This is a genomic window from Corynebacterium sp. MSK047 (genome assembly GCF_030232285.1).
Classification (GTDB): Bacteria; Actinomycetota; Actinomycetes; order Mycobacteriales; family Mycobacteriaceae; genus Corynebacterium; species Corynebacterium jeikeium_D.
Map to the genome: position 1 here is coordinate 1 of NZ_JASPJI010000001.1, position 115,343 is coordinate 115,343.

88 protein-coding genes and 1 tRNA gene (1 of these 89 running past the window's edge) are annotated in these 115,343 nt (G+C 58.8%); 52 read left to right on the forward strand and 37 right to left on the reverse strand.

Going from position 1 to position 115,343, the window contains the following annotated elements; all coding sequences use genetic code 11:
- Nucleotides 1–320: 320 nt before the first annotated feature.
- Both QP981_RS00005 and betA read right to left on the reverse strand, forming a co-directional pair.
- Nucleotides 321–1,424: an NAD(P)H-dependent flavin oxidoreductase gene (locus tag QP981_RS00005; protein ID WP_284857258.1), complete on the reverse strand. Its 1,104-nt coding sequence runs from the start codon at nt 1,422–1,424 to the stop codon at nt 321–323.
- Nucleotides 1,425–1,534: 110 nt separating this feature from the next.
- On the reverse strand, nt 1,535–3,274 hold the full coding sequence (gene betA / locus QP981_RS00010) for a choline dehydrogenase (protein ID WP_284857257.1): 1,740 nt from the start codon (nt 3,272–3,274) through the stop codon (nt 1,535–1,537).
- A gap of 347 nt (nt 3,275–3,621) precedes the next feature.
- On the opposite strand from betA, the gene betT reads away from it, so the two are divergent.
- From betT to QP981_RS00025, 3 genes are all read left to right on the forward strand, one after another.
- Entirely contained in the window at nt 3,622–5,802 is a 2,181-nt protein-coding gene (betT, locus tag QP981_RS00015; protein WP_284857256.1) for a choline BCCT transporter BetT, read from the forward strand.
- A complete protein-coding gene (locus QP981_RS00020; protein WP_284857254.1) occupies nt 5,803–7,371 on the forward strand; it encodes an aldehyde dehydrogenase family protein in 1,569 nt (522 codons plus the stop codon).
- A gap of 141 nt (nt 7,372–7,512) precedes the next feature.
- Entirely contained in the window at nt 7,513–8,331 is an 819-nt protein-coding gene (locus tag QP981_RS00025) for a CDP-alcohol phosphatidyltransferase family protein (protein WP_284857253.1), read from the forward strand.
- On the opposite strand, the gene QP981_RS00030 is transcribed toward QP981_RS00025, so the two are convergent.
- A complete protein-coding gene (locus QP981_RS00030; RefSeq protein WP_284857252.1) occupies nt 8,328–9,347 on the reverse strand; it encodes a hypothetical protein in 1,020 nt (339 codons plus the stop codon). The two genes, QP981_RS00025 and QP981_RS00030, sit on opposite strands and share 4 nt — an antisense overlap.
- 204 nt (nt 9,348–9,551) lie before the next feature.
- Here QP981_RS00030 and QP981_RS00035 point away from each other — a divergent pair, with 204 nt between their 5' ends.
- From QP981_RS00035 to QP981_RS00070, 8 genes are all read left to right on the forward strand, one after another.
- Nucleotides 9,552–11,036, forward strand: coding sequence for a YeeE/YedE thiosulfate transporter family protein (locus QP981_RS00035; protein WP_284857251.1), 1,485 nt, complete (start codon nt 9,552–9,554; stop codon nt 11,034–11,036).
- Nucleotides 11,037–11,114: 78 nt separating this feature from the next.
- Nucleotides 11,115–11,786, forward strand: coding sequence for a YdhK family protein (locus QP981_RS00040; RefSeq protein WP_187404924.1), 672 nt, complete (start codon nt 11,115–11,117; stop codon nt 11,784–11,786).
- Nucleotides 11,787–12,482: 696 nt separating this feature from the next.
- The gene (locus QP981_RS00045) at nt 12,483–12,575 is read left to right on the forward strand and encodes a potassium-transporting ATPase subunit F (RefSeq protein WP_016421618.1); all 93 of its coding nucleotides are present in this window, start codon (nt 12,483–12,485) and stop codon (nt 12,573–12,575) included.
- On the forward strand, nt 12,572–14,224 hold the full coding sequence (gene kdpA / locus QP981_RS00050; RefSeq protein WP_049181802.1) for a potassium-transporting ATPase subunit KdpA: 1,653 nt from the start codon (nt 12,572–12,574) through the stop codon (nt 14,222–14,224). Before QP981_RS00045 ends, kdpA begins: the two co-directional genes overlap by 4 nt.
- Nucleotides 14,221–16,329 (forward strand): potassium-transporting ATPase subunit KdpB, encoded by a 2,109-nt coding sequence (kdpB, locus tag QP981_RS00055; RefSeq protein WP_284857250.1) that lies wholly within the window; start codon nt 14,221–14,223, stop codon nt 16,327–16,329. Before kdpA ends, kdpB begins: the two co-directional genes overlap by 4 nt.
- A gap of 81 nt (nt 16,330–16,410) precedes the next feature.
- On the forward strand, nt 16,411–17,001 hold the full coding sequence (gene kdpC, locus QP981_RS00060) for a K(+)-transporting ATPase subunit C (RefSeq protein ID WP_048734312.1): 591 nt from the start codon (nt 16,411–16,413) through the stop codon (nt 16,999–17,001).
- Between the two features lie 46 nt (nt 17,002–17,047).
- Nucleotides 17,048–19,651: a sensor histidine kinase gene (locus QP981_RS00065; RefSeq protein ID WP_284857249.1), complete on the forward strand. Its 2,604-nt coding sequence runs from the start codon at nt 17,048–17,050 to the stop codon at nt 19,649–19,651.
- A gap of 6 nt (nt 19,652–19,657) precedes the next feature.
- Nucleotides 19,658–20,401, forward strand: coding sequence for a response regulator transcription factor (locus QP981_RS00070; RefSeq protein ID WP_049181799.1), 744 nt, complete (start codon nt 19,658–19,660; stop codon nt 20,399–20,401).
- A 211-nt stretch (nt 20,402–20,612) separates the two neighbouring features.
- Here QP981_RS00070 and QP981_RS00075 read toward each other — a convergent pair whose 3' ends face one another.
- The 8 genes from QP981_RS00075 to QP981_RS00110 all read right to left on the reverse strand — a co-directional run bounded on the left by QP981_RS00075 (nt 20,613) and on the right by QP981_RS00110 (nt 35,218).
- Entirely contained in the window at nt 20,613–22,295 is a 1,683-nt protein-coding gene (locus tag QP981_RS00075) for a dipeptide ABC transporter ATP-binding protein (protein ID WP_284857248.1), read from the reverse strand.
- Nucleotides 22,292–23,302 (reverse strand): ABC transporter permease, encoded by a 1,011-nt coding sequence (locus QP981_RS00080; RefSeq protein WP_284857247.1) that lies wholly within the window; start codon nt 23,300–23,302, stop codon nt 22,292–22,294. The genes QP981_RS00075 and QP981_RS00080 overlap by 4 nt, the downstream gene beginning before the upstream one ends.
- A complete protein-coding gene (locus QP981_RS00085; protein ID WP_284857245.1) occupies nt 23,295–24,221 on the reverse strand; it encodes an ABC transporter permease in 927 nt (308 codons plus the stop codon). The genes QP981_RS00080 and QP981_RS00085 overlap by 8 nt, the downstream gene beginning before the upstream one ends.
- 4 nt (nt 24,222–24,225) lie before the next feature.
- Complete coding sequence (locus tag QP981_RS00090) at nt 24,226–25,971, reverse strand: peptide ABC transporter substrate-binding protein (protein WP_284857244.1); 1,746 nt, start codon at nt 25,969–25,971, stop codon at nt 24,226–24,228.
- Nucleotides 25,972–26,469: 498 nt separating this feature from the next.
- Nucleotides 26,470–28,098 (reverse strand): protein adenylyltransferase SelO family protein, encoded by a 1,629-nt coding sequence (locus tag QP981_RS00095; protein ID WP_284857243.1) that lies wholly within the window; start codon nt 28,096–28,098, stop codon nt 26,470–26,472.
- Between the two features lie 141 nt (nt 28,099–28,239).
- Nucleotides 28,240–30,471, reverse strand: coding sequence for a 3-hydroxyacyl-CoA dehydrogenase NAD-binding domain-containing protein (locus QP981_RS00100; RefSeq protein WP_284857241.1), 2,232 nt, complete (start codon nt 30,469–30,471; stop codon nt 28,240–28,242).
- Between the two features lie 74 nt (nt 30,472–30,545).
- Nucleotides 30,546–31,781 carry an acetyl-CoA C-acetyltransferase gene (locus QP981_RS00105; protein WP_284857240.1) on the reverse strand — a complete coding sequence of 412 codons (1,236 nt, stop codon included), beginning with the start codon at nt 31,779–31,781 and terminating at the stop codon, nt 30,546–30,548.
- Nucleotides 31,782–32,005: 224 nt separating this feature from the next.
- On the reverse strand, nt 32,006–35,218 hold the full coding sequence (locus QP981_RS00110; protein ID WP_284857238.1) for a type I restriction endonuclease subunit R: 3,213 nt from the start codon (nt 35,216–35,218) through the stop codon (nt 32,006–32,008).
- A gap of 198 nt (nt 35,219–35,416) precedes the next feature.
- Between QP981_RS00110 and QP981_RS00115 the strand changes: the two genes are divergently transcribed.
- A complete protein-coding gene (locus QP981_RS00115) occupies nt 35,417–37,138 on the forward strand; it encodes a DUF5635 domain-containing protein (protein WP_042388976.1) in 1,722 nt (573 codons plus the stop codon).
- Nucleotides 37,139–37,274: 136 nt separating this feature from the next.
- Here the strand turns inward: QP981_RS00115 and QP981_RS00120 are convergent, their stop codons facing one another.
- From QP981_RS00120 to QP981_RS00135, 4 genes are all read right to left on the reverse strand, one after another.
- Complete coding sequence (locus tag QP981_RS00120; protein WP_284857237.1) at nt 37,275–38,507, reverse strand: restriction endonuclease subunit S; 1,233 nt, start codon at nt 38,505–38,507, stop codon at nt 37,275–37,277.
- Nucleotides 38,504–39,553 carry a virulence RhuM family protein gene (locus tag QP981_RS00125; RefSeq protein WP_284857236.1) on the reverse strand — a complete coding sequence of 350 codons (1,050 nt, stop codon included), beginning with the start codon at nt 39,551–39,553 and terminating at the stop codon, nt 38,504–38,506. Before QP981_RS00125 ends, QP981_RS00120 begins: the two co-directional genes overlap by 4 nt.
- Entirely contained in the window at nt 39,546–41,123 is a 1,578-nt protein-coding gene (locus tag QP981_RS00130; RefSeq protein WP_284857235.1) for a type I restriction-modification system subunit M, read from the reverse strand. The genes QP981_RS00125 and QP981_RS00130 overlap by 8 nt, the downstream gene beginning before the upstream one ends.
- 99 nt (nt 41,124–41,222) lie before the next feature.
- Nucleotides 41,223–42,077, reverse strand: a complete 855-nt coding sequence (locus QP981_RS00135) for a class I SAM-dependent methyltransferase (protein ID WP_284857233.1) — start codon at nt 42,075–42,077, stop codon at nt 41,223–41,225.
- Between the two features lie 93 nt (nt 42,078–42,170).
- On the opposite strand from QP981_RS00135, the gene QP981_RS00140 reads away from it, so the two are divergent.
- Nucleotides 42,171–43,349: a glycosyltransferase family 4 protein gene (locus QP981_RS00140; RefSeq protein WP_284857232.1), complete on the forward strand. Its 1,179-nt coding sequence runs from the start codon at nt 42,171–42,173 to the stop codon at nt 43,347–43,349.
- On the opposite strand, the gene QP981_RS00145 is transcribed toward QP981_RS00140, so the two are convergent.
- Both QP981_RS00145 and pgfA read right to left on the reverse strand, forming a co-directional pair.
- Complete coding sequence (locus tag QP981_RS00145) at nt 43,329–45,161, reverse strand: MmpA family trehalose lipid delivery protein (RefSeq protein ID WP_284857231.1); 1,833 nt, start codon at nt 45,159–45,161, stop codon at nt 43,329–43,331. The genes QP981_RS00140 and QP981_RS00145 overlap by 21 nt on opposite strands.
- 81 nt (nt 45,162–45,242) lie before the next feature.
- Nucleotides 45,243–46,403: a cell envelope lipid trafficking protein PgfA gene (gene pgfA, locus QP981_RS00150; protein ID WP_048734381.1), complete on the reverse strand. Its 1,161-nt coding sequence runs from the start codon at nt 46,401–46,403 to the stop codon at nt 45,243–45,245.
- Nucleotides 46,404–46,599: 196 nt separating this feature from the next.
- Between pgfA and QP981_RS00155 the strand changes: the two genes are divergently transcribed.
- A complete protein-coding gene (locus tag QP981_RS00155) occupies nt 46,600–47,880 on the forward strand; it encodes an acyltransferase family protein (protein WP_049171762.1) in 1,281 nt (426 codons plus the stop codon).
- A 6-nt stretch (nt 47,881–47,886) separates the two neighbouring features.
- Here QP981_RS00155 and QP981_RS00160 read toward each other — a convergent pair whose 3' ends face one another.
- From QP981_RS00160 to QP981_RS00170, 3 genes are all read right to left on the reverse strand, one after another.
- A complete protein-coding gene (locus QP981_RS00160; protein ID WP_284857230.1) occupies nt 47,887–51,498 on the reverse strand; it encodes an alpha-(1->3)-arabinofuranosyltransferase domain-containing protein in 3,612 nt (1,203 codons plus the stop codon).
- 29 nt (nt 51,499–51,527) lie between these two features.
- Entirely contained in the window at nt 51,528–51,722 is a 195-nt protein-coding gene (locus QP981_RS00165) for a DUF2613 domain-containing protein (protein ID WP_005510537.1), read from the reverse strand.
- A gap of 196 nt (nt 51,723–51,918) precedes the next feature.
- Entirely contained in the window at nt 51,919–52,398 is a 480-nt protein-coding gene (locus QP981_RS00170; protein ID WP_005510532.1) for a universal stress protein, read from the reverse strand.
- Between the two features lie 184 nt (nt 52,399–52,582).
- Between QP981_RS00170 and QP981_RS00175 the strand changes: the two genes are divergently transcribed.
- From QP981_RS00175 to QP981_RS00185, 3 genes are read left to right on the forward strand one after another with little or no spacing between them, the layout of a single operon-like run.
- Nucleotides 52,583–53,914 (forward strand): MFS transporter, encoded by a 1,332-nt coding sequence (locus tag QP981_RS00175; RefSeq protein ID WP_284857229.1) that lies wholly within the window; start codon nt 52,583–52,585, stop codon nt 53,912–53,914.
- A 56-nt stretch (nt 53,915–53,970) separates the two neighbouring features.
- A complete protein-coding gene (locus QP981_RS00180) occupies nt 53,971–55,140 on the forward strand; it encodes a sensor histidine kinase (protein ID WP_284857228.1) in 1,170 nt (389 codons plus the stop codon).
- The gene (locus QP981_RS00185; protein ID WP_284857227.1) at nt 55,137–55,778 is read left to right on the forward strand and encodes a response regulator transcription factor; all 642 of its coding nucleotides are present in this window, start codon (nt 55,137–55,139) and stop codon (nt 55,776–55,778) included. Before QP981_RS00180 ends, QP981_RS00185 begins: the two co-directional genes overlap by 4 nt.
- Before the next feature lie 138 nt (nt 55,779–55,916).
- Here the strand turns inward: QP981_RS00185 and QP981_RS00190 are convergent.
- A tRNA-Gly gene (locus QP981_RS00190) sits at nt 55,917–55,987 on the reverse strand.
- A gap of 265 nt (nt 55,988–56,252) precedes the next feature.
- Between QP981_RS00190 and dcd the strand changes: the two genes are divergently transcribed.
- Entirely contained in the window at nt 56,253–56,834 is a 582-nt protein-coding gene (gene dcd / locus QP981_RS00195) for a dCTP deaminase (protein WP_005511764.1), read from the forward strand.
- Between the two features lie 201 nt (nt 56,835–57,035).
- On the forward strand, nt 57,036–58,418 hold the full coding sequence (locus QP981_RS00200; RefSeq protein WP_187404904.1) for a UDP-glucose dehydrogenase family protein: 1,383 nt from the start codon (nt 57,036–57,038) through the stop codon (nt 58,416–58,418).
- On the opposite strand, the gene QP981_RS00205 is transcribed toward QP981_RS00200, so the two are convergent.
- From QP981_RS00205 to QP981_RS00215, 3 genes are all read right to left on the reverse strand, one after another.
- A complete protein-coding gene (locus QP981_RS00205; RefSeq protein WP_284857225.1) occupies nt 58,415–59,842 on the reverse strand; it encodes a YibE/F family protein in 1,428 nt (475 codons plus the stop codon). The genes QP981_RS00200 and QP981_RS00205 overlap by 4 nt on opposite strands.
- A gap of 544 nt (nt 59,843–60,386) precedes the next feature.
- The gene (locus tag QP981_RS00210) at nt 60,387–61,757 is read right to left on the reverse strand and encodes a pyridoxal phosphate-dependent aminotransferase (protein WP_502869775.1); all 1,371 of its coding nucleotides are present in this window, start codon (nt 61,755–61,757) and stop codon (nt 60,387–60,389) included.
- Nucleotides 61,758–61,904: 147 nt separating this feature from the next.
- The gene (locus QP981_RS00215) at nt 61,905–62,441 is read right to left on the reverse strand and encodes a YceI family protein (protein WP_187404902.1); all 537 of its coding nucleotides are present in this window, start codon (nt 62,439–62,441) and stop codon (nt 61,905–61,907) included.
- Between the two features lie 304 nt (nt 62,442–62,745).
- Here QP981_RS00215 and QP981_RS00220 point away from each other — a divergent pair, with 304 nt between their 5' ends.
- Nucleotides 62,746–63,870 (forward strand): CE1758 family FMN-dependent luciferase-like monooxygenase, encoded by a 1,125-nt coding sequence (locus tag QP981_RS00220; RefSeq protein WP_187404901.1) that lies wholly within the window; start codon nt 62,746–62,748, stop codon nt 63,868–63,870.
- Nucleotides 63,867–64,634, forward strand: a complete 768-nt coding sequence (locus QP981_RS00225; RefSeq protein ID WP_187404900.1) for an FMN reductase — start codon at nt 63,867–63,869, stop codon at nt 64,632–64,634. The genes QP981_RS00220 and QP981_RS00225 overlap by 4 nt, the downstream gene beginning before the upstream one ends.
- 50 nt (nt 64,635–64,684) lie before the next feature.
- Here QP981_RS00225 and QP981_RS00230 read toward each other — a convergent pair whose 3' ends face one another.
- Entirely contained in the window at nt 64,685–64,876 is a 192-nt protein-coding gene (locus QP981_RS00230) for a hypothetical protein (protein ID WP_005511778.1), read from the reverse strand.
- Between the two features lie 518 nt (nt 64,877–65,394).
- Between QP981_RS00230 and QP981_RS00235 the strand changes: the two genes are divergently transcribed.
- The 3 genes from QP981_RS00235 to QP981_RS00245 are packed head-to-tail and all read left to right on the forward strand — an operon-like array spanning nt 65,395 to nt 67,318.
- Nucleotides 65,395–65,988 carry a hypothetical protein gene (locus tag QP981_RS00235; RefSeq protein WP_187404899.1) on the forward strand — a complete coding sequence of 198 codons (594 nt, stop codon included), beginning with the start codon at nt 65,395–65,397 and terminating at the stop codon, nt 65,986–65,988.
- 47 nt (nt 65,989–66,035) lie between these two features.
- A complete protein-coding gene (locus QP981_RS00240) occupies nt 66,036–66,710 on the forward strand; it encodes a hypothetical protein (RefSeq protein ID WP_005511744.1) in 675 nt (224 codons plus the stop codon).
- An 8-nt stretch (nt 66,711–66,718) separates the two neighbouring features.
- Nucleotides 66,719–67,318: a hypothetical protein gene (locus QP981_RS00245; RefSeq protein ID WP_005511781.1), complete on the forward strand. Its 600-nt coding sequence runs from the start codon at nt 66,719–66,721 to the stop codon at nt 67,316–67,318.
- A gap of 140 nt (nt 67,319–67,458) precedes the next feature.
- On the opposite strand, the gene QP981_RS00250 is transcribed toward QP981_RS00245, so the two are convergent.
- The 3 genes from QP981_RS00250 to QP981_RS00260 all read right to left on the reverse strand — a co-directional run bounded on the left by QP981_RS00250 (nt 67,459) and on the right by QP981_RS00260 (nt 72,988).
- A complete protein-coding gene (locus QP981_RS00250; RefSeq protein ID WP_016421571.1) occupies nt 67,459–68,112 on the reverse strand; it encodes a response regulator transcription factor in 654 nt (217 codons plus the stop codon).
- Between the two features lie 133 nt (nt 68,113–68,245).
- Nucleotides 68,246–69,352 carry a histidine kinase gene (locus QP981_RS00255; RefSeq protein WP_284857260.1) on the reverse strand — a complete coding sequence of 369 codons (1,107 nt, stop codon included), beginning with the start codon at nt 69,350–69,352 and terminating at the stop codon, nt 68,246–68,248.
- Between the two features lie 249 nt (nt 69,353–69,601).
- Nucleotides 69,602–72,988 (reverse strand): (Fe-S)-binding protein, encoded by a 3,387-nt coding sequence (locus tag QP981_RS00260; protein WP_284857223.1) that lies wholly within the window; start codon nt 72,986–72,988, stop codon nt 69,602–69,604.
- Nucleotides 72,989–73,778: 790 nt separating this feature from the next.
- Between QP981_RS00260 and QP981_RS00265 the strand changes: the two genes are divergently transcribed.
- Nucleotides 73,779–74,387 carry a YdcF family protein gene (locus QP981_RS00265; RefSeq protein ID WP_016421568.1) on the forward strand — a complete coding sequence of 203 codons (609 nt, stop codon included), beginning with the start codon at nt 73,779–73,781 and terminating at the stop codon, nt 74,385–74,387.
- A gap of 6 nt (nt 74,388–74,393) precedes the next feature.
- Here the strand turns inward: QP981_RS00265 and QP981_RS00270 are convergent, their stop codons facing one another.
- Nucleotides 74,394–75,170 carry an enoyl-CoA hydratase gene (locus QP981_RS00270; RefSeq protein WP_049193758.1) on the reverse strand — a complete coding sequence of 259 codons (777 nt, stop codon included), beginning with the start codon at nt 75,168–75,170 and terminating at the stop codon, nt 74,394–74,396.
- A 246-nt stretch (nt 75,171–75,416) separates the two neighbouring features.
- On the opposite strand from QP981_RS00270, the gene QP981_RS00275 reads away from it, so the two are divergent.
- Nucleotides 75,417–76,181 (forward strand): cyclase family protein, encoded by a 765-nt coding sequence (locus QP981_RS00275; protein ID WP_049171735.1) that lies wholly within the window; start codon nt 75,417–75,419, stop codon nt 76,179–76,181.
- Nucleotides 76,182–76,458: 277 nt separating this feature from the next.
- Here the strand turns inward: QP981_RS00275 and QP981_RS00280 are convergent, their stop codons facing one another.
- Nucleotides 76,459–77,190, reverse strand: coding sequence for a YcnI family protein (locus QP981_RS00280; RefSeq protein ID WP_284857222.1), 732 nt, complete (start codon nt 77,188–77,190; stop codon nt 76,459–76,461).
- Nucleotides 77,191–77,705: 515 nt separating this feature from the next.
- Between QP981_RS00280 and dnaK the strand changes: the two genes are divergently transcribed.
- Genes dnaK through QP981_RS00300 form a run of 4 tightly spaced genes read left to right on the forward strand, consistent with a single transcriptional unit; the run spans nt 77,706 to nt 81,804 of the window.
- A complete protein-coding gene (dnaK, locus tag QP981_RS00285) occupies nt 77,706–79,547 on the forward strand; it encodes a molecular chaperone DnaK (protein ID WP_048734453.1) in 1,842 nt (613 codons plus the stop codon).
- A 2-nt stretch (nt 79,548–79,549) separates the two neighbouring features.
- Nucleotides 79,550–80,137 carry a nucleotide exchange factor GrpE gene (gene grpE / locus QP981_RS00290; RefSeq protein ID WP_126108218.1) on the forward strand — a complete coding sequence of 196 codons (588 nt, stop codon included), beginning with the start codon at nt 79,550–79,552 and terminating at the stop codon, nt 80,135–80,137.
- 60 nt (nt 80,138–80,197) lie between these two features.
- A complete protein-coding gene (gene dnaJ / locus QP981_RS00295; RefSeq protein WP_005511752.1) occupies nt 80,198–81,394 on the forward strand; it encodes a molecular chaperone DnaJ in 1,197 nt (398 codons plus the stop codon).
- A complete protein-coding gene (locus QP981_RS00300; protein ID WP_070601024.1) occupies nt 81,394–81,804 on the forward strand; it encodes a heat shock protein transcriptional repressor HspR in 411 nt (136 codons plus the stop codon). Before dnaJ ends, QP981_RS00300 begins: the two co-directional genes overlap by 1 nt.
- 108 nt (nt 81,805–81,912) lie before the next feature.
- Here QP981_RS00300 and QP981_RS00305 read toward each other — a convergent pair whose 3' ends face one another.
- Together QP981_RS00305 and QP981_RS00310 are read right to left on the reverse strand one after the other, a co-directional pair.
- Nucleotides 81,913–83,475, reverse strand: coding sequence for an alpha/beta hydrolase (locus tag QP981_RS00305; protein ID WP_187404895.1), 1,563 nt, complete (start codon nt 83,473–83,475; stop codon nt 81,913–81,915).
- Nucleotides 83,463–83,780 carry a hypothetical protein gene (locus QP981_RS00310; protein WP_150963407.1) on the reverse strand — a complete coding sequence of 106 codons (318 nt, stop codon included), beginning with the start codon at nt 83,778–83,780 and terminating at the stop codon, nt 83,463–83,465. Before QP981_RS00310 ends, QP981_RS00305 begins: the two co-directional genes overlap by 13 nt.
- 143 nt (nt 83,781–83,923) lie before the next feature.
- On the opposite strand from QP981_RS00310, the gene QP981_RS00315 reads away from it, so the two are divergent.
- The 3 genes from QP981_RS00315 (at nt 83,924) to QP981_RS00325 (ending at nt 86,211) form a co-directional block, all read left to right on the forward strand.
- Entirely contained in the window at nt 83,924–84,772 is an 849-nt protein-coding gene (locus QP981_RS00315; RefSeq protein ID WP_049193760.1) for a carbon-nitrogen hydrolase family protein, read from the forward strand.
- Nucleotides 84,773–84,871: 99 nt separating this feature from the next.
- Nucleotides 84,872–85,489, forward strand: coding sequence for a trimeric intracellular cation channel family protein (locus tag QP981_RS00320; RefSeq protein WP_016421558.1), 618 nt, complete (start codon nt 84,872–84,874; stop codon nt 85,487–85,489).
- An 83-nt stretch (nt 85,490–85,572) separates the two neighbouring features.
- Nucleotides 85,573–86,211 (forward strand): DedA family protein, encoded by a 639-nt coding sequence (locus tag QP981_RS00325; RefSeq protein WP_187404894.1) that lies wholly within the window; start codon nt 85,573–85,575, stop codon nt 86,209–86,211.
- A gap of 131 nt (nt 86,212–86,342) precedes the next feature.
- On the opposite strand, the gene QP981_RS00330 is transcribed toward QP981_RS00325, so the two are convergent.
- Nucleotides 86,343–87,230 (reverse strand): fructose bisphosphate aldolase, encoded by an 888-nt coding sequence (locus tag QP981_RS00330; RefSeq protein WP_224433385.1) that lies wholly within the window; start codon nt 87,228–87,230, stop codon nt 86,343–86,345.
- A gap of 360 nt (nt 87,231–87,590) precedes the next feature.
- On the opposite strand from QP981_RS00330, the gene clpB reads away from it, so the two are divergent.
- The 11 genes from clpB to QP981_RS00385 all read left to right on the forward strand — a co-directional run bounded on the left by clpB (nt 87,591) and on the right by QP981_RS00385 (nt 101,610).
- Nucleotides 87,591–90,170, forward strand: a complete 2,580-nt coding sequence (gene clpB, locus QP981_RS00335) for an ATP-dependent chaperone ClpB (protein WP_187400713.1) — start codon at nt 87,591–87,593, stop codon at nt 90,168–90,170.
- A gap of 186 nt (nt 90,171–90,356) precedes the next feature.
- Nucleotides 90,357–91,004, forward strand: a complete 648-nt coding sequence (locus tag QP981_RS00340) for a GNAT family N-acetyltransferase (protein ID WP_048734476.1) — start codon at nt 90,357–90,359, stop codon at nt 91,002–91,004.
- Between the two features lie 244 nt (nt 91,005–91,248).
- Nucleotides 91,249–92,787, forward strand: a complete 1,539-nt coding sequence (locus QP981_RS00345; protein WP_284857220.1) for an HNH endonuclease signature motif containing protein — start codon at nt 91,249–91,251, stop codon at nt 92,785–92,787.
- A 266-nt stretch (nt 92,788–93,053) separates the two neighbouring features.
- Complete coding sequence (locus tag QP981_RS00350; protein WP_016421551.1) at nt 93,054–93,884, forward strand: sulfurtransferase; 831 nt, start codon at nt 93,054–93,056, stop codon at nt 93,882–93,884.
- Nucleotides 93,885–94,072: 188 nt separating this feature from the next.
- A complete protein-coding gene (locus QP981_RS00355; RefSeq protein ID WP_284857219.1) occupies nt 94,073–96,082 on the forward strand; it encodes a TtfA family protein in 2,010 nt (669 codons plus the stop codon).
- Between the two features lie 51 nt (nt 96,083–96,133).
- Nucleotides 96,134–96,694 carry an orotate phosphoribosyltransferase gene (gene pyrE / locus QP981_RS00360; protein WP_284857218.1) on the forward strand — a complete coding sequence of 187 codons (561 nt, stop codon included), beginning with the start codon at nt 96,134–96,136 and terminating at the stop codon, nt 96,692–96,694.
- An 81-nt stretch (nt 96,695–96,775) separates the two neighbouring features.
- Nucleotides 96,776–97,621 carry a lysoplasmalogenase family protein gene (locus tag QP981_RS00365; RefSeq protein ID WP_048734494.1) on the forward strand — a complete coding sequence of 282 codons (846 nt, stop codon included), beginning with the start codon at nt 96,776–96,778 and terminating at the stop codon, nt 97,619–97,621.
- The gene (locus QP981_RS00370) at nt 97,608–98,279 is read left to right on the forward strand and encodes a TrmH family RNA methyltransferase (RefSeq protein ID WP_038626765.1); all 672 of its coding nucleotides are present in this window, start codon (nt 97,608–97,610) and stop codon (nt 98,277–98,279) included. The genes QP981_RS00365 and QP981_RS00370 overlap by 14 nt, the downstream gene beginning before the upstream one ends.
- A gap of 69 nt (nt 98,280–98,348) precedes the next feature.
- Nucleotides 98,349–99,566, forward strand: coding sequence for a glycoside hydrolase family 76 protein (locus QP981_RS00375; protein ID WP_049169856.1), 1,218 nt, complete (start codon nt 98,349–98,351; stop codon nt 99,564–99,566).
- Between the two features lie 132 nt (nt 99,567–99,698).
- On the forward strand, nt 99,699–100,109 hold the full coding sequence (locus QP981_RS00380; RefSeq protein WP_016421545.1) for a DUF3151 domain-containing protein: 411 nt from the start codon (nt 99,699–99,701) through the stop codon (nt 100,107–100,109).
- Between the two features lie 97 nt (nt 100,110–100,206).
- Nucleotides 100,207–101,610, forward strand: a complete 1,404-nt coding sequence (locus QP981_RS00385) for an FUSC family protein (protein WP_005510217.1) — start codon at nt 100,207–100,209, stop codon at nt 101,608–101,610.
- A 57-nt stretch (nt 101,611–101,667) separates the two neighbouring features.
- Here the strand turns inward: QP981_RS00385 and QP981_RS00390 are convergent, their stop codons facing one another.
- Nucleotides 101,668–102,360, reverse strand: a complete 693-nt coding sequence (locus tag QP981_RS00390; RefSeq protein WP_016421544.1) for a DUF1707 SHOCT-like domain-containing protein — start codon at nt 102,358–102,360, stop codon at nt 101,668–101,670.
- Nucleotides 102,361–102,494: 134 nt separating this feature from the next.
- Nucleotides 102,495–103,439 (reverse strand): hypothetical protein, encoded by a 945-nt coding sequence (locus QP981_RS00395; RefSeq protein WP_224784293.1) that lies wholly within the window; start codon nt 103,437–103,439, stop codon nt 102,495–102,497.
- Between the two features lie 51 nt (nt 103,440–103,490).
- On the opposite strand from QP981_RS00395, the gene QP981_RS00400 reads away from it, so the two are divergent.
- The 6 genes from QP981_RS00400 to purT all read left to right on the forward strand — a co-directional run bounded on the left by QP981_RS00400 (nt 103,491) and on the right by purT (nt 110,356).
- Complete coding sequence (locus QP981_RS00400) at nt 103,491–104,780, forward strand: adenylosuccinate synthase (RefSeq protein ID WP_070439010.1); 1,290 nt, start codon at nt 103,491–103,493, stop codon at nt 104,778–104,780.
- 275 nt (nt 104,781–105,055) lie between these two features.
- A complete protein-coding gene (locus tag QP981_RS00405) occupies nt 105,056–105,640 on the forward strand; it encodes an LppP/LprE family lipoprotein (RefSeq protein ID WP_069358963.1) in 585 nt (194 codons plus the stop codon).
- Nucleotides 105,641–105,802: 162 nt separating this feature from the next.
- Nucleotides 105,803–106,441 (forward strand): LppP/LprE family lipoprotein, encoded by a 639-nt coding sequence (locus QP981_RS00410; RefSeq protein ID WP_048734507.1) that lies wholly within the window; start codon nt 105,803–105,805, stop codon nt 106,439–106,441.
- Between the two features lie 193 nt (nt 106,442–106,634).
- Nucleotides 106,635–107,891, forward strand: a complete 1,257-nt coding sequence (locus QP981_RS00415; RefSeq protein WP_049169869.1) for a glycerophosphodiester phosphodiesterase family protein — start codon at nt 106,635–106,637, stop codon at nt 107,889–107,891.
- Between the two features lie 96 nt (nt 107,892–107,987).
- Nucleotides 107,988–109,019 carry a nucleoside hydrolase gene (locus tag QP981_RS00420; protein WP_049189472.1) on the forward strand — a complete coding sequence of 344 codons (1,032 nt, stop codon included), beginning with the start codon at nt 107,988–107,990 and terminating at the stop codon, nt 109,017–109,019.
- Between the two features lie 116 nt (nt 109,020–109,135).
- Nucleotides 109,136–110,356 carry a formate-dependent phosphoribosylglycinamide formyltransferase gene (purT, locus tag QP981_RS00425; protein ID WP_048734516.1) on the forward strand — a complete coding sequence of 407 codons (1,221 nt, stop codon included), beginning with the start codon at nt 109,136–109,138 and terminating at the stop codon, nt 110,354–110,356.
- Between the two features lie 93 nt (nt 110,357–110,449).
- On the opposite strand, the gene QP981_RS00430 is transcribed toward purT, so the two are convergent.
- Together QP981_RS00430 and QP981_RS00435 are read right to left on the reverse strand one after the other, a co-directional pair.
- The gene (locus QP981_RS00430; protein WP_048734520.1) at nt 110,450–110,953 is read right to left on the reverse strand and encodes a phosphoribosyltransferase; all 504 of its coding nucleotides are present in this window, start codon (nt 110,951–110,953) and stop codon (nt 110,450–110,452) included.
- A 64-nt stretch (nt 110,954–111,017) separates the two neighbouring features.
- Nucleotides 111,018–112,523, reverse strand: coding sequence for an FAD-dependent oxidoreductase (locus QP981_RS00435; protein WP_284857215.1), 1,506 nt, complete (start codon nt 112,521–112,523; stop codon nt 111,018–111,020).
- Between the two features lie 253 nt (nt 112,524–112,776).
- Here QP981_RS00435 and QP981_RS00440 point away from each other — a divergent pair, with 253 nt between their 5' ends.
- Complete coding sequence (locus tag QP981_RS00440; RefSeq protein ID WP_284857213.1) at nt 112,777–113,802, forward strand: sulfite exporter TauE/SafE family protein; 1,026 nt, start codon at nt 112,777–112,779, stop codon at nt 113,800–113,802.
- Nucleotides 113,803–113,945: 143 nt separating this feature from the next.
- Nucleotides 113,946–115,343: the 5' portion of a nitrite/sulfite reductase gene (locus QP981_RS00445; RefSeq protein ID WP_070603872.1), read on the forward strand. It continues 309 nt past the right edge of the window; only the first 1,398 of its 1,707 coding nucleotides appear in the window; its start codon is at nt 113,946–113,948; the stop codon falls past the right edge of the window.

The window sequence follows — 115,343 nt, forward strand, 5'->3', positions numbered from 1 at the left end:
CCACTACATCTTGCGGTGCTTGATCCACTCCGGACAGCTGCAGGGGAAGATCAACGCACTCTAAAAACGGAAGAGCCAGTTTGCCTTTCGGAATCGTATTGGTGTGGTTCATAAATCACTAATAATACGAATAAGTCCTATTAGTGATATTAATTTTTTGAATTTCCACTGTCGCGAACGATAGTTGATATAGCTGGAAATTCAATAGTTTTGCTGGAAGGTAGCTAAATGGCTACCTAAATATTCGGGTAAGTGCGTGGATGGGCTACCTGTTGATATGGAACATTTCGACATTTGTGGATAGGGGAGTCTGATAGCGGTTACATTGACACTGACAACTCCGCAACAACATCGCCCGCAGTTTGGTTCTCGCACTGAGAAAAAGCAATACCTGCCCATAAGTTGAGATACTCGGGATCGCCGGCCTTATTCGCCGCGCCTCGAATCGGTGTGGTCAAGTAGTGCAGTTGCGGGTAAAGTTCCGGCGCGACCCTAGAAAACTCTTGGGTAAACGTGTTCTCGATGGCACGTGCAGGTTTACCGGAAAAGGCGTGAGTCAAAACGGTGTCACGCTCCACCAAATCATGCAGTGCCCGTCGGTGCGTCTCCTTCGTACCCGCCTCCGCGGTGGTGAGGAACCGCGTGCCAACTTGCACAGCCATCGCGCCGGCTTCCACAAGCTTGACGACGTCCTCTCGGTTACCCACCCCACCAGCGGCGATGATCGGTACATCGGTAACTGCACATGCCTCGATAACTGCTTGGGCGAGCTCTTCTACAGAGGCCCCAATGTTGTCGGAGGAGTCCTTCCCCTTTACGAATGCGCGGTGCCCACCCGCAGCTAGTCCCTGTAGAACAATGCGATCAGCGCCAGCTGCAGCCGCCGCCCGTACGCCCTCAATTGAGGTCGCATTGAGCACCACGCTGCGGCCAGATTCCTTTACCTGAGCAATGACCTCTTTATCTGGGTAGCCAAAAGTGAAGGAGACGAACTCCAGCGCATCGGGGTTGGGCAGAAAATCTTCCGCCAAAATTGCCTCGACTTTCGCCGAGAAGTAGTCATCTGACCAGGTCGGAGTGTCAGGCAAGTCGATGTCGAAGTGGGTAGCGGTCGGCGCCAGACGATTGCGAAAAGCGGTCCACTGAGCAACTTCCTCCTCTGAGGTTCCGACACCGGCGTCAGCCGTGTTGGGGCAGAAGAGGTTGATGCCGAAACCTGCGCCGTCGTCAAGCAGTGCGTACGTCTTCCGTGCCTGTTCAGTGAGCTTTTCGACAGTGAGATATCCGGCGGCAAGGGTGCCAACCCCGCCAGCATTGGAAACGGCAGCGACGAGTTCGGGCGTGGATGGGCCACCGGCCATCGGTGCCAGAATGATTGATGAGCGTCGGAGGTTTTCGGGTGATTGCGAGGTTGTGCTGCTCATAGGGCGAGAGTAACACTAAGGCCGGATTCCCCCGCGTGGGAGAACCCGGCCGGTGCCGACGTACGGCGTTGCGCAATAGACGCCGCGCTACCGCCTCAAAAACTCAAGAACTACTTGGTGCTCTCCGGCGGATCCAGCGGCATACCCTGGCCAGCGCGGTAGAAAGGAATGTCCTGCGGTGCCAGCGGAGTCTTGCCGGCGATGAGGTCAGCGGCCTTTTCGGCAATCATCATGGTCGGTGCGTAGATATTGCCGTTGGTGATGCCCGGCATGACCGAAGCGTCCACCACGTAGAGGCCATCGGTGCCGTGGACCTGCATGGTCTCCGGATCGACCACGGCCATCTCGTCGGAGGCCGGCCCCATCTTGCAGGTGCAGGATGGGTGCAGTGCGGTCTCGGCATCCTTGCGAACCCATTCGAGAATTTCCTCGTCGGTCTGCACATCTGCACCCGGGGAAATCTCGCCGTCGGTGTACTCCTTCATTGCCGGAGTGTCCAGCAGCTTACGGGAGACCTTCACAGCCTCGACCCATTCACGGCGGTCCTGATCAGTGGACAGGTAGTTGAACAGAATCGACGGCTTGACCTTGATGTCCGAGGAGGTGATGTGGACATGGCCACGGGCATCCGAGTACATCGGACCAACGTGGAACTGGAAACCGTGCGGGCTATCGATCTTCGTGCCGTCGTAACGCATGGCCAGCGGCAGGAAGTGGAACATCAGGTTCGGGTAGGGCTCGTTGTCGTTGGAGCGCGCGAAACCGCCACCCTCGAAGTGCGACGTTGCCACCGGGCCCTTGTGGGTGAGCATCCACCACAGACCGATGAACGGCCAACGCCACTTCTCCAGGTACGGCTGTGAAGACACCGGCTGGGTGGCGTTGTACTGAATGTAGACCTCCAGGTGGTCCTGCAGGTTCTCGCCGACACCAGGCAGGTGCTTGACGACGTTCACTCCGGCGGCATTCAGAATCTTCTCATCGCCAACGCCGGAGACCTCGAGCAGCTGCGGAGAGTTGAAAGCGCCACCGCAGAGGATGACCTTGTCTGCTCGCACCTGGTGTGTACGACCCTTCCAGGTGTACTCGATGCCGACGGCCTTGGTGCCCTCGAAGAGGATGCGGGTGGCTTCTGCGCGGGTGCGGAGCTCCAGATTTGGACGCTGCAGGGCTGGGTGCAGGTATGCGCGGGCAGCGGAGAGGCGACGGCCCTTGTCGATGTTCGCGTCGAAGGGACCGAAGCCCTCCTGGCGGTAGCCGTTGACGTCCGGGGTGTAGTTGTAGCCGGCCTGCTGGACAGACTTGAAGAAGGCCTTGAACAGCGGAGAATCGGCCGGACCGCGCTTCATGCGCAGTGGGCCGTCGTGGCCACGGCGCGGGTCGTCCTTGTCGGAGCCGAGTGCATTTTCCATGCGCTTGAAGTAAGGCAGAACGTGGTTCCAACCCCAGTTCTCTAGCCCCTTGGTGTCGCCCCACTTGTCGTAGTCCATGGGGTTACCGCGCTGGTAGATCTGGCCGTTGATGGAGGAGGAGCCGCCGACGACCTTGCCGCGGGCGTGGTAGATGCGGCGACCGTTCATCTCCGGTTCCGGCTCGGATTCGTACTTCCAGTCGTAGTACTTGTTGCCGATTGGGAAGGAGAACGCCGAAGGCATGTGAATGTAGAGATCCCAGAGGGAGTCCATGCGGCCGGCCTCGAGTACGAGCACCTGCTGAGTGTGGTCTGCGGACAGCCGGTTAGCCAGCACAGAGCCGGCAGAGCCCGCGCCAACGATGACGACGTCGCGGTGTTCGACTGTGGTGTTGCCATTCTTTTTACCGTAGTTGAAGACAGCCGGGAAAGCTCCCATGTTCTGGTGTACCTCCGTAGGTTGTTTGCCGATGTATATCGGAATAGTTTTCAAGGACTGTGATAAGCCCCGATAAGCCCCAAGTAATATTTAAAGGCGAGCCCTATATATTGATATTGGAATAAGTGGCCGGAGGCGTATCTCAAATCCCCTTCACCTATACAGAATGCCACACAATTGGTATTCAATTCCAGTTGGAATGATTTTAAACGCCTTGAAAACTGGGTAAATATGCAGGTGAAGATGTTGATGTTGGGGTGGCGAATTCTTCTGAATCGATTCTTAAACTTGAGGGATTATTCAAACTAGGTATGCTGGATTAGTTCCCGAATCTGAAGGATTTTCCTATGTCTGATACTCCGCCAACTGAGAAGGTAACGGAGGAAAAATCTGGATCGTCGCAAGAAATGCAGCGATCGCAGTCGGCCCCTCCACAACAAGCGCAAGCGAGTGCGCCCTCTGAGCCTGAGATCAACTGGCCTGTATTTATTATTTCAGGCGTTGGCATTCTCGCCATTGCCCTTTGGGCTATTTTTGCCCCGGACAATGCAGCGGACACCCTAGCTGGCATTGTCGCCTGGGTATCGAAGAACTTCGGCTGGTTCTATATTGTGACCGCGACGGTGGCAGTGCTCTTCATGCTCTACGTCGCTATCTCGCGAACGGGACAGATTAAGCTCGGCCCCGATCACGCCAAGCCTCAGTTTGGTCTGTTCTCCTGGGCCTCTATGCTCTTTGCGGCGGGTATCGGCATTGACCTGCTCTTCTTCTCGGTAGCGGAGCCGGTGGCACAGTTTTATGGCCCGCCGACCGGAGACGCGGAGACCATCGAAGCTGCACGTCAGGCAGTGGTGTTCACGCTCTTCCACTATGGCGTGACCGGTTGGGCACTCTACGCCCTGATGGGTATGGCATTCGGCTACTTCGCGTATCGCCTGAACATGCCGCTGACCATTCGTTCGGCGCTCTATCCGATTATCGGCAAGCGCATCCACGGCCCCGCTGGTGAAGCGGTCGAAATCGCGGCGATGCTGGGTACCGTTTTCGGTGTCGCAACCTCGCTGGGTATCGGCGTCGTCCAGCTGAATTACGGCCTGCGTGTACTGTTCGGGGTGGATGAGAGTACGTCCTGGCAGATCGCTCTAATCGTCGTGGCCGTATCGGTGGCTATCGCCTCCGCAGTTTCCGGTGTCGACAAGGGAATTCGTCGTCTCTCGGAGCTCAACGTTGGCCTGGCCATCTGCTTGATGCTCTACATCCTGGTTACCGGCCGCACCGCGTTCCTGTTTGACGCACTGGTGATGAACGTCGGTGAGTACGTCTCGAAGTTCCCGTCCATGACTATGGATACCTACGCGTTCTCCGGAGCGCAGGAATGGTTGAACTCCTGGACCCTGTTCTTCTGGGCTTGGTGGGTGGCCTGGGCACCGTTCGTCGGTTTGTTCCTGGCTCGCATTTCCCGTGGCCGTAGTCTGCGTCAGTTTGTCGTCGGCACGCTGACCATTCCATTCCTCTTCGTTCTGATGTGGGTATCGGTGTTCGGTAACTCGGCTCTGGACCTGGTTATCGGTGGCGATTCGGAGTTTGGGCAGACTGCATTGGATTACCCGGAGCGCGCCTTCTACCTTCTGCTAGAGCAGTACCCGGCACCGATGTTGGTGGCGGCAGTCGCCTCCCTGATCGGTCTGCTGCTCTACATCACCTCGGCTGACTCGGCAGCACTGGTGATGAGTAACTTCACTTCGAAGATCACCGACACACAGCAGGACGGTAAGAAGTGGACCCGTATTTTCTGGGCTGTCGTGGTCGGTGTGCTGACCATCGCGATGCTCTACGTCGGTGGTATTCCGACACTGCAGTCCGCGACGATTGTGATGGGCCTGCCGTTCGCCTTTGTCATCTATCTGGTGATGTATGGCCTCTTTAAGTCGCTGCGACTGGAGCTGCTGCAACAGGATTCGACACGTCGGGCCCTCCATGGTGCGATGTCGGGCCGCGCCGTAGATGGCGAACAGGGCGACTGGCGTAAGCGACTTGCCCGCTCCATGTCCTTCCCGGGCAAGAAGCCAGTCATGCGCTACCTCGACCGAGTGGTACAGCCCGCGCTTGAACAGGTGGCAGAAGCTATCAGGGACCGTGGCGGCGAAGTGACGCTGCACCGTGAACCAGCAGAAGAAGTTGGCATCGACCAGATTGACCTGCAGGTCGGATTCGGCGAGGAGATGAGCTTCCGCTACCAGGTCTATCCGGTTGAACACTTGACGCCGTCTTTCGCTGGCCTGGTACACCTGGACAGTGATGCTGATATTTACTACTACCGCCTCGAGGTCTTCACGCTTACCGGCTCGCTCGGCTACGACGTCTATGGATACACCCAAGAGCAGCTGATTTCCGACGTCCTCGACCTCTACGAACGGCACTTGGAGTTCCTGCATATGCAGTCTGATCTCCCGGGCACCTCAGATTTGTCCGATAATGCCGAACCTGTCCGCGAATGGTCTGATGACTACGCCAAGGAGGATTCCTAAATGACCTTTAAGCCTTCCACTACTGATAAGGCTCTCGCACCCGAGACCGCCAAATCTCACGAAGGGGCCGCCACGCTGTTTATCAACGGCACCTGGTCCGCTGCAGCCGCTGGCAACACTCGCACCATCGAGTGCCCGGCCGATGGCTCTTTCATCGCCGAGGTCGCGGAAGCAGACGCCACCGACACCGAGCGCGCCATCGCCGCCGCCGACGCTGCTTTCCGACGTACCGGAGAAGGTTCCTGGGCATCCTGGAGCACAGCTGAGCGCAGCAAGTTGGTACTCGATATCGGTACTGCCATCAGGCAGCGCAAGGACGAATTTGCCTGGGCAGAGGCTATGGATACCGGCAAGCGTCTGCCTGAGGCAGCAGCCGATATGGACGACATCATCGCCTGCTTTGAGTACTTCGGGAAGCTCGCGGGCAATGATGCCGGTCGTCTCGTGGATGCGGATGACCCGTCCGTCGTCGCGCGTATTGTGCGTGAACCTGTTGGTGTCTGTGGCCTGATTACGCCGTGGAACTACCCACTGCTGCAGACCGCATGGAAGGTTGCACCGGCGCTGGCCACGGGCAATACCTTTGTGCTCAAGCCGGCGGAGCTGACTCCGCACACAGCAATTCTGCTCATGCACGTCATCGATGATCTGGGTGTTCCGGCAGGCGTTGCCAACCTCATTACCGGAGCCGGTGCCGAAGCGGGCGCACCGCTGTCCTCGCATCCGAAGGTGGACATGGTCTCCTTCACCGGCGGTCTTGTCACTGGCAAGATTATTGCTGGTGAAGCGGCTAAGTCTGTGAAGAAGGTCGCGCTTGAGCTCGGCGGCAAGAACCCGAACATCATCTTCGCCGACGCCGATTACGAAGCCGCTTTGGACAATGCCCTCAATGCTGCCTTCCTGCACTCTGGTCAGGTGTGCTCGGCGGGCGCTCGCTTGATTGTGGAGGAGTCCATCGCCGAGAAGTTTGTCGACGATCTGGTCGAGCGCGCCGGACACATCCAGCTCGGCGGTCCGCTCGACGAGAAGGCCGAGACCGGTGCGCTGATTTCGAAGCAGCACTTGGATAAGGTCGCGGCATACGTCGATCGGGCTCGTGAGCAGGGCGCTCGTGTGCGCGTAGGCGGCGAGATCGCCACGGGCACCACCGCCGATGGTTCCGCCTCGCTTGCCGACGGCTACTTCTACCTCCCAACCGTGATTGACCAGGTCACCCGCGAAATGGACTGCGTTCACGACGAAGCCTTTGGACCGGTGGTGACGGTGGAGACCTTCACCACGGTTGACGAGGCCATCGAGATCGGCAACGACACCGAATATGGCCTGGCCGGTGCGGTGTGGACATCTAACCGCGAGGTTTCTGAGCGCGTTTCTCGCGAGCTGCGTCACGGTACCGTCTGGATCAACGACTTTGGCCCCTACCTGCCACAGGCCGAGTGGGGTGGCTTTGGTCAGTCCGGTATTGGCCGCGAGCTGGGCCCGACCGGCCTGGAGGAGTACACCGAAGCCAAGCTGGTCTACGAGAACACAGCACCGGCTGTTACCGGTTGGTTCGAGGATCGTCGTTAAATAACTCGGCACAAGCCCGAGTAAAAATACGGGAAAACGATCCATCGGCCGTTATACTCACCGATTGAAAAAATCGACTCTGCGCACAACTGCGATAAAGGTTTGCAGTTGTGCGCATTTGTTCTCTAAAGGACATCTGCCGTGAACGCTACTACCCGCTCCGACAATGCCAGTTCTAGTGCCGCCAGTGGGCCAGATACTGCCTGCGCCGATACTGCCAGCACCGCCGCGACCTTCACCCGCTTCACCCGGCGCCAGCATGTCATCGCCTGGGCTGTGCATGCCTTTACGCTGACCGGTTTGGTGTGGGCAACGCTGGCTGTGGTCGCGCTGCTGGAGGGCCGCCCACATTGGATGTGGCTCTGGTTGGGAATTGCCCTCGTCGTCGATGGTGTCGATGGCAATATGGCGCGTAAGCATCACATCAAGGAAGTCGTCCCGTGGTTTAACGGCGCAGTGGTGGACAACATCGTCGACTATCTCACCTGGACCGCCATACCCGCCGCTTTCATGGTCATGTATCTGCCGCTGGGGCCACGTCCGTTGGCGATCGCCCTGATGATTCTGGTCCTGGTGTCGTCGATGTTCTGCTATGCCAACGAAGCCGCCAAGTCTGGCGATTACTACTTCGTTGGTTTCCCCGCCGCGTGGAACATCGTGGCAGTCTTGCTGTGGGTATGGAACGCGCCCATGGCGGTGTGTATCTCTGCCATTTTTATCTTCAGCGCAATGACGTTGGTGCCGCTGCACTACACGCATCCATTCCGCGTGGAACGCGGCCGGATTGCCAACATTGCCGCAACGTTCATCTGGATTGTCTCGACCGGCATGCTTATCGCAAGTGAGACGATGGCAGCGTCGTTAAGCAAGGCGTCTATCCACGGGCTTGTGGCTGTCAACGTTGCCGCCGGTGCCTGGCTGATTATTGGCGGCGTGCGGCGCTCGCTTAGCGGTCGCTAGCGGCAGTTGGTGGGCGGTTGGCGCAGGATTGCGGAGATGGCGCGGTCGCGCAGCCAGCGGATGTATTCGACGGCGCAGGCTGCAACAATTAACGCAATGACAAAGATGGTGACCCACACCGGATAATCGCGTCCGTTGGCCCAGAAATAGACATAGGGCGAGACGAAAGTCACTACGGTGATCAGGAGCCCCAGCATTCTTCGGCCGAATGAGCGGCCGGTGATCATCTCGACAATTCCCCAGGTGTAGGGGATAGCGGTAATGATGTCGATGCTCCACAGCACCCAGACATTGCCGTGGAATCCGGGGACGAAAACCACAGGTAGCGCGCGGAGCGAAGAGTAGACCATCACCACCAGGTAGGCCAACACTTTCGGGTTGTAGAGCAGGCGCCACACGGGGTTGCGCTCGATGAGTTTGGTCCCGACTTTGCGTAGTGCATGCAGATTCTTTTGCTGCATGACCAGCGTATTTGTCCCCTCCAGTAGGTAAGCGAGCAGTTTTTGCTGCTCGAGACTGCCGTGTGCCCAGGCCTGCACCAGCTCGCTTGGCGAGATAGCGATGGGCACCAGTGGTTCTCCGCGCTGCTTCAGTGCAGTGGGAAGCTCGAGGGTGCTGCCATCGAGCTTATCGACGGCCAGTTCCGGGCCCACCACATGAACGATGTCGCCGCCGAGGATGTTTTGCACCTTGTCGACATCACTGTGGGGTAGTGAGCTGAACCAGAGTAGCTGCCGGGAGGAAATCGCCATTCGCAAGGCGGTACCCAGAGCTTCTGCCGCGTCATCGATGGCGTAAAAGTCCTGCGTGTTGGTGTGGGCGAGTGAACGCAAGCTGTCGATTGTCACGACATTTTTGGCATTGAGCTCGCTGAGGCGAGCCACGCCGGAAATATCGATGACCGCCTGAGGATCAAGGGCGAAAGCATGGGGAAAAGGAAGGTCGAGTATCGAGCGCATCGCAAGGAGCCGCTGGTGTCGCTGGTGTCCAACCAGGGCTGAATTCTGTGCGCTCATAGTGTTTTAGCTTGCCACAACTTGCGCTTCTCACCAGCAACTATACGGTTCGGTCTGTCTATTGGCAGGTGTTCTACCCTGTGAAAACTTCATTAAGTTGGACTTTTTTCGCTGTGTAGAGTAGCTTCTAATCCACTAATAGACAGGTCTGTTCATTATGGCTTTGATGACGGACTGGCTCATAAATTTAGGAGAAACACTCTCATGCTCATCTCAGGACTAGCGCTGGGCGCCGTGCTCGGCTTTGTTATGCAGCGAGGACGCTTCTGCGTCACCGGCTTCTTGCGCGATATCTTCACTCAGCGCAGCTGGCGTGGCTTCGTCGCCTTGCTGATTGTTATTTCCGTCCACGCCATCGGTCTGGCCGCCCTGACCAGCGCCGGCGTGATTACTCCCGAATACAAGGAGCTGGCACCGCTGGCTGTTATCGTCGGTGGCGTTATCTTCGGTCTGGGTATCGTCCTGGCCGGTGGCTGTGCCTCGGGCACCTGGTACCGCTCCGGTGAAGGCCTGATCGGATCATGGATTGCACTGGTCTTTTACGCTCTGTCCGCTGCTGCCATGAAGACTGGCTTCCTCAATGGGGTACAAGATGCCTTGAAGGACCGCACCGTCGGCCTGACCAGCATCCACGCCTCGCTCGGCATTAGCATCTGGCCCCTGGTCATCGCGTTGAGCGCCGTCACGGCATACTTCGCCGTCCGCTTCCTGCGCGAAGAATTCTCCGGTCCGCGCCCGGCCACTCTGGCGCCGCGCAAGTCCGGTCTCGCGCACATTCTGACTGAAAAGACCTGGCACGTGTACGCCACCGCCGCCATCGTCGGTGTACTTGGCGTTATCGCATGGCCGCTGTCCGCCGCCACCGGCCGCAACGACGGCCTCGGCATCACGACTCCGTCCTCCAACCTCGCCAACTACGTTGTCACTGGTGACACCGAGCGTTTCGACTGGGGCGTCCTCCTCGTCCTCGGCATCCTCGTCGGCTCCTTCATCGCGGCCAAGGCCTCCGGTGAATTCCGCCTCCGCGTCCCGGACGCCACCCAGGGTGCACGCTCGGTCGTCGGCGGCATCTTCATGGGTGTCGGCGCTGCGTGGGCCGGCGGCTGCACCGTCGGTAACGGCATGGTTCAGACCTCGCTGTTCAGCTACCAGGGTTGGCTCGCACTGGCGTCCATCGCCGCAGGTGTCGCTATCGCCGCAAAGCTCTGGCTGAAGCCGTCCGCACCTTCGCTTAACGACGTCCCGAGCACCCCTTCCACCACCAACGACACGGCGGTATCGGCAACTGCTCCGGTCACTTCGGCTGCTACTTCGCCTGTGTCCCTGCCGGGTAGCGAAGGTGCCGGTGTCGCTGGCACCGAGGCCTCCCCGCTGGCGGGTGCCTTTACTGTCGCGCCGGTAGCGTTGCTCGACCGGAGCGTCGTAAAGCAGGAAGACGGCAAGCTCAAGCCGCTGGGCGGCGGGCGTTACGAGCTCGACACCGTCGGCGCGGTGTGCCCATTCCCGCTGATCGAGGCCAAGGACGCGATTGGCAAGATTGAGATCGGCGAGGAGCTGGTGATTCCATTCGACTGCACCCAGGCCACGGATGCGATTCCGCGGTGGGCTGCGAAGGATGGCCACGAGGTCACCAATTTCGAGCAGACCGGTGAGGCTGGCTGGACTATCTCTGTTCGCCGAGGGCGATAAGTCCTGGTGACGCTGGGGGAGCGTTGTTAGGCTATGAGGTCATAGATTGATTGACACCAACAACAAAGGAGCTCAACCATGGCAAAGAATATTCGACCACTAGATGCTCTCGTAGCCGCGGGTGCCGCCAGCGTCCTTGTGCTGGCCGGTTGCTCCTCCGATGATTCGGCTAGTACTGAGGCAAGCAGCACTGTTAGCGAGACCAGCTCTTCCGTGTCGGCCACCAGCACTGAGGGCCATGACGACATGGATGATATGGACGATGCCGATGATCATGGCGGTCATGGTGACCACGGTGATGACGCGATGGCCGGCCATGACCATCCGGCCGATGGTGGTCCGGCTCCAGAGGGAATGATTGCGGCGGACAACGCGAAGTTCCCGGTCGGCAGTGAAGTGCAGGTTCTCGCCGATCACATGCCGGGCATGAAGGGTGCAGAAGGCAAGGTTGTTGGTGTTTTCAACACCACTACCTACTCCGTTTCCTACACCCCGACCGATGGCAGTGAGCCGGTGAAGGACCACCGCTGGGTCGTTCATGAGGAGCTGGAGAACCCAGGCGAAGCACCGCTTGCCGACGGCTCCGAGATCACCATCAACGCCGAGCATATGGCGGGCATGAAGGGGGCCAAGGGCACTGTTGACTACTCCACCCAGGAGCCGGTGTACATGGTCGACATTGACGATGATGGTATGACCATGAAGAACCACAAGTGGGTTACTGAAAGCGAGCTTGCTCCGGAGGACTAATCAGCTCCGGCGGACTAATTAGCTTTGGTTGGTTAGTTAGGCACTTCTAGGTCGGCTAATTCAGGTCGGTTGCTTCGACCTACCTCAATCCATTTACAAACCGGGTATCACGCGGTAAGCGTGGTGCCCGGTTTTTTGATGCTCGCGTCCAAAAGCCTTCGGGTAGCGCGTGGTCCGGCTGGGGGCGGGGCGGAGATGGCGGGGGCTGAGGCGGCGGGGCGAGGGCGGGGACGGGGTTGGGCGGCCACTTGTCGATGCGTTATTCACTGATGCCCACGCTATAGCGCATCGACAGGTGAATAGCTCATCGACAAGTAGCCAGGTAGACCCCACAGCGTGCGCATAAGTGGTGGAAAACCATCGATAAGACAAGGGAAGTCATCGACAGGTCACGGAAAACCATCGATAAGTCGGCGACATCAGCGCGCCTGCCCAGATCTCCCTCCCCACTTGGTCCCAGAAGTGGCTATTAATTCGCCGCGTACCTGCATTGGCACTTTCTTAATCAGAAGTGCATTCGCGCATCTCTAAGCGCATAACCCCAGTTCAGTCGGGTGTTAAAAAAGCGTTAATAGGTGCCCGCCGCAGTAGGTATGGGTGTTTTATAACTGTCATGTTCGTAGACATTTTGCTTCTTCTACTCACCATTGCGGCCTTCCTGCTACTGCAGGGCTGCGCAAAGGCGGTGAAGAAACTATGACGTGGGAATTGATCGTCGGCGCCATTTTAGGTTTGGCGGCATTGGGCTATGTCCTGGTCGCCCTGATTGATCCGGAGCGATTCTCGTGAGCAACGTCATTATGGGATTTGTCCCGGTAATCATCGTGATGGCCGCACTGGCCATCCTTTACATCCCGCTCGGCAATTACATGGGGCGGGTATTCACCACTGATAAACACTTGGGTGTTGAGCGCGGTTTCTACCGCGCCATCGGTGTGCGCCCAGAGGCCAACCAGCACTGGACAAAGTACACCGCCAGTGTGTTGAGCTTCTCCGCTGTCAGCGTCATCTTCGTCTACCTGCTGCAGCGAGTGCAGCAGTGGCTACCGCTCAACCACGGCAAGGGCCCAGTTTCTCCGGACCAGGCGTGGAACACCGCGGTGTCGTTTACCACCAACACCAACTGGCAGTCCTACTCCGGTGAAGAAGCCATGACAGTGCTAACCCAGATGGCTGGCCTGGCAGTTCAGAACTTCGTCTCCGCCGCAGTCGGTATTGCAGTGGCGGTGGCGCTGGTCCGAGGCCTGGCCAACCGTCACGGTGACGGCAACATCGGCAACTTCTGGGTAGATCTGACTCGTACCGTCCTGCGAGTGCTGCTGCCCATCGCCGCTATTGGTGCAATTCTGCTGATTTCGCAGGGTGCCATCCAGAATTTCTCGGCCCCACAGACTATCCAGACTGTCACCGGCGGCAGCCAGACTATCCCGAGCGGTGCCGTGGCATCGCAGGAGGTCATCAAGGAATTGGGCACCAACGGCGGTGGCTACTTCAACGCCAACTCCGCGCATCCATTTGAAAACCCGAATGCGTGGACCAACATGCTGGAAATCTTCCTTATCCTGTTGATTCCGGTCTCGTTGACCAGGGCATTCGGTGTCATCATCGGTGACAAGCGTCAGGGCTGGGCAATTCTGTCCACCATGGCGGTGCTCTACTTCATCTCTCTGGCTGTCGTTATGTCCAGCGAGACTGCGCTGCAGACCTTCCAAGGTGGCGGCATGGAGGGCAAGGAAATGCGCTTTGGCGTGCTGCCGAGTTCCTTCTTTGCGGTGACCACCACCATGACGTCGACAGGCGCGGTGGACAGCTTCCACTCCAGCTACTCACCACTGGCAGGCGGCATGCTCATGCTGAACATGCTGCTGGGCGAGATCAGCCCTGGTGGTGTGGGCTCCGGTCTCTACGGCATGCTCATCATCGCCATCCTGACCGTATTCATCGCCGGCCTGATGGTCGGCCGTACCCCGGAATACCTGGGCAAGCGCATTGGTGTTTCGGAAATCACCAAGGTTTGCCTCTACATCCTGGTCATGCCAGTGCTGGTGCTGGCAGGTGTCGGTATCTCCACCATGCTGCCGTCGACGCTGGACTCCGTGTCCGCTGACGGACCGCACGGTTTCTCCGACCTGATTTACGCCTTCACCAGTGCGTCCAACAACAATGGTTCGGCATTCGCGGGCTTCGGTGCCGATACCCCGTGGTTCAACATGAGCCTCGGTTTCGCCATGCTGTTTGGTCGCTTTCTTCCAATTGTCATGGTGCTGGGTCTGGCTGGTGACTTCGCCAAGCAGCGACCAGCCGCCGAGACCGCTGGCACCCTGCCAACTCACCGACCGCAGTTTGTCGGCCTGACCGTTGCCATCGCAATCATCGTCAGCGCCCTGACCTTCCTACCAACCCTCGTCCTAGGTCCGCTGACGGAGGCCCTGTCATGAGCAAGAATTCCAACGCATCTTCCGCATTTTCTCCCAGCGCACTGAAAGCGGCTCTGCCGCTGGCGCTGAGCAAGATGAACCCGCGCCAGCTCATCGCCACCCCGGTGATGTTCCTGGTCGAAGTCGGTGCCGCATTTACGCTGGTCCTGGCCATTGCGCACCCGTCGCTGTTCAGTATTTCCATCACGGTGTGGCTGTGGTTGACGGTACTTTTTGCAACGCTGGCGGAAGCCGTCGCTGAGGGCCGCGGCAAGGCACAGGCGGAATCGCTGCGCGCTTCGCGCACCACCTCTGATGCCTTCAAGCTCAACAACGGCGCCAACGCCGCTGCAGCACTGGAGAACCCAGCCGCGCAGACCACCAAGGTCGCGGCCACGGACCTGGTTCCGGGTGACATCGTCATCGTCTCCGCCGGCGAGCCGATTCCCGCCGATGGCGACGTGATCGTCGGCGCTGCCAGTGTCGATGAGTCCGCCATTACCGGTGAGTCCGCGCCGGTCATCCGCGAGGCCGGCGGTGATCGGTGCGCGGTCACCGGTGGTACACGCGTGCTTTCCGACGCCATCGCCATCGAGGTCACCACCATGCTCGGTGAGAGCTTCATGGATCGCATGATTGGTCTGGTCGAAGGCGCACAGCGCAAGAAGACTCCGAACGAGCTGGCACTTGGTTCCCTGCTGCACGTGTTGACCCTGATCTTCCTCATGGTCGTCATCGCCTTGGCACCAATGGCTGTCTTCAACGGCGCTGAGCAGGACCCATTGGTACTGGTCGCACTGCTGATCTGCCTGATCCCGACCACTATCGGCGCGCTGCTGTCCGCTATTGGTATCGCCGGTATGGACCGCCTGGTTCAGCACAACGTGTTGGCCATGTCGGGCCGTGCGGTTGAGGCCGCTGGTGACGTCGCCACGCTGCTGCTAGACAAGACCGGCACCATCACCTTCGGTAACCGTCAGGCTGCGGAGTTCTCCGAGGTCGGCGACACCACGCACGCTGAATTGGTACACGCCTGCCAGCTTTCTTCGCTTGCCGACGAAACCCCCGAGGGCCGCTCCATTGTCGAGCTCGCGGAAACCGAATCGAATGAACGCATCGACGAATCCGTCTATGCCAATGCGACCTTCATTCCCTTTACCGCTCAGACTCGTATGAGTGGTATCGAGTTCCCCGCTACCGGCGGCGAGAAGAAACGCAAGGTAGTCAAGGGTGCCGCAATGGAGATTGTGAAGCTGATGAAGTGCATCGGTGCCACCGTGCCGCCCGAGGTCGATGGCATTGTCCAGCGCATTTCGGAAGCGGGCGGTACCGCGCTGGTGGTCGCCGAGGTATTTGGCGGCGACGAAGTAACCAGCGGTGAGTCCGGACGAGTGCTGGGTGTTATTTATCTCAAGGACGTCGTTAAGCCTGGCATGCGTGAGCGTTTCGATCAGCTGCGTGAAATGGGCATTCGTACCGTCATGATCACGGGCGACAATGCGGTGACGGCGCATGCGATTGCGAAGGAGGCCGGCGTCGACGATGTGCTCGCTGAGGCCACCCCGGAGCAGAAGCTAGAGTTGATCCGCAAGGAGCAGTCGAAGGGACGCCTGGTCGCCATGACCGGTGACGGCACCAACGATGCACCGGCATTGGCGCAGGCAGATGTGGGCGTGGCAATGAACACTGGTACGTCGGCGGCGAAGGAAGCGGCCAACATGGTGGACCTGGATTCGGATCCGACCAAGCTCATTGACGTGGTGGGAATCGGCAAGCAGTTGCTGATTACCCGCGGTGCGCTGACCACCTTCTCCATTGCCAATGACGTGGCGAAGTACTTCGCCATCATTCCAGCCATGTTCGTCACGGCGCTGCCTGGCCTGGACAAGCTCAACATCATGAACCTGCATTCGCCGGAAAGCGCCATCCTGTCTGCAGTGATCTTCAACGCGCTGGTGATTGTCGCCTTGATTCCGCTGGCTCTCAAGGGCGTGAAGTACCGCGCCGGGTCGGCTGCCTCACTGCTGAGCCGCAACCTGCTCATCTTCGGTGTCGGTGGCATCATCGCACCGTTTGTCGGCATCAAAATTATTGACCTCCTGCTCTCCGGAGTGTTCGGGATGTAAGTGCCTTGGCCTCGCGCCAAACGGCGCAGCCAGCGCACAGCACTTGGCATCTCGCAACATGTGAAAAGAATCGAGAAGGACATGAACAAGAACTTTCGGTTGGTATCCACCACAATCAAGGCATATTTGCTGCTCACCGTGGTTATCGGCCTGCTGTACCCAGCCGCAATCTGGGTAGTGGGGCGAATCTGGTCCGATAACGCTGATGGCTCGATGATGTATGACTCCGCAGGCAAGGCCCAGGGCTCGGAGCTCATTGCCCAAGAAGTGACAAAGCCGGGATTTTTCTACCCGCGCCCGTCTGCTGCGGGGGATAATGGCTACGACGCGATGTCGTCTTCGGCATCGAACGTGTCGCCGTATAGCAAGGAGTTCCAGGCTGAAATCGAACAGCGCCGCACCGATGTCGCTGCCCGCGAGGGCATCGACCCGGCCCAGGTACCGGTGGAGGCAGTCACCGCCTCCGGTTCCGGTCTGGATCCGCATATCTCCGAGAAGTACGCACAGCTGCAAGCACCGCGCGTGGCCAAGGAGCGCAACCTGCCACAGGCAGAGGTTGAGCGGTTGATCTCGGAAAATAGTGAAAACGCAATTACGGAACAGGGCTCGCAGGATGGTGGGCGACTGGTCAACGTCGTAAAGCTGAACGCCGCTCTGACAGACGGACAGTAAGCATCCTGCGATTGGGCAAGGTATGGCAAGTAAAGGTCTGTAAGAAATGGCCAAGCGAGGAAAACTGAAGGTCTACCTGGGGTTCGCCCCGGGCGTGGGTAAGACGTGCGCCATGCTGAGCGAGGGGCACGATCTGTACTCCCGCGGGCACGAGGTAGTCGTTGGGCTGGTGGAGCACCACGGTCGCGAGCGGACGAAGAAGCTCATCGAAGGCCTGCCGGTGTTGGATTGCCGAAAGGTGTCCTACCGAGGCAACACCTATCGTGAGCTGGATGTTGATGCGATTATCGAGATGCATCCTGAGGTCGCCCTCGTCGACGAGCTCGCGCACACCGTCGTCACCGATGAGCCGGACAACGAGTTCGTTCAGCAACGCAAGCGCTGGCACGATGTCTACCAGCTTCTCGACGCAGGCATCGATGTCATCTCGACGATGAACATCCAGCACCTGGAATCGCTTAACGACGTCGTTGCGGCCGTCACCGGCGTGCGCCAAATGGAGACGGTGCCCGACCGTGTCCTCCGCGATGCGGACGAGATTGAGCTCATCGACTTAAGCCCGGATGCCCTGCGTATCCGACTGTCCCGCGGCGAAATCTACCGCAAGGAGCAAGCGGAACTGGCGCTGCGGAAGTACTTCCGACCCGGCAACCTCAGCGCCCTGCGTGAGCTGGCACTGCTGTGGCTGGCCGACAAGGTCGAAGAGGTTCTGGACTCCTACCGCGAAGATGAGGAGATCGACGATCATTGGACTACCCGCGAGCGTGTGGTGGTAGCGGTGCGTGATGACAACAACGCCGAGGCCATGATTCGTCGCGGTGCTCGTATGACCGGTCGCGTGGCCGGCCGCGAGATGATTGTCGTGCACATTACCGGTGATGACGATGGCCTCGACCGCGGCTACTTGCGTCGACTGCGAAAACTGCAGGACCTCACCGAGTCGCTGGGTGGGCAGTGGCGTACCATCGTGGGCGATGATGTGCCGGGCATCCTGCTGGAGTTCTCCCGCACGGTGAATGCATCGCAGCTGGTCATTGGCTCGGAGCGAGGACTGCGGCGCTACGTGGGCTTAAGTACCTCGCAGCGCATCATCGACCAGGCTGAGCCCATCGATGTGCACATCATCTCCTCAAGCTCAGAGAAGAAAGCCAAGCGGCGCAAGAAACTGCGCTCTCGCTTTTCCAAGGAGCGACGTATCACCGGTTGGCTGCTGGCACTGGTGGGGCCAGTGCTACTGACGTTGCTGCTCTACCAGCTGGACACCGGCCCGGAGTTCCTGGGCGTACTGCTGCTGACCTATCTGATGCCGATAGTCTTCGCCGCTATGGCGGCAGGGTTGGTGCCAGCGCTGGCGGCAGTGGTGGTCTCCTCAATTCTGGCAAACTGGTACTTCACCGCCCCGGTGAACACCCTGACTATCACCGAGCCGGCCAGCTTGGCTCAAATCCTGCTCTTCGGTGTGATTGCGGCGGCTGTGGCGACGGTGGTGGAGCGTTCCGAGCGCCGCCGCGAGATGGCGGACAGGAGTCTGCATCAGGCAGTCGTAATGTCCGAGTTGGCACACGGTGTCGTCCACGATGGCGACAACATGTCCAACCTGGTCCACAGCTTGGCGGATACGTTCTCGATGGAGCGCGTGGACGTGCAGCGTTACTCCTCAGAGCGCAAGAAGTGGTTGACCATTGTCACCACCGCCGAACACGGCTTGTCCGAACCGTGGCCGACAGAGCTGCCGATGACTAAGGTCAGCTCCGGCGATGACCTGCGCTTTGTGCTCAGTGGCCGTGAACTCACCGCCGCTGAGACTGCCATGATTGCGGCTCACGGTTCCCGCATCCGGGCGCTCATGGACATGGAGGAAATCGCCGCGATGCGCCGCGCCACCGCTGCCCTCGAGGCGGGCAACCGCGTGGGCAGCGCGGTGCTGACCGCCGTTTCACATGACCTGCGCACACCGCTGGCCAGCATCAAGGCTGCGATCTCCAGCATGAACATGGAGGACGTCGAGCTTGACGACGAAACGCGTCTCATCCTCATGGAGACAATCGAGAGTTCCGCTGACCGCCTAGAGGTGGTCATTGGTAACCTACTCGATGCCAGCCGCATCGACTCCAGCACCAAGCGGGTGGAAAGTGTGCCGGTTAGCGTCTCCGATGTTGTGGACGCGGTATGTGCGGAGCTGCCGGAAGCCGCAGGTCACATTGACCGCGATATTGACCATGACGCCTGCATGGTGGAAGGCGATCCTGGGCTGATCCAGCGCATTGTTTCCAACATTGTCATCAACGGCCGTCAGTACGCACCGGAGTCGAGCCTGACCATTCGTACGCGGCCCAGCGAGCGCGGTGTGCGCGGTCCCGCCGACATGCCGGTTATGGGCTCGCTGGGTGCTATCGCTGCGAGCGCATGCATAGACATTTTGATCATTGACCACGGTAAGGGCATCCCGGAGGATAAGTTGGAGGAGATTTTTCAACCGTTCCAACGCCTTGGCGACTACTCGGCACAATCTCAGGGCCTTGGTCTGGGACTTGCCGCCGCCTCGCGTTTTGCCGACGCCATGGGAGGCGCCATCCGCGCCGAACAGACACCCGGCGGCGGTGCTACCTTCGTGCTGACGTTGCCGCGTGCAATGGGCGAGAGAAAGTAGGATTCCATGAATCTCAGTTCAGGACAACCCGCTGGTCAGGCTGGCAACAAACCCGGGCGAAAGATACTCATCGTCGAGGATGATGTCGCCATGGCCCGCACTGTGCTTGTCAGTTTAAAAGCCCGCGGTTACGAGCCACGTGTCGCGCAAACGGCCACGCGGGCGTTAGCCGCGGTCAGCGAGTGGAAGCCCGACGCCGTTCTCCTGGATCTGGGCTTGCCCGATGTCAGTGGCCTGGAAGTTCTGCGTTCTTTGCGCAGGTGGAGCGATATTCCAGTGCTGATTGTCTCCGCACGTCACGACGAGGCGGGGAAAATCAACGCCCTCAATGAAGGGGCCGATGACTACGTCACCAAGCCTTTCTCGATGGGGGAGTTGTTGGCTCGGCTGCGTTCAACCATGCGGCGTGCTAGCAAAGTAGTGGTCGAAGAGGTGCCGAAGGTGACCTCCGCAGATGGTCATCTAATGGTTGACCTGGCCAAACGGCAAGTTCTCGTGGCGGACGAGCTCGTGCATCTGACCCCGCGCGAGTGGGACATCCTGGTCTACCTGGTGCAGCATCGTGGCGAACTGGTGACCAAACTGGAGCTTCTCAAGGCCGTCTGGGGTGACCAGTACGAAAAAGAGACCAACTACCTGCGCGTTTACATCTCCCAGCTGCGCCACAAGATTGAGCCTCAGCAGGCTCACAACAAGTACTTGCGCACTGAGGTGGGGGTCGGTTATCGCATGGTGCTGGACGAGGAGTAGCAGCCGGCTGCTTGCCCGTTCTTGCTTGCCCGCCTGCACGTTCCCGCCTTCCCGCTCGCCTGCCTGCCTCTCCTCGCGACTTCACGACACAGGTGTCACCTCATGCCACCTCCACAGCTGGCACGAGGTGACACCCGTGTCGTGAAGTGCGATCTGCCCCAGCCCAGAGGGTGGAGTGAAGTGCTGTGTGGGGGGGGGCGGCACCGCCCAGCTACAGCTCCAAATCCAGCGAAGCGCCCGGAATAGCGTCCAGCAGCCGCTGGGTGTATTCCTTCTCCGGGTGGTCGAAGAGATCGTCGGTAGGACGGTGTTCAACCATCTTGCCGTGCTCCATCACGATGACCTCATCAGCCACCTGCCGCACCACAGCGAGGTCATGCGTAATAAAGAGGTAGGCCAAATCCATCTCTTCCTGCAGCTCAGCAAGCAGTTCGAGCACCTGAGCCTGAACCACCACGTCGAGGGCTGACACCGCCTCGTCACAGACCACAACCTCAGGGTTCAGGGCCAGTGCACGCGCAATCGCAACACGTTGACGCTGGCCACCCGACAGCTCACCGGGGAAGCGGCGACCCATCTCCGCGGGCAGCGCGACGCGGTCGAGAAGCTCGAATACGCGCTGCTCACGCTCCTGCTTGGTGCCAATCTTGTGAATCCGCAGCGGCTCCTCGATGGAGGAATGCACCGTGCGCATCGGGTCCAGCGTCGCATACGGGTTCTGGAAAATCGGCTGAATGCGACGCCGCAGCTCGAGCTCCTCTTTACGATTCCGGCCCTGGACGCGGTTACCGTCGAAAAGCACTTCGCCCTCTGTCGGATCGAGCAGCCCCAGCGCCATATTTGCGACAGTGGACTTACCCGAACCGGACTCGCCCACGATTCCGATGGTGCGACCGCGACGCAGCGTAAAGCTGATGTCATCGACGGCGCGGAAGGAATCCTTGCGCCACGGACGGTCGCCGCGGATGGCAAAGTCGCGCACCAAGTTCTTCGCGACCAGAATCTCCTTCTGATCCGCATCCGATGTCGTCGGCGCCGCCACCACGCGATCACCGCGCCGGGCAGCCAGCGATGGAGCCGCCGCGATCAGCTGCTTGGTGTATGGATGCTGCGGGCGGGTGAGAACTTCCAGAGCAGGGCCGGTCTCCACGACACGTCCTGCTTGCATAACGACGAGTCGGTCAGCGCGCTCGGCAGCCAAGCCGAGGTCATGGGTAATAAGCACCACGGACGTGCCGAGTTCGCTAGTGAGCTTGTCAAGGTGGTCGAGGATCTTCTTCGCCACGGTCACGTCGAGAGCGGACGTGGGCTCATCGGCAATCAGCAGCTTTGGGTGCGCGGCCAAGCCCATCGCGATAAGCGCGCGCTGGCGCATACCACCGGAGAACTCGTGCGGGTACTGGTCGATACGCTTTTTAGCGTTCGGCAGGCCAGCCTGTTCCAGCAGCTCAATCGCCTTTTTGTGGGCCTCGGAGCCAGTGGCGATGTTGTTGGCGCGCAGCGCCTCCTTAATCTGGGAACCGACGGTCCACACCGGATTGAGATTGGTCATCGGGTCCTGGGGGACCAGGCCGATGCCGTTGCCGCGGATACTGACAAACTCGCGGTCTGTCAGGTGTGTGATGTCACGGCCATCGAAGGTGATGGTGCCACCGGTGACTTCACCATCACCGGGCAACAGCCCCAGCGCGGCATGGACAGTGGTGGATTTACCCGAGCCGGACTCGCCGACAATGGCGACCGTCTCACCGGGGAAAACCTCCAGGTCGACGTCATGCACCACATCGGTCAACGATTTACTGCGGCGGCCGGACGCTGTGGTCGTCGGAAAGCCAATGCAGACATCCTTCAAGGTGAGAATGGGCGCTGCGGAAGTGTTGGTGTCGGTGCTCATCGACGACGCTCCTTCGGGTCGAGAGAATCCTTCAAAGCGTCACCCATGAGGATGAAGCCGAGAACGGTAATCGCCAGGGCGAGTGCTGGCCAGAACAGGTTGGACGGGGCCTGGCGGAGCACCTGCTGTGCGACAGAGATGTCGTTGCCCCAGGACACGGTGGTCGTCGGCAAGCCAATGCCCAAGTAGGACAGCGTGGCCTCGGCGACGATGTAAATGCCCAGTGAGGTCGTGGCCATGACGATGACAGGGGCGAGGCAGTTCGGCAGCACATGGCGGAAGAGAATGCCAGTGCTGGACAGACCGAGCGCCTTGGAGGCGGTGACGTATTCCTCGTTTTTCACTGAGATCACCGAGGAGCGCACCACGCGCGCCATCTGCGGCCAGCCGAAAGCAGCGAGCACGAAGACCACGGACCAGATGGTGCGTTCGGTAAACAGCTGCATCAGCACGATGCCGGCGAGAATCAGGGGGATGGCAAAGAACATGTCCGTGATGCGGGAGAGCACCGCGTCGACCCAACCGCCGAGATAGCCAGCGATGGCACCGAGGATGATGCCCACCACGGTCACGGCCAGGGTGACGCCGATGCCGACGATGACCGAGGCGCGGGCACCGTAGATGACACGGGCGTAGACGTCGTAGCCCTGCTGGGTGAAGCCCATCGGGTGGCCGTCGCGGGCCGGGGCCAGCGAGTCACGCAGGTTTGCCGCCGTCGGATCCACAGAGGTGAACAGTGACGGGAACGCGGCCACTGCGATGGAGAGCAAAATAATGAATGCGGAAACCCAGAACAGTGCGCGGTAACGCAGGTTCTGCCAGGCCGAACCCCAGAGCCCCAGTGGTGGGGTATCCGGCAACTGCTTGTGGTCGGGGTTCGTCGCCGGGTTTGGTGCCTGCGCGGCGTTGGCCTGGGTGGTGCCGGACTGTGCGGTGCCGGTATGCGCGGCGTTGGACTGCTTTTCTGGCTGAGTCGAATCTAACTGCGTCGAATCTGGCTTAGGCATAACGAATCCTCGGATCCAGGACTGCGTAGAGCAAGTCGATGAGCAAGTTGGCGAACATGTAAATAACCACCAGGATGGTCACGATGCTGACCACGGTGGGAGCTTCACCAATCTGGACGGCGTGGAAGATCAGGCCACCGATACCGGGCACGTTGAAGATGCCCTCGGTGACAATTGCGCCACCCCTCAGAGCAGCGAGATCAGCGCCGATGAAGGTCACAACGGGAATTAGCGAGTTGCGCAAGATGTGGCGACGGGTGACTTCAGAGGTTGGCAAGCCCTTGGCGCGGGCAGTGCGTACGAAGTCAGCATGGCGTGCCGACGAGACCTCGGAGCGCGTCAGTCGCAGAACATAAGCAACCGAGACGAGACCCAGCACGAATGCCGGCAGCAGCAGGGAGGTAAAGGAGGCATCGCTACCAACGGTGGGGGAGACAATCTCCCAGCGCACACCGAAGAGGTAGCGGGCCACGAAGCCGAGCACGAAGGTCGGAGTTGCGATAACCAGCAGGGACATCACCAGAACGGTGGAGTCGAAGAAGCCGCCCTTGCGCATACCGGCAATAACGCCGAGGCCGATACCGAAAATGGCCTCAATGGCAACGGCCATCAGAGCCAGGCGAATTGTAATAGGGAAGGCCAGCGCGATTTCCTCGCCGACCGAGCGACCGGAGAAGGTCTCGCCCATATCCAGGGTGAACAGGCCCTTGAGGTACTCCCAGTACTGGACGAGGAAAGGCTCATCCAGGTGGTAGTGGGCGCGCAGTGCTGCGACCTGCTCCGGTGGCAGCTGCTTATCGCCAGCTAGTGCAGCGATGGGGTCGCCTGGCATGGCGAAGACCATTGCATAAATCAGCAGTGTGGCACCGAAGAAAACCGGCACCATCTGCAGGAGTCTCTTTCCGATATACCAACCCATGGTGCTAGTCCTTCTCAATCATTGGGTAGTCCAAGATGCCGTCCCACATCACCACGGGGTTACGCAGCTTCGGATTCCACGCCACCGAAGCATTCGGGTACCACAGCGGGATTGCAGGCAAATCTTCCATCAACACCGACTGAGCCTTGACATAAATCGGCTTAGCGTCTTCTGGGCTCTTTGCCGAGGCCGCCTCTTGAATCAGCTTGTCGAACTCCGGATTGGAGTAGTGGTTGTCATTCGAGGAACCACCGGTGACGAACTGCGGGATCATGTAGTTGGCCACTGACGGGTAGTCCGCTGACCAGCCAGTGCGGTAGCCGCTGGTGATGGTCTCGTTGGAGATTTCATCGCGCAGCTGCTTGAAGGTCGGGTAGGCCTTGCCGTGGGAATCGATGCCGAGGGTCTCGCCAATCATGTTGGTCACCGCTTCGACCCACTGCTGGTGTCCTCCGTCGGCGTTGTAGGCAATGTCGAACGAGCCGGTAAACGGCGCAATTTTGTTGGCTTCGGCCCACAGTTGGCGGGCCTTCTTCGGGTTGTATTCCAGCACCTCTTGGCCAGGTACGTTCGGGTCAAGGTCGCCGAGCGTCAACGAGCTGAACTCGCGCGCCGGGGTGCGGGTGTCGAAGAAAATCTTCTCAGTGATTAGTTTCCGGTCAATCGCCATGGAAATCGCTTGACGACGAAGCTTGCCCTCTTCACCCGAAAAACCTGGCAGATTTCGCGGAATTGCGAAGTACTGCGAAGAGGAGGTCGGGACGTTTGCGCTGGAGTCGGGGAAGTCGGTTTGGAAGCTGGCGAGAGCCGTTGGTGGAATTGTGCGTGGCAGCGTGTCCAGGCGGCCGGCCTGGAGGTCTGCATATGCGGTGTCCACGTCCGAGTAGAAGCGGTATACCAGGCCGTTGTTACGGGCCTTGTGCTCACCGGCGAAGTCATCATTGCGAACCACAGTTAGCTGGTTGTTGTGCAGCCAAGCGCGGCCTTCGGCCATCTTGTACGGTCCATTGCCGATTGGGTGTTCACCGAAAGCCTTCTTGTCTTCGAACGCGGCCTTCGGCAGCGGCATAAACGCGACATAGCCGAGGCTGAGCGGGAAGGAAGAATCTGGGTTGGTCAGATCCACGGTGAACCTCAGGTCATCGACCTTTTTCAGGCCGGAGAGTGTTTTCTCCGTGGCCTTTTCTCCCGAAACAGCATCAAAACCCTGCACGTTGGCGAAGAAGGACTGCTGCTTCTGCAGGTTCGGTCCGTAGGCAGCGTAATTCCAGGCATCGATGTAGCTCTGCGCGGTGACTGGTTCGCCGTTGTGGAAGGTCCAGCCCGGTTTCAGCGTGATGTCGAAATGGGTCGAGTCCTCGTTGGGCTTAATTTCTGCCGCATGATCCAGGATCATCGAGCCGTCGGTGTCGTAGCGCACCAGACCCGAGTAGAGCATGCGGAGGATATCGCCACCACCGGTTTCATTGGTGTCAGTGGTGTACAGCGGCGACTGCGGTTCCGAGTTCTGGACCACAATGAACCCCGCGCCGACCTGTTGCTGGTCAGTGCTGCAGGCAGCGAGCGCGCTTCCTGGCAAGGCGATTACCAGCAAAGCCGCCAGAATTTGGCGGACATGCAGCGTGAACTTTCCTTTTTCGCTGAGCGTCGTTGCGTGCAGTTTTGTGGCACGGAACTTCTCTCGCTGTCGGAGCTTCCGCCGGAGTTTCTGCCGGGTGTGGAAGGGGCCGGAGGCAACGGGTCTATGCATCGCGAGCCTTTCTAGATTCTGCCAGCTAGGCGATATGAATTTGGTGATCGGCTCACTCCAAACGACTCAGCTACCCACCTCCCAGCTGCTTAGCAATGGCGGTGGTGAAACCTTTGGTTGTGACGGACTCTAAGGTTTGGATACGACCGTTCAATACAGTCTCTAACCTTACAAGTCCAAAAAACATATGAGTATTAATCAGGCGAATCATCCCTTATTTGACGGTGTCTTTCACCCTCGATTGGGGAGTTAATCCTGTGCAGTGGTGCAACGTTGTAACATCCTGGCACCCCCGCAGGGGTTGAGGCTGCTGAATTTCTGACTGTCCCACCGCTGGGCTCCTGTCCGGACCCCATCCGCGACTTCACGACACAGGTGTCACCTCATGCCACCTCCACAGCTGGCACGAGGTGACACCTGTGTCGTGAAGTGGGCTTTGGAAGAGGAAGTGGCATTGGAAGAGGAAGTGGACTTTGGAGGAGGCGGAGAGGCAGCGCATTAAGTCCCACAGTACGAGTGGAAAGCACCCAACTCCCGCGGTGCCGGCTCCGTGAACCCCGCTGGGACGTCTTGCGACTCAAAGGGGTTGGTTACCGCCTCCAGCAGGTGCCGGTAGTCGGTCAGATCCCCCGCCCCTGCCGCCGCTAACGCTTCCGTGACCAGGTGGTTTCGCGGAATATACAGCGGATTCGTTTCCTCCATAAGTGCCAGGGCCGTCGTCCGGTCGATTCCCAGCTCCTTCCGCGTCCGCTTCCACAACTGCCCCCACTCAGCCGCGGCGGCGGGGAACGCAGGATCAGCGGTCAGCCTGGTCAGCGCAGCCAACGCAGCAACTGTATCCCCATCACCATCGGCCAGAACCTCAATCAGCGCCCGATGAGCATTCGTATGGTCGAGCCCAAACTTCGCCAGCAACGCCTGCCACTGCTGCACCAGGGGGATGGCCAGCGGGTCGTCGTAAAGCGAGGGGAGAATCCCCAACTTGGGCAGCCACCTGCGGCTGAGCGCATCGGTGAATTCGTCGGCGAATTCGCCCAGGATGTCGCGGGCGCGTGCGAGGGCTTCCTCCGGGGTGCCTGCGAAATGCGGTAGCAAAGTCTCCGCAAGCTTCGACATATTCCACCCGGCAATCGTCGGCTGCGCGCCGAACGCGTATCGACCGCCTCGATCAATGCTGCTAAACACCGCCCGGGGGTCGTGCGCATCCAGAAACGCACACGGCCCGAAGTCGATGGTCTCGCCCGCGATGCTGGCATTGTCGGTGTTCATCACGCCGTGAACAAAACCGCAGGCCAACCACGCCGCAACGAGATTGGCTTGCCGCTTGACGACGTCCCGGAGAACCGACTCCGCCGAACCTTCGTAGCCATGCCGCTGCGCGGCGAACTCGATGAGCCGATCCATGATTCCGGTGTCCGCTCCGGAGCGTGAGACGAGCTCGAATGTGCCAACTCGCAGGTGGCTGGATGCTACGCGCACGACGATACCGCCCGGTTGAAGTTCGGTGGTGGGGTCGGTGTTGTCGAATGGGGTTTGCGAGCCGCGGTAAATCTCTTCGCCGGTTTTTATGACCGCCAGCGCGCGGGTGGTGGGGATGCCGAGCGCATACATGGCCTCGCTGATGAGGTACTCCCGCAGGGCGGAGGTCAGTGTGGCCTTGCCGTCACCGCCACGGGAGAAGGGCGTGGGGCCGGTGCCTTTCGCCTGGATCTCGTAGGCCTGGGTGTTGTCGCTGTGGGTTGTCTCTTTGGGGCAGTCGGGCTGGTTGGCCTGCCAGGGAAGCCCGGTCAGCCCCGGTTCAGCCTCAACTGTGGCGAGCAAGAGCGCGCGACCATCGCCGAGTAGGCCTGCGAAGTTGCCGAACTGGTGGCCGGCATAGGCCGTGGCCACCGGGGCTGTGTATGCGCCGGGTGGGGTATCGGTTTCCTGGCCGACTCCGTGATCGGCGCCGCGGCCAGTGAGGAACTTCAGGCCAGCGTCTGACCGGAGCCACTGTGGGGAGAGGCCGAGTTGGGTCGCGAGCTCGTCGTTAAGCATGACCAGCTGCGGCGATGGGGCGTCAAACCCCTGCTGGTCGATAGCGAGTTCAGGCAGTGCGGTGGGCAGATCAGCGACGTTTCTAGCCATGTGCGCAGTTTAACGGGTAGGCCGAATTGGGGTTGGCGCGCTGGTGCGTTCAGCGGTGCTACGTACGTTGACGTGGCCTCGAAGGCGGAAAACCCCGGTTGCTGGAACAATTCCAGCAACCGGGGTGCGCTCGGGGTAGCCCTACTTCTTCAGGGACTCCGGAGCGTTGAAGCGCTCGCCGTGCTTAGCGGCCAGCTCTTCGGCGCGCTCGACGAAGCCTGCGACACCGCGGCGCTCTGGGTGAGCTGCAGCCGGGTCGACGACAGTGGCGCCGTCGTAGTTCTTGATGAACTGGCGAGTACCACCGGTCCAGGCCGGGTAGCCGATACCGAAGATGGAGCCGATGTTGCCGTCGGCGTCGTGAAGCAGAACGCCCTCGTCGACGCACTTCTGAGTCTCGATGGCCTCGATGAAGAGCATGCGGTCGACCAGCTCCTGCAGGTCGGTGTCTTCCGGAGCGATTGGGGTGATGTTCAGCTCCTCGCGCAGCTCGTTGAACAGGCCCGGCCAGAGACCGGAGCGCTTGCCGTCGACGTACTCGTAGAAGCCCTTGCCCTCGAGCTTGCCCGGGCGTTCGAACTTGTGCAGCATGGCCTCGACCAGAGCCGGCACGCCGCCCTCGTCCAAGGTCTGACCTGCGGCCTCGGCGGCAGCGCGGGTCTCGCCAGCGATCTTCTCCATGAGCTTGAGGTTCAGCTCGTCGGCAAGCTGGAGCTGCGGTGCCGGGTAACCAGCCTGGCGGCCAGCGGCCTCGATGATGGCCGGGTCATAGCCCTCGGCAACCATGCGCAGAGCCTCGTTGATGACGGTGCCGATGACGCGGGAGGTGTAGAAACCGCGGGAGTCGGTAACGACAATCGGAATCTTGCGAATTGCAACAGCGAAGTCCAGCGAAGCGGCGAGGATTGCCGGGTCGGTGTTGTCGCCGGAGATGATCTCAATCAGCTGCATCTTGTCCACCGGGGAGAAGAAGTGCAGACCGATGAAGTCCTTCTCACGCTTGACGTGGGAAGCCAGCTCGGTGATTGGCAGGGTGGAGGTGTTGGAACCCAGGATGCAGGTCTCCGGAACCGCGGCCTCGATTTCGGCGTGAACCTTGTGCTTGAGGTCGGTGTTCTCGAAGACGGCCTCGATGACCAGATCGACGTCGGACAGGTCGTCGTAGGACTCGGTCGGCTTGATGCGGTTCAGCAGTGCTGCGGACTTCTCCTCAGTGGTGCGACCGCGCTTGAGAGCCTTCGCCTCCAGCCCCTCGGAGTAGGCCTTGCCGCGCTCGGCGTTCTCCAGGGAAATGTCCTTCAGGACAACTTCCATGCCAGCCTTTGCACACACGTATGCAATACCTGCGCCCATCATGCCGGCACCAACGACGGCAACCTTCTTGAACTCGCGCTTCGGGTACGGGGTGCCGTCAACCTGCAGCGGACGGGAGCCGCCGCCCTGAGCGTGATTGAGGTCGAAGAAGAACGCCTGCATCATGTTCTTCGACTGAGTGCCGGTGACCAGCTCGGTGAAGTAGCGGGACTCGATACGCAGTGCAGTGTCGATGTCGACCTGAGAGCCCTCGACGGCAGCCTGCATCGCAAGGCGCGGAGCCTTCATCGGGGAGCCCTTGAGCTGCTTGGTCAGGTTTGCCGGGAAGGACGGCAGGTTCATTGCGAACTTAGGAGTCTTCGGGTCGCCGCCCGGGATCTTGAAGCCCTTCTCGTCCCACGGCTGTGTGGCCTTGGCATCTTCGCTGGTCAGCCATGCTCGAGCAGTGTCAATGAGCTGCTCCGGAGCAACAACCTCGTCAACGAGACCAGCTGCGAGGGCCTTGCCCGGGTTCATCTGAGCGCCGGTCAGAATGACCTTCATCAGCGCGTCCTGAATACCCAGCATGCGAACGACGCGGGAGACACCGCCGCCACCCGGCAGCAGGCCGAGGGTGACCTCTGGCAGGCCAATCTTGGAACCGCGGGCATCAGCCGCAACGCGGTAGTTAGCAGCCAGCGCGACCTCGAGGCCGCCGCCCAGTGCTGCGCCGTTGATGGCGGCAACAATCGGCACCGGGAGCTTCTCCAGGCGACGCAGGGAGGCCTTCATGTCCTCGACCATGTTGAACATGTCAGCTGCATCGTCCTCAGTGGCCTTGGACATCTGCTTGATGTCACCGCCTGCGAAGAACGTCTTCTTCGCAGAGGTGATGATGATGCCCTTGATGGAGGTCTCAGAGCCGTCGCCAATTTCGTTTTCCAGGCGCTCCACGGTGGCGCGGATGTCGTCCTGGAAAGTCTTGTTCATGGTGTTGACCGGCGCATTCGGGTCATCCATGGTGAGGGTGACGATTCCGGCGTCGTCCTGATCCCACCGGAACATGTTATCTGTGCTCATAAATCAGTCAGTCCTTTGTGGTTATCGCGGTGTGGCCGCGGTAATTGTCGCTGTGAGTTTCGTTCCGGTTTGCTTTAGACGCGCTCGATGATGGTTGCAACACCCATACCGCCAGCCACGCAGAGCGAGATGAGTGCGTAGCGGCCACCGGTGCGGTGCAGCTCGTCGATTGCAGCGCCGGTGATCATGGCGCCGGTTGCACCCAGCGGGTGACCCATGGCCATTGCGCCACCGTTGATATTGAGCTTGTCGTAGTCGATGCCCAGGTTCTGCTGAGCATGCTTGACGACGGCGGCAAACGCCTCGTTGATTTCCCACACGTCGATATCGTCGACGATCAGGTTTGCCTTGGCCAGAGCCTCGCGGACCGCCGGCTCGATGCCGGTCAGCATGATGGTCGGCTCGACACCATTGACGGCGGTGGCGACAACGCGTGCGCGTGGGGTCAGACCCATGTCTGCGCCGGCCTTCTCAGAACCAACCAGGGTCAGTGCAGCGCCGTCGACGATGCCGGAGGAGTTACCTGCGTGGTGGACATGGTTGATGCGCTCGAGCTGCGGGTACTTCTTCAGTGCAACTGCGTCGAAGCCGCCCTGTTCACCCATCATAGTGAAGGCTGCGCGCAGGCCGGAGAGGGACTCTGCGGAGACGCCTTCGCGGATGGTCTCATCGCGGTCGAGGATGGTCAGTCCGTTAGCGTCCTTGACTGGGACGACGGAGCGGTCGAAGCGGCCCTCAGACCAAGCCTTTGCGGCACGGGCGTGGGAGAGTGCTGCCATTTCGTCGAGGGACTCGCGGTCAAAGCCGTCAAGTGATGCAATCAGGTCAGCGGAGATACCCTGCGGGACGAAGTCAGTTGCGAACGAGACCTGTGCATCCATTGCCATTGCGCCGCCGTCGGACATCATTGGCACGCGGGACATGGACTCGACGCCACCGGCGAGGACGAGCTCGTCCATGCCGGAGCGGACCTTCTGAGCAGCCAAGTTGATGGCGGAGAGGCCGGAAGCGCAGAAGCGGTTGATCTGGACACCGCCGGTGCGGTACGGCAGGCCTGCGGTGAGTGCTGCGGTGCGGGCAATGTCCGCACCCTGGTCGCCGACCGGGCTGACGCAGCCAACGATGAGGTCGCTGATGCGCTCTTCGTCCAGGTCAGGGAAACGATTGCGGATTTCGTCGATGAGGCCGACGAGAAGTGATACCGGGCGTACCTCGTGGAGGGAGCCGTCCTTCTTGCCCTTGCCGCGCGGGGTGCGAATTGCCTCGTAGATGAAGGCTTCGCCGCCCGGCTGAGTGGTGGCGGAAGTCATGTGTTTTTACCTCACAGATTCGTCGTAAAGTGTCGTGCGTCACTCTATAACGAATGCCGGATTGCCGGGGGTGATTTGAGGGGTACTGGGGAGAAAGATGATCCGTTGCAGTCATTTACCTGCGGTTATGGGAGAAACCGGGGGTAATTACATAAGTAGTTTGGGGCGCAGAGTCGCGGAGGCAGACCGGCAAAAGTCGAATTTCCGCAAACGCCCGCCCGCAATCATTCAGCCGCCTCTTCACCATCGCCGGCGAACCCCAAGTTCCAATAGCGCTCGACAAAGGCCTGGATGCGCTGCAGCACCCGCGTCTTGACCTTCTCGCGCTCATTACCTGGGGTAAACCGCGACATTGGCGGAAGAACACGAACAATTCCGGTGCCAAGCGTGCTGACAATGCCGGTGGTCAGCGCCTCTTCAATGAAAGATTGCGCAGTGGGCATCCGCAGCTTTTCTTCAGTGATGATCGCATTAAGTTCTGCCGTGCGTTTGGTCCTGATGAATTCCTCCCACTGCTCGTCAACGGGCTGTGTCAGGCTCACGGTGTTGACGAATTCTTCGATCAGGTCGCGCTTGTTCCGCAGCGATGGGCTGGAGTTTGCAGCGCGAGAAATCTGGGCACGAATTTCTTCTCTCTCGTCGCTGCCGTGGGTTTCACGGTATTGCTCGACGAGCATGAGAATGTAGTCGACATTGATCTCGACCTGCTTAATCAGCTCCATCTCGAAGACCACATCTTCGTTGATGGACTCCCGTTCCCCGTCGCTTTCAGTACGGAATTCCGCAAAAAGGTCGAGGTAGATACTGCGGTAATCCTGCTCCTGGCGAGGCGTCAACAGCGCGTCATCAGCGAATTGGTCGAAGGAGGTCAGGATGTTTTGGACACGCAGTATCGCTCCGAAAAGCTTGATGAACTCCTTCTTCGCCTTCTCGCCAACAATTGCCGTATCCAGCGGGTATTCCTGGAGCAGCTGATTCACTAGCTCGGCGTATTCGGCAAAGTACTCAGCGTAGGGCTTGAGCAGTACCACGCTTTGCGCATCGGTGTCGCCGAAGAGCCGCAGCGCCTCATTTGTGGCATCTTCGAGGTCTCGGAAGCAGACAATGTTGCCGTACGTCTTGACTGAGTTGAGGATTCGGTTGGTACGCGAGAATGCCTGAATCAATCCGTGGTACTTCAGGTTCTTGTCCACGAACAGGGTGTTCAAGGTGGTGGCATCGAATCCGGTGAGGAACATGTTGACCACGATGGTCATATCGACTTCCCTGTTCTTCATGCGCAGGGAGAGGTCTTTGTAGTAGTTCTGGAACTTCTCGGCTGAGGTGTCGTAGTTGGTTTTGAAGTATCCGTTGTAGTCGGCAATCGCCGCTTCCAGGTAATCGCGCGCAACCTTGGGTAGCTGCTCGGGCTCCATGCCTTCTTCAAGGAGCAAGCCTGTCTCGTCGGCCACGGCAGTAGCTGCCGCAGCGCTTTTCTTTTCGCTTGACGACGGAATCGTCGGTGACTCATCCTTTTCGGCCTCATTTGGCGCGAATGAGTAAATCATGGCGATCTTCAGCCGCTCTGCTTCAGGCAGTGATGCTTGCGCTTCTTTGAAGAGGTTGTAATAGGTGTAGGCAGCCTCAACAGAAGCGGTGGCGAAGATAGCGTTGAAGCCACGAACTCGTTGTTCTTTCTTTATCTCCTTAATGCGACCGCGGTGTCGGGCCTTTGCTGAGGCGGATACGTTCTCGACAACGCGGTGTTCGTAGAAGGTTTCCCGCTTCGTTTTCTGCGCGAAGTGTTCGAGCGTGTAGTCGACGACGTTTTTCAGGCGTGGCTCGGCCAGGAGTGCGCCTTCGGTGTCGATGCCTGTGACTTCCTTGTCTTTAACGTTTCCAACCGAGATGGTGTTGACGTAGTCGATCCGGAAGGGCAGAACATTTTTATCGGTGATGGCGTCGACGATGGTGTAGGCGTGAAGTCGTTTGCCGAAAGCCTGCTCGGTGGTTTTGAGGTTGGCCTTGGTGCCGCTAGTGGAGTTGTCAGCGAAGATGGGTGTCCCGGTGAATCCGAAGAGGTTGTACTTCTTGAATGCCTTAGTAATGGCAGTGTGCATGTCGCCAAATTGGGAGCGGTGGCATTCGTCGAAGATGATGACCACGTGCTTGCCGTAGACATCGTGGTGTTTGTTGCCTGCGATGAAGTTCGACAGCTTCTGAATTGTGGTGATGATGATGGCCGCATCGTCGTCTTCCAGCTGCTTCTTCAGCACGGCGGTCGAGGTGTTGGAGTTGGCAGCACCCTTTTGGAAGCGGTCGTACTCACGCATGGTTTGGTAGTCGAGGTCCTTGCGGTCGACGACAAAGAGGACCTTATCTACATGCGAGAGTTTGCTAGCCAGCTGTGCTGCCTTGAATGAGGTGAGGGTTTTCCCCGAACCGGTCGTGTGCCAGATGTAGCCGCCGGCCTCCGTCGTGCCAAGGCGTTCACGATAGTTATTGGAAATCTCAATTCGTTGCAGAATTTTCTCAGCAGCGACGATTTGGTATGGGCGCATCACCAGTAGTTCTTCCGCAGCGGTGAAGACGCAGTACTTGGTCAGAATATTGAGAAGCGAGTGCTTGGACAGGAATGTCTTAGTGAAGCCAACAAGATCCCGGATGGGTTGGTTGTTTGCGTCAGCCCACCACGATGTGAATTCAAAGCTCTTAGCACCGCGTGCTGGGCGGCCTTTTCCTCCCGTTTCCTTGATGTGCAGTTCACGGGTGGTGTTGGAGTAGTACTTGGTCAGCGTGCCGTTACTGATGACAAACAGCTGCACATAATCGAACAAACCGTCGCCAGACCAGAAAGAGTCACGCTGGTAGCGCCTGATCTGGTTAAAGGCTTCACGCAGCTCTACGCCACGACGCTTGAGTTCGATATGCACCATGGGAAGGCCATTGACCAGGATGGTGACGTCGTAACGATTGGAGTGTTTCGCACCGCTTTCGCCCTTTTCCACCTCGTACTGGTTAATGACCTGCAGCCGGTTGTTATGGATATTTGCTTTATCCAGCAGTCGGATGTTTTTGCTTGTGCCGTCGTCACGCGTAAGAACCTGAATGTGGTCTTCGTGGATGCGACGGGTCTTTTCCTTGATTCCGTCGTTGGAACTGGTGATGCAGGTGTGATAGAACCGTTCCCATTCCGCGTCGCTGAAGGTGACGTGGTTGAGGGTTTCTAGTTGGCGGCGAAGGTTGGCAACGAGGTCTGCTTCGCTGTGGATGGGCAGGTAGTCGTAGGCCTGCGACTGGAGGATGTCGATGAGCTCCTGCTCCAGTTGCGCCTCGGTTTGGTAGTCCTCCGAGGTGCGCTCCTCGGCCTGGTACTCCGCGACGACGGTGCTCTGCTCACCGACAGCGATCGGGTCGTACTTGGTTACTCGTCGCTTGCCGACGCCGTCCTGGTTCATGCTGCCAGCACCTTTTCCATAGTGTTAATTTGAAGCGTTACTTTTATGAGTCTCTATCTTAGAGAGTCCGGGGTAGCACGGGGTGGTGCAGCTAATCCACCAAGGTTCCCACAAAAACCACAACCACTGTTAGAATAAGGGGGCTCTAATCTAACAATCCCCAGGTGGTGGTTCGCTGTGGCTCCGACTTTGCCGGGAATGGAAGTTCGCCGGGAGCAGCTGATAGCTCAAGTTGACGCTATTTTGGAGTCGGCAATCGACGATTGTGTGCGTAAAACCAAAGAGACCCAGTCGATTGATTTCAAAGAGGAAGCTGGCCGACGTAGAGGTTCCCAGATTGAACCTGGTAAGTCGGAGAATCCGACAGCTGCCGACAAACTTGCCGACGAAGTGGCCTGCATGGCCAATACTCCTGGTGGCGGTGCCTTGATTGTTGGAATCGAGGATAAAACAGGGCGGATTATCGGTACCGAACTGGACATAGATTGGTTGCGGCAGGCTATCTATAGCCGGATTGATATTGCGCCCGATGTTGTCGAAAAGCGTGTGCAGGGCCAGCGAGTGCTTGTCATTTATGTTGCGGCAGCCTCTGAACCCGTTGAAGATACTGGGAACAGGCTGCGTTGGCGTGTTGGTGATTCGTGCAAGCCGGTGGACCGGTCGGAATGGTGGGAGTATCGGCGTGCGCAGGACGGCTTTGATTCAATGGCGCAGGTTAGTGCCGCAACACTTTCCGATGTCCGTCCCGGTGCCCTGGCGTTGGCCAGGAAATGGGACCCAGTGTTTGCCGAGCTTACCGACCAAGAAGTGCTGCACGGCATTGGTGCTCTTGATGCCAATGGATTCCTATCAATGGCAGGAAAGCAGCTATTTACTTCGGCAGGGCGTACGGTTATTGAGCTCAGCATTTTTGATGTTCACGGTGGTCAGGTGCTTAACAGAGTGGTGCCGGAACCTGAGAAGTCGTGTCTTGAGCAGCTTGCGTACATAGAGCAGGCTCTGAATGTGGTGAATAAAAACAACACTGTGGTGGAGGGGTTCGTACATAAGCCAGTGCCAGAGATTCCACGCGGTGCAGTGCGTGAGGCGATGCTAAATGCCATGATTCACCGCGATTGGAATCGTAGCGAAGCCATTGATGTGCGATGGATTGAGCTCGACAGCACCTTGATTGTGCGAAGCCCCGGTGGTTTTCCAGGAGCAATCACCGAAAACAATGTGTTAAGTAACCGTTCTGCTCGTTACCCCGCTCTGGCTGATGTGTATCGCGCAATTGGGCTCGTAGACAAGCAGGGTGTTGGGGTGGATCGCATGTACCAATCGATGATTGCCCTGGGGCATCGGCCGCCCACCATTGAAGAAGTAGCGGGCCCGTTTGTGGAAACGACTTTGGTGGGTGGCAGTCCCGTGCTGCCCGTTCTTGAGCTGATGTCAAGGATAATCCCGCAAGCACGGCAGGAAGATTACCGCATTGCAATCGTGTTGTATCTACTTTTTCAGCGCCCATTTGTCACGGTTGCGGAAGTAGCGCGTGGGCTGCAAGCCGGGCCTGAATCGGCTCACAATGCCCTGGATGCAGCCCGACAAACGACGGTACTGGGTGAACCGCTGATTGTCCCCCATGCTGGAGTGTGGGTGCTTGGCGAAACATGCCGAGCAATCTTGCGCAAAGCTGAACCGACGCCATTCTTGCCTGCGCGGTACCTCACCACCGATCAGGATGAACTCCAGAAAGCAGCGATGTTGTGGCTGTGTGAGGTTGGGGATATCGCTACAAGTGACCTCATGGTTCTGTCTGGAAGCTCCCGCGGCACAGTGAAGGCCTGTATCGACGTCATGGTAGAAGCCGGCATTGTCACTGCCATTGGCAACGGCCGATCGCGCAGGTATCGGCTCACTAATCCGTCAAGGTCCCTGTAGAAACCGAAATCATTGTCAGATTAGACACTGCCTAATCTGACAATCCGGAGGTGGGTGATGAATGCGGAAGTATCGCTGACCTGATGGAGCGAGGGAAGTCCGGCGTCCCGCTGGGACTCGCCGATGCCTCCCTGGTTTATGCCGAAAGCTCCTTAAACGTGAGTAGTTGATCCCGGTAGTACTCGTATTGCTTCCGGCGAGCTTCAATCTCGGCAGGCAGACCGGAGGCGAGGTCGTTCACGAGTGCATCAAACTTGTCGAGAATATTTACGATGCGCTGCTGTTCTTCGAGGGGAGGGATGGGGATTGGGAAGTTCTTAATCTTTCTCGCGTTGAGATTATTTTGAGAACCTTCACCTAGGTTTTTCAAAATAAAGTATTGTTTAGCAATCCAGTGATAGACGTATCGATAGTGTGCGATATTACTATCCACAGTTATGTTGCAGCATGCTTGATTGGTGGTCAGTGGAATCTTGTTAACTGCGACTTTCGCTGCTGTAGCACCGTACATCGCCACAATTACGGAGTTTTCTGGGACCCATTTCGCAGAAGATGAATTGAGGCCTGCCTCAGTAATTGATACTGAGGTTTTATAGACGTCCCTGTAGTCGATGTCTTGGGTACGTAACCACGGGATTGAGCCGTTGTAAAACTCTTTTGTCCCGGACCGAGGTGTACCACCAGAGGAAACACGTTGGGCTACTTCGTTCAAGGTCACCCACCGGACTCTCTCGCTCTCGGTAAATGTCAGCAGTTGGTCACGATAAAATTCATACTGCTTTTTCCTTGCTTCCAGCTCCGCTTCCAGCTCCGCTTCCAGCTCCGCTTCCAGCGATTGGAAGGTATCGAGAATTTTTACAATTTCTTGTTGTATCTCAATCGGAGGGCATGGTGTCATCACTTTTGACATTGCTGCTGAAGAAATACGACGAACTTTTGTTCCGGTAATCCAGCGTTCGATTGATCGATGGAAAAGTGAACTATTAAAGAAGTATGAAACAAACTTTGGATTCATACTGTGTCGGAAGATATAACCGTCTCCGCTTGTAACAATCTCCTCAGTGCCCAGCCAAGCCGTGGCTTTGCCCAAATCTTCATCGTTTTCAGAAGTGGTAGCGATAAAAACGTCACCAGGCAGCATCTTCCGCTTCTTCGCAGCGAAGTCATCGCTGACAAATGACTTAGTTTCCGTAGCCCAGATTCCGTAGTGGGTATAAATCTGGCCGTAGTGAATACAGCCGACACCGCTTTCGGTGAAGTCTTTCTTCTGGAGTCCGCCACCACGACTGAAAGTGCCAACCTCGCCCAGCGGTTTGTACTCCACACCATCCGGGCAGAGTTCCTCGATGAGTTTTTCGATCTGGTTCACTTCTGCTCCTTCGGTGGTTGCTGGATCTGCTTCTGAACTGCAGTGATTTCCTTGAGATAGTCCCGTTCCACACCACTCGGTTGGGCATCCATCACAGTTTTGTACTTCTCGTATTCCTCATGGGCCTTCTGTACCGCTTGGCGGTGGGAAACCGTTCCTGCTCCCTCCAAGGATTTACCGCCCATGGCCGCAATCATTGTGGTGAGGTGATCCATCCAGTCCGCCATATACGTCGGCTGGTGCATCTGGGCACGGAACTCTGCCGCATCGAAGTAGGCAGAAACTAAGGTATTTAGGCGTTTTAGCTCGTCCTCGGCAAGGTAATTCTTGGCGATCTCCACCTCGGCCTTGGTGATGCGTTCGCCCTTCCAATTGGTCAACCCCATGTTTGGCTTTGTGGCATCCGAACGCTCGAAAACCACCTCGGCTGCCGTGTGGCCGTGAGCACCAAAATGAAGCTTATTTTGGACCGTGGCAAAGAACTGCTTACTCACAGCGGCCCGTGGATCGTAATCCACGCTGGTGGCGTACAAATCTAGAACCTGGCGATGAATGACCTTCTCACTAGAGCGAATATCGCGGATACGCTCCAGCAATTCACGCCAATACGTTCCGCCGCCGCCTTCTTTCAGCCGCTCATCATCCATGGCGAAGCCCTTGATCAGGTATTCGCGCAAGACACCTAGCGCCCACTGTCGGAACTGAGTACCGCGCAGGGACCTCACTCGGTAGCCCACGGAGATAATCACGTCGAGGTTGTAGTGTTCCCGTTCGCGCGAAACTTCCCTTGAGCCTTCGAGTTGAACTGTTCGGAATTTCCGAACAGTTGCCTCTGACCTGGGAAGCTCGCCTTCCGCAAACACATTCCTAATGTGCTCGGAGACGTTCGCCTTCGACGACTGAAACAGCTCCACCATTTGGGCCTGGGTGAGCCAGACGGTTTCGTCGACAAGCCGTACCTCAATGCGAGTAGCGCCGTCGTCCGTGCGGAACATCACCAGCTCGCCCGCAGACGCCATGCTCATGTCGCCGTTCGTGTCAGACATCGGTGCGGGTTCCCTCAAGATCTGCCACAATCTCATCGATTGCCTCGCGCAGCTGGCGCTGGCGCTCCACGATGCCAACAATCTGCTTATTCAGCTCTACGATGTCAATGACCTCGCGGGTGTCCTCGGGCTCGACATAGGAGGAAACTGCGATGTTGTAGTCGTTATCCGCAATCTCCTCAGCGGGCACCAGCTTGGTGAAATACTCCACATCCTCTCGGGCAGTGAAGGCATCCAGAATCTTCTTCTGGTTCTTGTCATTCAGTCGGTTCTTGTTGCCACTGCGCTCAAACTCTGCGGAGGCATCAATGAAGAGAACCGAATTGTCCTTCTTCGACTTCTTCAACACGATGATGCAGGTCGCGATGGTGGTGCCGAAGAAAAGATCCGGCGGCAGCTGAATAACCGTATCGACATAGTTGTTATCCACCAGGTACTTGCGAATCTTCTTCTCCGCGCCGCCACGGTAAAGCACACCGGGGAACTCAACAATTGCGGCTGTGCCATTCGTCGCAAGCCACGAGAGAATATGCATCGTGAAAGCCAAGTCAGCCTTTGACTTCGGCGCAAGGACGCCTGCCGGTGCGTAGCGCGGATCGTTAATCAGCAGAGGATTGTTATCGCCCTCCCACTTGATGGAGTAGGGCGGGTTGGACACGATTGCCTCAAACGGCTGGTTATCCCAGTGCGCAGGTTCAGTGAGTGTATTGCCCAGCGCAATGTCGAAATTGTCGAAGTTCACATCGTGCAAAAACATGTTGATGCGCGCAAGGTTATACGTGGTCAGGTTGATTTCCTGGCCGTAGTAGCCCTCGCGGACGCCGCCTTCGCCAAGCACTTTCTTGAACTTCAACAGCAGCGAACCGGAGCCAACAGCCGGGTCGTACACCCTGTTCACGCTATCCTTGCCCACCACAGTGATCCGGGTCAGCAGCTCAGAGACCTCCTGCGGCGTGTAGTACTCGCCACCGGACTTGCCTGCCTGAGAGGCATACATGCCCATCAAGTACTCGTAGGCATCGCCGAATAGGTCGATGGAGTTGTCATCGGCTTTAACGGTGAGAGGCATATTGCCGATGTGCCTCATCAGATCGTAAATCTTGTTATTGCGTTCGATGACCGAGTTGCCAAGCTTGTTGCTGTCTAGGTTGATGTCGTCGAAAAGCCCTTGAAGATCGCTTTCGCTAGCGGTGCCTTTTGCAGATGCTTCGATATTTTTGAATACCTGCTGCAGTCGTTCATTGAGGTTCTCGCGGTAGTGCTCGTCAGCCGCCTGCTTGCAGACGTTGGTAAACAACTCAGAGGGCACAATGAAGTAGCCCTTTTCCTCGACAATGCTGGCCCGGCCCCACTCGGCATCCTCGTCAGAAAGGGAAGCGTAGTCCGCGTCCTCATTTCCAGCGGCACGTTCGCCGTCATCGATGTACTCGGTGAGCTTCTCCGAGATAAAGCGGTAGAACATCATGCCGAGCACATAAGACTTAAAATCCCAACCATCCACGCTGCCACGCAAGTCGTTGGCGATGTTCCAAATAGTCCTGTGCAGCTGTGCCCGGTCTGCGTCACTCATAGTGAAAATCCCCGCTCAATCAGTAAAAATGCTTGAGTTTCCAGTCTAGTGGCAGACGATACGAAGTCAGGGGAGCACGCTCCGGGAGAAACTGACCCCCTACCGCTTCCGCAGCACCAGCACCAGGTTCGACACCGCGAACTCGCGCAGCCCCGGCACGTGCACCATCCACCAGGCCCACCACGGGTGGTAACGCGGAAACGCGGCTAGCAGTTCACAGTCGCCAGCCTCCGCCGCAGCGCGCGCCCACTTCAACCCTTCACCGCAACCGACCTTGAACAGGGACTCGCCAAAGTAGTTCTTCGGTCGCTTGCCGTGCTTCTTCTCATACATGCGCCGCGCGCGTTCGCCGCCCAGGTAATGTGTCATCCCCATCTCGTGACCACCGAATGGGCCGTACCAAATGGTGTAGGAGTAGACGACCAGCCCGCCCGGCTTGGTCACACGCAGCATTTCCTCGCCCATCGTCCATGGCTCGGGCACATGCTCGGCAACGTTCGATGAGTATGTCAGGTCAAAAGCATCATCGCGAAACGGCAGTTCCAGCCCCGATCCGCGTACCGACGACTCCAGCTTGATACCCGCCGCCGCCATCTCGCCCACATCGGGTTCGCAGGTGTAATATTCCACGCCACGCTGGGCAAATGCTCGGCCAAAGTACCCAGGGCCGCCGCCGACATCAAGGATGCGCTTGCCACTCAGTGCGGTATTCGTCGTAACGCTTGACGACGTGCCCCCTGTGTCCGTCGACCCCGCCGCACCATCCGCCCCAGCTGCGATGCCTTCCAACAGGCCGATGGTGTCCTCAGCCAGGTGCCCGTAGAAGATATCGGGATCGGTTTGCTCGTATTTGAAGTCGTTGAGCAGCCCGAATGAGCGCGACAGCGTAGCAAAGCTGCGCAGCTCTTTCAGAGCGGGCGGGACGATAAAAGCGGGAAAGCGAAAGCTGGTCACGTCAAACAATCTAATGGACTGGTTGGGTTTGGGAGTATGGATTTGAGCTAAAGCGGCAACGAAAGCCGCGCCGAGCGTTAGGCTCATATTGTTATGAAAATCTTACTGTTGTGTTGGCGCGACACTGGCCATCCCGAAGGTGGAGGTAGTGAGCGCTATTTGGAGCGCGTCGCAGGTTACCTTGCCGACCAAGGCCATACTGTGGTGTTCCGCACGGCCAACTACCCAGGCGCACCAGCCCTTTCGCGTCGTGATGGCGTGACTTTCTCCCGCGCTGGTGGAAACTTCTCCGTCTACGTGCGCTCCTGGACCGCGATGCTGGGTGCGCGATTTGGCGTGGGCCCAATTGCCAAGGTGCTCGGCGGCAAGCCGGATGTCGTGGTCGATACCCAAAACGGTGTCCCCTTCTTCGCGCGGATTTTCTCCGGCGCACCGACGGTGCTGCTAACACATCACTGCCACCGCGAACAGTGGCCAGTGGCAGGGCCGATTATTAGCAAGCTTGGGTGGTTCATCGAGTCGCGTCTGTCGCCGATGATTCACCGCCGCTGCCGCTACATCACAGTTTCCGAGCCAAGTGCCGCTGAACTGGTAGAACTCGGAGTGTCGCCGGGGCGCATCGCGGTAATCCGCAATGGTGTGGACCCGATTCCGGAGGAGTTGCAGTCGACCGAAATCATGGCGGACCTATCCGAGTGCGACGGTCCAGCACCGCATTTGGTGACGCTGTCGCGATTGGTTCCGCATAAGCAGATTGAGCACGCCATCGATGTGCTTGCAGATCTTGTACAAGATCGTCCAGGTGCGATTCTCGATGTTATTGGCTCGGGATGGTGGCACGACAACCTCGTGGAATATGCCCGCGACAAGGGCGTTTCGGACCACGCCGTCTTCCACGGGCAGGTCACCGAGGCGGATAAACACCGCATCCTCTCCAAGGCGTGTCTGCACCTGATGCCTTCGCGCAAGGAGGGCTGGGGGCTCGCCGTCATCGAATCAGCGCAGCACGGCGTGCCGACGGTCGGTTACCGCTCCTCGGCGGGCTTGCGCGATTCGGTCAACGACGGCGAAACTGGCCTGCTGGCCAGCGATGAAGCTGACCTGATTGCCAAGACACGACAGATTCTCGATAACGGCGAACTGCATCGCGCAATGTCCAAGGCCTGCGTCGCCCGTGCCGCGGAATTTGGTTGGGACAAGACCGGTGAGGCAGTTCTGAATGTCTTGGAAAACCCAACACTGGATAAGTTGCTACCTGCGGCGGGGCAGTAGCGCTTCCATTACTCCAGTCAGTAGCCCCGCCAGCAGCCCAGCGATTAGGCAAAGAGTCCAGATTCCAAAGGCTGTCCACGCAGCTGCATAGGCCCCCTGGCTTGGTTGTGTGGCCGGCTCGATAACGCCGGGGACATGGTATAGCTGCAGGTCAGGTGTTTCATAGACGGGGTCTAACGCTGCCACAATGTCAGCGGAGTCGCCGAAGTTGCCGGGCGAATTCTCCACTAGGACCCAGCCAACGCCTTGGTCTCGAAGACTCTGGAGCGCAGACTCAAGCTCCTCGTGTCTCTTCGCACCACCGAGCAGCGTGCGCTCAACGGTTGTGGCTCCCTCGCCAGACACCGACTGCCCAGAGACAATCAGTTCGCCAGAGCTCACCACCGGAGCGGGCAAAATCTTCGTAGCCGGGTCGAGGACAGGACGCCCATTAATAATGCGGTAAGAACCGGCAGGTAGAACCGCAACGCGATCGTCGTCAAGCGCGACCACACCGGAAACCGCCGACCATCCTTCCCATGACGGAATGGGGCGGAGTGGAGCGACATCGGCGGGCAGCGTGGGGACAGCGGCGATGATGATGAGCGCGCTGACGCCAGTAGCCAACCACTGGCCGATGTTGGCGGTGGTCCCGCGAGCGCGGCGTGCCAGGTATTCCGCACCGCTTGCGGCGAGGATGACATAGGCGGGGACGGCGAGCGCGATCCACTTTTGCGTATCACGAAGCAGGCCCGCGCCCGGGATGTGCTCCAGCGCCCAACCCATCATCAAAATGCCCGGCGTTGTTGCGGCGAGAGCGACGAGCATGATGGCCGTGGCGCCAGTGATAATCAGCCCCCGCCAGCGCTCTTGCGAATGCCAGGCACGACGGAATCCCAGACCCATAAGCACCAGGAGTGCCAGCACCATAATCGCCGAAAAACCAACCTCGCGCGTCAGTGGCACAGCCTGCTTATTCCAGATGCCACCCAATCCCAACAGGCTGCCGAGCGTGCCGACGTGTGCCTCTGCTCTGGCCGCAAATGCGGCAGCGCCAGCCGCATCGGAGGACCCAGCTGCACTCGGGTTCAGCAAAGATGCCACTAGCCACGGTGAACTGACCGCTACTGTTGTGGCCACAATCCAAGCGCGGTCGCGGTTATTGCGAGCGGTAACAATGCCGGTGATACCAGCCAAAAGGGCACCGGTCGGCGTGAGACCCGCAGCGGCAATTGCGCTGGTGCGCCACAAGGCACTACCCATCTGCGTTGCCAGAACAACTGCCGGAAGCAGCAATACGGCGATGACCAGTGACCACTGTCCCTGGAGCAAACGCTCGACCACAAACGGGTTCCAGAGCAGCATCGTCGGTGCAATCAGCTGGCTGGCCAAGCTCGGAGTCATGGGTACAAGGCCCGCACCGGATGCGCTACTGGTGCCCGAGCCGTGGCGAGTGAACCTGCGGGCGAGCTCAGCAGCTGCAAGACCACCAATCAAACAGGCGCCCACCATGCCGAAGCGCACCCAATGGCTGGCATCCACAAAGTAGCCCAGTGCCCACAGTGCGGTGTCCTGCGGAACAGCTCGTGCCGCAGCGGGGCCGAGTCCCAGGGCCGCGTCGGTAAGCGGTGGGTGATTGGGGATGACCATGTCGCGCAGCAGAAACATCGGTGCCCCAAAGCGACCATCGGCCGGGGCCTTGTGGGGCACAAAGAGCGGCCAGCACACGGCAGCGGTCAGCAGGAGAATCCACGACAACACAAAAACCCAGGCGACTCGCTCCGAATGAGAGCGAGCCGACTGGGTCAGAGTAGTGCGGAAACGTTGTGTCACGTGCCCTATATTAAATTATTTTTCGCTTTCCTCAGTGAAACTTAGGGTAAGCGAGAGCCTGTGGCACCGTAGTTTGGCGTCTTAGGCGGACTTGCTGCGAACACGGAAGCCAATCACGATGAGAACCAGGCCGAGGATACCGAGGATCCACGGTGCGACAGTGCCGCCGATAGTCAGCGACTTACGTGCTTCCTTAGCGCGGTCCATCTGGCGGCCCTTGGAGCCTTCGTCCCACTGAGCGGTGTACTTCATCGCGGTACGGTTCTGCTCCTTGGCTTCCTTTTCACGGCCAGCCTTGGAAGCAATTTCTTCAGCTTCCTTGTCGTCCTTGGCGTAGAACATGAACATCTCTTCAGTACCGTTGACGATCACGCCAGAAGTCGGCTCGACGCGGACAGTACGGACGTTGGTGTAGTAACGATCCAGCTCGACGTCGTCGTCACCCTCCAGGCCCCACTTGTGAGCCGGGAAGCTCAGGCGCATGGAAGCCAGCGAGGACTTGTCAGCCTCGGTGAGCTTGCGGCCGTCGCGAGTGAAGTGCTCGGTCAGGGACTCGTAGAGGTTCTGCGGCGGAATGGTCATGGAGTACTTGTAGACCTTGACGCCATCCTGAGTTTCCTCACCGACAAAGTCAATCTCGAAGTTACGCATCGCCTGGACGTCGTAGTACGGGTAGGACTTCTTCTCAGCACCAAACGGGAACTGGTACTGGATGCCCGGACGGGTGAACGTCGGCGGCTTGGTGTCCGAACCACCCTGCGGTGCGTTAATAGCAACGCTGGAGATCGGGTCATCTACCGGGTACGCAGTGCTGCGGTCAACAGTGATGCGGTCGAGGGTCGCATTGATGAGGTTCTTCGGCTCTTCGCGGTCATCGCGCAGCAGAGTGGTACCGACCTGGAGAGTTGCAATCTTGTCGTCAGCCGGCTCCTCAATCTCAACGTGGCGCTTCGACTGCATCGGAGTCTTGTCGTTGATGAAGCAGTGGACCGGGAGATCGCGCTTCTCTTCGTCCGTCTCTGCCTTGCAGCGCGGGTCATTCTTGCGGTTTGGCGTTGGCTCATTCTTGCCCAGCTGGCTGGAGTCCAACAGAGTGCCGTCGCGCACCTCCGTGATGGTATCGCTCACAGTGTCAAGTGGGATGACCCGGAGGCGAGGCACCAGGAAGGTTGGCAGAAGGACGGCAATGACAATCAATGCAGCACCGATAATAATCAGTGCATGTCCGAGAGTTCTCTTCATCAGCGGATAGTCCTTTAACTGTACGTAACTTTCTGCTGCAAAACCTAGCAGGAAGTTAGGAGTTATGTGGTGTGTTTTTTAAAAATAACTTGTCGGGAAAACAAAAGAGTTTTGGAAAAACCGGCCTGAACAGGACTTATTTCATAATAAAATACAAGTGATTTTACTCATTCCGGTATCCGTGTAAGAAAGTACTATGACGTCCAAGGCATATGCGGCAGCGCCAAACGCTGGGCAAGACACAGTGTCGAGCTCTGTGCCGAACTCTACGCCGAACACTGTATCCAGCTCGGGATCCAGCACTGCATCGAGCTCTGCCACCACATTCCGCCCAGGCTTCCTGCCTTCGCTGGAGGGCCTGCGAGCTGTGGCTTCGATGGGCATCATCGGCACGCACGTCGCATTCCAGACCGGGCATGATGTGGGAGCCCTGTGGGAGCGCATCCTCGGCCGCTTCGACTTCTTCGTGGCCGTTTTCTTCGTGCTGTCCGGATTCCTGTTGTGGCGTTCTCACCGCTCGGGTTACGGCGGAATTCCCCGTCGTAAAGCATTGTCCGATGCCGACGGCGGACGGAAGAAGAGCTGGGCGAAGTACTACAAGAAGCGCGTCGCGCGCATTATGCCCGCGTACTGGGTGCTAGTGCTTATTGTGCTCATCGCACTGCCGGTGGGGCGCGGCGCGGATCTCAAGATTTGGCTAACAAATCTGACGCTGACACAGGTGTATTTCTCCGGCTCGCTGCACGGTGGGTTGACGCACCTGTGGTCGTTGTCGGTGGAGGTCGCGTTCTACATCTCGCTGCCGCTGTTTGCCATTGGGCTTAGCCGGTTGGACCCGCATCGCCAGCAGGGGCGCCGCATAGTGGCAATTTCCCTGCTTGCGATTTTGAGCTTCGGCTGGCCCTACCTGCCACTGCCGTACCCAGAAGGCGTTAACCCGCATATTCAGCCGATTGCCTACTTTTCCTGGTTCGCAGCTGGCATGATTCTCGCCGAGCTGGAATCGCTCCAGGGCGTCGATACCGATGCCGCCCGCGCGAAGGTGGAGACCATGCAGCGCTGGGCACGCCGCCGTTCGCTGTGGCTGGCGATCGCCGTTGGTGCGCTGGTTCTGGCTTCCTACCTGGGTCCCGAAGGGCTAGTCGAGCTCACCAACTGGGAATTCACCCGCCGCCTGCTGTGCGGTCTGGTCTTCGGTGCCGCCATCATCGGCCCCTGGACGATAGCGCCGGAGTCTCGCTTCCTTGAACACCCCATCATGCAGGCGCTAGGGCGCTGGTCGTACGGTATCTTCCTCTGGCACGTGGCGATGCTCTCCATTGCATTCCCGCTGCTTGGCGTGAAGCTGTTCACCGGACATCTGCTCAGTGTCACCATTGTCACGGTCGCACTGTCGATTCCGGTGGCCGCCGCCTCCTACGCGCTCGTCGAGGAACCTGCCCGCCGCTTCTTCGCACGCGTCTGGGTCAACCGCTAACGGCTTTTAATCAGCGGTGTTGTCGGTGTCGCTAGCATCTCTGTCGGTGTCGTCATCAGCACCGCTACCGGAAAGCATCGAGCAGCACGCCACGATTGTCAGCGCCGCCGTCAGCAGTAACTGAAGCGGCCAGCCGGCACCGGCGTAGTCATCCTTTGGCCATGGGTTCGCCGCCAGCACCAAGCCCGCAATCGACATCGTCGCAGCAAGCGCCACAATTAGTGCGTTTCGCACGTTCAGCCATGGCTTGACGACGTCCCCACGCTTCCGTGCCCAGAAAACCGCACCAAGGGTAGCGGCAACCACCACGAGGGCAACGACCACGCCAGGCCAGCTGGATACCAGCGTCACTGTCGCGGCAGCCGCAACACCAATAGCCGCCCGCGGCAAGTCATTGCTCAGCGAAGATGCGGGAATCGGGGTGGTGAGAGCGAAGCGTCGCCAAGCGAAAGCCAGCCCCACAGCGACCAGTGCGTACACGGCTGCGAGTGCGCCGCCTGCGAGGATGCCCGTACGCCAGGTCTGCTGCGGTGGATAGGTCAGCTCGACCGCACCACCAATTCCAGCCGGAATCGTCCAACCCTGCTGCCAACCAGAGACCGTTACCGGCTTCATGGCGGCACCTCCGACACGAAGCTCGTGGCCAGCATTGACAGAGATTGGCAACCACACGATGCGATCGTGGTCGGCAGCGTCAATAGGATTGTTCAGGTCGATTGACGTGACTTTCTGCTGCTCAGCTGACGGCGCGAAGTAGTCAGTCGAGGTGAGCGATACCCAATCGGACTTGGCATCGATGCGCCATGGACCCGGCGAGAGCTCAATCTCTTCACCACAGGTCAGCTCACGGTGATCAGAACCGTCACCTCGCTGGAGGCTGGCCCACGGGTCTCCGATGCTGCTGCGACAGGTATCAGCATCGACCTTCACCTTTACCGGCTTCGGAACGGTGAACAGGCGCACCAGCGTGCCCTCGTGAATCTCCTGGCCGAAGACCCAACGCTGAGCCAGCGACGAGGAATTCGGCACCACCGGGACACGAACCGGGGTGAGGTCCTCCGCTATATCCTCGGCGGAAAGTTCCGCCTCTCCATTGGAATCGGGGTTGCTGGATTCGAATGCGTCGAAGCCAGTGTCCCGCTTTGGAATCACCAGTCCTAGCTCGGAGATAGCAAAGCCTACAGGAGCAATCTTTGCTGTGATGCGCACAGATGTGGTCTTGCCGCCGGGCAGCGGAATGTGGGTCGTCTCACCCGGGACCAACTGTACGGAGCTGGAAGCCGTATCGGTCTGGATGCGCAGTTGCGCCGGAACGCGAGCACCGGTCAGGCTGAGCACTGCGTTATCGGTCGGTTCCTTCCACGACAGCTTGACCCACTCAGCCTGACTCTTGCCTGCCAGGGGTTCCCACCAGGTAGAGGTGTCGCCGTCGAGCATTGCGTTGACCGAGTGGTCAGCCGATGCACCACCGACGTTGTATGGCTCAGAGGCCGACGATGAAACCTCAATTGTGGCGCGACCCGTTGCTGTCTGCGTCAGTGGCAGTCCCGCGACGGGGTAGTCCGGAACGAGGTTGCGGACATATGAGTCCTCGTCTTCGGCCAGGATTGCCGACTCCGCTCCGACGACTTCACCATAGTTGCGGCCGCGGCGTGCGGGAGTGTCGGTGACAGTGCCGGCGTTCTTACCGGACAGGATGCGCACCGGGGCATCGGAATCGACCTCATCAAGCCGCGGGAGCACTTCAGGACCACCGGCGACCAGCGGCACCTGTGTAGTGTCCACCAACCGCGGCGAAAGGGCGTGATTGCGCAGCTCCTTCGGGCCCGCGCCCCAAATCTGGATAGCGGTATGGCCGTCCTCGTCCGTGAACTCCGCCACCTTTTCCATGGTCGGGGAGTCCTGCAGCGTGGAGGTGATGGCGCGCGGCGAATCGCCCCTCGAGGTAACTCTCAAGTCGTGGCGGACCAGCACATAGCCGATGCCATTGTTGCGCAGGGTGGCATCCAGTGCCGGTACCTCGCGGCCCCGAGTCAGCGAATTGCGCAGACCATCGAGGCCGCGAATCGCCTCTGGGGGTACTAGCGGCACGGTATCGCGGACGGCCCAGGGCACGTCGGCAAGCGGCTGGAGCGGTTCGTCGCGAGTATTGCCCCATGTCTGATCAGCAAACGGAGATGACGGCATCACCAGCGTGCGGGTGTCCTCGCCCTGCTCATTCAGCCAGTCGGCCGCTTCGTGCCAGTAGCCCGGAACCTCGGAAAAACCGCCTGCCGGAGCGAGACGGGCGCTCCACGCAGGTGCGGTGGCACTGGCGATAACCACCAGAACCAGCATCGATGCGATAGCGCGCGGGTGCTTCTCAGGGTGCAGCCACTGCTGCCAGCCAGTGGTTGCTGAATCGCTCGCCGTCTCGTTCTTGTGCTCGTTCGCCGGCTCTCGCCACGGCCATGGCAGCTGGGCTGTCGCATGAGCGAAGCCGATAACAAGTGGCAGGCGCACAATTGTGTCGAATTTGTGCAGGTTGCGTACTGCTGCGAGCGTGGAATCGAGCACCTCTCGAGCCGATTCCCACACCAGCCCGAATGGCTCCGTCCAGGCCGCCACGATGACAAGCCCGATCAGCAGCATCATCAGCCACATCCGACGCAGCGGCAGTGAGCGCATGACCAAGCCAAGCAGACCAATCGCCGCCACAGCCAGAGTGGCGTAAATGAGGATGGGCTCCGCGACCAGAGCATTTCCGCCGACTCGCTCGAAAGAGACAAACGGGGTCCACGAAGTGGAGCCGCGGAGCGTCTCGCCGAGACTCAACCAACGAGTGGTCACGCCGGAGGACTCGATGTAGTCCGTAAACGGTGGCGAGTACTTGCCCAGCAGTAGTAGCGGCACGATCCACCACATGCTGACCGCTGCACACGCAGCCAGCCAACCGCCGAGCATCGCCCACGCACGCCCGCGGCGAGGCCCCGTAAAAGCGAAGAAGATCAGCATCAGACCTGCGGGGATGCAAGCCGCAGCTGTACTGACCGCATTGACCGCGCCAGTGCACAGTACCGCTAGACCGGACAGCAATACGGCACGGGCAGTCGCACGCCAGGGCAGTTCCTCGCGCCGGGCCGCGACCCGCAGGAGCGGAAGCAGAATCCACGGTGCCAGCGCTACGGGCCAGGTCTCGGACGAAATCGCGCCCAACGTCGTAATCACGCGCGGCGACAACGCGTACAACAACGCCGCCAGTACGCGAGAGGTATGCGTGCCGACGCCTATAGCTTCGGCCACGCGATATGCGCCGGTAAAAGCCAAGCAGAGAGTAAGGCTCCACCACAGCGCCTGGATGATCCAGCCGGGCGCTAGGACATCGGGCAGCAAGCTGAACAGCGCGAAGAATGCGCCCTGTGGAAAGAGATAGCCATATGCCTGGTTTTGGAGCTGTCCCAGTGGCATGGTGTCTGACCACATGTTGAGCGAGGCGGACAAAAACCCGATGGGGTCTTCTGTCAGGTCGTGCTTTGTGTCAGCGACAGTCTTGCCGGGGGACTGGATGAATGCCAGCAGGCACAGCAAAACCCACCAAGGTACAAGCACGCGCTTACGCGCTCGAACAAAGGTGGGCATAGCGTTAAAGGAGGGTTAGCGTTAAGGGCTTAACGCTGACCGTACTCGACACCGCCAAGCAGAGCGTCATCGGTGGAAACAGCCTGTGCTTCCGGAATTCGGTCTTCGGTCAGAGCCTGGCCGATGCCGAAGATAGCGGCACCACCGAGAAGGGCGCCAATGAGCGCCGAGGCCAGGGCAGGGCCAACGCTACGACGCTGCTCGGAATCAGTTTCGTATGCCATGTTGAGGACTCCTCGTGTGCATTAAGTCAATACTGTTTATAAAACTACACTCTGTGACATCTGTAAACCAGTGGAACAGCTGGGAATCTCTCCCTGCCTTGAATTTTGGGTGGTTTCAGCGGTCATTGAGTTTTCTTAGTTGAGAGATTAACCCATTTTCTATCAGCTAAGTAAGTTTTTAAAAATTTTCTAGAAATTATTCCTTTTCCCCCGGAACGACAAGGACCGGGCGGCCAGCATTCTTCAGCAACGCGTCAGAGGTCGAGGCGGTAAACAGACCACGCAAACCAGTCACACCGCGAGTGCCGGAGATAATCACGCCCGCATCGAGGTCGTGAGCTGCATCGACGATGGCCGACCAGATAGTAGTTTCGGTCTCTACCAAGTAAGGCTCGGCGACGAAGCCGGCCTCAGCGGCAATCTGCACACCCTCACGGCAAATACGAACAGCCTCGTCGTGTGCCGGATCGCCGTCTTCAGTAGTGGCATCCCAGTCGGGCTGCATCATGCCGGAGGCGCCAGCAGTGCGAGCAGCAGCACGCTGTAGAGGCTCCCAGGCAGTCAGAATGTAGGCCTTCTTAACGCGCAGCAGTTTTCCGGCGTAGGCCAGCGCCCGCTTGGCTTCGTCGGAGCCGTCATAGGCAATGAGCATGGAATCAGAAATCGGTTCAACCATTTTCAGTTCAATCCTTACGTCAGAGATAGCCGAAAGACTGTCAATAGATACAGAAAAAGAGATGTCGCTGTAGTCCAGGATAGGACAACAGCGACATCGAGTACGTCAATCTTTAAAGCTACTCCGAACGAGCGGCTTGAATCAGATAGAGAGTCATTAACAGAAAGCGGTAACGTCCACTGTTATGGCAGCAGAACAAAATCCAGGGCAACCTCAATCAAAAGTTCCTGGGTCCTCGAAGAACGCCATTGCACTCGGCGTCCCCGTCCTTGTCATAGCCGTAATCGTTGCGGCGCTGAACTTGCGACCGAGTATCGCGTCGATCGGTCCGGTGCTCGATCAGCTCCTCTCCGACCTCGGCGCATCCTCCGCCTTTGGTGGTCTGATTACGGCCATTCCGGGGCTCGCGTTTTTCGCGATTGGGTTGTCCGCGGTGTCCGTCGGCAAGCGCATGGGTTTAAGCGGCGCACTCACACTGTCTGCAGCGTTGCTATTCGTCGGTCTTGCGGTGCGCCCGTGGGTGAGCAGCATCTGGCTATTCCTGTTGTTTACTGCGTTGTCGGTTGCTGGCATTGCGCTGGGAAATGTGCTGCTACCTGCGTGGATTAAGGTGCACGGCGGTCGCCATACGGTCGTGCTGATGATGCTGTACTCCAGCATGCTCGCCCTCGGCGGTGGACTGGGGCCGGCGACGGCATTTTTGATTAGCGATTCTCCCGAGACATCTGCAGGTGGTATCGAAATGTGGCGCTGGGCGCTTGCCGCATGGGCAATCACCGCCCTGGTGCAGCTCGTCGTGTGGTTGCCGCTGCGTGCACGCATCGGATTCGACTACCCGAAGGCGCCGGTCAGTGCCTCGGCAAGCACACCAATCTGGAAGTCACCGACAGCCATTGCACTGGCAGTTTTCTTCGGCGTGCAGTCGATGAACGCCTACGTGCTCATGGGCTGGATGCCGAAAATGCTTATCGACGCAGGTATCAGCGTAAACATAGCCACTGCAGCGTCCATGATTGTTCAAGGGTTGGGCATCATCGGCGGGCTGCTGATGCCGCCGCTGATTGCACGGCTCCGCACCATGTCCTACGTTGCCTTTGGTCTCGGCTGCCTTTTCTTCCTCGGTTATGTGTTGATGATTTTGATTGACCAGCGGGGAACGGCGGAAACTGGTGCTGGATACGCGATTGGGGCTGCGTTCCTGCTGGGTGTGGGTGGTTTTTGTTTCCCCATGGCCATCGCACTGATTCCGGGCCGCACGCGCAGCCACGAGCTGACCGCGCGACTGTCCGGCTTCGTGCAGCCAATCGGCTACATCTTCTCCGCAGTCGGCCCCTTCCTGGTAGGCGTGGCCGCCGGAACCGCGGAAACATGGACACCGATTCTGGTCGTGCTGCTTGGCACCACGGTGGTGCTAGCAGTGCTTGGGTTGATTGTCGGTCGGCCAACGTACATTGATGACGAACTGGCCGACCGTGGTATCGGCGAAAAGAAGCCGGGACGTATTCAGCTCGACTGAATTTAGGGGAGTTAGCTCCACTGTATTTGGACACGGGCCAACTTAGCTTTGAAACTATGACAAAGAAAAAGAATTTAATCGCGCTGGCCTGGAGTTTTATTCTCGGACTGCTGTTCATTCCGGGATTGATTGTCTCCGCTTTTCTTCTGCCCTGGATTCCGCTCATTGGCCGCGGTGCCGATTGGCTCTCCCGGTGGGCAGCATCGTGGTCCGGCACCCCAATCGCCAACCGCGTGACCAATCGCTGGTTCGACATCCGCAACTTCGTCAACCTGCTTGTCCAGTTGGCCATTGGCTTTGTCACCTTCATAGCGTGGGTCGGCGGCGGGTTCACTGTCGGAGTGCTCTTCGCTGCACCATTCCTGGTTGATGAAGTGCAGTTTTTCAGCTGGACTCTGACTGACCCCACACAGAAAATCGGGGTTGCCTGGGTTTTCGCCATCGTCTTTTTGGTGCTGACCATCGCCATCAACCTCGGTGCCGGCCTGCTGTCCATTTGGCTCTCTCGCGTCATCCTCGCACCATCCAGTGAGGAAGTCAGCCAGTCCCGCGATGTGCTCATCGACTCTTTCTCAGGCGAGCGCCGTCGCATTGAGCGCGAGCTTCACGACGGTCCGCAGCAACACCTGACCGCCTTGAAACTCAACATCGCTGCTGCTCGCATGGGTAAGACTGAAGAAGAAGTAGCCGAGGCGCTCTCCGCCGCCGACCGCAATGCAACGCAGGCTCTTGCGCAGCTGCGCTCCGTGGTGCTTGGCATTGCCCCGCCAGTGCTTTTCGAAAATGGCCTAGTCGCAGCAGTAGAGGAATTGGCAGCGCACTCTGGCATGGAGGTTTCTGTTCGTGAGGACGGTGTCTCCGACTTCGGCCCGATTGATGAAACCACAGCGCTGCTCGCTTACCACAGCGCAGCGGAGGGGCTGACCAACGCCACCAAGCACGGTCATGCCGATCGAGCTGATATCACTCTCGCGGTTCAGACTCCGAAGAAGGCGCTCGTGTCCCATCTGGGTACGCTTACGGTCACTGTGCGCGACAATGGCGAAGGCCTGGAAAAACCAACGAGTGCAGACGCTGTAGACGTCGTAAAGCATGACAGTGGAACCGGCATTGCGGGCCTGCGCGAACGGGCGGCAGCGCTCGGTGGAACCGTGGAACTCACCAACGCCGACGGTGGAGCCCAATTGCTGCTGGAACTGCCGATTCGCCAAGGAAGGACGCGATGAAAATACTGCTGGCAGAGGACTCCGTACTCCTGCGCGAGGGGCTGACCGGCCTGCTGCGGGCACTGGGGCACGAGGTCGTCGCCGTCGGCGATGCTGATCAGCTGCTCGCCAACGCCGAAGGGCAGGCGTTCGATGTTATCGTCACCGATGTTCGGATGCCGCCGAACATGCGTGACGACGGACTGCTCGCGGTCTCCACGCTTCGCCAGGACAACCCCGACCAGCCGGTTGTGGTGCTCAGCCAATACGTGGCGGCCAGCTACCTGGATCGCCTGCTGCAGCATAGTGGCTTTGGGTACCTGCTTAAGGAACGCGTCTCGGATGTCGAGCACTTCGTTGCGGCGCTGGAAGAAGTGCGTGGCGGCGGTACCGTGGTCGATTCTGAAGTGGTTGCGACGCTACTGGCCGCAAAGCAGGACGGCATCGCCGAGCTGACTCCACGTGAGCGCGAAGTGCTGGACCTGATGGCGCAGGGGCTTAGTAATAAGGAAATGGAAAAACGCTTGGTGCTAACCGCCGGTGCTGTGAGTAAACATGTGGCGAATGTGTTTTTAAAGCTCGGCTTCCAACCGGAAGATAACAACCGTCGTGTCAAAGCAGTGTTGCGGTGGCTGAGATATACGGCGCCATCGACTTAGGCTTAGGTTGTGCTGCGCAAGAGCGTTACTCGGATGTGCTAATCGGAGTTGTTTGGTTGTTGTGGCACCGCGGGATGTAGCTGAAAAGCAGCGGAAACAAAAATGAGGCTCAGCTTGACGCTGAGCCTCATTGGGCGGAGCCGATGACGGGAATCGAACCCGCGCCGCCTGCTTGGGAAGCAGGAGTTCTACCATTGAACTACATCGGCACACAGTAGGCGGAATGATTAAAAGCACGCCACGGGATTGGCACAGTAGGTGTGGCATGCAGGCAATCAGTCGCCCTCTGTAACTTCAATGTAGCACTCTCGATTCGTGTCGAAAAAATTGGTCTTGAAGACCCTCTGTCCGTCTTTTCGGGTTAATCGCTGATCTCCTTGTAGGACCTTATCCAGTCCTTCCCGGGGGATTCAGTGCGGGCATATCCTGTAACCCGCACACGCTGTGTATTACAGAGCGGTTAAGCTGGTCTATGTGTTGCTCTCAGATCGTGATATTCGTGCCGCTATCGATGCCGAAGGCTCCGGCCATCTCGGCATTGATCCTTTTGACCCGAAGATGATTCAGCCTTCGTCCATCGACGTGCGTCTGGACAAGTTCTTCCGAGTTTTTAACAACTCGCAGTACACGCACATCGATCCGAAGTTGCCGCAGGAAGAGCTGACATCCCCGCACGAGGTTCCAGAAGGGCAGCCCTTCATTCTTCACCCGGGCGAGTTCGTCCTGGCATCGACCCTGGAGTACTTCACTATTCCTCCGCACTTGGCAGGCCGCCTGGAAGGTAAGTCTTCGCTGGGGCGTCTGGGCCTGGCAACGCACTCGACCGCCGGCTTTATTGACCCAGGTTTTTCAGGCCACATCACGCTGGAGCTTTCCAACGTGGCCAATCTGCCCATCGCACTGTGGCCAAACATGAAGGTCGGCCAGCTGGCACTGTTTAAGATGTCCTCCCCGGCGGAGGTACCGTATGGCTCCGGCAAACTCGGTTCGAAGTATCAGGGGCAGCGCGGCCCGACCCCGTCGCGTGCGTACCTGAACTTCCGCGATGAGGAATAAGGCACCTGAAACTCGGGATATGAACTCGGAATATAAATGAATTGTGAATAGCCCCGAGTGAATTCTCGGTGAAGAAATGGAAACAATTGTTCAATAAAGAGTTTTCGCAGGTGAAAAGCCTAAATATGGGCCTTTAGTTCACACCATTTAAGGGTTAAATCGGCTTGATGGCCTTTTATCTTTCGATAAATAATAGCCCTTATGCGTATTACGGTTATTGGTACGGGTTACCTTGGCGCCACTCATGCCGCGGCGATGGCGGAGTTAGGCCACGAGGTTCTCGGCGTAGATGTTGATCCCGCCAAGATTGAGGCATTGTCCGCAGGCCAAGTTCCTTTCTTTGAGCCTGGCTTGCCCGAACTGCTAAAGAAGCACGTTGAGTCAGGGCGACTACGTTTCACCACTAACTACGACGAAGCCGTTGAATTTGCGAACGTCCACTTCGTAGGTGTCGGAACTCCGCAGGTTAAGGGCTCGTACGCCGCCGATGTTCTCTATGTGGACGCCGCCATTACCGAATTGGCTAAGCGCGTCGTCGGCAAGCATCTAGTGTTTGGTAAGTCCACTGTGCCCGTCGGTACCGCACCGCGCCTGCAGGAGCTGGCTGCGAAAATGATTGGTGAGCGCGCCGCAGCCGGTGATGAGCAGTTGAAGAACACCAGCCTCGAAATCGCCTGGAACCCGGAGTTCCTGCGCGAGGGCTTCGCGGTAAAGGACACCCTGGAGCCGGACCGTGTGGTGCTGGGCACCCAGAAGCCGGGCATGATCCTCAATGGTGCGGGTCAGGAGGTCGAATCGATTGCCGAGGCCAGTTTGCGCGAGTGCTTCGGCCCTATCTTCGAGCGCGAGACTCCGCTTATCGTCGCGGACACCGCCACCGCAGAGCTGGTGAAGGTGTCGGCAAACGCATTCCTCGCCACCAAGATTTCCTTCATCAACGCGGTCTCTGAAATCTGTGAGGTCACAGGTGCGGATATCACTACGCTTGCCGACGCCATCGGTATGGACGCCCGAATTGGCCGCCGCTTCCTCAACGCGGGTCTGGGCTTCGGCGGCGGTTGCCTGCCGAAGGATATCCGCGCATTCATGGCCCGTGCCGGTGAGCTGGGCGTTGACCAGGCGCTGACCTTCCTGCGTGAGGTCGATGCGATTAACATGCGTCGCCGTGAAAAGACCGTTGACCTGGTACGCGGTAGCTTCGGCGGCTCGCTGCTCGGCCACACCGTGACCGTGCTGGGTGCGGCCTTCAAGCCGAACTCTGACGATGTGCGTGACTCCCCGGCGCTGTCGATTGCCGGTTCGCTGTCGTTGGCAGGCGCTTCGGTAAGCGTTTACGACCCGCAGGCCATGGAGAACGCCAAGAAGAATTTCCCGACCTTGGAGTACGCACCGAGCATCGAAGCGGCCCTGGAAGGCTCGGAGATGGTTGTCGTCGCCACCGAGTGGCAGCAGTTCCGCGACATCGACCCGGTGGCTGTGAAGAAGCTGGTCAAACGCGCAGCGGTGCTCGACGGCCGCAACTGCCTGCCAGCCGACCAGTGGCGTGCCGCAGGCTGGGATGTCACCTGCCTCGGCCGCGGCTAAATGCTAGCTGCCCTCGAGCGCTTCGGAAACTTCATACCCTCCGGGGCCACGGTATAGGCGGCGATGAGGGTGGTAATCGGCACTGCGAGTACCAAAGCCACCGCACCGATGGTGGAACGCAGCAGCTCTGTGGCCACGACATCGGATGTCAACGACTGCATCAGCGGCCGGTCGGAGACGCTTAACAAAATCGATAGCGGCAGTGCGGTGCCGAGGTACGCCAGTACCAGCGTGTAGACCATCGACGCGATGTGGTCGCGGCCGACGCGCATTGCCGAGCGGAAGACTTCCATAGGCCGCGACCGCGGAGCTGCTTCGTAAAGCTCCTGGACGGTCGAGGCCTGGGCGATGGTGACGTCGTTAAGCACGCCCAACGCGCCGATGATGAATCCCGCCAGAAGCAGACCTGTGACGGAGACGTCAGGCAGGTAAAGCTGAATGAGTAGGTTGTCCTCGTTGCCGAGACCACGTAGCTGTGACGTGGAGATTGCAAGGTTGGCCAGGCCTGCCGCCAGCACCATCGTGGTGAGTGTTCCCGCCAGTGCGGAAGCTGACTTCCAGTTGATGCCATGTACGAGGAAGAGCACCGGGAAGAGGATCGCCGCGCCCGCCGTGATAGCTAAGACCACAGGATCGCCGCCGCGTAGCAGTGCCGGAACGAGGAATCCCATCACTGCGGCCAGCGTGATGCCAAGACCAATGAGGCTCAAGACTCCGCGAGTCATGCCGACGAGGATGATGAGAAGTACTGCCGCGCCGAGCCACAACCAGATCGTCGTGGTGCGATCCATGTCCAGGAAGGTGTAGGTGTTTCCGATGTTAGCGGTGTCGACAACCTGATGAGGTGCGAGGTCGACGACATTAGTGTCGGCCGCGGGAGCCTCGGGAGCCACGGGAGCTGCGGGTGCTTCTGCGCCGGATTCAGGTGTTGGTTGCTGCTCCGGGGCTGGAGCCGGCGCCTCTGCATCAGGAGCAGGCTCACCCTCTGCGCCCTCAGGGGCGGGCGCGGGAACAACGCCGGGAGCCGGTGTCATCAACCCCGGATCCGGCACGGCACCATTGTCGACAGCTCCGGTACCGGCCGCGTTTGGACGGTGAATTGCCAGGACGACCTTGTCACCCTCCTCCAGCTCAATCTCGCCGGGCAGGCCGGATGCCTCCAGAAGCGTCTTCTTGCCCTCGTCTGGGCCCGAGGTCAGCTCAATGACCGAGAGCTGGCACTTCGGCGCCGCGGGGTCGTTGAGGGAGGCCGTCAGCCCTGGCCGCGGCTGGTCATCGAAGGCACGTCCGTTGTCAGGCGAATTGCACGCGCTGACGCTGTGCTTTACGACGGTTCCCTTGACCGTCTCTGCAGCTGACGTCTGTGACTGCAGGAATCCCGGCCCTGGGCTCGGAGCTTCGCCAGATGGCCAGAGTCCAATCACTGCGAGGAAAGTGGCAATGCCGGCAACTGTGAGAACTGTGGCCAGTAAGCGACGTGCTCTTGTGGGGTTGTGCCGCGGTTTCGTCGGTTTTGGTTTGGCTTGTGCAGGTTCGTTTTGCCGTACCGGTGCTGGTTTTGAATGTGCGGCAGGCTCTGCATGTCGTGCTGGGGCAGCCGAGGTTGCAGAGTTGGGTTGATTCGCGGTATTGACAGCCCGGAACCGGCCGGTAGGGGAGCCGCTGTTCGAGTTCTTCAGTACGTCGAGATGCGCGCCTATGTCGGAACCCGCAGCGATGCGAAAAGGTTGCTGGTTGCCAGAGTTCATTGAATCTTTTGAATGCCTGCCCACCCTTAATAACCTAATCGCTGCACCAGCACCGGAAGGCGTACCGCCATTCCGGCGCGCCGGGCCGTGGTCATCAGCGCTATGGCCCACCTATCGATGCAATACTCACTCATCGATGCGCTCCAGTGTGTCCATAAGTGAATAGCGCATCGATATGTGAGAAGGGCAGAACCAGCAGCATGCGCAACCTTAAGTACTGCTACTGCTTGTAGCTGACCAGGAAGTTGCCCAGGCGCTCGATAGCTTCCTTCAGGTCGCGTGCCCATGGCAGGGTGACAATCCGGAAGTGATCCGGCGTCGGGTAGTTGAAGCCAGAGCCGCCGACCATCAGGATCTTCTCTTCACGCAGGATGTCGAGCATCAGTTTTTCGTCATCGTGAATTTCGTAGACGTTCGGATCCAGCTTCGGGAATGCGTACATGGCGCCCATCGGCTTCACGCAGCTTACGCCCGGAATTGAGGTCAGTCCCTCGTAGGCGACATTGCGCTGCTCCAGCAGGCGACCGCCTGGCAAGATCAAGTCCTCGATGGACTGGTAGCCGCCAAGTGCCACCTGAATGCCGTGTTGAGCAGGGACATTCGGGCATAGACGGGTGCTGGCCAGCAAGTTGATGCCCTCGATAAAGCCCTCTGCGTGGCGCTTCGGGCCAGTCAGCACCATCCAGCCCGCGCGGTAGCCGGCCACACGGTAGGTCTTGGACAGGCCGTTGAAGGTGATACAGAGCAAATCCGGGGCCAAGGAGGCAGTGGAAATGTGCTCTGCATCGTCGTAGAGGATGCGGTCGTAGATTTCGTCGGAAAGCAGCAGGAGTGAGTGCTCACGAGCGATATCGACGATGGCTTCGAGCGTCTGGCGTGTGTAGACCGCGCCGGTCGGATTGTTCGGGTTGATGATGACAATCGCCTTCGTGCGATCCGTCACCTTCGAGCGAATGTCTTCGACATCCGGGGCCCAGTTATTCTCCTCATCGCACGTGTAGTGGACGGCCTTGCCGCCGGCGAGGGTGGTTGCTGCAGTCCAGAGCGGGTAATCCGGAGCTGGAATGAGGACCTCATCGCCCTCGTTGAGCAGCGCCTGCGTGGTGATGGAAATCAGCTCGGAGACGCCGTTGCCCAGCCAGACGTCGTTGACGTCGAAACGGGGGAAATCCGGGTCCATCTCATAGCGCGTGACGACGGCACGGCGTGCGGAGTAAATACCCTTGGACTCGGAGTAGCCCTGTGCGTGGGGGAGGGCGCGGACCATGTCCTGCACGATGGTGTCAGGTGCATCAAAGCCGAACTTTGCCGGATTGCCGGTGTTGAGCATCATGATGCGGTGGCCGTCGGCCTCCATCTGTTCGGCGAGAGTAGTCACCGGACCGCGAATGTCGTAGAGGACGTTCTGCAGCTTGGAGGATTGGTCCAGTGTCTCCAGTGGAGTGCGGCGAGGTGCCCTGATGTTTCCACGACGGGCGGCAACACGGGCAGCACGGGACTGCTCGGCCTGAGCGGCCTGCGCAGCCTGAGCGTCCTGCGTTGTCTCGTTGGTGGTTTCGGTGCCCTGGGAAGTGTCTTTACTGGAACTCACCTGTCTAAGCATGCCACTTTTTTGCTCCCGCACCATGCTTTTCTCACAGCGGGGGCAGATTAATTGCACATTGATTGCGCAAAAGCGTCCTGCATGAGGATGCAGGACGCTTTCTGGGGTTCTGAGTGCTGGGGTTTCGGCTGTTAGTTACTGCTTAACTGCGGAGCCGTCGATCTGCAGGGAGATCTCGTTTCCAATCAGGATGCCGCCAGTCTTAATCGGTGCGTTGTACTCAATACCGAAGTCGGTGCGGTCAATCTTGGCAGCTGCCTCGAAGCCAACGCGAGTCTGGCCCCACGGGTCCTCAGCGGAGCCGAAAATGTCGACATCCAGGGTGACCGGCTTGGTAACGCCATTCATGGTCAGGTCGCCGGTAACGGTGGCCTTCTCCTCGCTCTGGAGCTCAATGGAGGTGGAGACGAACTCGAGGGTCGGATTCTCGTCGGTGCCGAAGAAATCCTTCGAGCGCAGGTGGTTGTCGCGCTCTTCATTGTTGGTGTTGATGGAATTCGCCTGAATGGTTGCCTTGACCGTGGATGCCTCCGGCTTGTCAGCGTCGAAGGTAATAGCGGTCTCGAACTCGTCGAACTGGCCGTGAACCTTAGTAATCATTGCGTGGCGAACGTTGAAGCCAACGGTGGAGTGCTGAGTATCAAGAACGTAGTTGCCAGACTGAAGAGCCATGGTGAATCTCCTAAAAGTTAAAAAGTGTTTCGAATCTTTCGAAGTATTTTTGTCCGCCGGAACCAACTTCCGGTGTTGACATGTCAACTATAACCAGGGCTGTGGTGATGTGTCAACAAATTTCTAGGAAAATGCCGGATAATTTTTAGTAACGCACATCCGGTCGGGCGATCGGTTCGGGGTTTTGTCATGGCCGGGCGAGGCTCCTTTGGTTGGAGGCGGTTCATATGGAGTCGTTTTAAGTGCTTATGCCCAGCATAACAGGCGTTGACATGTCAACAACTGCTATTTAGGATTGAGAATTATGCAATTCGGAATTTTTACAATTGGCGACGTCACAAAAGATCCCACGACTGGACAAATCCCTACTGAACATGAGCGAATTAAGGCAACTGTCGCCCTAGCGAAGAAGGCCGAAGAGGTCGGCCTCGATGTATTTGCTACTGGCCAGCACCACAATCCACCGTTTGTGGCACCGGCGAATCCGCCGATTTTATTAGCCAACCTCACAGCACAGACCGAAAATCTGATTCTGTCGACTTCGACAACGCTGATTACCACCACCGACCCCGTGCGCATCGCCGAGGATTACGCCTACCTCCAGCACCTTTCCGAAGGTCGCATTGATCTCATGATGGGCCGCGGCAACACCGGGCCGGTTTATCCGTGGTTTGGCAAGGATATTCGCAAGGGAATTCCGCTGGCCATCGAGAACTATCACCTGCTGCGCACTCTTTGGCGTGAGGAGAATGTGGATTGGCAAGGTCAATTCCGCACTCCGCTGCAGTCCTTTACGTCCACACCGCGCCCGCTCGACGGTGTAGCACCTTTCGTGTGGCACGGCTCAATCCGCTCCACTGAGATTGCTGAGCAGGCCGCCTTCTATGGGGACGGCTTCTTCCATAACCACATTTTCTGGAATATCGAGCACACCACAGCCATGGTCAATCTCTACCGCCAGCGCTTTGAGCACTACGGTCATGGTGCTGCTGATCAGGCAATCGTCGGGCTTGGCGGTCAGGTCTTCGCCGCTGAGACGGAGAAGAAGGCCAAGGAGATTTTCCGCCCATACTTCGACAATGCCCCGGTCTATGGACATGGGCCATCTCTGGAAGAATTCGAGAACATCACTCCACTGACCGTCGGCACGCCTGAGCAAATTATCGAACGTTACCTGGGCTATGCAGATGCCGTTGGCGACTACCAGCGACAGCTCTTCCTCATCGACCACGCCGGCCTGCCGCTGGAAATGGCGTTGGAGCAGGTTGAAATCCTGGGAACCGAAATCGTTCCGGTCCTGCGTGAAGAGTTTGAGCGCCGCCGCCCGGCGCACGTGCCTTCCGACCCGCCGACGCATGCCTCGCTGGTTGCCGAAGGCGTAGATTCCCCGCACCTTCTCGTCCGCCCGGCTGAAAGGAATCAGCAGTGAAAAAGCTCGTCGTCGTAAGTGCTGGTGTTTCCGATCCATCAACCACGCGCATCCTTGCCGACCGCATCGCGGAGGCCGTCGAGGCGCAGGTCTCCAAGCGTGGCGAGGGGCTCCAAATTGAGTACGTCGAGCTGCGCGAACTCGCTGTCAGCCTCGGCACTGTGATGTCCACAGGGCTTTACGACGAAAAATTGCGCGCCGCCCTCGAGACTGTCAGCGGTGCTGATGGATTGATTGCCGCGACCCCGGTGTTCGCAGCGTCTTACTCGGGGTTGTTCAAGATGTTTTTCGACGCCCTGGATAAGGATGCGCTGACTTCTATGCCGGTCATTATTGCTGCGACGGCTGGCACAGCACGACATTCGTTGGTGCTGGAGTATGCGATGCGTCCGCTGTTTAGCTACCTGCGCGGCACGGTTATGCCGACTGCTGTATTTGCAGCCACTGAGGACTTTGGTGCTGGCGATGGTGCCGGAAATGGCGCCGGCGGAGTGTCCGGCGCGGAGATGAATAATCGCGTGGTGCGTGCAGCTCGTGAGCTTGCCGAGTACCTTGTCGGTGTTCGCTCGGCCGTAGTCGGTTTTGGTCCAGATTTTGGGAACGAAGCTGAAGAAAAGGGTGCGGCGCATTCAGCGGGCGGGGTCAACGAGAGGAGTCAGGGTGTCAGCGAGCCGAACCATCGACGCAGTACAAACACGCGGGTGGATACTAACGTCACGGATTTTGCCACACTGCTAGAGGGGCTCGACGGCACCGCGAAGTAGCCGCGCTCACGTGAAGGGGCGGCAGAGGAGGGGTAGGGGGTCAGCGCTCTTTAGCGGCACCACGGGAGGTTGTAGTAGTCGCAAGAGAAGGTATCGGAAAGAGCGTATTCCTTAACCTGCAGGTCGTCGCTGCTGGTCGTAGCTGTCGGTGCTGCGGTAGCGGTCGGGGCGCCGGTCAGCGCGCTCAGGGAAAGTGCTGCGGATGCAATGGTGGTAGCAAGAACGGAAGTGCGTCGAAACATTAGGTAGTACTCCGAAAGATATCTGCCTCGGCAAAGTGTCAGGGCTTTGTGGACTGCCGGACTTCGCCAGTGATTAATAAAGAAATCATAACTATTTAATCAAGAGTGTGAAGTGTGGAGGTCTCTCTACCCGCCCGCGCCTGGGGGTGGCCATTCGGCTACTCTCTGGTGTCTTTATGTAGGTGGGCTAGTGGCCGAAATGTTGATTGTCTAGTACCAAGTGGCCGACCGAGGCATTTTTGAATTGGTTCAAAAGGCGTAGTTCTAATGCGTTTAAATTGATCGTCGAAATCTTATTGTTGCGCCCATAATTGCTGGTCAAGGTCAATTAGATGTCGTATTTTCGCGTGGCAGAAATCGGTGGGATTCCATTTTTGCTATGTGGATAATCGCTGCGGCCGTCGTAAAGCCAGTCGAAAATTTTCCATTACAAAACGCTGAATTTCGACTTACCTTTGCAGGTGTCAGTTCAAGTATTTCCTTACGAGTTGCTCGTCACATCCTGAAAGGATTTCGCCGTGAAGAAGACCCTGCTCTCCGGCTCCATTGCAGCCCTGGTTACCATGTCCTCGCTGGCTGTCGCCCCGGTGGCCGAAGCTGCCCCAGCCCCTACCCCGGGCACCGTCGGTGGCACCTGCTCCGTTGAAGGCCAGTCCGGCCAGTCCCTGAAGATCACCGGCTCGAAGTTCGAGGTCGAAGGTACTGCGACTGTCGCTAACTACGGCGACACCGACCTGCCGCTGACCCAGACCCTGAAGGAGGGCAAGACCAAGTCCTGGAATGTCGGCGGTTCGGTCGACTTCGACCTGCTCAAGCTCTTCCATGTCACCTTTAGCGCCGGCTACCAGTCCACTCAGACCTGGGAGGTTGGCCAGACCCTCGGCCCGTACCCAGTCAAGCCTGGCTACACCGGTGTTCTGGAGTATGGCTTCCTGAATCAGTCCTTCGAAGGTACTCACCTGACCTGTAAGGGCGGAAAGTGGATTGACGCGGGTCGTCCGTACTGGGGCACCATCCCGAAGGAGCGTCACATTCGCGTTTCCATGCGCGCCAACGAAGCTGATCGCTCCGTCGACGGTGCTGCTCCGCAGGTCAAGGAGTACGCCGTCTAAGACGGGCTGAGCCTCTTTAAGACCTCGAAGCAGAAGGAAGTTTCTCCATGTTGAGCCTGAAAAAGAAGGCCCTGGCCTGCGCGGTGATGGGTGCAAGTCTTCTTGCACCAGGCATCGTTGGACAGGCCGCGGCGACCCCGCTGACCCAGACCCCTGACCAAGATGAGCACCACACCGGTTTCACCAACACGGATAAGTGTGACCCGGTCAAGGATGCCAAGCGTCACCCCTGGGAACAGTGGATTACCGACGAATGGGACCGCTACAACGGCACTAACTCATTCACCAACCGCACCGACCGCCCGATTCAGTACACCCTCGAGGTGACAGAGGGAGTCAACGAGTCCGTAAAGGCCATGAGCTCCGGAAATATGTGGGACGTGTTCCTCCACGGGGTGAAGAACAAGTACGGCATCGTCGAGGTCAGTCAGTGGTCGGTTGGCGACAAGCTGGGCCCGGTGACCGTCAACCCCGGTGAGACCGTTCGCGCAGACTACGGCGTGCACATGAAGTCCTTCATTGGCCGTGTTCGCACCTGTGACCAGAAGACCGGCCTGTGGCGCGGTGAGCCCTACTTCGGTGAGTACAACGGCAAGGGGCCGTCGACTCGCTTCGTGGTCTGGCACAAGACCACCAAGGAGGGCGAGCACCGTCAGCAGTGGGCGCCTGTCAGCGGTAACTCCGGTGACGGCGGCCCGGCATCCGCCACGATTAACGACTAGGAGCAGTTATGAAAAAGCGTGTTGTCGCCATGTGCTTGACGACGGTCTTTGCGCTCGGACTCGGTGCTCCGACAGCGGTGGCCGCCCCGAATCCAGGAGCCGGTGAACCGTTCGCGCCGGAGGAGTGGGTACCAGTGCCCAAGCCGGCGGCAGTTGACCGCGGTCCGGCACCGGGAACCACTTGTGAAGCTCCGGGTTCGGTGGCTGAGTTCGTGGAAATCACCGGCTCTCGCTACGACGTTGAGGGCGTTGTCTCTACGAAGAATGACATCGGTGATGAGCCGATTCCGCTGACGCAGACCATCAAGGAGTCCAAGACCAAGAAGTGGTGGACCAATATCTCTGTCAGTGTGAAGGTCAGCAAGGAGCTCAACCGCAAGTACTCCTGGGAATACTCCCGAGAGATGGTTTGGAGCCTCGGGCAGAAGATCGGACCATACGAAGTGCGCAAGGGTGAAACTGGTCGTCTGAGCTGGGGATTCCTGGTTGACGAGTTCGCCGGACAGACAGTTCGCTGCAACGCCAACTCGAAGACGTGGGAGCCAATTGGGCGCAGCTACTTCGGTGTGGCTCCGCGCGAGCGACATGTCGAGGTGACGATCCAGTAGTTACACAGTTCTCTCTCCACACTCAGCACGGGTAAAAGGGGCATATTCGCGAAAGTGAATATGCCCCTTTTTGCTATCTATCTCGGGCCTGCAAAGGCTCAATTCAGAGCCGCTAACCGGCCAAATCTCAGAGCCCCTGGTTATTCTGCGGCAGCGGATGCCGGCGGGTGGAAGCCTGCGTCTATTGCTTTCAGCGCCAGGTCCAGGCGAGAGGTAGCTCCAAACTTATTGAACATGCTGGAGAGGTGCTTCTTGATAGTGCCCGGCGACTTGCCGAGTTCCTTGGCGATGTCGTGGTTTGACTTACCGCGGCAGATTAGGCCGAGAACCTCTCGCTCGGCTTGAGTGATCTTGTACGAGGAAATGTTGCGGGACGGCAGAGTTTTAATCAGCCGAGTCGCAGAAATCGGCGAGATGACGGTGCCACCCTGGAAGACATCTTCAACGGTGCCAATGACAGATTCCGGGCGGGCAGTTTTGAGAATGTAGCCATTTCCGCCGAGACTCAAGATTTTCAGCATTGTTTCATCGGTATCAAATGAGGTGATAGCGATGAATTTCGGTGGATTCTCCACCTTCTTAATGCGCTCAAGTAGCTCAACGCCGTCCATGTTGGGCATATGAATATCGGTCAAAACTACGTCAACGCCACCGCGGGCAATAATGTTGAGAGCCTCGTGGCCATCGCTGGCTTCATCGACCACGGTGATATGCGGTGCCTTCTTGAAATAGGTTCGCAGCGTCGAGAGTACGAGTGGGTCGTCGTCGACAATGAGAACCTTAATGTCAGACATCCGCGAACCTTTCATAGAAGTTATAAAAACCGAACAATATCTGTCATCGTGTGATATTACTACGCTAACCAGGACTTTTCGAGAGATATCTTCGTCACAGGCGGCTACTACATCAATCTTACGCTAGCGTAACCTACTGGTTGGTAGGTGGCATGTGGAGTTTGCAATTCCACACATTTCCTTCTCGTTCTGACGTGATGGAACCGTCCCACGGTCGCACTCGCCGATGCAGTGAGGAAAGCCCCAAACCGCTCGAGAGCATCGCCCGCGGCAGAAAATGCGGTAGCGCCTTCGATATCTGATTGCTGATGTCGAGCGTGAAGCCATCTTCTTCATTGCTCAGCGCCAGAATGTGAACGTTCGTTTGCGGTTCGCCGTACTTCTGAATGTTCGTGCAGAACTCCGACAGCGCCGGCGAGATAACCTCTGAAATCTGCGTCAAAGAGGGCTCGGTTTCGATCCTCGTGGCCAGCGAAACGTTAAACCCAGCTTCCTGTAGTTCATCTTTGGCCTGTTGGAGCACCTTGTTCATGCTGGGAACGCGCTCATCCTGGCCGATAGCTGAGGTCAAAGAACTCTCGTCGTCAGCGGATTTCAGCAGGGAAAGCAACTGGCGAAGCTGTAGCAGGCCTTCTCGGGAGGTCTCTGCGATGTCTTCCAGGGATTCTTCAAGTTTTTCATCGGTCCCTTCTCGCTCGATGGCGAGCGCCTGCGCCAGCATGGTTACGCGAGTAAAGGACTTGGCGGTGGAGTCGTGCAGTACGGTCGCCAACTCAAGGCGTTGTTCTTCCAGAGCGCGGTTAGATTCAATCGTTGCCCGCCGGCGTTGCTCTTTGTAGCGGCTGCGCATCATGCCGATGGCGTAGGCAATTACAAAAAGTAGTGTTGTCACAAAGGTCGCGACATGGTCGCGTGCGAAAGTACTTGTGTTGACGTCGTAGTTTGAGATCACCAACAAGAGCAACGCAGTGATTCTCGCCGGCATCTTGTTGTTGTTAGCACGCATCACTTCCACGATGAGAAGCGCGCAGAAAATCTGCATTGGAGCCTGCTCTGTGGGAAGGAAAGTCAATGCCAAGAAATTCGCTGGGACAACCACCATGGCAAAAAGTGGCAGATAGGTCGCCACAGCAACAAGAATGACCTGAAGGCCACCGATAATGGTCGGCAACAACAGATCAGAGTTGCTCTCGCGGAAAATTAGCGCATCGAGAGCCGTGAGAACCAGCGCAATGACCATCTCCACTGACCCCGGAGTCCTCAGAAAGTCCCTTATCTGTGACAGCGATTTCTTAATCACTACGCCAAGACCTCTTTCCACACCACAACGCGGTCATCTCTAACGGGATGCAGTAATCAATATATTGTCAGTGCGGTCGAGAGTGCCATTTGCATGATTAATGCCGTGGCGCAGGGGTCGTCGTAAAGCACAAAAAATCCGCCCGGGAAGAATAACCTCTCGGGCGGATTCCTGTTTACTTAGCGAGCGCTACTTACGTCGCGCCGATCCTGGCAGCGGAACTCCGTGCTGGTTGCGCGGAAGGTTCTTAGCGCTTGCCGACGGCGCCTGCGTCTCCTCGGCTGGGGTCTCAGTGGCCTGCTCGGTGGAGGTGGCATCTTCCGCCGACTGCTGTTCGGTAACCTCTGGTTGCGCCGGAGCCTGCTCTGCCTCTGGCTGAGCAGGAGCCTCCTGAGCTTCGGTTTCCTCTGCTGCCGGGGCAGGGGTGCTAGCGACTGGCTTGGCCTTGCGTGCGCCACCTGGGATTGGAGCGCCCTTGCGTGCGCCGCCCGGAACCGGAGCACCGGATGCGGTCTTCGGCTGCTCAGCTGCTGGCTGCTCGGACTCGGTGGCCGCTACTTCAGCAGCGGCTTCCTCGGAGGGAGCGGTTTTCTCGGCCTTCGGCTTCGCGGCCGGAGCTGCCTTCTTAGCGCCACCCGGAACCGGAGCGCCCTTGCGTGCGCCACCCGGAATCGGAGCGCCCTTCGTTGCCTTCGGAGCCTCAGTCGGAGCTTCGGTTTCTGCAGCTGCTGGCTCTGCCTGCGCGGCCGGTTTAGCGGCCTTGGCGCCGCCCGGAACTGGAGCGCCCTTCTTAGCGCCGCCTGGAACCGGGGCACCGCCCTTGGCACCGCCTGGCTTCGGAGCGCCGCCCGGAGCTGGAGCACCCTTCTTGGCACCGCCTGGGGTCGGGGCGCCGCCCTTTGCACCACCTGGAACCGGTGCGCCGGCCTTGGCACCGCCTGGCTTCGGAGCGCCACCCGGAGCAGGAGCACCCTTCTTGGCGCCACCCGGAGTTGGTGCGCCGGCCTTGGCACCGCCTGGCTTTGGAGCACCGCCTGGAGCTGGAGCGCCCTTCTTGGCACCACCTGGGGTCGGTGCGCCGCCCTTGGCGCCACCCGGCTTCGGAGCACCACCCGGCTTCGGAGCACCACCCGGAGTCGGAGCGCCACCCTTGGCAGCAGCGCCTGCAGCAGCACCAGCAGCTGCGGCACCAGCGCCGGCAGCGGATGCCTTCTCTGCCTTCTTCTTCTCGGCAGCCTCAGCCTTCTTGCGCTTAGCTTCCTCTTCCTCGAGGCGCTGACGCTCTTCCTCTTCAGCCTTCTTTGGATCGACCCAGCCACGCTCCGGCTGCTCAATCCACTCCGGTTCGCGTGCCTGCGGCAGCTCGCCGTCGACCTTCACGGAGTCGCGGAGCATCTGGGCGATGTCCAGGACCTCCGGCTTCTTCTCGTCGTCCTCGATGACGTTGTTGACGCCATCGTTCATCATCGTCTTACAGAACGGGCAGCCGATGGCAATTGCCTCAGCGCCGGTTCCGACAGCCTCTTCGGTGCGGTTTACGTTGATGCGCTGACCGATGGTCTCTTCCATCCACATGCGAGCGCCACCAGCACCACAGCAGAAGCCGGTGTTCTTATTACGCGGCATTTCGACGAGGTTGGCGCCGGACGCGCCAATCAGTTCACGCGGAGCCTCGAATACCTTGTTGTGGCGGCCCAGGAAGCATGGGTCGTGGTAGGTGACCTGGCGGCCCTGACCCGAAGCAACCGGCTGCAGGCGGTTAGCACGAACCAGCTTGTTCAGCAGCTGGGTGTGGTGGACAACTTCGTACTGTCCGCCCAGCTCCGGGTACTCGTTCTTGAAGGTGTTGAAGCAGTGCGCACAGGTGACGACAATCTTGCGCTGCTTCGGCGGCACACCGTCGAAGACCTCGTCGAGCTGCTCGATGTTCTGCTCAGCCAACATCTGGAAGAGGAACTCGTTACCAGCACGGCGAGCGGAGTCACCAGTACAACCCTCAGCCTGGGAGAGCACAGCGTACTTCACACCGGCGGTGTAAAGCATCTCTGCAACAGCCTTGGTGGTCTTCTTCGCATTGTCGTCGTAGGCACCGGCACAACCGACCCAGAACAGGTACTCGGTGTCGTCGAAGCTCTCGACATCCTCGCCCCAAATCGGGACAACGACGCCTTCCTTGCGGACCTCATTGATCCAGTCGGCGCGAGTGGAAGCGTTCTGGCCCCACGGGTTGCCCTTGGTTTCAAGGTTCTTGAACAGGCCAGCCAATTCGGTCGGGAAGTCCGACTCGACCAGAACCTGGTAACGACGCATATCGACGATGTGGTCGATGTGCTCAATGTCAACCGGACACTGCTCGACACAGGCGCCACAGTTGGTGCAGGACCACAGGACGTCCTGGTCGATGATGCCCTCGTCGCCATCACCAACCAGTGGCTTGGTCAGGAGTGCTGCGCCAGCGCCTTCGCCCTCGCGAGCGGTCTCGATAGTCTCGCCAGCCAGCAGGTACGGAGCGGAAGCGTAAGCGTGGTCACGCAGCTGGTTAACCAGCAGCTTCGGAGACAGCGGCTTGGAAGTGTTCCAGGCCGGGCACTGCTCCTGGCAGCGACCACACTCAGTACAAGAGGTGAAGTCCAGCAGAGCCTTCCAGGAGTGGTCGGTGACCACACCGGTACCCATGGAGTCAACCTCCGGGTCAGCCTCTTCCAGGTTCAGAATCTCGCCGTTAGAGGTCATCGGCTTAGCGCCAGCGAGTGCGTTGTAGCCGTCAGCGTTGCGCTTGAGCAGGATGTTGGCGAATGCCAGGAAGCGGTGCCATGCGACACCCCACGTCAGGTTGCGGCCGACAACGAAGAGCCAGACCATACCGGACAGCAGCTTAATCAGCGCGAAGATGGAGACCATGACTTCGGAGGCCGGCAGGACCTGTGCGATACCACCGGTGACAAAGTTTGCCCAGTTCCAGACCTCAGCGCCAGTGTCGCCGTGGTCGCCGTAGGTAGCCAGCTTGGCGGCCTTGACGAACATCATGCCCAGGCCCTCGATGAGGACGACAGCCTCAACGAAGTAGGCAGCGCCAGCGTTAGAGCCGTAGAAGCGGCTCAGGCGCTCCTTGCCCAGGTTAGTCTGGCGGACGATAATCAGCGCCAGGATGCCCAGGGTGGTGCCCAGGCCGAGCAGTTCGTCGATGAAGTGCCAGGCAGTCAGGTTCCGAAGGATTGGCCAACCACCGGCCGGCCAGAAGGTCTGAATGTACGCCTCGAACCAGACCAGCGATCCGAGGAGGAAGCCGACCATGACGAACCAGTGAGCCACAGCAACGCCGGGCTTCTTGGCCATCTTGGTGTGACCGATGATCTCGCGGATCATGGTCCAAATACGGGTTCCCCATTCACCGGTGTGACCGTAGGTCTTTTGGCCCACCATGATGGTCTTCACCATGTGGGTGAATCCCTTGATAAAGATGAACCAGCAGGGCAGGGACAACAGGACGCCAATAACGCCGACTGCCACGGTGAATCCGGTAGATTCCGGGATTCCCGTGTCAGCCGTCGCCGCGGCGAGGTTGAGCACGCTCATAATGTTCCTTCTAGGCTGGCTCAGCCAGGGTGATGGCTGAGTGAAAATAGTTCTCTTGTGAGTTCTATCACGAGCCGCGGACGCTTACCTAACTAATGTGCAAAATAGTGCTGAATTCATCGATACACGGTGTAACCAGCGATTATTTGACGAATTACGCAAAAAAATCGTTGTTTTATTCGAGAGGGTTTCGACGGGTTTTAACGCCTTCGCTTAACGACGGCGCGCGACACTTTCGTCGTCACGCTTTTATGGGCGGAAGTGGCGGCGGCGTTGCGTGTATGTAGTTGTCGAGTGTTGCCGATTCGATGTTTTGCGGACGCATTGTGGGGGTAGTGCCGGAGTGTCGGGGCGGGACTGTGTCGCGAGACGGAGGGGGTGCTCGGTGGTGTGTTGGCCTTCGAAAATTGACTGAAGCAGACATGTATTCACATGCGTTACATTCTTAACATAAATAACAATAGTGACTTCTGTACCTGTGCTTTGGTGGATAATTTGCTATTGGATCCCGGGATTTGCTGGCAGTTAACGAAAAAGTCATTAAATGTAACTCACTTTTATGAATCCCAAGTGGATTTAAAAGCCTCTACGTCCGCAATTTACCTGGTACGCGGCGTGCTATTTTGGTGGCGAAGAGAGTGCCTGGCCACCCCCGCGTAATTCTTATGTAGGCGCCATTTTGTGTAGCGCCTAGTATTAGCAGCGTGATACTGCGGATTTATCCGCCTGATTCTAAATGGCATGTGGAGTGTGGATTTCTCCGTGCCACTTTTTCTTGAGAGGGACTTTAATGGCGCGATCTTTCCGTGCAATCGCTATGGCTGGAGCAGGCCTTATTCTTACTGCGAGTGCGGTCTTTGGCTCGGGTGTAGTGGCAAACGCCAATCCGGTCAGTGCGGTCGCAGTCAAGGCGTTCAATAGCTCGCTTGTGACTCCAGTGGTGGTGTCCCCGGTCGGACGTGCAGCTGCGGAGACTGCGTTACTTGATCCTCAGGTGCCGATTATTGTGCTCGGGGCCCGTCTTAATCCCGACTGCAGTGCTCCTGCTGTTTTGACGTCCCGATTGGAAACTGCACGTTCGCTGGCGCTGCGTCATCCGCTTAACCCGGTCGTCGTCACGGGTGGTCGTACTCAGCCGGGCTGCCAGACTGAGGCTGAGTACATGCGTGATGCGCTTGCATCTATGGGAGTGTGGAAGCGACGAATCACGATGGAAACAAACTCAGACTCCACCGTTGAAAACGCGGCAGGCACTGCATACCTTGCAGGATCGGGAGCCCGTGGCGTTCGTGCTGCTGTCATTGTGACTTCTCCAACGCACACACCGCGTGCACGAGACACCTATGCTGCCGCCGACAACTCGGCTCTGTGGCTGGCAGTCCCGTCGACTGTGAACTAGCAGTTTCTAGGAATTGGTGAAGTTTGCCTCGCGCTTTTCAGTGAAAGCGGCCATGCCTTCCTTCTGGTCATTGGAGGAGAACAGGGAGTGGAAGGTGCGACGCTCAAAGAGCAGTCCCTGCGACAGCGTCATTTCGTAGGCCTGGTTGATCTGTTCCTTAATCTGGGTAGTGGCAACCAGAGACTTCGACGCAATGGTGTCGGCGACTTTCAGGGCCTCGTCGAGAAGCGCGTCCGGCTCGACGACGCGGGCGACCAGACCTGCGCACTCAGCTTCCTCGGCACCCATCATGCGGCCGGTGAGGCACATCTCCATTGCCTTAGCCTTGCCGATTGCGCGGGTGAGACGCTGCGAGCCGCCCATGCCCGGAGAGATGCCGAGGTTGACCTCAGGCTGACCGAACTTGGCCTTAGCGCCAGCGATGATGAAGTCCGCCATCATAGCGACCTCGCAGCCACCGCCCAGGGCGTAGCCGTTGACGGCGGCGATAACTGGAGTGCGGACGGAAGTCAGAACATCCCAACGTGCGAACCAGTCAGAGACATACATCTCGGTGCCGGACTTGTCCGCCATCTCCTTAATGTCCGCACCTGCGGCAAACGCCTTCTCGGAGCCGGTGATGATAATCGCGCCGATTCCCGAGTCGTTGTCGAAAGCGGTGGCTGCTGCGCCGATCTCTTCCATGGTCTTGTGGTTCAGGGCGTTCAGTGCCTTCGGGCGGTTCAGGGTGATAATGCCGACGCGACCTCGGGTTTCGGTAAGGATGTTTTCGTAGGTGGTCATTAGATACTCCTTTGGGATGGCTTGAGTTTGGTGAAAGTTGTGTATGTAGCCCGCAATTCCAAAATCTGAAGAACGTGGCTGCGGCTTGAAAAGTCTTTCCTGTATGCGAGGGTACCTGCGGTAGCGGGTGTCGTCAGGCTGTTTGAGCTGATAGGTGCAGGGTGGGGCGAGTTGGTGTCTTTTAGTGCTCGATGTGCCGGTGGCCATATTGGCTAACTAGACAGCTTTGTCTATATACTTCGCTTTATGTCGAACAAGAACACCGCAAACACGCACGAACTATGGGACATTGCTCGCAAGCTTCGGGAAAACCACACCTATGTTGACTTGACTCACGCGTTTCACGCCGGTCAGCCGAAATTCCCTGCGCTTCCCGACGAACAGCGAACACGGCTTTTCACCGTTGCTGAGCATGGATTTGAAATCGACCAGTATCAGTTTGTTGGCCAGTGGGGTACGCATGTGGATCCGCCTGTGCATTTCGTCCAAGAGACGAGAACTCTTGACAATATTGGCGTCGAGCAGATGATCCTGCCTTTGGTCGTCCTAGATTTCACTGCTGAAGTCGCTCGGGATAATGATTTCTCCCCTTCGATTGCTGATGTCGAGGCGTGGGAGGAACGCAATGGTTTGATTCCGGGCGGTGCATTTGTCGCATTTCGCAGTGACTGGTCAAAGCGGTGGCCTGACGCTGAGGCAATGGCCAATGCGGATGAAGAGGGCGTGACTCACTACCCAGGATGGAACGTTGAGGTTGTCGAATGGTTGATAGACAACCGTGGCGTTGTGGCGATTGGGCACGAGACCACTGATACGGACCCCGGCATCGTGGCTCATGGTGGCAGCTTGCCGACGGAACTCTATCTATTAGGGCGTGACCGATGGCAGATTGAACTTCTGGCTGGGCTCGACCAGGTGCCGGAAACGGGGGCTCTCGTGGTTGCCTCCTGGCCGAAGCCAAAGGATGGGACGGGGTTCCCAGCTCGAGTTTTTGCTGTTTTGCCAGTGTAATCCTCCCACTGCCTTCGAACGGTTTTCGAATACGCCATAAAGCTTCGCCTAACTCAATCCGAGCCTAGATGCGTGATTCAGCCGTCATTGTTTGAGAGCTTTGCATTGTCCGTTCACTGCGTCGACCGAAACGACGAGCCGACAGCACGGATTATCCTCCGGCGTGCATTGTCAAGATCGGCCGGCTCTATGTGCTCGCATGGGGTGAGCTCTGTGAAGGCATGGGCGGCAGTGCCGCGGTGAAGGCGGATTCCCGAGTGGCAATCCGCCTGTGGTCTTAACCTCGCTTACGCAGTGAAATCACCAATGCGGCAATACCGGTCAGTGCGCCCACGAGGCCGAGTCCCAGGCCCCAGCCACCAAGCGTGCTGCTTGAGTCCTCGCTGGTAGTAGCTGCGGAATGCTCCACGTTGCCCGAGTGGTTATCGCCGTGCTCTGTCTCGCCGGTGCCATGACTGTGGCTGTGGTCGTGACCGTGGCTATGTTCATCGTCTGCCGACTTCTCAATCAGCTCCACGGTTGGAACCGGGTAATCGCTATCGTGGTCCTTTTCAGCCCAGTTCATCGAACCCTTTTCACAGGTTTGCAGCGTCGGCACCTCAACCGTCGACGGCTTTGCATTATCAGCCACCTTCACGCTGAGCGTCAGAGAATCCTTCAGGTCCGACGGCAGTGGAGTCTTTGCGGTGTAGATGACCTTCTGCACCTTTTCATTCTCGCCAGAGCCGGTCGACCCCTTCGTGACATCCCAGTTCGCGTTCATGTTCGGCGTAACCTTTTCGAACTCCTCCGGGATGGTGAACTCGACCTTCGTCGTCGGCGAACCGTCGCAGCCATGGCCGACCCCGAAAGCCAGATCTGCGTAGCCGCCAATCGGGGCAGACGACGGGGTTGCATGCACATGTGCGGATGCAATGGCAGGGAAGGCGAGGGTTAGTGCGGCGCTTGCCGACGCTACTGCGAGCCCACGGAAAAAGGGGAAATGGTGTCGCTGTGCATTCTGAGGCACGAAAAACTCCTAAAAAGTGGGATGAATTCTTGGCTCAATCGCCCCGTAAGTGGGGAGAAGTTAGACATGTATCAGTGGAGCCGCCAGGGCTGATTCGGTGGCAGGTCATGGGGGGGTAACAAAGGGCATGGCCTGTTGATGAGCCGGTGGCTGCAAAACACGTCAGGGGATTAGTCGGTTCGCTTTGCAGGAAAGTTCCCAGGGCTAGTGCTAAGAAATTCCCCCTGGAGGCCGAAGACAGGATTTTGTATAGAAAATTGCGCTGTCGGCTACCGCGAGTAGCTTTAGAACATAGTTTTACAAAAATCTTTTATCGAGTTGACCTGGGGTGATGGAGGTTTTTCTAGAAAAGTTGAGTTGGGTGGGAATAACTTTGCCCCATAGTCCGTTGCACAGCATGACAAACATTGAGTCGGACACACTCAAGTTTGCTTGACAGATTTTCTACGGCAATGCAGACTTGAGCGCGTAAGACTTAAGGGCAATTCTTTTACTCTTCTAGAAAGGTGTTCATCATGGGACGCGCTGTTGGTATTGACTTGGGTACGACGAACTCCTGTGTCTCCGTCCTCGAGGGCGGCGAGGCTCAGGTGATTGCGAACGCTGAGGGTTCGCGCACCACTCCGTCGGTGGTTGCATTTGCAAAGAATGGTGAGGTCCTGGTTGGCCAGTCCGCTAAGAACCAGGCTGTCACTAACGTTGATCGCACTATTCGTTCGGTCAAGCGCCACATGGGTACTGACTGGAGCATCGAGATTGATGACAAGAAGTACACTCCGCAGGAGATTTCCGCTCGTACGCTGATGAAGCTGAAGCGCGACGCTGAGTCTTACCTGGGTGACGACGTCACTGATGCGGTTATTACCGTTCCGGCTTACTTCAACGACGCTGAGCGTCAGGCAACCAAGGAAGCGGGTCAGATTGCTGGCCTGAACGTCCTGCGCATTGTCAATGAGCCGACTGCTGCTGCACTTGCTTACGGTCTGGAGAAGTCCGACAAGGAGCAGACCATTCTGGTCTTCGACCTCGGTGGCGGTACCTTCGACGTCTCCCTGCTGGAGATCGGCGACGGTGTTGTTGAGGTTCGCGCAACTGCTGGTGACAACAAGCTCGGTGGCGATGACTGGGATCAGCGCATCGTTGACTGGTTGGTTGAGAAGTTCCAGTCCAGCAACGGCATTGACCTGACCAAGGACAAGATGGCTCTGCAGCGTCTGCGTGAGGCTGCTGAGAAGGCCAAGATTGAGCTGTCCTCCTCGCAGCAGGCATCTATCAACCTGCCGTACATCACCGTTGATGCTGACAAGAACCCGCTGTTCCTGGACGAGACCCTGTCCCGTACTGAGTTCCAGCGCATCACCTCTGATTTGCTTGACCGCACTCGTAAGCCGTTCCAGCAGGTCATTGCTGACGCTGATGTTTCGGTTTCCGACATTGACCACGTCGTGCTGGTCGGTGGTTCCACCCGTATGCCGGCAGTCTCCGAGCTGGTCAAGGAACTGACCGGTGGTCGTGAGCCGAACAAGGGCGTTAACCCGGACGAGGTTGTCGCAGTTGGTGCTGCTCTGCAGGCCGGCGTTCTGCGCGGTGAGGTCAAGGACGTGCTGCTGCTCGACGTCACCCCGCTGTCGCTGGGTATTGAGACCAAGGGCGGTGTCATGACCAAGCTGATCGAGCGCAACACCACTATCCCGACCAAGCGTTCGGAGACCTTCACCACTGCTGAAGACAACCAGCCGAGCGTTCAGATTCAGGTCTTCCAGGGCGAGCGTGAGATGGCTGCAGCTAACAAGCTGCTGGGCTCTTTCGAGCTGGGCGGTATCGCTCCGGCACCGCGTGGTGTCCCGCAGATTGAGGTCACCTTCGACATCGACGCCAACGGCATTGTCCACGTCACTGCTAAGGACAAGGGCACTGGTAAGGAAAACACGATCACCATCCAGGACGGCTCCGGCCTCTCCAAGGAGGAGATCGACCAGATGATCAAGGACGCTGAGAAGCACGCTGACGAGGACAAGAAGCGCCGCGAGGAGCAGGAAGTCCGCAACTCGGCTGAGTCCATGGCTTACCAGACCCGCAAGTTCGCATCGGAGAACGAGGACAAGGTTTCCCAGGACATCCGCGACCGCGTTGAAGAGGCCGCCAAGGAAGTCGACGAGGCTCTGAAGGGCTCCGACATCGAGGCCATCAAGTCCGCCGTCGAGAAGCTGTCCACCGAGAGCCAGGAGATGGGTAAGGCTATCTACGAGGCTCAGGCAGCTGAGGGTGCAACCGCAGCCGAGGGTGCTGAGGCCGCTGACGCTGACGACAACGTCGTTGACGCTGAGGTCGTCGACGAGGACGAGAAGGACAAGTAAGAATGACTGACCAGGATCAGGGAAACCAGCCCACCCCGGAGGAGCCGGCCAACCTGGCCGATCAGGTCAACGAGGTCTTCGAGCAGGCCAAGCTTGACGACGACGTGGAGCCGGCGACCGAAAATGCCGCCGGCGACACCGCCGCGGAGGAAGCTGCAGACCCAGTTGCAGCCATCCAGCGTGAGTTGGATGAGCGCACGGAGGACCTGCAGCGCCTGTCGGCGGAGTTCGCAAACTACCGTCGTCGAGTTGACCGAGACCGTGAAGCCGAGCGCGTACAGGCGAAGGCAAAGCTGGCTGGAGAACTGCTGGTTTTGGCTGATGACCTCGACCGGGCTGAAGAGCACGGCGACTTGGCAGACGGCACCCCGCTGAAGGCTTTCGCGGATAAATTCCGCGGCGTGCTGACCGCACAGGGCGTTGAGGAATTTGGTGCCGCAGGAGAGGAGTTCAACCCGGACATCCACGAGGCTGTCCAGGATCTCTCCGAAGGGGATGACAAGGTTCTAGCCAATGTGCTGCGCAAGGGCTACCGAATTAATGACCGTGTCATTCGTACGGCGATGGTAATCATCGGCGATCCGCAGTAGCGGAGACACAAGTGACGCAGATTTCTTTGAATTAGTTTTTCTGAAAGGAGGAGATGCACCATGACTCAACGGGAATGGGCAGATAAGGACTATTACGCTGACTTGGGCGTCTCTAAGTCTGCGTCACTCGACGAGATTAAAAAGGCCTACCGCAAGTTAGCCCGGGAGAACCACCCGGATAAGAACCCGGGTAACAAGGCCGCTGAAGATAAGTTCAAGCGAATCTCCGAGGCATACTCGGTGGTCGGTGACGAGGACAAGCGCCGCGAATACGATGAGCTGCGTGCAGCTCTCGCAGGTGGTTTCCGATTCCCCGGTGCCGCAGGTGCCGGCGGAGCCGGTGCTGCCGGTGCACGTGGATTCGACTTCGACGTGTCGGATCTCTTCGGCGGAGGTGCCGGATTCGGTGGCAATGCTGGTGGTGCAGGTGGCCTAGGTGATTTCCTGGGCGGCTTCGTAAACCGCAATGGTGGCGCTGGTGCTGCCGGGCGGCAGAAGGCCCGCCGTGGTGCGGATGTGGAGACAGAGATTACGCTCGATTTCCGCGAGGCTGCCCAAGGTGTCACCATCCCGCTGCAGCTCACCAACCCGTCGCCATGCACGAACTGCAATGGTTCGGGTGCAGCGCCGGGAACCTCACCGGTGACGTGTACCACCTGTCATGGTTCGGGATATGTCAAGGAGCAAAAGGGGGCCTTCGGCTTCTCCAGTCCGTGTGCTGACTGTGGTGGCCAGGGCACTCGCATCGAGAACCCTTGCTCGCAGTGTAACGGCACCGGTGTGACCACCCGCCGTCGTACCATCACCGTTCGCGTCCCCGCTGGTGTGGTGGACGGCCAGAAGGTCCGTCTTGCGGGCCAAGGTGAAGCGGGACTGCGGGGGCGTCCGGCCGGTGACCTCTTTGTCACCGTTCATGTTCGTCCGGATGAAGTCTTCACCCGCAGCGGCAACGACCTTGAGGTCACGGTGCCCGTGAGCTTCGGCGAGCTCGCGCTCGGCGGCACTATTACTGTGCCGACGTTGGGTGACAAGATTCGCGTGCGTGTCCCGGCTGGCACAGCCGATGGCCGAACACTGCGTGTGCGCGGTCGAGGAATCCCGAAGCGCAATGGCACTCCGGGTGACCTGTTGGTAACCGTGCGTGTGAAGGTGCCGACCAATTTGGACGACAATGCCACTTCGGCATTGCGCTCCTACGTCGAAGCGGAACGTGCCAGTGGGTTCAATCCTCGTGAGGGTTGGGCAGGTGCGAAATAATGTCCGACAACACTGAGGTCTATGTCATATCCGTAGCCGCGAATCTCGCGGGCATGCATGCGCAGACGCTGCGTAATTATGACCGACTCGGGTTGGTAACTCCGCAGCGAACCTCCGGCGGAGGTCGGCGCTACACCAAACGCGATGTGGCGCTGCTGCGTGAGATTCAGCGTCTGAGTCAGGAAGACGGCGTCAACCTGGCCGGTATTAAGGCCATCATCGACCTGACTGAGCGGGTGGATTCGCTTGAGCAGGAAAATGCAGAACTGCGAGAGCAGCTCTATCAAGCAAAGGCACAGGCTCGTCGTTCGCGAGGCGAACTGGTTCACGTCCCACGCTCTACGGCAGTGGTGATGTGGGAGCCGCGCACACGACGTAGGCACAAAGACAACCGCGGTGCGGAAGGATAATCCCACACGGCTGATTGAACGGACTAAGCAGCGTTGGCTGGTTAGTCCGTTTTCTCTTGGCTTGTTAATTTTGGCCGTGGATTAGCAACCGCTGATCTGAGACACCGGTCAGCTGTCAGTTAGCCACCGGTTGGTCTCGCGGGTGAAAACTTCGTCGTCAAAGTAGTGTTCGATGTGCGGGTTGCCCTGAACGTGCCGATACTTTTGAGGAATATCCTGCACGGGAGTGACCATGAAATCGGTCAAATCTCGCATGGACAGGCCACGCTCACTCAGGTTGAGTGTGTACGCGCCGAAATCCTTATCCGCTGGGTTTTTCCCATGAATCCCCAGTTCGGCAGGAATACGAATGGGGTCCATCGGGGACGTCGCCACTGCCACACGGTGGCTATTCTCATTTTCGGGTCGGACTGTTCCGTCCGGCTTGAGTAGTTTCATGTCGTTTGCGCGCTCCAGTCCGGGGCCAACACCTGGCGGAGCTATGAGCAGCACCCTATCCGCGTAGAGGCCACTACCAAGGGAAGCCTGCGAGACCACCGTCGCCCCATAGCTATAGCCGGCAACAACGTGCCGCTGAGTAGAAGACGTGCCGTGGCTAGTAAGGCCACCGGCAATCGCAGTGTCACCACTATCGACACCACCGGAACGCTCAATCAAACCAGCTTGCAAATGCTGCAGCCGCTCAGCGGCAAAATTGTGATACTCGGTGCGTATGGCCTCACGGAGGTCGGGCGGCGCGTCATAGGAAAACAACACCACCGCCACATCCTCCGGATCTTCACCGGCGGCGTGGAAGGTCGCGGCTACGCGCTCGAACTGCCTGCTAGCGTCCTCCGCGCTAGAGCTGGTGCCGGGGACGAGAGTAATCACAGTCGATGCTCGCTCAACGTCACCGAACGCAATCGCAGAATGTCCAGGCGAGGACTCCAATAGTTGTCCAGGAGGCAGCCCCAAAGCCCGAGCGCGAGCGGACATGGCAGCGTCTATCTCCGATAGCGGTCTACTCGAATACGCCCCAGTCAATCCGCTCCCAAATTCCAAGTCCCAACCACCGTCAAGCCCTCTGTCAGCAGGGTTGCCAGTACCGCTGCCAGCCTGCGATGGCTGCAATCTACCCGAGCCGCTAGCTCCGGTTGCCACCAGTGGTGAAAGAGCTGAGATTGCGCCCGCCGCCTTCTCATCGAGTCGGTTGAGCTCAGCCAAAGCCGACTGAATCCGCAGCTGCGAGGTTGCACGCCATTCGGCCATGGTGAAAGGCCCGGCAGGAATTTTGGGATGAACGAGGCTGCGCGCAATCGCAGACAGCATGCCCTCCGGCGGAGTCACCGCACCAGAAACCAGGTTCACCTGAAACCCCAGGTTGGTTGCCTGGTTTACCGCGTCGGTAAGTTCGCGGATGACGTCGTTAAGCATGGCGGCGGTGTCGCTGCAGCAGGCGGCGAGACGTTCGAGCGCGACGCTGCTTCGGCGCAGACGCGTGGAGCTGTGGGTGACAGAAACCTCGGCGGCGCTGCGGTTGTCGCCGGCGAAGTCATCCTCTGAAAGCGCGTTGAGTGCGGCCTGGGAACTGTCGGCGGAATCGGCGAGGGCGCGCGCCCCGGAACGCAGTGCCCGGGCAAGCGTCTCCAGCGAATCCACACGCCACAGCAGCGCTTCGCCTACCGTGACCATGACAGCTTTTCCAAGGCGGCGGACTGGTCATGCTCGTGCGCGAGAGCGCTGACAGCGAGGGCATCGGCAGCCTGCGCAATAACGTCGATGTTTGTGCACGCAGCAAGCAATGATTCCGACCACTTTCCACAAGTAGTGGAGGCAGCGGGGACGATCCGTGAGCCGGGCAGGGCAGAGGTGAGCTCGGCGCTTCCCGGGGCAGCTGCGACGATGGTGGAAAGACCATCAATACGAGTGGAAATCTGCTGGTAGGAACGACTTAAGGTGGATAGTTGAGCTGGGTTGACTGTGATGTGTTCGGCCATGTTTTTGATTCTGCTGGGTGGCGAAAGGCAGCGGAAGACCATCTTCAGCGAACTGTGGATAACTCTGAGCGGAAGCAACGCAGGAAGCCGCGCTGTGGATAACTTCAGGGCGGTCAATCCGGGGTAGTCGGTAGCATTTAGGCATGCGTATTGCACTGGCTCAGTTGGAATTGTCAGCGTCGGTTGAAGAGAATCTGGACGCGGTGAAGGTGACTATCGCGCGGGCAGCACAGGACAACGCCGATTTGGTGGTTTTCCCCGAGGCCACGATGAAGGCGTTCAATTCCGGTCGCCTGGATGTCGTGGCGGAGTCCAGCAGCGATAGGTTCGTAGCGGAGGTCTCGCAGGCCGCTCACGATGCCGGAATCAGCGTGGTGGTCGGCATGTTCCGGCCGGCAGATGAAGTGGAGCGCGACGGTAAGACGATGCACCGCGTCTTCAATTCGTTGCTTCTGGCTTGGCGTGATGAGGACGGCCCCGGTGTCGAGTTCTACGACAAACTCCACCTCTTCGACGCTTTTGGGTTTCGCGAATCGGATACTGTCGCGCCGGGCAACGCGCACGTGGTCTGTGATGTCCCGCTTGCCGACGGATCGTCGGTCGCCCTCGGTCTTGCGACATGCTTTGACATCCGGTTCCCGGAGCAATTCATTCAACTGGCCAACCTGGGCGCAGAGGTCATCGCGCTGCCTGCATCGTGGAATGACGGCCCGGGCAAGGTAAGGCAGTGGCAGACGCTGGTGTCGGCACGCGCACTGGATAGCACTTGTGTGATTGCGGCAGTCGATGCAGCCCGGCCTGGTGGGGCGAAGGCCGCGGGGAAAGATGAGGGGCCGACCGGCGCGGGGCACTCCATGTTGGTCAATGCGGACGGCGGAGTTATTGCCTCGGCGGGCTACGACCCGCAGTTGCTTGTGGCCGATGTGGATATAGCGGAGGTGGAGCGGATTCGTCGCTCGATTCCGGTGCTGGAGATTCGCGATCAGGGCTAGCCGGGAAGCAATGAAGCGGGCCGAGCCGAGGGGGCGAAGATTGCGGGATATTAGCCTATAGTTCTACCGATTCGGGCGAAGTCCTTTATATTTCTTATCATGCTGCTCCACATCCTCTGGGTCATCGGAATTACGGCTGAAGGCGTCACCGGCGCACTAGCGGCCGGTCGAATGCGCATGGATCTCTTTGGAGTTTCAACAATTGCGTGCATGACTGCTATCGGCGGCGGTACCCTGCGCGATGTCATTCTCGGTCACTATCCGTTGGTGTGGGTTGCAAGCCCACAATATTTGCTGGTTATTGTCGGTGCAGCACTGATCACGGTGCTGTTGGCCGACTTCCTGATGAAGCACTTCCGGGTCGTGTTCTTGGTCGCTGACGCAATCGGTTTGTCGGCGTTTTCCATCATTGGTGCCCGCGTGGCCATGGAAATGGGGCACGGCGTCATCATCGCTATTGTCGGCGCCGTTCTTACCGGTGCGTTTGGAGGTGTGCTCCGCGACCTGATGTGTGACCGCGTCCCGCTGGTGTTTCAAAAGGAGCTCTATGCCTCCATCGCAGTCGTCGCGGCGACGCTTTACTACGTGCTCGACATGGTTGGCCTGCACGAGAACATCAACATCATCTGTGCGGTGCTGTCCGCACTGTTCATTCGACTAGCGGCGCTTTGGCGTGGCTGGTCGCTGCCGGTATTTGACTATCAGGGGCGCGATTAAAACACAGTACCCAGAAAAACTCTCAGCAAAATACTCTAATTAGCTCAGCAGAATCGATAGTTGTTGCTGAAAAGATTGCCGTTATGGGTTTTTCTGGATTCCTCTCCGGTATCGGAGACCCCGAAGCTCTACTCCAGGGGTTTGGCCCTTGGGTGCTTGCGGGGCTTGGACTCATCATCTTTATTGAGTCCGGTGTGCTCTTTCCTTTTCTGCCCGGTGACTCGCTGTTGGTCACTGCTGCCGTCTTAAGGTCAGAGCTAGATGTCCACACCTGGCAGGTGCTGGTTATCGGTATTATTGCCGCGGTGCTGGGTGATCAAGTCGGTTACTTCTTAGGCCACTCCTTCGGCCGCAAACTGTTCAGCGACAATGCCAAGGTGCTCCGAACTAATCGGCTGGAAGCGGCCGAGAAGTTCTTTGCCAAGTACGGACCACTGTCGTTGGTGCTGGGGCGATTTGTTCCCATTGTGCGCACCTACGTTCCGCTGGCTGCGGGCACTGCGAATATGCCCTACGGAAAGTTCATCGGCTGGAATGTCACCGGTGCGATTGGCTGGGTCGCCAGTATGGTCGCTGTTGGTGTGCTGCTGGGCAACATTCCGGGAATCACCAGTTCCATCGACAAGATCATGTTGCTGGTCATTGCAATTTCCGTGCTACCGGTTGTCATTGGTGGTGTGAATGCGCGTCGTAAAGCAGCTGTTGCGAAGCGCTCGGTGTAGGACGGTGCTGTCGTAAGGGCAGAGGCGCCGACAGAAAAACTCCCGCACCAAGAAAACCTGGTGCGGGAGTTTTTAGTTGCGCTAGCGACTATCTAGAGGTGCGCACAAGCGCAGATGCACAGCGCGGACGATTAGGAAATCGAAGCCTCGTAGATGCCCTTGACGGACTCAGCCATAGTTGCGTTGAAATCTTCGTCGGACTGCTGAGCGGACAGGCCCTCAGACAGTGCACGGGAGAAGGAAGCAATCATGCCGTGGTTGCGGGACAGGCGCTCGTTGGCGTCCTCGCGCTCGTAGCCACCGGACAGGGCGACAACGCGCATGACCTTCGGGTGCTCAATCAGCGGCTTGTACAGGTCATCCTTGGTCGGGATGGAAACCTTGATCATGACCTTCTGGTCATCAGCCAGGTCATCCAGGCCAGCGAGCAGCTCGCGCAGGACGATGTCCTCAGCCTCTGCCTTGTCAGCAGCGTTGATGTCGACCTCCGGCTCCAGGATCGGAACCAGACCGTGGGACAGAACCTGCTTGCCGAACTCGAACTGCTGGGCAATGTTGGCCTTGATGCCCTCTTCGTTTGCCTCGGCAATGAAGGAACGCATCTTGGTACCGAAGATGCCCTTAGCGACAGCGCGCTCCAGCAGCTCATCCAGGCCCGGGCACGGCTTCATAAGCTGAACGCCGTTTTCCTTGTCTGCCAGGCCCTTGTCAGTCTTCAGGAACGGGACGATGCCCTTCTTTTCCCACAGGTACTGAGCGGTCGGGATTCCCTCAATGTCGCGATCCATGGTCTGCTCGAAAAGAATCGCGCCAATAATCTGCTCAGAGTTGAAGGACGGGGAAGTGATGATGCGGGTACGCATCTCGTGAACCAGGTCGAACATTTCATCTTCGTTCGAGTACTGATCCTCGTTGATGCCGTACAGGCGCAGAGCCTTCGGGGTAGATCCACCGGACTGGTCGAGAGCGGCGATGAAGCCCTTGCCCTCAGTCATCTGACGTGCCTGCTCGATGTTCATTCGAGTCCTTTCGTGAGAATGAAGGAATGTCACCTACCAGGGTAACCAAAACAGTATGAGTGCGCTGTCCACCCATCACTCACATGGGGGAAGTTGAATCCGGCGGGAGTGTGCTGGTGAGGACGTCGGGCGGTGTGTCGGAGTGTGTTCGCACGTGGTTTCTGGAGCTTTCCAACGTTTTCTAGTGCTTTCCGGCGCGCTACTACGCTTAACGACGCTGCTGAGCTCAATCCTTTTTGCTATAGGTGTGGTGTGAATCACGATCGGGAAATTGAAAAATTTGAAGTTGAGTGGAACAGACTCAAGGCTGAGTACGTTATGGGTAGTGAATGACAAAGTTGAGTCAAAGGGGCGCAAGTTATGAGTTTTACACCAACAACTAAGACTGGAGAAGTTCTCCAGGAAGCTATGAAGGCCGCGACCAGCGCGGGTAACCCGGATATCCGGCCTGGGCACATTCTGGTAGCACTGCTGGAGCAAAAGGAGGGTATTGCGGCTCCACTGCTTGAAGCAGCGGGCGTTAATCCTTCCGGGGTTTTGACCCGCGCTAAGGAGTTGGTCGCGGGGTACCCGTCGGCAAGCGGGGCGAATATGGCGAACCCACAGTTTAATAGGGACGCCGTTAATGCTCTGAACGCCGCCGAGGAGCTGGCGGGGGAGCTTGGAGATGAGTATGTCTCCACGGAAATTCTGCTTATCGGTGTAGCAACTGGCCAGTCGGAGGCGGCAAATGTACTGCAATCGGCGGGCGCTACTGCCGAGGCGTTAAAGGGTGCGCTGACTAGCGTGCGTGGATCGAGGAAGGTAACAACGGAGAATCCGGAAGAGCAGTACCAGGCTCTGGAAAAGTATGCGACGGACTTAACCGCGCGGGCACGTGAGGGCAAGATTGACCCAGTTATTGGCCGCGATGCGGAGATTCGTCGCGTGGTACAGGTCTTGAGTCGTCGTACCAAGAACAATCCGGTGCTCATTGGTGAGCCGGGCGTTGGTAAGACGGCCATTGTAGAGGGGCTGGCACGACGCATTGTTGCAGGTGATGTGCCGGAATCTCTGAAGGGCAAGACGCTGATGAGCCTGGATCTGGGCTCTATGGTCGCCGGTGCGAAGTACCGCGGTGAGTTCGAGGAGCGCCTGAAGGCGGTTCTGGACGAGATTAAGGAATCCGACGGTCAGATTATTACCTTCATCGATGAGATTCACACCATCGTTGGCGCTGGCGCCACGGGTGATGGCTCGATGGATGCGGGCAATATGATTAAGCCGATGCTGGCTCGTGGTGAGCTGCGGCTGGTCGGTGCGACGACCCTGGATGAGTACCGCAAGTACATCGAGAAGGATGCTGCGCTGGAGCGTCGTTTCCAGCAGGTCTTTGTCGGTGAGCCGAGCGTTGAGGACGCCATTGGTATTCTGCGTGGTCTGAAGGAACGCTATGAGGTCCACCACGGTGTTCGCATCCAGGACTCCGCGCTAGTGGCTGCAGCAACGCTGTCGGACCGCTACATCACATCCCGCTTCCTGCCTGATAAGGCTATCGACCTGGTTGATGAGGCCGCATCGCGTCTGCGTATGGAGATTGACTCCTCGCCGGAGGAAATCGACTCCGCAGAACGCATCGTGCGCCGCCTCGAAATCGAGGAAATGGCCCTGGAGAAGGAAACTGACATCGCGTCGAAGGAACGCCTGGACAAGCTCCGTGAGGAACTTGCAGATGAGCGCGAGAAGCTCAACGCTCTGAAGACTCGCTGGCAGAACGAGAAGTCCTCGATTGATGATGTCCGCTCCGTCCGCGAAGAGCTCGATGCCCTGCGCACTGAGTCCGAAAAGGCTGAGCGCGAAGGTGACTACGGGCGCGTCGCAGAGCTGCGTTACGGACGCATCCCTGAGTTGGAGAAGAAGCTGGAGGCCGCCGAGGAATCGGTCGCTGACGCAGAGGAAAACTCCATGCTCAAGGAGGAGGTCACGCCTCAGGAAGTCGCTGAGGTTGTCTCCGCCTGGACGGGTATCCCGGCTGGCAAGATGATGCAGGGTGAGACCGAGAAGCTGCTCGAAATGGAGCTCAACCTCGGCCGTCGCGTTGTTGGTCAGAATGCCGCTGTGGAGGCTGTCTCCGATGCTGTCCGCCGTTCGCGTGCGGGTGTTGCCGATCCGAACCGTCCGACTGGTTCCTTCCTGTTCCTCGGTCCAACTGGCGTTGGTAAGACAGAGCTGGCCAAGGCGCTGGCGGAGTTCCTCTTCGACGATGAGCGTGCGATGGTGCGCATCGATATGTCCGAGTACGGCGAGAAGCACTCTGTCGCTCGTCTGATTGGTGCTCCTCCCGGATACGTCGGCTACGACGCTGGCGGTCAGCTCACCGAGGCTGTTCGTCGCCGTCCGTACACCGTCGTGCTTTTCGACGAGGTCGAGAAGGCTCACCCGGACGTGTTCGATGTGCTCCTGCAGGTGCTCGATGAGGGTCGCCTGACCGATGGTCAGGGCCGAACCGTGGACTTCCGAAACACGATTCTGATTCTGACCTCCAACCTCGGTGCTGGTGGTACGCATGAGCAGATCATGGATGCGGTCAAGATGGCCTTCAAGCCGGAGTTCATCAACCGTCTCGACGATGTAGTGATCTTCGATCCGCTGACCTCCGAGCAGCTGCGCGGCATTGTGGACATTCAGGTTCGCAACCTGGCAGAACGCCTGGAGGCACGTCGTCTGGTGCTGGATGTCTCCGATGAGGCACTGGATTGGCTGTCGGAGCGCGGCTACGACCCGGCCTACGGCGCCCGTCCGTTGCGTCGTCTGGTGCAGAAGGCAATCGGCGATGAGCTGGCACGTCGACTGCTCGCCGGTGATGTTCGCGATGGTGACCGCGTAGAGGTCACGGTTGCTGACGATAGCGAGTCGCTGAAGGTTGTCGGCTATGACGAGGATGGCGTAGCCCGAATCTAGGGCGCCTGATACTCAGGGCGATAACTGCTGAGCAGGTTGTCTGTTTGTTGGGGCGGTTTGAGAGAGTTTTCTCCTGAACCGCCCCTTTTTTGTGCCTTTATTGTCCGGGTTTATGTGTCTTGTGACCGACCGTGTGGGCTTGTTGCATTCCGGTCAGTCTGGAGTGCGCCGGTATAGTGCGCAAATATGACTAACTTTCAGTGGCGACCAGCGACAGACTCCGACCTCCCCTTCATTGCCTGGATGGACGAACTAACGGAAACATTCGGAGATGAAAGTCAGCCACTGCCGGAAGATTATGTAGTCACGAGGCGTCAGTACGTCGACCAGTGGGACGCGAGTCAGGGCGGGGTTATCCTTTTCGCCACTTCGCTTGACGACGCTGACCTCGAGTCGCTCAGTAGCGACATGACCCGCACTGACCCATTTGAACCGAGGGTTTCTCGCGAGGCTACCTACAGTGCGGCCGCCATTAAGACGGAATGGTTGGAGCGCGGGGATTCGTCGTCAAGCGAAGAGCACGAGAGCTATGAAGTGCCGGTGGGGGCGGCCTGGCTGCGTACGTTTACGCAGGACGATCCGGGGTACGGGTTTGTGGAAAATCGGATTCCTGAGGTAGCGATTGCGCTGCGTCCGGGTGTTGTTGGGCGCAGGCTGTCGCAGCCGATGATTGCAGGACTCCTTGAGTATGCGCGTGAGCTGGGGTACCCGGGGGTTAGTCTGGCTGTCCATGATGCCAACCCGCGGGCGGCGAAAGCCTATGTGAAGGCGGGATTTGAGCTAGTGGGGCGCTCGAGCTTCCCGGACCATGATGTGATGGTGGTGCGGTTTTAGGTTTTCGGCGTGCAGTTTTTGGTGGGGGCTGCGCGGGTTGGTGGGGGCTGCGCGGGTGGTGAGGGACTGCGCGAGTTGGTGGGGTGTTTAGGTCGGGAGCGTGGCAGTATTTCGGAAAAAGGTTCGAAAAAGTTGACGTAGGGGGTTGTGGTGTGTCGAATTGGTGTGCGATAATGTGGAGGAGGGAAATTAGTTAGTCCATTTGGGGATTCGGATTGCTAGCGTTTTAAAAGGGGGTGGGGAAATGTCTACACCATCGGCGTCAAACGGCGGTGGACCGCTTTCGACATCGCAGGTTTTAGATGCGGTTGCGCAGTTTGAAGCTCTGTCGACAGTCATCGTGGAGAACTTCGAAGTACTTGCACCGGATCATGCGCACGACGCATATAAGTCGATTGAGAAAGCGCGAAAACGACTCGCAGTAATTGATGCGACTTATGTGGAGACAATGAAAGGGCGGATGCCCAGCGCGGAGCACCGAAGGATCGCGTGGCTAGCGCAGGAGATGCGAATCTCGCGAGCAGAAGCGAGGCAGCGTATCAATGTCGTCGGACGTCTGAGTAGGAATGTTGATCCGTTTGCTCCGGCGAATGAGGATGTGCGAATGCCGAACCTTCGTCAGAAAGTTGAGGAAGGTGTTGTCGGTGCGGATGCTGTTGCGAAGATTGACAAAGCCGTTCGCGAGCTGCCGGCAACGGAGCATGCACAGCTGTCTAGGCTGCTGGACAAGCACATTGCAGATTTAGTGGACAAAATCCGTGTTGATGATCTCAATAAATTGCCGAACCGTCTGCGGGCGATGCTGGGGGTTGATGACCCGTATACGGATGAGGACCGTGCTCGGAAACGAAGCCTAAAAATCGGTGCTCAAGGGCCGGATGGCATGAGCCGGTTGAGCGGTGTGGTTACGCCTTCGTTTGCGGCGGTGCTCAAAAGGCTGCAGGCAGATCATGCGCGACCTGGCGGGTTACTCGAAGAAGGCGCCGATGACCAGCGGAATCCGGAGCAGCGTTTCCATGATGCCGTGGAAGCGGCGGTGAATGGGGGCTTTCAACCGGGCGGTGAGCTTCAGCCGGCGCGGGGGACGACATCGGTGGTCACCGTCGCGCATATCGCAGATGTGGCAGCGTTAGCTGGAGTCTCCCTGCCTGAGGGGGAAGATTTTGTACTTCCTGGATCGGGTAAAGCGGTCTCAGACGCGGGAGTGCGAATTTCCATTAGTCAGGCCGTGCAACAGATGGTTGATAGAAATTCGTTCCTCCAAGTATTGGGGAATGAGGGGCAGACCTTGTATTTTGGTCGGTCCCGCAGGCTGGGGACTTTGCCGCAGTATCTGGCCCTTCTTGGAGAGGAAGGAGGTTCCTCCGCGCCGGGCATGGGCACTCCGGGAGCTATGTGCGATGTTCACCATGTGCAGTCGTGGGCTTCCGGTGGTGGCACCGACCTGGATAATCTCACGTTGGTGGATCCGGGCACGCATCGAAAAATCGATGATGCTCGATGTGATGAAAATGCTTGGTGGACGCTCCGGCCGGATGAGGTGCCGGAGATTCTAGGAACTGACGAAGGGGACGGGGTTAGCGGGGAGTGTGAGCCGGCCTCTACTGATCGTGTGGTCTGGATGCCCCCGAAAGACGAGGAAGGAAACCGGAAAGCGGAATCCAATGAGGACCCCGATACGTTCGATAGCCCGGGGCGCTGGTTGCGTCGTAAAGCGCGAGAGAAACGGGTGGGGGACCCAGTGGATGGCAATGACGAGACGGGGCCGGATCCCGGTGGGTAGTCGGATTGGGAGACAGAGGCCTGGCTTAGAGGCTGATCTTCCGTTTCGTAGTCAGCTTTGCGTTAATGAAGCGGTTGAGGAAAGGGGGGGGGGCGACGCTGGCGGCATAGTGCAGCAGTTTTTCTGCGGTGGCACAGCCGGTTCCATGGCCTGTGCCTGAGATGAAAACGGCCAGGTGGGCAGCATCTTCATGCACCTTCCCAAGCTCCTAGTTTTAATAACGTACATATCGCGCTACCAAGTCAATCGATTTAGAATCCGGAATTATGACAACATCCATCTCGGTACAAGAGCTTCGTGACAAGATTGCCGGCGGCGGTCGTATCGTCGTCGTTGACGCACGCTGGTCGCGTGCTAAAAAACCATATGACTCCTACGCCACGGCTCACATCCCACTGGCCGTGTTCTGTGATCCCGAGTTGGACCTAGCAGGTGTTCCAAGCCGAGAAGCTGGTCGCAACCCGTTGCCGGATATCGAGCGTGTGCGCGATGCCGTCCGTCGATGGGGAGTCCGCTCGGAGCATCTGGTGATCGTCTACGACGCGGGCGATGGACTGTTCGCGTCACGCGCTTGGTGGATTCTGCGCTGGGCAGGTTTGGAGAATGTGCGTGTCCTCACCGGTGGGCTAGCTGCTTGGGAAGCAGATGGAAACGAGACTGCCTTCGGGCCCGGAAATCTGCCGCGGCCTGGAACGATTGCGGTGAGTGAAGGCAATATGCCTGTTGCCAGCCTCGATGACGTGCGCACCTGGTCTGAGCGTGGAATTTTGGTGGATGCGCGTGAGCCCAGCCGTTTTGAAGGTCGTAGTGAGCGCGTCGATCTGCAGGCAGGTCACATCCCGGGTGCCGTGAACCTGGCGGCTCGCAGTCTGCAAAATGCCGACGGCTCCTTCCTGCCTGTTGAGCAGCTCCGTGAGCGCTTTGCCTCCGTCGGTATCGAAGACGGTCGCAATGTAGCGGTCTACTCCGGTTCCGGTCTTCATTCCTCGCTGTTCATTCAGGCTATGGAAGAAGCGGGCATCACGGGCGCCGCTCTGTATGTCGGCGGCTGGTCCCAGTGGGCTGGCGATCCGAGCCTGCCTATCGTCCGCTTCTAAGCGGGCCCGGGCCAGGGCGACCGCCCCAGGGCCCCTGATGTGCCGTCCATGTGGCTTTTGCCCCTCGCCCTTTACCGTCCTAGAGAGTCCTGAACGCTCTCGCCTCGGGCATTGGCATTGCGCCAGACGGGGGACGGCATCTTGTCGCTGACCAAATAGAACGGCTTCTGGCTTAAGCTAGGAGATTAATGATTCCCCTAGTATTCACCCTCGCAGCGATTCTCATCATCGCCGCAGTCGCGCTGTTCGTTGTCGACCGCCGCCGTCGCAGCACAAGTGAGACTGCTGTGGCGTCTCCGTCATCGCCATCGCTTTACGACGAGCCCTCGGACTCCACCGGCGAAGTAACCGGTGTGGCGGCAGAAGATGTTGTGTCCGAACAGTCGGATTCTTCGGAGCAAGGCAGCCCCGAGACAGCTTCTGTGGCGAGACCGAATGTCGCAGCTGATGCTGACTCTGAGGTTGTCGCTGAGACTGATGGTGCCGCTGAAGTTGACTCTGAAACTGAGGTTTCGACGACAGAACTGGGGACTTCAGCTGTAGAAATAATGCCGACGGAGCCTGAATCTGTCTTGGGAATCGAGCCGGCGGCCACTGCTGAAATGCCCGAAGCAACAGAAGACGCGAGTGCTCCCGAAACATCGGAAGCAGCAGCTGACCTGAATGCGGGAACGGACGTGACTCTCCGAAGCGGCGCGGAGTCCGGCACAGAATCTGGCGCGGAGCCAGCTGAGTCGGTGACTGCTGAAGATACCGATACCACGGATGAGCCCGAGACAGGTTTAGTGGACAACACCAGTGCCATAGATGCCAACAGCACCACTGCTCCTGACGCTCGCATTGGAACTGTTGACGGTGCAGAATCCGAAGCTGCGTCCGGCGTAAAAGCCGAGACTGGCGAAGTACCGCAACCATCCGATCGTGCGGCGCGCACCCAGGCCACCCTGCCCACTGAGTCCACCCCGCCCGCGCAACCGCAGCGCGCCCAGCAGCAGTCAGTGGCCCCTGTCCGTCGACGTATCAGCGGTCGCCGTGTGCGTCACCTGCGGAAGGCCTGGGCGCAGGAACGTAATTCTGTCTACAACCGTGTGGACCATGAGCTGCCGTCGTACTGGCAGCGTACGCCGGACGGCGATGCCAAGGCCGTGGTCTCCGGTTTCGCCTTTGGCCGGGAAATGCACCTCGCCGATGTCGGCGGCATCACCACCATCGCCATCCGCCGCTCTGTATCCAGCGATGAGGTTTTCGAGTTGCGCCGCAGCGGCGGCACGACGCTGCCTCACGTAGCTACCGAAGCCGGCCTGGTAGTCGCAGCTACCGACCCAGAGCTCATTCATCGCATCTTCGACGACCGTGCAACTCGCATGCTTGCCGGCGTACACCCGGCCATTACCCGCATGTGGTCTGAAAACTCCTGGTCCTTGGCTCAGCTGATTGATAATTCAGTGCCAGAGGACTGGGACGGTGCACTGGCATCGCTGTCGGACTTCTCCGACATTGCGCGCAGGTTGCCACCGGCGGAAGGCGAAACCGTCGCTCCGGACACTAATCAGTGGGATCCCACTCGTTTGCAGCTCACCGGCCAGTCCGTTGACTCTGGTTCCTTGATTTCGGATGGAACCGGGCGTGGGCACTTGCACGCGGTACCAGATCAGCGTCGCAACGGTTCTGCTAACCACGAATCGCAGGATCACAGCTCACAGAACGGGCATGCCCAGAGTCACAGCGCGCAGAATAGCAAGGGCGAAGAGCCGCTGGATGTTGAGGAAATTGTTTACGCAGATTCTCCTTCGTCCTCGTCCGCTGCTACCGCGGATGCAACCACGGATGATTCGCAGTGGCCGTCGCAAAGCAATGCACAACCCACGGTGGTGCAGGCGATTGACGGTTCGTCGTGGCGCCCTACGCGGGATATACCGCTGGATCCGACGGCGCTGCCTTCGCGGTCGACGGCACGAAAGATGGGTGCAAACGTTGGCGAGTCGGAGGACATTGGAGATTCTGGCCAGCAGATTCCTGCGCTTGGGGAGGACCCCGAACATAGCCGGATGCGCTCGAGCCAGGGGCGTGTGGTGCGATCAAATGTGAAGCCCGCCAGTATTTTTACCGACGCCGCCCCAGACCTCGACAGCAGCGACGACCCCACCGAATCTGTATCCGAGGACAAGGGCGTAACCCCTGATTCCGCGGACGAGTAGAACCAGACATATCCTTGAGCACACAGTCGTTTATTTAGGAGACAACCTCAGATGAGCATCCACACGAGCAATGTCAATCAGGAGAAGCTGCAGCGTTTGGCCGAGCTGGTCAAGGAGCTGGCGGTTGTTCATGGCAAGGTCACGCTGTCGTCTGGACGTGAGGCTGACTACTACGTTGACCTGCGCCGCGCCACCCTACATCATGAGGCCTCGCGCCTGATTGGTTCCCTGCTACGGGAGCTCACTGCAGACTGGGACTACGCGCACGTCGGTGGTCTGACGCTTGGCGCGGACCCGGTGGCTACCTCTGTCATGCACGCCGAAGGGCGTCCAATTGATGCCTTTGTGGTGCGTAAGGAAGCCAAGAAGCACGGCATGCAGCGCCGCGTCGAGGGGCCGGACATTGTGGGCAAGAAGGTCCTGGTTGTTGAGGACACCACCACCACGGGCAACTCGCCGCTGACCGCCGTCGCTGCCCTACGTGAGGTCGGTGCTGAGGTTGTCGGTGTAGCCACGGTGGTTGACCGCGCGACGGGCGCCGACGAGGTCATCAAGGCTGAAGGCCTGGAGTACCGTTACCTGCTCGGTTTGGATGACTTGGGTCTGGCCTAAGAATCTGAGCGCTAGAGCTTTCGCCGAGCCTCACCCTGCTCACCCGCCCCCAACGCAGCCCCACGAAAGAGGAACATCCCCATGACCACCAAGCGCGCAGGACTCTTGTCCAAGCTCACCACGACCAAACTTCCCGGCACCAAGGAAACCGTCGCTGACATGTTTGTGCGTCGCACGGGCGAGGGTCTCGGCGCACTCGTCGGTATCGCCAGCGCGAGCTCCGACACCCGCCGTGCCCCAGAACGTGCCGGCTACATCGCCGCCAGTGCGGTCAACGTTGTCTCCAGTGCCTTCGGCTGGGAGACTCCACGTCGAGTTTCCAAGACTGTCCTCATGCCACTGTTGGCGGCCAATGTTTGGCGCCGTCGCCACGAGACGTCTCGCTTTACGACGACCACCCTGCTCATCGGCCTCGCTGGCGGTTGGTTGGGCGACTTGATTCTCATGCCGAACAAGCCGAACCTTAACCGCGGTTCTGTGCCGTTCGCAGTTAACCAGGTTGCCTACCACGTGCTGCTGTGGCGTGCCGGAGCTCGCATTAGCGCGCTGCGTGCTGCCATTCGCTTCCCACTGTGGGCTGGTTCGGTACCGCTGGTCGGTGCTGTAAAGCCCGAGGCGCTGCCCGCTGCTGTTGGCTACGGTCCGCTGCTGGCTGTGACCTCCGCACTGGCCGATGACCCGGCGCTGCTGGAGGGCGCCGGTGCTGTCGGCACCGATGAGCAGACCGGCCTGCCGATCGCCGATGCCGCCTACGGCCTAGGCCACGGTGGCAACCTGTTCCTCATCTCTGACACGCTACTGATGGCTCGAAAGATGTTTGCGGAGGAGGGCGTCGTCGGCAAGCTTCTGAATGCGGCAGTGATGGATACCTACACCGTGGCGCAGTTGTTCCTGGTCGAGGGGCTGTTGGCTCTTGACCGCGCCTGAGCCTGGGAAGGGTCCGACCGAATGGTTTGAGGCTCGTGTCGGGGTGGGGCCGTGGGAGCAGGAGCACCCGAACGAACCCCGGCCGACCGGCCCAGAATACGATGAACAGCTTCTGGATGAGGGCGACCGGCGCAATGTCGTCGATGCCTACCGCTACTGGACGATGGAGGCTATCGTCGCGGAGCTGGATAAGCGTCGTCATCCGTTGCACATCGCCATCGAGAATTTTGAGAATGACTCCAACATCGGCACCGTGGTACGCACCGCAAATGCCTTCCTGGTGGAGGCCGTGCACATCGTGGGGCGCAAGCGTTGGAATCGTCGCGGCGCGATGGTGACTGACCGCTACCAGCACTTGCTGCACCACGAGACGGTGTCGGAGGTCATTAGCTGGGCGCGCGAGCATGATTTGGCTGTGGTGGCCGTGGACAATGTGCCGGGTTCTGTACCCATCGAAACCGTTGAGTTGCCCGAGCGTTGTCTTTTGCTCTTCGGCCAGGAGGGGCCGGGAGTGACTGAAGAGGCACAGCAGGCGGCGGATTTGACGGTGTCGATTGCCCAATTTGGCTCGACGCGTTCGATAAATGCGGGGGTAGCGGCGGGTATTGCCATGCACTCTTGGATTCGTACTCATGCAGATATCACCGCGGCCTGGTAATTGTCTGCTTAGGTGTTTTATTTCGAAGGCTGTTTTAGAGCTGTTTCACAGCCGTTTTAAGGAGAGCCAGTGGTTCTAAAAATGTCGCGTCCGGAGGCCGAAACGTGGGCCTATCGTGCGGACGTGGCTGAACAGGCGATTCGCAACCGTCATGCGGCGAAGCTGTGGGGTCTTCCGGGCACGAATTTGGCAATGGCTTCCTGGCCCGCGCCGCTTCGACATAAGGTCTTCATCAACTGGCATTACTGGTGGCAGGCGCAGTATCTCGACTGCCTGGTAGACGCAGCCAAGCGCGTGCCTTCTAAGGAGAAGTACCGCGCTATCCGCCAGACCACTCGGGGTATCCGCATTCGCAACCTCACGCTGCTGACCAAGAACAAGTACTACGACGATCGCGCGTGGATGGCGTTGGCGCTCGGGCGTGCCGACGCTGTCCTCGGCGCATCGGTGCCCAAGAAGACGACAGCACGGCTGATTTCATGCTTGGGCGATGGTCGGCAGGAGTCCACGGGTGTGCTGCCGTGGCGTGAGCAGGACCTCTTTTTCAACGTCCCCTCGAACGGTCCTGCAGCCATCGCTCTGGCCCGGGCTGGTCGTATCAAGGAGGCAGAGGAACTTATCGATTGGGTTTACGCCAACCTCCTGTCGGACTCAGGGCTGCTCTACGACGGCATTCGCTTGTCCATGGCAGGTGCCGTCGTGCAGAAGGGCATGTTTACGTACAACCAGGGTGTCATGATTGGCGCTTGCCTCGAAGTGGGACTTGCGCTTCGGGCGCACGGCCAGCGTGAACAGGCGACGAAGTATTTCACGCGCGTGCAAAACCTCATCCACGCGGTGGCAAAGGATTTGGCGACCACCGACAATGTTATCGCCGGTGCCGGTGGCGGCGATGGTGGTCTGTTCAACGGTATCCTGGTGCGATACCTCGCCGATGCGGCGGTGCGTTTGCCTGGAGACAATCGCATGAATCGCGCGGCAGCTCGCATTGCTCGCCGACTGGTTCTGGCTTCGGGGGAGAAGTGCTGGTACCACCGCCTCGAGGTTGATGGCCTGCCGCTTTTCCCCGCAGATTGGAACGATAATGCTCAGTTCCCACAGGGCGGTTCGGTTGCGCAATCAGTCGGTGGCGCGGTTCGCGGTTCGGCGATTAAGGAGCGTGACCTCTCTGTCCAACTGTCGGGTTGGATGCTGATGGAAGCGTGCGCCCGAGTGGCCGATTTTGTTGCGACCAAGCTGGAAAATGGTGAGTCGTTGGATTCGACGAAGCCGAGCTGCCCGGAGTAGTCGGGGAACGCTAGTTGGTCGTCATCTGGCGCTTGCCGACGTTGTACCACCGCGCTGTGCCCGCCGTTGCCAACAGGGAGTCACCTACTGAGCCCCTGCCATCGCCACGTGATGCCTGGCACAATAGGACGCATGAAACTCAATGACATGATGGCTCCTGCTCCCGTGAAGCTCCCCGTTCTTGACGAGGCCGTTGCTGCCCGCAACGGTGGCGCAAGCCCGGAGGCCGTGGTTCGCGCATGCCCGCGCGATTCCCAGGCTTGGGCGGATTTGGCTGAAAGCGCCTTGTCCGAGGGCCAGGAGATTCAGGCCTATGCCTTCGCTCGCACTGGTTACCACCGCGGTCTGGACCTGCTGCGTGGAAACGGCTGGAAGGGGTTCGGAGCCATTCCGTGGGAGCACGAGCCGAATCGTGGTGTGCTCCGCGCCTTCGCAGCGTTGGCTAAGGCTGCTAAGGCTATCGGCGAGGATGATGAATTCGATCGCATGATGGCGTTGCTGCGTGACAGTGATGAATCCGCGTTGCCAGAACTGGGTCTTTAATCGCGCACAGAGATTCAGCGGGCACATAAGGGTGCACAACAGCACAACGGGTACATAAAAAGCGCACAGTTTTTTACATGAGGATGGTGACTTCGGCATGGCTGGCATAGCTGGTGGGGAAGATAAGGATGCCGCAGCTGCCAGGAATCTAGAGGACCTTGCTCCCGCGCATGTCGACGACCTCGTCGAAGCTAAGGAAACGCAATTCGTCGAGGATAATCCGCGCCCGGATTTCCAAGATTTTCGCAATACGTACCTACATCCGGCCTCCCGCGCAGCAAACAAGCTGCGTCAGAAAGTGAGGCCCCGCACGCGTTTCCTCCATGCGATTGACCGTGTGCGCTCCCGTTGGATGCTCATTGTCCAAGCCACGTTAGCCGCTGGGTTGGCCTACTGGTTCGCACTTGAGGTACTGGGGCACCCCAACCCGTTCTTCGCGCCGATGGCCGCTTTCATCAGCCTCAACGTGATGACCGCAGGTCCTCGCTTAAAGCACTCTGTGGAGTTGGTGCTCGGTGCCTCGTTGGGAGTCGGCATTGGTGATGTGATTATCTCCATCCTCGGCTCGGGTATCTGGCAGCTGACCGTCGGTGTGTTTGTCGCCATGGTCATCGGTGTGTTTGTCGGTCGAGGACCGCTTGTGGTCAACCAAGCGGCATCTTCAGCCGTGCTCATCGCCACCATTATTCCGCCGGGCACCGCTGGTTCTTATTACCGAATGATCGATGCTCTCGTCGGTGGTGTGGTGGGCATTATTGTGCTCATGATATTGCCGCGAAGCCCGCTGGCGGGTGCTCGCCGCAAGGTGGCCAAGGTCCTCGACATGGGTGCAGATGTACTTTATGACATCGGCATCGGCATGAAAGAGGGCGACACCGATCGCATCCGCACCGCACTGAGCGTGGTGCGCTCCATGCAGGCGCAAGTCTCGCTGATGGACCGCACTGTCGCCGACGCGGGCGAGCAGGTCCGTATCTCGCCGTTGCTCTGGCGCTCTCGGGATAGAATCCACTCGCTGTCGCGCATGGTACATCCCGTCGACAACGCCATGCGCAACATCCGTGTGCTCGCGCGTCGCGCTATCACCGCACGTGAGGATCACATCGACTTCTCGTCCGAACTGTGCGCACTTGTTCTAGGCGTGTCTGAAGGTACGCGCCTGGTCAGTCATGTGCTTGACGACGAAGCCGCCGTGCGCCGAATCCCAGAGTGGGGCGAGTTGCCTTTCGAATCCGGCGACATCGCTATCGCTCAGCTTTCCGAGGGATCCGGAGAGGTCAAGCTTGAAGACGTGGTTCGGTACTTGCGTCGTCTAGCGGCGAAAATGCACCCGCGCGTGATCGAGGACGCAACGCTGTCGGAACAGGTTGTGTTTGCGCAGTCCCGCTCCTTGGTGGTGGACCTGTTGCAGGTGTGTGGCCTGTCCAGACGTTCAGCTGTGGCAACGCTGCCGCCGACGACGCCGTTCCCAGCAATGCCGCCGGAGGTATGGGACGAGTAGCCGGTGAGACGTGGGCGAGTAGTGGCTCGCCAGGCGCACTTGCTACTGCAGCATGCTCTAGTGCGGTACGCGCTTGACCTCGACGCCGCCGAAAGCGACGAAGCCGCGCACAATAATCTTCGGAGCCTGTCCTGCGCCAGGAGCAGGAAGGTTGCGTCCCGGCTTTCCAGTAACATCCGTGCCTCCGAAGATGGGCAGCACGTCGACATCAACTTGGTAGTGGTCGGGGACAATGACGTCGACTCCACCGAAGGCGCAGCCAATGTTGACGACAGTGGTTTCCGCGGTAAGGATGGCCTCGCGGAAATCCAAGCCAGTCCCGCCGAAGGCCGCCACCGTGGTGTGCGTGGGAGCGCACGTCCAAGGGCCTCTCTTGTCGGTGCCGCCAAAGATGCCGATGGAGAGCTTCGAACCAGTTGCCGCGGCGGAGCTATCAATCCGGGCTGGTTGATGATTGCTGGCTGCATTCGGTGCCACTGAATGGTGCTCGTCCGGGACGCTGTGCAGGTTCGGGCGCAGGTTAGGGTTTGGGTGCGCATGTGGAGTCGGCTCGGCCAGGTTCGCGGGCAGCGACAAGTCCTGTGTCAATGTGGGCAACTCATCAATGTACGTTGCCTTTTGGGCTTTCTCGGTGCGCTCCTGCAGTTCCGCAAAGTCAATCTGGCCATCGCGGAATGCCCATTCCAAGCGTTCCAGCGCAGTGTGGCGGGCTTGGTCGCCAGCGCGTAGCCGTGGGGTGTTGTCAGTCATGATGCTGTCCTATCGAGGCAGTGGCGGGCAGGGGCTTTAACACCCAAATGTTATCTGTACTCGAGCTATCGCGCAGGCCACTTTCGCGCAAGCCACTTTCTCACGGGCAGACCGTGGCTATTGCCCCGACGCAGTTAGTGCACAATCTGCAAGTCGCGAAGGTGTCGGTACAGAGTTGTCTTCTCTCGCGGCTTTCGAGACTCGACTCCATCGCGCACATATCGGAAGCCCAGGCCACCAACTTGAACTGCCCGACCCGTCATCGGACGGTGTAGCTCGCGGGCCGGGGCTTCTTTCGCTTTACGACGGCCACCGCGCCCCAATCCGAGTCGGCTCAGCAGGCCTTTGTTGCCTCCATCCTCGTTACCGATTTCCGCTTCCGGAGCCGGAACTTCGGCCGCAACGATGCCCGGGGCGTCGGGGGTAGGGCGAATCTGCAGGCCGGTGGATGTGCCGGAGAACATCTGATGCTCGTCGACATAGACCTCGCCAGTAAACCCGTTTGCCGAGGACACTCCGGTAATTCCCGGCTCTGTCAGTAGGGCGTAACCAACAATTGCGTGGCCGGTGTCATCGCGAATCAGCGGCACTGGCGTCGTCGGGCGTGTGAGCGCGGTCGCCGCATCGAGCCCTTCTCCTCCTTCGATGCCCCAGTTTTTGGCCGCGGTCGACGGTGCGGTGGGGACATGTGCCACTTCAATCCACAGGAGGTTCTTGCGCATCAGGTAGGTTGCCACGGTAGCCAGTGCCGCGTCGGTGCCAACGACCACAATTCGTAACGGCTCGCTCGGCTTTTGCGGAGCGGGTTGCGGAGCGCCTAAGTGGTCGACTTTCTTCTGCTTGGAGATTTCCTCCGGCGTCGGAGCTGTATCGACAGGCAGTACGTCCTTGGCCAGGTCGTCGATGAAAGCCAGCTCCTTGCGGGTGGGGATCATCGCGACGTCGTGAAGCGCATAGGCGGGTGGTGCCGGAGTAGCTGGTGCTGATGGTGTGGACGGTGCTGATGTAGACCATGATTGGCGGAGCAATTGGGGAAACGCGGGTACATCGGGGCCACACTGCAGCACAACAATACGCATAGGACTACACTCTAATGCGTCGTCTGCAATCCCAGGAGTTGAAGTAGGACTATGGCCGCAATCATTATCGTCGGTGCCCAGTGGGGCGACGAGGGCAAGGGCAAAGCAACCGATATTCTCGGTGGCCGCGTCGACTACGTCGTCAAGCCCAACGGTGGCAATAACGCCGGCCACACCGTTGTCGTCGGCGGTGAGAAGTACGAGCTGAAGCTGCTTCCGGCGGGTGTGCTGTCGGAAAACGCTGTGCCGATTATCGGTAACGGCTGTGTGGTCAACCTCGAGGCGCTTTTCGACGAGATTGATGGCCTCGAAGCTCGCGGTGCAAAAGCCTCCCGCCTGCGCGTTTCCGGCAATGCCCACATGGTTGCTCCGTACCACCAGACGCTGGACCGCGTGACCGAGCGCTTCCTGGGTAAGCGCGCTATCGGCACCACTGGCCGCGGTATCGGCCCGACGTATGCCGACAAGGTCGGCCGTACGGGCTTGCGTGTCCAGGACATTCTGGATGAGTCGATTCTGCGCCAGAAGATTGAGTCTTCGCTGGCTCAGAAGAACCAGATTCTGGTCAAGCTGTACAACCGCCGCGCTATCGACCCGGATGAAGTCTTTGATTACTTCATGGGCTTCGCCGATCGTCTGCGCCCGATGATTATCGACTCGGAGTTTGAGCTCAATCAGGCTTTGGATGCCGGCAAGCACGTCCTCATGGAGGGCGGCCAGGCCACCATGCTCGACGTCGACCACGGCACCTACCCGTTCGTGACCTCCTCGAACCCAACCGCTGGTGGTGCCTGCGTGGGCACCGGCATCGGCCCGACGAAGATCACTTCGGTGCTGGGCATCATGAAGGCCTACACCACCCGCGTCGGTGCTGGCCCGTTCCCGACGGAGCTGTTCGACAAGTGGGGCGAGTACCTGCAGACCACCGGCGGTGAGGTCGGAGTCAACACCGGCCGTAAGCGCCGCTGTGGTTGGTACGACTCGGTGCTGGCTCGCTACGCCGCGCGCGTCAACGGTTTCACGGATCTGTTCATCACCAAGCTGGATGTCCTGACTGGTATCGGCGAGATTCCGATTTGTGTCGCTTACGACGTTGATGGCGTGCGTCACGACGAAATGCCACTCACCCAGTCGGAGTTCCACCACGCTGTCCCGATTTACGAGACCATGCCTGCATGGGACGAAGACATCACTGGCTGCCGCACCTTCGATGAGCTGCCGGACAAGGCCAAGGATTACCTGAACCGCCTGGAGGAGCTCTCCGGCGCTCGCATTTCCTACATCGGTGTTGGCCCGGGTCGTGACCAGACCATCGTTGTCCACGATGTGCTGGGCAACTAGCGCTGGGCAACTAGCGCTGGGTACTTAGCCTGGGGGGGGGCAGTGGCGAACTAGCCGGAAAATAGTCCGGCTTTCGACCCGGCTTTATCGAACTGTTAGATAAAAAATCTTCGGTGTCGAAACTGCTGGCTGCTGTAAAAAAGAACATTTGCTAACCACGAGAAGGCTCTGGGAATTATCAGTTGACACTGGCATCCCAGAGTCATTTTTGTATCGTAGGCCTCACCGCGTGGTCCAACGACAGAAGTCCAAACGACAGAAGGCGTGTGGTTTTCATGCAAAACACAGGACACCGAGTACAACGACTGGCAAGTTCCGCCGTACTTTCCGGCGCGATGGTTTTCTCCGCAGTAGGTGGAGCCGTTGCAGCTCCCGCGGCTCAGGCGGAACCGGCCCCAGTGCCGGCACCGGCTCCGGCGAAGGCAGATAGCTGTACCCCGAACCCGGCAGCACCTGAAATCCAGGAGGCCCTGGATAAGGTCAACAGGGAGCGTCCGAACAACCATGATGGGTGGAAGTACACTGGCACCTCCAACTTCAGCCCGTGTAGCGATTTGAGCTTTGCTCTCGCAGATCAGGCCAAGCAGGGCAACGCTCAGTCCTCCACTGTGCTGTTGATGTTCCACAAGGGTGAGTTCATTGGTACGGACTCTGACCGGCCTCAGCACATCAACAAGGTGACGCCGACCCCTGATGGTAAGAACATCTCGGTCATCTACCACGACTGGGAGGCCCAGGAGGCCGCAGGTGCGCCGAACGCTGATGCGGCCAAGTTCACCTCTAATGTTCACTTCTTCTGGAACGGAGATCACGTCGTCCACGAGGGCAAGATTCCCGGCGGCGCGACACCCGCTTCCTAAGGACTCCCGAGAATTTTCGAGAGCTTTCGAAAATTCTTGGACACTCCCGGGGTCTCTTGAGTTTTCCCAAGTAAACTCAATTCAGAGTCGGACATGAGAAAGTAATGCTCCGTCGTAGCGCAGTGCTTGAGAAAACTTGAGAGAACAGAAGAGGTTCCAGCCATGAGTGGTCATTCAGTTCGTCGCGGGTCGATGCTGGTTAGCGCGGCGGTCGCAGGTGTAGTGGCTTTGTCCGGTTGCTCCACTGATGAGACCGCAGCACCGACCTCTGCTTCTCAGGTAGATCAAGAAACGACGACCATCACTACGACCACCACTGTCGAGGATGACAGTGAAAGTGCAGATACCCCCAATCCGGATGTCGATGACAACGACTCCGATGGGGGTTCTTCTGCGCCAACCCAGGAAGAGGCTTTCGAAGAAGCGGTTGCCGACCTGAACTCAATGGAAGGTGGCAATGGCAGCGGTTGGACAGTCACGGACGATACGAACTGGGATACCACCAGCGAGTTGACCTTTGCCTCAGCAGTACAGAATGAAATTACGCATTCAACTACCGCTGGTGCAGTGCTGCTGTTTCATAAGGGCGAGTACGTGGGTACCGCCGGTGGTCCGCAGACAATCAACTCGGTCGAGGGCGATGGCAAAACTGTGACCGTCAATTTCTTCGATGTCAATAAAATGATCGAAGACGGCGGTGCCTTCGCCTTTAAAGACCAGTACAACGCTCCCGTTACGTACTCCTGGGATGGGTCAGAGGTCGCTCAAGAAGGCGAGATTCCAAAAGCAGAGGGAAATTAAACGCTCACCCCGCACTCTCTCCAGATGCGAGTGCTGTCAGGCCGTTTTAAAGTAGTGGCGCGCCACACAGTTTTCATCTAGATTTCTGTGTTCCGTAAACCTCCGACGGTAGTTTGTCGACACTGTGTTGTCGGTACTGCGCCGTCGCTATGAAGTCGCTAATACTACGCCCAAAGAGGAAAAATCACCGGCCATGTCTTCTCGCAACTCATCTGACTCCATGTTTGACGAACGGACCAAGCAGAGCGAGCAGCCTCAGAATTCACGCGTCCACGGCACGCGTCGCGCAATCGCAGCCATCGCTATGGGCGCGTTTGCTATTTCTCCTATTGCAGCATGCAGCAATGATGCGGACAACGACGCGGCATCGTCGTCAAGCAGTGCAAGCGCGGTTAGCACTACGTCGAGCGAAGAGAAGACCTTTGAAAAGCAGCAGGTCGCTGAGCTGAATGCGGCCGCGAATGTGCGGCCGGCTGCGATGGCTAAGCTGCCGGAGGGTTTTGATCTGCAGTCACACCGTGGTGGTCGCGGTGAGTGGACGGAGGAGTCCAAGCAGGCGATGATCAACTCGTTGGAGCTGGGCGTTACGACGTTGGAGCTGGACATCGTCCTGACGAAGGATGGCGTGCCTATGGTCTGGCACGATCCGGAAATCCAAGACGACAAGTGCTCGGACACCGAGCCAGTGACGGAGGGGGACCCGCAGTACCCGTACGTCGGCAAGCTCGTACATGATCTCACCTATGAGCAGGTACAAACCCTGGTCTGTGACAAGAAGCTCGAGGACTTCCCGGATGCGGAGCCAATCAAGGGCAATAGGATGATGACCCTGCCGGAGCTGTTCGAGCTGACTAAGGATAACCAGGACATCCACTTCAACATTGAGACCAAGATCGAGGGCGAAAAGCGCGCTGACTCGGCAGAACCGCAGGAGTTCGTCGATGTGATTCTCGACGAGATTGACCGCGCGGGTGTGGCTGATCGTGTGATGATTCAATCCTTCGATTGGCGCTCGTTGCCGCTGGTCGCGGAACGGAACCCGGAGATTCCGCTGGTCATGCTGTGGGACGAAACCACCTGGAAGAAGGATTCTCCTTGGATTGGCGATGTCAATTACGACGAGGTCAATGGCGACATCATCGAGGCCGCCAAGCAGCTCGGCGTGCAGGTGCTCTCGCCGACGCACAGCATTCCTTACGGCAAGACACCGTCGGATGCTGACTACCACCCGGTCGCCACGCCGGAGCTAATCTCCCGTGCGCATGAGGCCGGCATGAAGGTGGTGCCATGGACGGTGAACGAAAAGGAGACCATGCGCGAGCAGATTGCCGCTGGTGTCGACGGCATCATCACCGACTACCCGACGCGACTGCGCGAGGTCTTGGCCGAGCTGAATATGCCGCTGCCGGAGCCTGCTCCGGTGGGTGATGCAGCGATGTCGACGAACTAGTAAACCCGGCCAGCACCAGCGGAAACTCGTCTGTATCCCTGTTTTGCCCATGTTTAGCTCTGCGGGCCGAGCGTGTTTCGTGTCACACTTGACCTTATGACGCGTTTGAAAGTGCTTGCCGACGTTGACACGGGTATCGATGACAGTCTTGCTCTCGTCTACCTCGCGGGGTTGCATACCGCAGGCGAGATCGAGCTGGTGGGTGTGACCTGCGCAGGTGGTAACACCACTGCGGCATGGTCTGCCCGTAATACCAAGTACATGCTGAATCTTTGTGGTTGTCCGGAGGTTCCGGTCGTCAGCGGTTTCGAGGGGCCCGCTGACCGTGAGCTGACCACCACGCCTGAGACTCATGGCCCGTACGGGCTGGGCTACAACCTGGCGCCACCGGCCGTCATCTACGAACCGGGGCGCGCAGGAGCGGCGGATCCGCTGGCGCTGTGGCGCCAGGTCATCGAGCAGGCACGGTCGACGGGGGAGAAGGTGCACCTGCTGGTCACTGGCCCTATGACCACCTACGTGGCCGCTTTGAAGAAGTACCCGGAACTCATGCGGGAGCTCGACGGCGTGACCATTATGGGTGGTGCTGTGGAGTACCACGGTAACGTTACCGAGTTTGCGGAATGGAACTTCTGGGTTGACCCCACCGCGGTCATCGAGGTCTTCGGCACCGCGGGCGCTGTGGCCGTCGAGCGCCCGGAGGATGCCGTGCGCAGCATCGCCACCGCCGCAGGCGCGCCGGTGCCGACGCTGGTTCCGCTCAATGTCACCGAGACCATCACCATTAGTGATACTGAGATTGAATCCTGGCGAGATGCCGGTATGAACCCGGAGCTACTGCGTGTTCTGCGTCGCTCACTGAAGTTCTACTTTGAGTTCCACCAGGGAGTTGGAGTCGGTTACAAGGCGCAGGTTCATGACCTCTTTGCCGCGATGGTGGCCGTCGGTGCGGTGACCGGGGAAGTGGAGAAGATGCGTCTCGTGGGCGTCGATAAGCGAACCTTTGCAGATGAGCCAGCACGCCGCGGCCAGGTGGTGGAGGATTCAGCCGGAGCGGTGGCGAATGTTGTCCTGGCCGCTGACCGTGAGGTGGCGCTGGCTGAGTTCCAGCGGGTGTTCCCGCGCTAGGTTCCCGCCCGTGCCCGCCGCGGTGAATCAGCTCGCTGTCGTATGCTGGAGGCAATCAATTTAACAGCTGCTGGTTGCGCAGCGTATGTGCCGTAGACGAAAGCGAATTTATCTCGATGTTCACCCCTGAAGTCACCGGAACCCCGTACCAGCCGGGAGCAACGCGAGTTCTGCTGCTCGGCTCTGGCGAGCTCGGCAAGGAGGTGACCATTGCTTTCCAGCGTCTTGGCGTTGAGGTGCACGCTGCCGATCGCTACGAGCATGCACCGGCACACCAGGTAGCTCACCACGCCTACGTGTTGAATATGTCGGACCCTAGCGCACTGCGGGACCTGATTCTCCAGGTCAAGCCACACTTCATCGTCCCTGAGATTGAGGCTCTGGCAACCGAGGTGCTGGCAGAGGTCGAGGAAGATGAGACGCTGGACGTCACCGTTATTCCGACCGCACGGGCGACTCAGCTGACCATGAACCGAGAGGGTATTCGCCGCCTGGCTGCGGAAGAGGTGGGGCTGCCGACTTCCCGCTATCACTTCGCCTCCAGCTTTGATGAGTTCACCGCAGCTGTTGATGAGATTGGCTTCCCATGCGTGGTCAAGCCGGTCATGAGTTCCTCGGGCAAGGGACAGTCCACGCTGCGTTCGCCGGAGGATGTCCAGGCCGCGTGGGATTACGCCATGAGTGGCGGTCGCGTTGAGTCCGGTCGCGTCATCGTGGAGGGCTTCGTCGATTTCGACTATGAGATCACGCTGCTGACCGTGCGCTCCGTGGATCCGGAGACCGGCGAGGGGGCAACGTGGTTCTGTGAGCCCATCGGCCACCGTCAGCAGGATGGTGACTACGTTGAGTCCTGGCAACCGGCTGCCATGAGCGAAAACGCCCTGGACAATGCTCGCTCTGTCGCCGCGCGCATCACCAACGCGCTGGGCGGTCGCGGTATCTTCGGCGTCGAGCTGTTTGTCCGCGGCGATGAGGTGTGGTTCTCCGAGGTCAGCCCGCGTCCGCACGACACCGGCATGGTCACCATGGGTACGCAGCGTTTCTCCGAGTTCGAGCTGCACGCGCGCGCAGTGTTGGGTCTGCCTATCGACGTCACGCTGGTGTCCCCGGGAGCCTCCGCTGTCGTCTACGGCGGTGCTGACATCGAGCAGCCGGGTTACACCGGGCTGACGGAGGCCATGGCTATTCCGGAGACCGATATTCGTATCTTTGGTAAGCCGGTTGCTGGCCCGCGTCGCCGCATGGGTGTTGCTGTTTCGACCGCGGATTCTGTCGATGCTGCTCGTGAGCGCGCATCGGAGGCGGCATCAAAGATTAAGGTCGTCGAACTGGGGTAGTTCGACGACCTAGTGTGCGCTGCTGGTGTTGCTTGGGAAAGGAACGCTGCAGCGCACTTTTTTGTGCCCGCTGTGGTGCGTAAGCTACTTGATCTACTTGGACTTCTGTACCGGTGGCTCGGCCGACCAGGGGAAGACGATCCAGTCATCGGTGTGCTTCCAGACGTAGTCCGGTGCAATCTCCGAGCGGGACTTGCCGTAGAGCACAGCGGAACGGACTTCAGCGCCGTGCTTCTTGAGCAGGTCGAGCACCAGATGCAGCGTGCGACCGGAGTCGGCCACATCGTCAACGACCAGCAGGCGGCGGTTGGAAATCGATTCGATGTCCAGGAGCGGCTCCAGCAGAACCGGATCCGGCAGGGTCTCCGCCACGTCGGTGTAGAACTCGACGTTGATGGCGTCAGAGAGCTTGACGCCCATGGTGTAGCTGAGTGCGCCTGCTGGCAGCAGGCCACCGCGGGCCACGGCGATAATAATCTCCGGGTCGAAGTCCGAGTCGACAATCTGCTGTGCCAGTTCACGGGAGGCGACGCCGAAGCCTTCCCAGGTCAGAACTTCCTTGACGTCCAGGTTGGATGAGTCTGCATGATAAGCCATGTATTAACTCTAATCCGAAGATCGACTGACGTGCACAATCAACTGTCCGGTTAGACCCGATGCGCTAGCTCGCGACGGTCTCCACAACAGCTTCGTGCACAGCTTCGGCCACGTCATCGGAATCTGGCTGCTTTGCGACGACCGTGGAGGCCGCAACCATGTCAGCCCACTCGACCAGCTTCTTGCGCTCGCGGCCTTCGGCTTCGCCCGCGGCACGCTCGGCGGCGTCGAGTGCGTGCCAGCCCTCCCAGGTGGTGACCTGGAGGCCCTTGTCGGCCAGGAACTCGTCGACGTCGTTATGCGTGGGCTTTGCAGGTGCGGCCAGGCGACCTGCCTCCCAGTCGGCGATGAGGTTGCCGACAGCTTCGTTGGCATCGCCCTTGGTGTTACCGATTAGGCCGACCGGGCCACGGCGAATCCAGCCGGTGGTGTACAGGCCCTGGATGTGGTTGCCGTCGATGTCGTCAAGCACGCGGCCGCCGGCATCTGGGATGGTGTGCGTGCCGGTGTCGAACGGTACGCCGGTGACTGCGTCGGAGCGGTAGCCGACTGCGCGGTAGACCGCACCGACCGGCCATTCGGTGAACTTGCCGGTGCCGCGGACGCCACCCTCGCCGTCGAGTTCGGTGCGTTCGGTGCGGATAGCGCTGACGTGCTGTACTCCATCTTCACCGGTCTCGCCGATGATTTCGACCGGGGACTCGAAGAAGTGGATGAAGAGCTTGTGCGGGGCGCCCTTTGGCTCGCGGATGGCGTAGTTTTCCAGAATCGTACAGACCTGATCGGTGATCTTGGACTCGCGACGGGACGTTTCGGAGGCGGCATCGTACTGGATGTCCTCCGGATTCACGACAACCTCAATGGTGTCAGAGTGGTCCAGTTCCTTCAGCTCCAGTGGAGTGAACTTTGCCTGAGCCGGACCGCGACGGCCAAAGACATGGACTTCGCGGGCGGCATTCTTTGCCAGGCCGTCGTAGACGTTGTCGGCGATTTCGGTGACGTGCAGCTCATCGGCAGTCTTGGCGAGAATACGGGCGACGTCGAGACCCACGTTACCGACGCCGATCACAGCGACCGACTCAGCAGAGAGGTCCCATTCGCGAGCAAACTCCGGGTGGGAGTCGTAGAAACCTACGAACTCACCGGCGCCGTAGTGCTCCGGCAGATCCGAGCCCGGGATGTTCAGATCGCGGTCGCCGGTCGCGCCAGTGGCGAAGATGATGGCGTCGTAGAACTGGCGCAGTTCATCAACGCTGACCTGCTTGCCGACGTCCACGTTGCCCAGCAGTCGAACCTGCGGCTTGTCCAGCACTCGGTGGAGGGACTTAATGATGCCCTTGATTCGCGGGTGGTCTGGCGCAACACCGTAGCGGATGAGGCCGAACGGCACTGGAAGGCGCTCGTAGAGGTCGATGGCGACATCGCGGCCGGACTTCATCAGCGCGTCGGAGGCGTAGATGCCGGCCGGGCCCGAGCCAACCACGGCTACACGCAGTGGCGTGGTGGAGTTGGCGAGATCGGGCAGTGAGGAAGCGGCCGTGTTCTGGGCTGCAGTCTGGTCGTTGGTCATTGGGTGGAATCCTTTTTCTACGTTTTCTTTGTCGCGATTGCTTATCGTAGACCAACCGGTCTATGCTTGCTGAAACAGAATATAGACAAACTGGTCTACAAAAAGCAAACACAAAACACCGCAAGAATCACTGCTTTGGCTTGAGAGGGTTTTGCTGCGCATCGCTTCTGCTGAATGAGCTCTGAAAGGGGCTCGTCGTGCGAGCATCGTGGCAACGGCAGGCTCTGGTTGGGTAAGCGGGGAAGGGCTTGTCATGGAAAAACTCATAGTCTTCGTGCTAATCGGCCTTGGCGCGCAATTAGTCGACGGCACTCTGGGGATGGCTTTCGGTGTCACCGCTACTTCGCTGTTTATTGTCGCTGGTAGTAGTGCTGCCACTGCGTCGGCGGTGGTTCACGTAGCAGAGGTGGGTACGACACTGGCCTCCGGTATTTCACACTGGCGATTCGGCAATGTCGACTGGCGACGCGCGCTGAGTCTTGGCGTGCCGGGTGCTATCGGTGCCTTTATTGGTGCGACCTTTTTGGCGAATCTCGACGGTGATGCTGCGACGCCTGTGACCTCGACAATCTTGCTTTTCCTCGGTCTGTGGGTGATTATCCGCTTCGCCTTTTTGGCCAGTGTTAAGCGCAAGAAGAAGGCCTGGGGCGCGAAGAAGCTCGCTCCGCTGGGGCTCTTTGGTGGCCTGCTTGATTCCACTGGAGGTGGTGGTTGGGGGCCTGTTACCACCTCAACTTTGCTCGGCGCTGAGGCTGACCAGCCGCGCAAGATTATCGGTACTGTCTCTGCGGCGGAATTTCTCGTTGCCTCGGCGGCTGTACTGGGCTTTTTGCCCAAGCTGCGGGAGGAATTCACCCAGCATGCTGCACCGGTAATTGGTTTGTTGTGTGGTGGTGTGATTGCGGCCCCCTTGGCTGCGTACCTGGTGGGGCGCATTAATCCGCGGCTGCTTGGAATTGCGATCGGCGGCGTGTTGGTGGGGCTGAATATTCGCACTCTGTTTTCGTCGCTGGTTTCTGGGGGCGTGCTGGCAACGGTGCTGCTTGTGTGGGCTTTTGTTGTCGTTGTGCTGGTGCTGTGGGCGCGTTCGCACGACACTCTTCCGGGGCTGCGTCAGCGGGTCCAACTTGAGCCGACTTCTCAGTCTCCCTCGGCTGATGTGTCTAGTTCTGGATCTCCATCACCCGCTTCGGTTGATGTCGGGGCCGAGGATGCTTCTGAAGGTGTCAAAGTGGGTGCGAAAAACGGTGTCCGCGTGGGCGAAGCGGGGGTCCGCTAGGTATCCGAGCGTGTCCCGGCTTGCACTAGCCAGACTGGTCGGTCTAATGTTGCCTGCAATGCAACGTAGACCAAACGGTCTATAAAGATTAGAAACTAATTCGGTCAACGAGAACAAAACGAAAGTGATTCGGTAGATTCCCCATGAGCTCTCCTACGAAAACCGCCGAGCGTCCAGCTTCCGCAGCGGCTACCCGACGTAAGAAGCGCGCACCGAAGCCACAGGGGCAGTGGCTTATCGACGGCCGCGAGCCACTTAACGACGACGAGCGCATTAAGAAAGAAGATGCTGGCATCGCCGTTAAGCAGCGTGTTATCGACATCTACTCCAAGCAAGGGTTTGACTCCATCCCCGCGGAGGACCTAGCGCCTCGCTTTAAGTGGATTGGCCTCTACACCCAGCGCAAGCAGGGGCTTAGCGGTGAGCACACCGGCGTGAAGACCAACGCCGAACTGCAGGACAAGTACTTTATGCTCCGCGTCCGCCTCGACGGTGGCCAGACCACCACCGAGGGTATTCGCACCATCGGCGAGATTTCCCGCGACTTCGCCCGCGACACTGCGGACTTCTCCGACCGCCAGAACGTCCAGCTGCACTGGATTCGCGTCGAAGATATGCCGGAGATCTGGGAGCGCCTTGAGCGAGTTGGTCTCGACACCAACTTTGGCTGCGGCGACGTTCCCCGCGTTATTCTAGGCAGCCCGGTTGCCGGTGTTGCGGCCGATGAAATTGTCGACGGCACCAACGCCATCCGCCGCATCAAGGCGGAGTACCTCTCCGGCGACGAGTTCTCCAACCTACCGCGTAAGTTTAAGTCGGCAGTTTCCGGTTCCCCGCGTCTCGATGTCACCCACGAGGTCCAGGACGTTGCCTTCGTCGGTGTCAATCATCCAGAGCACGGCCCCGGTTTCGACGTTTGGGTCGGTGGTGGTCTCTCCACCAACCCGATGCTCGCCCAGCGTCTCGGCGCCTGGATCCCAGAGGACGAGGTTCCCGAGGTATGGGCGGGCGTGTGCCGCATCTTCCGGGACTACGGCTACCGTCGCCTGCGCAATCGTGCGCGTCTGAAGTTCCTCGTTGCTGAATGGGGCGCGGAGAAGTTCCGCCAGGTACTCGAAGACGACTACCTCAACCGCAAGCTTATCGACGGCCCCGCACCCGAACCTTTCGAGGGCGACCGTGACCACATCGGCGTGCACAAGCAGGCCGACGGTCTCAACTACGTCGGTGTTAAGCCCGCTGTTGGCCGTGTTCCGGGCTCTGACCTGGTCAAGCTCGCCGACATCGCCGAGCGCCACGGTGTTTCCCGCGTCCGCACCACCGTGATGAAGGAGCTCATTCTCCTCGACGTCGCCGACGACCAGGTCGACTCCCTGCTCGCAGAACTCGACGAAATTGGCCTGTCTGCCAAGCCCTCAGCTTTCCGACGGGGCATCCTGGCCTGCACCGGCCTAGAGTTCTGCAAGCTCGCACTTGTTACCACGCGCCAGCGCGCAATTGATTTGGTGGGCGACTTGGAGGAACGCCTCGGTGACCTCGAC

What these genes read in the sequence shown, in the direction of transcription:
- QP981_RS00340 (WP_048734476.1), top strand. Translation starts at nt 90,357, where the DNA reads ATGACTAACTTTCAGTGGCGACCAGCGACAGACTCCGACCTCCCCTTC.
- QP981_RS00305 (WP_187404895.1), bottom strand. Translation starts at nt 83,475, where the DNA reads ATGGTCACGGTAGGCGAAGCGCTGCTGTGGCGTGTGGATTCGCTGGAG.
- QP981_RS00355 (WP_284857219.1), top strand. Translation starts at nt 94,073, where the DNA reads ATGATTCCCCTAGTATTCACCCTCGCAGCGATTCTCATCATCGCCGCA.
- QP981_RS00345 (WP_284857220.1), top strand. Translation starts at nt 91,249, where the DNA reads ATGTCTACACCATCGGCGTCAAACGGCGGTGGACCGCTTTCGACATCG.
- QP981_RS00005 (WP_284857258.1), bottom strand. Translation starts at nt 1,424, where the DNA reads ATGAGCAGCACAACCTCGCAATCACCCGAAAACCTCCGACGCTCATCA.
- QP981_RS00240 (WP_005511744.1), top strand. Translation starts at nt 66,036, where the DNA reads ATGTTGAGCCTGAAAAAGAAGGCCCTGGCCTGCGCGGTGATGGGTGCA.
- QP981_RS00030 (WP_284857252.1), bottom strand. Translation starts at nt 9,347, where the DNA reads ATGAGCGCACAGAATTCAGCCCTGGTTGGACACCAGCGACACCAGCGG.
- QP981_RS00220 (WP_187404901.1), top strand. Translation starts at nt 62,746, where the DNA reads ATGCAATTCGGAATTTTTACAATTGGCGACGTCACAAAAGATCCCACG.
- QP981_RS00300 (WP_070601024.1), top strand. Translation starts at nt 81,394, where the DNA reads ATGTCCGACAACACTGAGGTCTATGTCATATCCGTAGCCGCGAATCTC.
- QP981_RS00395 (WP_224784293.1), bottom strand. Translation starts at nt 103,439, where the DNA reads ATGCGTATTGTTGTGCTGCAGTGTGGCCCCGATGTACCCGCGTTTCCC.
- QP981_RS00385 (WP_005510217.1), top strand. Translation starts at nt 100,207, where the DNA reads ATGGCTGGCATAGCTGGTGGGGAAGATAAGGATGCCGCAGCTGCCAGG.
- QP981_RS00180 (WP_284857228.1), top strand. Translation starts at nt 53,971, where the DNA reads ATGACAAAGAAAAAGAATTTAATCGCGCTGGCCTGGAGTTTTATTCTC.
- QP981_RS00095 (WP_284857243.1), bottom strand. Translation starts at nt 28,098, where the DNA reads ATGGCTAGAAACGTCGCTGATCTGCCCACCGCACTGCCTGAACTCGCT.
- QP981_RS00035 (WP_284857251.1), top strand. Translation starts at nt 9,552, where the DNA reads ATGCTCATCTCAGGACTAGCGCTGGGCGCCGTGCTCGGCTTTGTTATG.
- QP981_RS00390 (WP_016421544.1), bottom strand. Translation starts at nt 102,360, where the DNA reads ATGACTGACAACACCCCACGGCTACGCGCTGGCGACCAAGCCCGCCAC.
- QP981_RS00255 (WP_284857260.1), bottom strand. Translation starts at nt 69,352, where the DNA reads ATGGTCATTGCGCTGGTTCTCACGGCTCTCGATGCGCTAATTTTCCGC.
- dnaJ (WP_005511752.1), top strand. Translation starts at nt 80,198, where the DNA reads ATGACTCAACGGGAATGGGCAGATAAGGACTATTACGCTGACTTGGGC.
- pgfA (WP_048734381.1), bottom strand. Translation starts at nt 46,403, where the DNA reads ATGAAGAGAACTCTCGGACATGCACTGATTATTATCGGTGCTGCATTG.
- QP981_RS00020 (WP_284857254.1), top strand. Translation starts at nt 5,803, where the DNA reads ATGACCTTTAAGCCTTCCACTACTGATAAGGCTCTCGCACCCGAGACC.
- QP981_RS00435 (WP_284857215.1), bottom strand. Translation starts at nt 112,523, where the DNA reads ATGACCAACGACCAGACTGCAGCCCAGAACACGGCCGCTTCCTCACTG.
- QP981_RS00440 (WP_284857213.1), top strand. Translation starts at nt 112,777, where the DNA reads ATGGAAAAACTCATAGTCTTCGTGCTAATCGGCCTTGGCGCGCAATTA.
- QP981_RS00130 (WP_284857235.1), bottom strand. Translation starts at nt 41,123, where the DNA reads ATGAGTGACGCAGACCGGGCACAGCTGCACAGGACTATTTGGAACATC.
- QP981_RS00260 (WP_284857223.1), bottom strand. Translation starts at nt 72,988, where the DNA reads ATGAGCGTGCTCAACCTCGCCGCGGCGACGGCTGACACGGGAATCCCG.
- QP981_RS00415 (WP_049169869.1), top strand. Translation starts at nt 106,635, where the DNA reads ATGTCTTCTCGCAACTCATCTGACTCCATGTTTGACGAACGGACCAAG.
- QP981_RS00400 (WP_070439010.1), top strand. Translation starts at nt 103,491, where the DNA reads ATGGCCGCAATCATTATCGTCGGTGCCCAGTGGGGCGACGAGGGCAAG.
- QP981_RS00230 (WP_005511778.1), bottom strand. Translation starts at nt 64,876, where the DNA reads ATGTTTCGACGCACTTCCGTTCTTGCTACCACCATTGCATCCGCAGCA.
- QP981_RS00090 (WP_284857244.1), bottom strand. Translation starts at nt 25,971, where the DNA reads ATGCATAGACCCGTTGCCTCCGGCCCCTTCCACACCCGGCAGAAACTC.
- QP981_RS00310 (WP_150963407.1), bottom strand. Translation starts at nt 83,780, where the DNA reads ATGGCCGAACACATCACAGTCAACCCAGCTCAACTATCCACCTTAAGT.
- QP981_RS00075 (WP_284857248.1), bottom strand. Translation starts at nt 22,295, where the DNA reads ATGAGCACCGACACCAACACTTCCGCAGCGCCCATTCTCACCTTGAAG.
- QP981_RS00270 (WP_049193758.1), bottom strand. Translation starts at nt 75,170, where the DNA reads ATGACCACCTACGAAAACATCCTTACCGAAACCCGAGGTCGCGTCGGC.
- QP981_RS00170 (WP_005510532.1), bottom strand. Translation starts at nt 52,398, where the DNA reads ATGGTTGAACCGATTTCTGATTCCATGCTCATTGCCTATGACGGCTCC.
- QP981_RS00275 (WP_049171735.1), top strand. Translation starts at nt 75,417, where the DNA reads ATGTCGAACAAGAACACCGCAAACACGCACGAACTATGGGACATTGCT.
- QP981_RS00315 (WP_049193760.1), top strand. Translation starts at nt 83,924, where the DNA reads ATGCGTATTGCACTGGCTCAGTTGGAATTGTCAGCGTCGGTTGAAGAG.
- clpB (WP_187400713.1), top strand. Translation starts at nt 87,591, where the DNA reads ATGAGTTTTACACCAACAACTAAGACTGGAGAAGTTCTCCAGGAAGCT.
- QP981_RS00265 (WP_016421568.1), top strand. Translation starts at nt 73,779, where the DNA reads ATGGCGCGATCTTTCCGTGCAATCGCTATGGCTGGAGCAGGCCTTATT.
- QP981_RS00115 (WP_042388976.1), top strand. Translation starts at nt 35,417, where the DNA reads ATGGAAGTTCGCCGGGAGCAGCTGATAGCTCAAGTTGACGCTATTTTG.
- QP981_RS00065 (WP_284857249.1), top strand. Translation starts at nt 17,048, where the DNA reads ATGGCCAAGCGAGGAAAACTGAAGGTCTACCTGGGGTTCGCCCCGGGC.
- QP981_RS00070 (WP_049181799.1), top strand. Translation starts at nt 19,658, where the DNA reads ATGAATCTCAGTTCAGGACAACCCGCTGGTCAGGCTGGCAACAAACCC.
- QP981_RS00250 (WP_016421571.1), bottom strand. Translation starts at nt 68,112, where the DNA reads ATGTCTGACATTAAGGTTCTCATTGTCGACGACGACCCACTCGTACTC.
- grpE (WP_126108218.1), top strand. Translation starts at nt 79,550, where the DNA reads ATGACTGACCAGGATCAGGGAAACCAGCCCACCCCGGAGGAGCCGGCC.
- QP981_RS00320 (WP_016421558.1), top strand. Translation starts at nt 84,872, where the DNA reads ATGCTGCTCCACATCCTCTGGGTCATCGGAATTACGGCTGAAGGCGTC.
- QP981_RS00245 (WP_005511781.1), top strand. Translation starts at nt 66,719, where the DNA reads ATGAAAAAGCGTGTTGTCGCCATGTGCTTGACGACGGTCTTTGCGCTC.
- QP981_RS00325 (WP_187404894.1), top strand. Translation starts at nt 85,573, where the DNA reads ATGGGTTTTTCTGGATTCCTCTCCGGTATCGGAGACCCCGAAGCTCTA.
- QP981_RS00175 (WP_284857229.1), top strand. Translation starts at nt 52,583, where the DNA reads ATGGCAGCAGAACAAAATCCAGGGCAACCTCAATCAAAAGTTCCTGGG.
- QP981_RS00200 (WP_187404904.1), top strand. Translation starts at nt 57,036, where the DNA reads ATGCGTATTACGGTTATTGGTACGGGTTACCTTGGCGCCACTCATGCC.
- QP981_RS00185 (WP_284857227.1), top strand. Translation starts at nt 55,137, where the DNA reads ATGAAAATACTGCTGGCAGAGGACTCCGTACTCCTGCGCGAGGGGCTG.
- QP981_RS00165 (WP_005510537.1), bottom strand. Translation starts at nt 51,722, where the DNA reads ATGGCATACGAAACTGATTCCGAGCAGCGTCGTAGCGTTGGCCCTGCC.
- QP981_RS00100 (WP_284857241.1), bottom strand. Translation starts at nt 30,471, where the DNA reads ATGAGCACAGATAACATGTTCCGGTGGGATCAGGACGACGCCGGAATC.
- betT (WP_284857256.1), top strand. Translation starts at nt 3,622, where the DNA reads ATGTCTGATACTCCGCCAACTGAGAAGGTAACGGAGGAAAAATCTGGA.
- QP981_RS00085 (WP_284857245.1), bottom strand. Translation starts at nt 24,221, where the DNA reads ATGGGTTGGTATATCGGAAAGAGACTCCTGCAGATGGTGCCGGTTTTC.
- QP981_RS00410 (WP_048734507.1), top strand. Translation starts at nt 105,803, where the DNA reads ATGAGTGGTCATTCAGTTCGTCGCGGGTCGATGCTGGTTAGCGCGGCG.
- kdpC (WP_048734312.1), top strand. Translation starts at nt 16,411, where the DNA reads ATGAACAAGAACTTTCGGTTGGTATCCACCACAATCAAGGCATATTTG.
- QP981_RS00140 (WP_284857232.1), top strand. Translation starts at nt 42,171, where the DNA reads ATGAAAATCTTACTGTTGTGTTGGCGCGACACTGGCCATCCCGAAGGT.
- QP981_RS00350 (WP_016421551.1), top strand. Translation starts at nt 93,054, where the DNA reads ATGACAACATCCATCTCGGTACAAGAGCTTCGTGACAAGATTGCCGGC.
- betA (WP_284857257.1), bottom strand. Translation starts at nt 3,274, where the DNA reads ATGGGAGCTTTCCCGGCTGTCTTCAACTACGGTAAAAAGAATGGCAAC.
- QP981_RS00125 (WP_284857236.1), bottom strand. Translation starts at nt 39,553, where the DNA reads ATGTCTGACACGAACGGCGACATGAGCATGGCGTCTGCGGGCGAGCTG.
- QP981_RS00380 (WP_016421545.1), top strand. Translation starts at nt 99,699, where the DNA reads ATGAAACTCAATGACATGATGGCTCCTGCTCCCGTGAAGCTCCCCGTT.
- QP981_RS00365 (WP_048734494.1), top strand. Translation starts at nt 96,776, where the DNA reads ATGACCACCAAGCGCGCAGGACTCTTGTCCAAGCTCACCACGACCAAA.
- QP981_RS00430 (WP_048734520.1), bottom strand. Translation starts at nt 110,953, where the DNA reads ATGGCTTATCATGCAGACTCATCCAACCTGGACGTCAAGGAAGTTCTG.
- QP981_RS00215 (WP_187404902.1), bottom strand. Translation starts at nt 62,441, where the DNA reads ATGGCTCTTCAGTCTGGCAACTACGTTCTTGATACTCAGCACTCCACC.
- QP981_RS00080 (WP_284857247.1), bottom strand. Translation starts at nt 23,302, where the DNA reads ATGCCTAAGCCAGATTCGACGCAGTTAGATTCGACTCAGCCAGAAAAG.
- QP981_RS00045 (WP_016421618.1), top strand. Translation starts at nt 12,483, where the DNA reads ATGACGTGGGAATTGATCGTCGGCGCCATTTTAGGTTTGGCGGCATTG.
- QP981_RS00105 (WP_284857240.1), bottom strand. Translation starts at nt 31,781, where the DNA reads ATGACTTCCGCCACCACTCAGCCGGGCGGCGAAGCCTTCATCTACGAG.
- QP981_RS00110 (WP_284857238.1), bottom strand. Translation starts at nt 35,218, where the DNA reads ATGAACCAGGACGGCGTCGGCAAGCGACGAGTAACCAAGTACGACCCG.
- QP981_RS00040 (WP_187404924.1), top strand. Translation starts at nt 11,115, where the DNA reads ATGGCAAAGAATATTCGACCACTAGATGCTCTCGTAGCCGCGGGTGCC.
- QP981_RS00405 (WP_069358963.1), top strand. Translation starts at nt 105,056, where the DNA reads ATGCAAAACACAGGACACCGAGTACAACGACTGGCAAGTTCCGCCGTA.
- purT (WP_048734516.1), top strand. Translation starts at nt 109,136, where the DNA reads ATGTTCACCCCTGAAGTCACCGGAACCCCGTACCAGCCGGGAGCAACG.
- QP981_RS00420 (WP_049189472.1), top strand. Translation starts at nt 107,988, where the DNA reads ATGACGCGTTTGAAAGTGCTTGCCGACGTTGACACGGGTATCGATGAC.
- dnaK (WP_048734453.1), top strand. Translation starts at nt 77,706, where the DNA reads ATGGGACGCGCTGTTGGTATTGACTTGGGTACGACGAACTCCTGTGTC.
- pyrE (WP_284857218.1), top strand. Translation starts at nt 96,134, where the DNA reads ATGAGCATCCACACGAGCAATGTCAATCAGGAGAAGCTGCAGCGTTTG.
- QP981_RS00160 (WP_284857230.1), bottom strand. Translation starts at nt 51,498, where the DNA reads ATGCCCACCTTTGTTCGAGCGCGTAAGCGCGTGCTTGTACCTTGGTGG.
- QP981_RS00155 (WP_049171762.1), top strand. Translation starts at nt 46,600, where the DNA reads ATGACGTCCAAGGCATATGCGGCAGCGCCAAACGCTGGGCAAGACACA.
- kdpB (WP_284857250.1), top strand. Translation starts at nt 14,221, where the DNA reads ATGAGCAAGAATTCCAACGCATCTTCCGCATTTTCTCCCAGCGCACTG.
- QP981_RS00330 (WP_224433385.1), bottom strand. Translation starts at nt 87,230, where the DNA reads ATGAACATCGAGCAGGCACGTCAGATGACTGAGGGCAAGGGCTTCATC.